Source organism: Streptomyces sp. NPDC007971, from assembly GCF_042958635.1.
GTDB lineage: Bacteria > Actinomycetota > Actinomycetes > Streptomycetales > Streptomycetaceae > Streptomyces.
The window spans coordinates 239,246-352,432 of sequence record NZ_JBIBJK010000010.1; the positions used below are offsets into that span (position 1 = coordinate 239,246).

A 113,187-nucleotide genomic window follows, 5' to 3' on the forward strand; every position below is an offset into this window, starting at 1 on the left:
CGAGACCGGCGAGCTGGGCGAGCGCAACGGCGCCTACGCCACCAACGTCGAGCACAAGATGGGCCTGAAGGCCTCCAACACCTGCGAGATGACCTTCGGCGACCGCCACCCCGCCAAGGGCTGGCTGATCGGCGACAAGCACGACGGCATCCGCCAGATGTTCCGCATCATCGAGTTCGCCCGCATGATGGTCGGCACGAAGGCGATCTCCACGCTGTCGACGGGCTACCTCAACGCGCTGGAGTACGCCAAGGAGCGCGTCCAGGGTCCGGACCTGGCGCAGTTCATGGACAAGACCGCGCCCAAGGTCACCATCACGCACCACCCGGACGTGCGCCGCTCGCTGATGCTGCAGAAGGCGTACGCGGAGGGCATGCGCGCCCTCGTCCTGCACACCGCCGCCGTCCAGGACACGATCGCGGTCAAGGAGGCGACCGGCGAGGACGCCTCCACCGAGGAGGCGCTCAACGACCTGCTCCTGCCGATCGTGAAGGGCTACGGCTCCGAGAAGGGCTACGAGCAGCTCGCCCAGTCGCTGCAGACCTTCGGCGGCTCCGGCTTCCTGCAGGAGTACCCGATCGAGCAGTACATCCGTGACGCCAAGATCGACACCCTGTACGAGGGCACCACGGCGATCCAGGGCCAGGACTTCTTCTTCCGGAAGATCGTCCGCAACCAGGGCGCCGCGCTCAACGGCCTCGCCGAGGACATCAAGAAGTTCCTGGCGCTGGGCACCGGCGGCGAGGAGCTGGCGGGCGCCCGCGAGCACCTCGCGAAGGCGGCCGTGGAGCTGGAGGCGATCGTCGGTCTGATGCTGACCGACCTCGCCGCCACCGAGCAGGACGTCAAGAACATCTACAAGGTGGGCCTGAACACCACCCGCCTGCTGCTCGCCTCCGGTGACGTGATCGTCGGCTACCTGCTGCTCAAGGGTGCCGCCGTGGCCGCCGAGAAGCTGCAGACGGCCGCATCCAAGGACGTGGCGTTCTACACCGGCAAGATCGCGGCGGCGAAGTTCTTCGCGGCCAACGTCCTGCCGGGCGTCACTCTGGCCCGCAAGATCTCGGAGAACGTCGGGCTCGACCTGATGGAGCTGGACGAGGCTGCCTTCTAGGCCTCACAAGGCCCCGCTCCGCACCCACTGATCGCCTGCGTGGGCCCGCTCCCGTCCCGGGGGCGGGCCCACGCACGTCGTTAAGGTAAGCCCCATGAGCGCACCAGCCCGCTTCGACCGCGGCCACACCGACGACCTCATGTCCTTCCTGGCGGCGAGCCCGTCGCCGTACCACGCCGTGGCGAACACCGCCGAGCGGCTGGAGAAGGCGGGCTTCAGGAAGGTCGCGGAGACGGATGCCTGGGACACGGAGGCATCGGCGGCCTCCGCCTCGGGGAGCGGCGGCAGGTATGTGCTGCGCGGCGGCGCGATCGTGGCCTGGTACGTCCCCGAGGGCGCCGCGGCACACACCCCCTTCCGCATCATCGGCGCGCACACCGACTCGCCGAACCTGCGCGTCAAGCCGCAGCCGGACACCGGTGCGCACGGCTGGCGGCAGGTGGCGGTGGAGATCTACGGCGGCCCGCTGCTGAACTCCTGGCTCGACCGGGACCTGGGCCTGGCCGGCCGGCTGACCCTGCGCGACGGCTCCTCGGTCCTCGTCGACGTGGACCGGCCGCTGCTGCGGGTGCCCCAACTCGCCATCCACCTGGACCGTTCGGTGTCCTCGGAGGGCCTCAAGCTGGACAAGCAGCGCCATCTGCAGCCGGTGTGGGGGCTCGGCCGGGACCCGCGCGACGGCGACCTGATCGCCTTCCTGGAGGCGGAGGGCGGTCTTGCGGCGGGCTCGGTGACCGGCTGGGACCTGATGACGCACCCGGTGGAGGCGCCCGCGTACCTCGGCCGGGACCGGGAGCTGGTCGCCGGGCCCCGCATGGACAACCTGCTGTCGGTGCACGCGGGCGCGGCCGCCCTGGCCGCCGCCGCGACCTCCGGCGCCCCGCTCACCCACATCCCCGTCCTGGCCGCCTTCGACCACGAGGAGAACGGCTCGCAGTCGGACACCGGCGCGGACGGCCCGCTGCTCGGCACGGTGCTGGAGCGCTCGGTGTTCGCGCGCGGCGGTTCCTACGAGGACCGGGCCCGCGCCTTCGCCGGCACGGTCTGCCTGTCCTCCGACACGGGCCACGCCGTCCACCCCAACTACGCGGAGCGGCACGACCCGACGCACCACCCGCGCGTCAACGGCGGCCCGATCCTCAAGGTCAACGTCAACAACCGCTACGCCACGGACGGTTCGGGCCGCGCGGTGTTCGCCGCCGCCTGCGAGAAGGCGGGCGTGCCCTTCCAGTCCTTCGTCTCCAACAACTCCATGCCCTGCGGCACCACCATCGGCCCGATCACCGCGGCCCGGCACGGCATCCGGACCGTGGACATCGGCGTGGCGATCCTGTCGATGCACAGCGTGCGCGAGCTGTGCGGCGCCGACGACCCGTTCCTGCTGGCCAACGCGCTGACGGCGTTCCTGGAGGGCTGAGGCCCGGCGCCCCGGGCCGCCCACCCGCGCCCTCTGCGCCGCCGCTGTCCTCGGACCTGCCCGACCAGGGTTCCCGCGGCGCACGATCCGCCTCGCCCTTCAACGATCCGCGCATCCGTGGCCCCGCTGCGGGACTGCGTGTACGAAAGAGATCCCTGCCGCTTCCTGCACGGGCGAAAGAGAGCCCCGGCGCTCTCCTGCGCCCGCTCGGCGGCCGGCCTGCGTCCGGCCCGGCACCGGAGCCGCACGCGGCGACCGGCCACGAGGACCACGCCGACGTGCGCTGATCCCCCGTCACAGTGCACCCGCCCCGGGCATGTCCGGGGCGGCCGAGGCCCTGTCCGGGGCGGGCGCGGGCATGTCCGGGGCGACACCGGGTACCCGGACAGCTCCGCAGATTCCGCAACCGGCAGGGGAGGCGAGGACTCATGGGTCTCGGCGGATGCATCATCCTGATCGCCGTGGGAGCCATCCTCACGTTCGCGACCGACTGGCACATGCAGGGAGTCGACCTCAACGTCGTCGGCCTCATCCTGATGGCCGTCGGACTCATCGGCACCGCGACGTTCAGCGGCATCGCCCGGCGCCGGCGGGTCGTGGTGCCCTCGACGCCGGTGGTCGAGGAGGAACACCACCGCCCTCACCACGGCGGCTACACCGACGGCTACGGCGCCTGACGCTCCCCGGCCGACGGTCGTCCGGTCAACGGTTCCCCGGCCGGCAGTTTCCCGGCCGGGGACTCCCGGTCAACGGTTCCCCGGCCGGCGATGCCCCGGTCACTGCTCGTCCATCCCGGCCAGCACCAGCGGCAGCCGGTGCGCGCCGCCCTCGGCGAGCAGGACCGGGACACCCCAGTCCTGCTGGTGGACGTGACAGGCCGGATACTCTCCCCCGGCCGAGTCGTCGTCGCAGGAGGCGGCCATCGCGGAGACGTGCAGGACACCCTGTGCGACCGCCGGGTTCAGCTCCAGCTCACGTGACAGCTCGGTGTCCGCGCCCTCGCCCTTGAGCAGCAGCTCGGGCGGGGTCGAGGAGACCAGCAGCCGGGTCGAGGGGCCGTAGCGGGTGTCCAGCTTCTGGCCCGCCGGAGCCTGGAAGATCACGTCCAGCAGGAGCGGACCGGGGGCGACCTCCGTCGCCGCGCGCCGGGTGCGGTGGACGACCGACTCCACACGGACCGCCTCCTCGGGCAGCCGCAGCCGGGTCAGACGGTGCCGCGCCGACTCCACGACCACGATGTCCTCGCCGACGAGCACCGCGTCACTGGGCTCGCGCAGATCGGTGGCGAGGGTGCTGACCTCGCCGGTGGCGGGGTCGTAGCGGCGCAGGGCGTGGTTGTAGGTGTCGGCGACCGCGACCGAGCCGTCGGGCAGCGCGGTGACGCCCAGCGGGTGCTGGAGCAGGGCCTGCCCGGCGGCACCGTCCCGGTGGCCGAAGTCGAACAGGCCCGTGCCGACGGCGGTGTGGACGTGCCCGTCCAGGTCCACCCAGCGCAGCGCCGAGGTCTCGGAGTCGGCGAGCCAGAGCCGGTCCGCGGTGGCCGCGAGGCCCGAGGGCTGAGCGAACCAGGCCTCGGCCCCGGGGCCGTCCACCAGGCCCTCGTTGGTGGTGCCCGCCGCCACGGCCACGGTCTGCGTGGCCGGGTCGTACGTCCACAGCTGGTGGACACCGGCCATCGCGATCCACACCCGGCCGCCGAAGACGGCCACGTCCCACGGCGAGGACAGGTCCACCTCACGGGCCGGACCGGAGGTCGCCGACCCCTGCCACCACTGCCTGCCGGTGCCCGCCAGGGTGGACACCGCGCCGGTGGCGAGGTCCAGGCGGCGCAGGGCGTGGTTGACGGTGTCGGCGACGATCACCGCCGTACCGTCCTCGGACAGCGCGAGGCCCTGCGGCTCGCTGAAGGAGGCCTTGCCGGCGCCGCCGTCGGCGAACCCGCGCACGCCGCTGCCGAACCGCCGCACGACCGTCTCGGCGTCCTCCGCCAGCTCCACCAGCTGGTGCCGGGTGGTGTCGCTGACCAGGAAGGTCCCGCCGGGCAGCAGCAGCGCCTTGCCGGGGAAGCGCAGCACCGTCGGCTCGGGCTCGGGCGGCACGTACGGACCGTCACCGCGGCGCAGGGTGCCCTTCGCCCCGTGCTCGGCCTCCAGCTGCTCGACCAGCCGCTCGATGGCGTGCACATGGCCCTCACCGGCGTGCTGGGCGACCACGTATCCCTCGGGGTCGATCACCACGAGGGTCGGCCAGGCCCGGACCGCGTACTGCTTCCAGGTGGCCAGCTCCGGGTCGTCCAGCACCGGGTGCTCCACGCCGTACCGCTCCACGGCGTCCACGACCGCCTCGTGCTCGGCCTCGTGCACGAACTTCGGCGAGTGCACGCCGATCACCACCACCGTGTCCCGGTGCTTCTCCTCCAACTCCCGCAGCTCGTCCAGGACATGCAGGCAGTTGATGCAGCAGAAGGTCCAAAAGTCCAGCACGACAATGCGTCCGCGCAGGTCGGCCAGGGTGTACTGCTTGTCTCCCGTGTTCAGCCACCCTCCCTTCCCGACCAGCTCGGGAGCACGGACACGGGCACGTCGGCGGGGTGCGGGCGCAGGGGCGGGGGCCGGGGCGGCATCGTTCATGCTTCAAGCCTGCCATCCGGGCAGGGCCGGACGTCCGGCGCTGCATCCTGCCGGGTCCGCCGCTGCATCCTGCCGGGTCCGCCGCTCGGGAAGCCGGCCTGCCCGCCGGAGTCGCACGACCTGGTGGGCGCGGCGGTGGCGACAGCCCGGTCCCGTCCGGACGAGTGCATCCGCCACCGCGTGGAACACCAGGTCGGCGACCGACGCCCGCGCTGCCCTGCCGTAGTGCCCGTCAGTCCTGGCGGACCACGTCCGTGCCGGGACCGCCGGAGAGGATGTCGCGGCCCGCGCCGCCGTACAGCCGGTCGTTCCCGCTGTTGCCGTACAGCCGGTCGTTGCCGGCATTGCCGTACAGGACGTCGTTGCCCTTGCCGCCGTTCAGGGTGTCGGCGCCGGTTCCGCCGGAGATCGTGTCCTTGCCGTCGTCGCCGGACAGGTACTGGTCTCCGGTGCCGCCGTGCAGCGTGTCGTCGCCCTTGCCGCCCTGCACGATGTTGTCGCCACCGCTCGCGTTGATCGTGTCGTTGCCGTCGCCGCCCCAGGCCAGGCCCTCCGCGCCCACGGTGAGGGTGTCGTCGCCCGCGTCGCCCGAGACATAGGCACCGTCGAGGCGGCCGGAGTCGGTCGCCCGGTCGTTGCCGGCGCCCAGCGAGATCTGGGCGTAGGAGTAGACCTGGTCGGTGGTGTTCTTGTACGTGACCGTGTCGTCGCGGTCGCCGAGGTCCATGACCAGGGCGGCGTACGGGTCCTGGCTGTCCACGCTGGTGACCGTGCAGGAGACCTTCGTGCGGTCCGAGGCGGTGGGGTGGGCGCAGTCGTGTCCCGCGCTGATCGGGACGACGTCGTCGATCACGTACGTGATGCCGGTGCGGTCGGCGGTGAGCGAGGCGGTGACGGTGGCCTTGTTGGTCTGGCCGGGGGCGGCCTGGTAGGTGAGCTGCCAGTCGTACTGGTTGACCGCGGCGGTGGCCGGTGCCGTCGCCGCATTGGCGGGGCCGGCCAGGGTGAGCGGCACGGCGAGGGCCGCACCGAGAGCGAGCGTCACCGCGGGAACAGCGCGTATCACCCGACGGCGGGCGGGACGAGAGGGCATGGACGGAACCTCCGAGAGAGCCGATAGAGCCGAGAAAGCCGATACAGCCGACACAGCCGACACAGCCGGGAGAAGCGTGCGGAGCTGTGCGTCTTTCCCCGGGTCCGACCCGGGGCTCACCCGTTTGGTTGGCCAACTGCCTTACAGGCACCGGATGTTCAATTGCAGGACACCCTTCGTCCCGGTGGATGCCGGTGCCCGGTCAGGTGAGGGCATGTCCCGTCGTCACGTCCACGTGGTCCGGCACCTCGTCGTGGCGGTCGCCCACGGAGAGGGTGCCGCTGGGCTCGATGACCAGGATCCGGGCGGGCACGGGCGCGAACGGCTTGTGCTCGGTACCGCGCGGGACGGTGAACACCGAGCCCTTGGGGAGGACGACCGTGCGCTCGCCGGCCTGCTCCCTGAGGGCGATGTGCAGTTCGCCGTCGAGGACCAGGAAGAACTCGTCGGTGTGGTCGTGCACGTGCCACACGTGCTCGCCCTCGACCTTCGCCACGCGTACGTCGTAGTCGTTGACGGTGGTGACGATGCGGGGGCTCCACTGCTCGGTGAAGGAGGCGAGGGCAGATTCCAGGGAGATCGGTTCCATGCGTTCATCGTCGGGGGTGCCGGACCGGCCGACGAGTGCTAGAAATCGCACATGCCGCAAGGATCCTCTCAGCCGGCGCGACCCCACCGGGTGGCCGTGATCGTCGACGGAGGCACGAATCCGTTCGAGGTCGGCGTCGCCACCGAACTGTTCGGCCTGCCGCGTCCCGAACTGGGCCTGCCCCGGCCCCTGTACGAGGTGACGCTGTGCACACCGACGCCCGGGGTGCGGATGAACCACGGCTTCTTCACGCTGACCGCGGTGCCCGGCGTGGAGGCGGTGGACGAGGCCGACACCCTGATCGTGCCGGGCCGTCCCGACAACGTGGTGCCACGCGGGCCCGTCGTGGTGGACGCGATCTCGCGCACGCACGCGCGGGGCGCCCGGGTCGTGAGCTTCTGCACCGGCAGCTTCGCACTCGCCGAAGCGGGACTGCTCGACGGCAGGCGGGCCACAACTCACTGGCTGTGGGCCGACTCCTTCCGGAAGCTGCACCCGAAGGTGCGGCTGGAGCCGGACGTGCTCTTCGTGGACGAGGGCGACATCCTGACCGCCGCCGGCAGCGCGGCCGCGCTCGACCTGGGGCTGCACATCTGGCGCCGGGACCACGGCGCGGAGATCGCCAACGCGGTCGCCCGGCGCCTGGTCTTCGCCGCCCACCGGGACGGCGGCCAGCGGCAGTTCGTGGAACGGCCGCTCCCCGCGGTCCGGGACACGTCGCTCGGCCCGCTGCTGGCCTGGGCGCAGGGGCGGCTGGGCGAGCCGCTGACGGTGGCGGACCTGGCCGCCCGCGCGGCCGTCTCCCCCGCCACCCTCCACCGCCGCTTCCGCGCTCAACTGGGCACGACTCCGCTGGCCTGGCTCACCGGGGAGCGGATCGCGCTCGCCTGTCGGCTGATCGAGCGTGGTGAGGAGCGTCTGGACGTCGTGGCGGCGCGCAGCGGCCTGGGTACGGCCGCCAACCTGCGGGCGCGGCTGCGTCGCGAGACGGGGCTCAGCCCGTCGGACTACCGCAAGCGCTTCGGACCGGCGTCCGCCCCGCCTTCCGGCCCTGATCCCGGCGCTGATCCCGGCGCTGATCCCGGTCCTGTTGTCGGTCCTGTTGTCGGTCCTGCTTCCGGTCCTGCTTCCGTCCGGTTTCCGGTTCCGTTGCCTGTGGCTCCGTGATGAAGCCGTCGGGCCGGGTAACGGTAAGCGCATGAGATACCTCGTACGCGACCGGCTCCTCGGCATCGGCGACGACTACTGGATCGAGGACGAGCACGGCCGGAAGGTGTTCCTCGTCGACGGCAAGGCCATGCGGCTGCGGGACACCTTCGAGCTGAAGGACACGCGTGGGCGCGTCCTGGTCGACATCCACCAGAAGATGTTCGCGCTGCGCGACACGATGGTGATCGAACGGGACGGCGAAGGCCTGGCCACCATCAGGCGCAAACGGCTGTCCCTGCTGCGCAACCACTACCGGGTCGCGCTCGTGGACGGCACCGAACTGGACGTCAGCGGCAAGATCCTCGACCACGAGTTCGCCATCGAGTACGACGGCGAACTCCTCGCGGTGATCTCCCGCCGTTGGCTGCACCTTCGGGACACGTACGGCGTCGACATCGTGCGCGACGACGCGGACCCCGCGCTGCTGATCGCGGTGGCGGTGTGCGTGATCCACCTGGCGCAGAAGGAGCGGGAGGACGACTAGGGCCCGCAACCCGGACGGGGCCCGCACCCCGGCAGGATCCGTAGGAGAGGCCCTGGGTGTGCCGTCCCGGGACGGGCTCAGCGGCGCGGCGGCTCCAGGCCCAGCATCCGGTCCTTCAGGGCCGGGAACTGTTCGCGGGTGGCCGCCACCTTCGCCGGGTCGAAGTCGACCGTGAGGACCTCCTCGCCGGCGCCCGCCTCCGCGAGCACCTCGCCCCACGGATCCACCACGATCGAGTGACCGGCCTGCGGAACTCCGGCATGTGTCCCGGCCGTTCCGCAGGCGAGCACGAACGCCTGGTTCTCCACCGCGCGCGCCTGAGCCAGCAGCGTCCAGTGCGCGCGTCGCCGCTCGGGCCAGCCCGCCGGGATCACCAGGGTCTCGGCGCCGGCGTCGACGAGTCCGCGGAAGAGTTCGGGGAACCGGAGGTCGTAGCAGGTGGCCACGCCGAGGGTGGTCGCGGGCAGCCGCACCGTCACCAGGTCCTGCCCGGCGCCCATCAGCACGGCCTCGCCCTTGTCGAAGCCGAAGCGATGGATCTTCCGGTAGGCCGCGACCAGGTCGCCGGAGGGGGAGAAGAGGAGGGAGGTGTTGTAGAGGGGGCCGTCTTCGGCGGCCGAGCCGCTGTCCGACGGGGCGCGCTCCGGGATGGAGCCGGCGTGCAGCCACACGCCCGCGTCGCTCGCCGCCTTGGCCATCGCCTCGTACGTGGGGCCTTCGAGCGGCTCGGCCTCCGGTCCGAACGCCTCGTAGGCGAAGGCTCCGGTGGTCCACAGCTCGGGCAGGACCACGAGGTCGGCTCCGGCCTGCTCGCGGACCAGCGCGGCCGTCCGCCGCCGCCGAGAGGCAACCGATTCGCCCTCGTCTACGGCGATCTGGATCAGGGAAGCGCGCACACTACCACCGTCCTGGCATTCGAGTCGTCCACACGGGCCTACGATCGTCACACGAAAGCACTGCCGGGGTGCCTCGGAGCAGCGTAACTTAGCGACCCAAGACACCCGCCGAGTGCAGCCACCTCCCGCTGGCAAGCCGCCACCACCTGCCCGTGTACCGACCGCCGAGGGGTCCCGTTCCGTGAGTCTGCATCCCACCCTCCAGCCCTACGCCGACGCCTGGACCCACTCCATCGACGCGATATCCGAATTGGTGGGCACGCTCGCGGAGGGCGAGTGGAACCGGCGGACGCCATGCCCGGGCTGGTCGGTCCGTGACGTGGTCTCGCACGTCATCGGCCTGGACTGCGAGATGCTCGGCGACCCGCGCCCCATCCACACGCTGCCCCGCGATCTCTTCCACGTCACCAACGAGCACCAGCGCTACATGGAGATGCAGGTCGACGTCCGCCGCCACCACACGGCGCCGGAGATGACGGCGGAGCTGGAGTACACGGTCATCCGCCGCAACCGCCAGCTGCGCAACGAGTCCCGCGAGCCCGGCACCATGGTGCGCGGCGCGATGGGCAGGGAGGTCACCCTCGAACAGTCGATGCGCATCCGGGCCTTCGACCTGTGGGTGCACGAGCAGGACCTGCGCACGGCCCTCGGCCGCCCCGGCAACCTGGACTCGCCGGGCGCGCACATCACCCGCGACGTCCTCCTGGAGCGCCTGCCCAAGGTCGTCGCCAAGGACGCGGACGCCCCGCGCAGTTCCGCCGTCGTCTTCGACGTGCACGGCCCCATCGAGTTCCTGCGCACCATCCGCGTGGACATCCAGGGCCGCGGCACCCTGGAGACCGCCCCGGCCCTGGGCCCCGCCGCCAGCCTCACCCTCGACTGGGAGACCTACGTCCGCCTGGCCTGTGGCCGGGTCACCGCGGAGGCGGTGGCGGACCGCATCAAGACGGAGGGCGACCCGGACCTGACGGCGGCGATCCTGCGCAACTTCACGATGACGCCGTAGCCCCGTGGGCAGTCGGATGCACGAGAACGCCGTAGACCCCTGGCGAATCGGATGCACGAGAACCCCGTAGCCCCTGGGGAATCCGATGTACGGGGACCCCGTAGCCCCCTGCGGATTCCGATGTACGGGGAGGCCGTAGGTCCGTGGCGAGTCGGATAATCGGTGTCGCCGGTCCCGTCGCGGAACTAGCGTGCGCGCCATGACCGATGCCACGGCGACCGCCCACACCGACGACCTTCCGCCCCGCCTCACCCGGCTCGTCTTCCACGGACCCCTCTCCGAGGCCCGCGCGGCCTCGATGGTCCGGCGCCTGGCGGCGACGCGCCCCGGCAGTGTGCTGGACATCGGCTGCGGCTGGGGCGAGTTGCTGCTCCGCGTGCTGGACGCCGTACCGACGGCGCACGGGGTGGGTGTCGACGTCAGCGGTACGGACCTGGCCCGGGGCCGGCGCAACGCCGAGGCGCGCGGGCTCGCGGACCGTGTGGAGTTCGCCGAGGAGTCCGCCGAGGGCACCCGGCGCGGCCCGGCCGACCTCGTGCTCTGCCTCGGCGCGACCCAGGCGCTGAGCAAGGCCGAGCCGCCGACGCCGGAGGCGCTGCGGGAGCTGCGGCGCCTGGTGACCGACGACGGCCGCGTCCTGGTGGGCGAGGGTTTCTGGGAGCGCCCGCCCACCGAGTCCGAGCTCGCCCGCATGTGGCCGGGTGCCTCCCCCGCCGACCACTACGACCTCGCCGGCCTCCTCGACCTGGCCGTGGAGGCCGGCTTCCGCCCCGAGTGGACGGAGACCGCGAGCCTCGACGAGTGGGAGGAGTTCGAGTCGGCGTACCAGGCGGACACGGAGGTGTGGCTGGCCCGGCACCCGGAGCATCCGCAGGCCGCCGACATCCGCGACCGCCTGGACCGCCACCGCCGCCAGTGGATGGCCTACCGGGGCATCCTCGGCATCGCCTACCTCACCCTCGTGCCCGTGACCGACTGAGCACCGGGAAGCCACCGGCCGAGGACCCGGGAAACCCCGGAAAGCCACGGCCGGCCGCCGCCCTGGACGGACGGCGAGCCACCCGCCTCGCGGACGGGGAGTCACCCTCATCCCGGACGGGAAGTCACCCGCCTCGCAGGCAAACCCGCAGGCAAACCGGCAGATAAACCCTCAGGCAAACCCGCGGGCAAACCCGCAGGCGAGGGGGCGGATGGCCGCCGGCGGCGAGGAGCCCCGCTGGTTGCTCAGCCTCTCGGCCGACCGGAAACGGGTGGTGGGCGGGTGGGCGAGGCGGCGGCCTCACACCACAGGCACGTGCACCGTCTCCACCCGGCTCGCCACCAACCGCTCCCGCTCCCGCCGGGCCGCCCGCCCCCGCAACCGCAGAATCTGGCTCACCCCCAGCCCCTGGAGGACGAACACCGCCGAGAAGGCCACGCCGTAGTCGTCACCGGTGGCGTCCAGCAGCACCCCGACCGCGAACAGCGTCGTCATCGAGGCGATGAAACCACCCATGTTGGTGATGCCGGACGCGGTGCCCTGTCGCTCGGGCGGGTTGGCCGGGCGGGCGAAGTCGAAGCCGAGCATCGAGGCCGGACCGCAGGCGCCGAGCACCGCGCAGAGGGCCACCAGCAGACCCATGGGAGCGTGCTCGGCGGGCCAGGCGAGGGTGAGTGCCCACAGGGACGCGGTCACCGCGACCGTGCCCAGCGCCAGCGGCAGCCGCGCCGCGTGGTGCCGGGCGACGATCTGACCGTAGACCAGGCCGATCACCATGTTGGACAGGACGACGAGGGTCAGCAGTTCACCGGCGGTGGCGCGGGTCAGCCCCTGCGCCTGGACCAGGAACGGCAGCCCCCACAGCAGCAGGAACACCATCGCCGGGAACTGGGTCGTGAAGTGCACCCACAGGCCCAGCCGGGTCCCGGGCTCCCGCCAGGCCGCGGCGATCTGCCGCCGGACGTAGGCCGCGCCGCGGTGCGGGGACGGCTCGGGCTCGTGTCCCTCGGGGTGGTCCTTCAGGAACAGCAGCGTCAGCACGAGGACGACCGCACCGGCCAGCGCGCTGCCCGCGAACGCCGGGGTCCAGCCGACGCCGTGCAGCAGCCGGGCGAGGACCAGGGTGGAGACCAGGTTGCCCGCCATCCCCACCAGGCCCGCGAGCTGTGCGACCAGCGGCCCGCGACGGGCCGGGAACCAGCGTGTGCCCAGGCGCAGCACGCTGATGAAGGTCATCGCGTCACCGCACCCGAGGAGTGCGCGCGAGGCGAGCGCCGTGCCGTAGGTGGGCGAGAAGGCGAAACCGAGCTGGCCCGCCGTGAACAGCACCGCGCCGATGCTCAGCACCTTCTTGGTGCCGAGCCGGTCCACGAGCAGGCCGACGGGTATCTGCATGCCCGCGTAGACCAGCAGCTGGAGGATCGAGAAGGTCGAGAGGGCGGAGGCGCCCACGTGGAAGCGGTCGGCCGCGTCCAGGCCGGCCACGCCGAGGGAGGTACGGAAGATGACGGCGACGAAGTAGACCGAGACACCGACGGACCACACCGATATCGCGCGGCGGCCGCCTTGGGGGTCACCCGGCAGGGTGGCGTTGGTCATCGGACCTCCCCCCGCGCAAGGTGCGAGAACCAGCTCACGTGCCGGTGCACGATCCCCACGGCCGCCTCCGCGTCCCCGGCACGCAGGGCCCCCAGGATCTCCTCGTGCTCGGCGAGCGTCTTGGCGATCCGGTCGGGGTGGGAGTGCATGACGGCGACGCCCATCCGCAGCTGACGGTCGCGCAGCTGGTCGTAGAGGCGGGACAGGATCTCGTTGCCGCCGCTGCGCACGATCTCGGCGTGGAAGCAGCGGTCGGTCCTCGCAGCGCCGGCCAGGTCACCGGCCGCGGCCTGCTTCTTCTGCTGCTCCAGCAGCTCGGCCAGCCGCTCCAGGAGCCCCGGCGGGGCCGGCACGGCCTTGCGGGCGGCGTGCTCCTCCACCAGCAGCCGGGTCTCCACGACGTCGGCGATCTCCTGCGCGGAGACGGGCAGGACCAGGGCGCCCTTCTTGGGATAGAGCCTGATCAGGCCCTCTGCCTCCAGCCTGAGCAGCGCCTCCCGTACCGGTGTGCGCGAGACCCCGACGGCCTCGGCCAGCTCGCCCTCGGTGAGCAGGGTCCCGCCCTCGTAGCGGCGGTCGAGGACGCCTTCTTTGACATGGGTGTAGACGCGGTCGGCGGCGGGCGGTTGCTTGGTGGGCGTGGCCATGCCCACAGGATAGATACAAGACGCACGCAAGAGGGAGACCGGTCCGGCATGCGGACGTGACGCAGATCCCCCGCAGCGGCTCCACAACCTTCTGTGCTAGTTACGTGTCACACACCTGCGGCCCCACTCTCTTGCCACCTCAACTCGGCCGCACCATAGGGGCATTCAACATAATCGGGGTAACTCACTTGATTACCGGCATTAAGGGCATCCGCCGCATCCGCAGAGCAACCGCCGTCGCTGTCACCTCCGGCGCGCTGCTCGCCACCGGGGCCCTCACGGCGGCCCCCGCTCAGGCCGTCACGACGCCCTCGATCGTGGCCAAGGGCGGCTACGTGATGAACGACGCGAGCGGCAAGACGCTGTACAACAAGGCCATGGACACCAAGCGGTCCACCGGCTCCACCACCAAGATCATGACCGCCAAGGTCGTGCTCGCCCAGTCGAACCTCAACCTCGACGCCAAGGTGACGATCGCGAAGGAGTACAGCGACTACGTCGTCAGGAACAACGCCTCGCAGGCGCACCTGATCGTCGGCGACAAGGTCACCGTCCGCCAGCTGCTGTACGGCCTGATGCTGCCGTCCGGCTGCGACGCCGCCTACGCGCTCGCCGACAAGTACGGCAGCGGCTCCACCCGCACCGCGCGCGTGGCCAACTTCATCGGCAAGATGAACACCGCCGCCAAGAACCTGGGCCTGAAGAACACCCACTTCGACTCGTTCGACGGCATCGGCAACGGCAACAACTACTCGACGCCGCGCGACCTGACGAAGATCGCCAGCAGCGCGATGAAGAACTCGATGTTCCGCACGGTCGTCAAGACGAAGCAGTACACGGCGAAGACGGTCACCAAGACCGGCGGCACCCGGATCATGCCGACCTGGACCAACACCAACACGCTGCTCAGCAGCTACAGCGGCGCCATCGGTGTGAAGACCGGCTCCGGCCCCGAGGCGGGCGCCTGCCTCGTCTTCGCGGCCACCCGCAACGGCAAGACCATCATCGGCACGGTCCTGGCCTCCACCACGTACGCCCAGCGCGCCACGGACGCCACGAAGCTCCTCAACTACGGCTTCGCGCAGGCCTGACCGACGCACCGCACGACCGAAGGGGCCCGCCGCACACCGCGGCGGGCCCCTTCCGCTGTCCGCCCTGTGTACGCCCCGTGGCCGCCCTGAAGCCCGGCCCGCCGTTCACCCCGGTGCCGGATGAAATGCATGGTGCTATCTTCAGTAGCACCATGCTGCTGCGTCTGGACACGACCGACACCCGCCCCCTGCACGAGCAGGTGGCCGCCGCGATCCGGCGTGCCGTCGCCGAGGGAGAGTGCCGCCCCGGCGACCGCCTGCCGTCGGCCCGCGATCTCTCCCAGGCGCTGGACATCAACGTCAACACCGTTCTGCGCGGGCTGCGTTCGCTCCGCGACGAGGGTCTGCTGGAGTTCCGCAGGGGCCGGGGGGTGACCGTGGCCGAAGGCGCCGACCGACGCTCGGGGCTGCGGATCCGCGTGCATGAACTCGTGGCCGAGGCGGCCCGCCTGGGCTACGGCAGGAACGATCTCATCGAGATGATCAGGGGGATGTCGTGAAGGGTGCGGCGCGCTGGGCGACAGCGGTCTGGACGGCGGGCGTGGCCGCGGTGATCGCCGTCCTGCCCTGGGCCGCGAGCGGGAGACTGCCCGGTCGCCTGGCGACCCACTGGAGCGGTACGGGCGGCGGCACGCCCGACGGCTCGATGCCGCTGTGGGCCGCGTCCGCCGTCCCCGCCCTGATCTGGCTGGTCCTGACCCTGGTCCTGCCCCTGACGACGACCGCGCTGCGACGGCGGGCGGGGGCAGGGAGCCGCCCGGCCACCCGTACAGCCCCCGGTACAGCCCCCCGTACGGCCACGCCTCCGACCCCCCACACGGCCACCCGTCCGACCACCGGTACGGCCGGCCGGCCGGTGAGCGCGGTCGCGCTGCTGTCGGGCGGTGTGCTTCTCGTGGGCGCCCAGGCCGCCGTGATCCGGGCCAACCTCGACCGGACGGACTGGCACGAGGCACGGCTGCCGGCGGTCTGGATCGTGGCGCTGCTCGCGACCGCCCTGGCCGCCGGCGCCGGCGCATGGCTGCTGACCACGCGCGGCCAGGATCCCTCCCCGGCGGTGGCCCCGACCCCGCCCCTGGAGATCCCCGACGGGCAGCACCTGGCCTGGTTCTCCCGCGCCACGAACCCCTGGCTGCACGGAGCGGCACTGCTCACGGGCCTGGCCGCGGCGGCGTCCGGCGCGGCGCTCGCCGCCGGCCTCGTCGGCACCGGCCCCTTCTTCCCGGTGTTCGCCGGCGCGGGCCTCGCCTCCTGCTCGCTGGCCGCCTGCGCCTCGGTCCGCGTCCGGGTCTCCGAACATGGCCTGGAGGTGGCGTTCGGCCCGCTCGGCCGGCCGCGGCGGCGCTGGGCGGCGGGCGACATCGAGTCGGCCCGTGTCGAGCACCGCACACCGGCGCAGGCCGGCGGCTGGGGCTACCGCCTCGGCGGCCTCGGTACGACGGTGATGGTCCGTGGCGGCGAGTGCCTCGTCGTACGGCTGCGGGGCAGGCGCTCGGAGTTCGCGGTGAGCGTGGACGACGCCGAGCGGGGAGCCGCGCTCCTCAACGCGCTGAGGACACCGCAGCCGCACTGATACCCGGTTGTACGGCCGCCCGTTCGGCGTCTACCGTCTGCCCATCGGCGTGTAGCTCAGCAGCAGAGCACCGGGCTCGGGTCCCGGAGGGCGCGGGGGCGGCACCTGCCACGTCGGCTTATGAAGGACGACGCTGAGCAGCAGCATCCCGCACACACGGCGAACACCGGCTACGCGGCCGGGCAGTCGGCGACGGCGTACCCGACCGCCCTCACGCACGAGGACACCGGCACCCGGCGCCGGGCGAAGGAACGCGCCGGCACCCGGCGGGCCGTGTCCCGGTGCAGCGAGCAGGACCGGGCGCGCGCCTCGGTGCGGCCCGGCGAGGAGAGCGCCCGTCACCCCGCCCACGTCACGGCCCGGCCGGCCCCGGCCCTCACCGGTCTGCGCCGGGCCGCGGAGGACGGCTCGGCCGCGGAGGGAGACGGCTCGGCCGCGGAGGGGGACGGCCGCCGGTTCCTGGGGCGGAGCATCGGCGGCCACCGGATGCTCGCCGACCGGCGCTCGGCGTAGACCGGCCGCGGCATGCGCATCCAGGGGGAGGACGAGGCCGGTGGCGAGCCGTGGCCGACGGCCGCCGCGCTGGTCCGCGCCGCACAGAGCGGTGACGCACTCGCCATGGACGAGCTGCTGACGACGGTGACGCCGTACGTGACCCGGCTGTGCCGCCCGATCGCCCCGCACGACGTGCCCGACGCCGTCCAGGAGTCGCTGACGGCGGTCTTCAAGGGCCTGCGCGCGCTGCGCGATCCGCTCGCCTTCTACGGCTGGGTGCGCACGGTCACGGTCCGCGAGGCAGTGCGCGTCGCGCGGCGCACGGCGGTCGAGGAACCGGCCGACCCCGCCGACCTGGCCCGGCTCGGCGCTCTGCACACCGCCGCCGACGGGGAGCTGCCCGCCGACGTGCGGGACGTGCTCGCCCGGCTCCCGGTCCGGCACCGGGCCGTCCTGGTCCTGCGCGAGCTGGAGGGCCTGGACGAGGCCGCCGTCGCCGAACTGCTCGGGATTGCGCCGGGCACCGTCAAGTCCCGCCTGCACCGGGCGCGTTCCTCCTTCCGGAAGGCGTGGTCGCGATGAGCAACGACCTCGATCCCGTACGACGCCTGCGAGTGCTGGCGGCCGGCCTGCACGCCGGGATGTACGCCGAGGAGCACATCCCCCTGCCCTACGAGCAGGTGTGGGCCGTCGCCGCCGACCTCCCGGCCGAGCTGCCCCGTCTGGTGCCGTTCCTGCACGCGTTCCACGTCCCGGCGGGCGACGCGGACCGCAAGCAGGCGCTGGCACTGGCCCGCCCGGGCCTGCGCGAGGAGTTCGACGTACGCCTCGCGAGCGGCTGGTGCCTGATGCAGTCCCGGCTGATCGTGGGCGGCATGGCGGCCGTACCGGAGGGCGGCGGAACGCGCTTCGCCGTCCTCGGCGCGACCCGCCCCACCGCCCTGCGCCCCGTGCAGTGGCTCTACGGCCGGCTGCTCGGCGACCGCCGCGGCCGGGCGTTCGTGGGCCGGGTCGCCGAGCGGGCGCGGCTGCGCTAGCGCCTGCCGTCGAAGAACGTCCGCACGGCCTCGGCCACCTCCCCGGGCCGTTCCTGCGGCAGATGGTGCCCGGCGCCCGGCACGAGCCGTACCGTCAGCTCGTCGGCGTACGGCTCCGCGCCGACGAGCAGCGACGGCCGCACCACGACGTCCCGCTCCCCGCCGAGCAGCAGCGTGGGCACGGTCAGCCGGTGCCGCCGCCAGGTACCGCGAACCAGCGCGGGGATGTCCTTGAGGACGTACTGCCAGAACAGGGACTGCACGGCGGGCGCGCTCGTGGAGGTCGCGGCCGCGTACTCGGCGAGGTCGGCGTCCGGCCACACGGCCGGGTCGGCGACCTGGTGGCGCAGCAGGAAGCGGGTGAAGCCGGGCCAGTGCCGCAGGACGGCCCGCCCGAGCACCGGGTACTCGACGAACGCGGTGAACCACATCCGCCACAGGTTCGGCAGGACGGCCCGGTGCCGGGGCCACGGGTGGGACATGTTGAGCGCGAGATATCCGGTGAACCGTTCCGGCGCCCGCAGACACAGCCGGAACCCCAGGTGGGCGCCCCAGTCGTGGCCGACCAGCCCCACCCGCTCCAGCCCCAGCGCGTCGAGCAGTGCGAGGGCGTCCTCGGCCAGGGCGTCCATGTCGTACCCGCGCGCGGTCCGCCCGGACCAGCCGAAGCCCCGCAGGTCCGGGCAGAGCAGCCGGTAGCCGTCCGGGACCAGGGCGGCGACCCGGTGCCAGGCGTACCAGTGCTGCGGGAAGCCGTGCAGCATCAGCAGCGGGGTGCCGGTGCCGTACTCGGCGAGGTGCAGGCGGGTGCCCCGTACGTCCAGCCGGCGGTGCGTGGCACGTGTGTCCTCCGGCAGCGGCCGTTCCGACACGACCACGGTGTGCGGTGCCATGCAGGACCCCTCTCGGGTCGGTGCGGTCCCCCGTCGGGCCCGCATCGCCGGGTCAGGAGTCCGGGACGGGGCGAAAGGTTCCCCGGACTTTCACCCGGGGCGACCGGTGAAGTCGGCCCGGGTGGCCGGGGTGGCGGAGGCTCAGCCGAAGCCGGGGAGGCGGCGCAGTCCGGAGATGCGCAGGAGGCGGGCGAGAGCGAGGAAGGCCACGGCCAGGGCGAGGACGCCGACGGCTGTGCTGAGGGCGGTCGCCGCCGTACCCCCGGCTCCGAAGGCCTGTGTGCAGGCCCGCGCCGCCGCCCAGCCCGCCGCCGCGCCCCCGGCGCCCGCGCCCAGCAGTTTTGCGTAGGTGCCGCGCAGGCTGCCGTCGTCCAGGCGGCCGCCGGTCCTGCGGGCCAGCAGCCGCGCGGTGAGGAGAAGGCCGGCCAGGTAGGAGAGCGTGTAGGCACCGGCCATGCCGGTGACGGCCCAGCGGACGGGCAGCAGCAGATGGCAGGCGGTGGCGAGCGCGATGTTCACGGACCCGATCCACACCGCCATGAAGAACGGCGTGCGGGTGTCCTCGAAGGCGTAGAAGCCGCGCAGCAGCAGGTACTGGGCCGAGAAGGGGATCAGGCCGAGGCCGAACGCCTGGAGCATGTACCCGAGCGGCCGGACGGAGGCCGGGTCGGCGGTGCCGTGCGCGAAGAGCAGGGCGGCGACCTGCGGGCCCAGGGCGAGGAAGAGGAAGGCCGCGGGCACGACGACGACCCCGCTGATCCGCAGAGCGCGGGACAGGTCGGCGCGCAGCTCGGTGATGCGGCCCTCGGCGGCCGCCCTGCTCATCCGCGGCAGCAGGGCGGTGACCAGCGAGACGGTGACGATGGACTGGGGCAGCATCCAGATGGTCTGCGCGTAGCTGTACGAGGTGTAGCCCACGCCCGCGTTCGGCAGCGCCCCGTCGGCGGCGGTGGCGAATCTGGTGACCACGGTGAGCGCGACCTGGTTGGCCAGCACGAACAGCAGCGTCCACTTGGCCGCGTGGACACCGGAGCCGAGTCCGCTGCCGCGCCAGTCGAAACGGGGCCGGAAGCGGAAACCGGCGGCGCGGGCGAAGGGGATCAGCGCGAGGGCCTGCACGGCGATGCCGACGGTGGTGCCGATACCGAGCCAGCGGACCTGGGCGTCGGTGACGGCGGCGACGGAGTGCGGGACGGTCATCAGTCCCAGGTAGACACCGAACATGCCGATGAGGACGACGTTGTTGAGCACCGGCGTCCACATCATCGCGCCGAACTTCTCGCGGGCGTTGAGGACTTGGCCGAGGATGGCGAACAGACCGTAGAAGAAGATCTGCGGGAGCAGGAACCGGGCGAAGACCACCGTGAGCCGGAACGCCTGGTGCCGGCCCGGCGTGTCGTGCATGTACACGCTCACGATCTCCGGGGCGGCCCACACGGCGAGCGCGGTGCCGGCGGCCAGCACGGTGACGACGAGGGTCACCAGCCGCTGCTCGTAGGCCCGCCCGCCGTCGGCGTGGGTGGACCGGGCCCGCACCAGCTGCGGCACCAGCACGGCGTTGAGCGCACCGCCGATCAGCAGCGTGTACAGACTCGTCGGCACGGTGTTGGCCGTGTTGTAGGTACTGGCCAGCAGGGCGTTGCCGAGGGCGGCCGCCTGGAGCACCTGGCGTATCAGTCCGGTGGCGCGGGAGACGACGGTTCCGACCGCCATGAGCGCGGACGACCGGGCCAGCCCGCCCTTCTCGGCCGCCGTCCGTCTCCTCGCACGCCGCGCTGCGCTCTTTGCCCCCGTCACCATGCCGTCAAGATACGGGAGTCGAGGCCGGTCCAGCGATATCGGCGATCTTCCCTCGCAATGGCGAATATTTCTGGACCAGTTGGCATATGCGATTCCCGTCGATCTACGTTCCGGGGAGGAGGTGGTTCCCATGAACGAACCCAGCAAGCGGCCCGACGCGGGCAGGCAGCACGAGGCGATCGACATCAACGACTTCGTGTACGCGGCGACGGGAGCCCGGGTACGACGGCTGACCATGCCGGACGGGACTCATTGGTTTCCGGCGGTGGACGTCTGCAAGGAACTCGGACATACCAACTCGAGGCAGGCACTCGCAGACCATGTCCCAGAGGACCATCGAGAGATTCTCGAGACCGTAACCGGAGCTTACGGTCTGAGCATTCCCGCAGGCAGGGAGTGGCGCCGAGACCTGAATGTCATCTCTCTCCAAGGCCTCGTCCTCCTCGTCAACGCCTGCACCAAGCCCGCCTGCGCCCCCTTCAGGCAGTGGGCCGCCGAGGTCATCGAGACGGTCCAGAGGGAGGGTTCCTACACCCTCGAAGAGGCCGAGGTGCAGCCCGCCGAACCGGGTGCCCCCATCGCCTACGCCATGCCGGAGCAGGTCGCGGAGGCCATCGTCCGGCTGGAGGCGCACAACCTTCAGCTGGACGAGCAGCTTGCCGTCGCCCAGCGCGAATCCCTCGCACTGCAGAAGGAGATGCTCACCACCCAGCAGGCCACGCTCACCACCCAGCAAGCCGCACTCACCGCCCAGCAGGCCTCCCTCGCCATCCAGCAGGCCGCACTCGTCGCCCAGGAAGCCATGGCCCAGGCGATGGAGCGCATCGCGGACCGGCTCGACGCCCTGGTCCTCGACCGGCCCACGCCCACCGGCACCGGCACCGCCACCGTTCCGCCGACCACGGAGTCCGTGCTGGCCGACTGGCGGCAGCGGCTGTCCGTGACGGAGGACGTGTGGACGGTGGCCGTCGTCATCGCCCCGGTTCTCGTGGAGAAGGGCGAGCTGCGTGAGCCGCTCGAATCGATCGCGGCCCGTACGGGTCTTTCGGAACGCCGCGTCAACGAATGCCTCCGCCTGCTGCGCAAGCACGCCTGCATCCGCTCGCGGGGCGGGGCCGAGGACGGGGCGCCGGTGTACGTGCTCAACGAGTCCTGAGTGAGGCGGTTCCGAAAGAGCCGGTTCTGAGAGATCCGGCTCTTAGAGAGCCGGTCATGAGAAATCCGGCTCTTAGAGAGCCGGTCGGGAAAGAGCTGGTCCGGAAGAGCCAGCAGCGAACGGGCCGGTCCCGGAAGAGCCAGTGATGAACGGGAGGGTCCCGGAGGCGGGGAAAGAGAGAGGGGGCGGTCGCAAGACGAAGTTGCGGCCGCCCCCTTCAGGCCTCGGAGGCTACCCGGTGAGGGGCCGTCAGGCCCAGCTGATCAGCCGCTTGGGCTGCTCCAGGATCGCCGCGACGTCCGCCAGCACCTTGGAGCCCAGTTCGCCGTCGACCAGGCGGTGGTCGAAGCTCAGGGCGAGGGTGGTGACCTGGCGCGGCTTGACCTTGCCCTTGTGGACCCACGGCTGGAGCTTGATCGCACCGATCGCGAGGATCGCCGACTCACCGGGGTTGAGGATCGGGGTGCCGGTGTCGACGCCGAAGACGCCGACGTTGGTGATGGTCACCGTGCCGCCCTGCATCGCCGCCGGGGAGGTCCTGCCCTCGCGGGCCGTGCCCACCAGCTCGCCCAGTGCCTCCGCCAGCTGTGGCAGCGTCTTGGCGTGGGCATCCTTGATGTTCGGGACGATCAGGCCGCGGGGGGTGGCCGCCGCGATGCCCAGGTTGACGTAGTGCTTGAGCACGATCTCCTGGTTCGCCTCGTCCCAGGACGCGTTGATCTCCGGGTTGCGCTTGATCGCGACCAGCAGCGCCTTGGCGATCAGCAGCAGCGGGTTCACCCGCAGGCCCTGGAACTCCTTGTCCTGCTTGAGCTCTTCGACCAGCTTCATCGTGCGCGTCACGTCCACCGTCACGAACTCCGTGACGTGCGGGGCCGTGAACGCCGAGCCGATCATGGCCTGGGCGGTGGCCTTGCGGACGCCCTTGACCGGGATGCGGGTCTCGCGGGCGCCGTCGTAGGCCACGACGGGCGCGGGAGCGGCGGCGGCCGGGGTCGCCACGACGACCGGCGCGGCGGTCACGGCGGTCACGGCGGCCTGCGGGGCCGCTGCCGCGTGGACGTCCTCGCGGGTGATCACGCCGTCCGGGCCGGACGGGGTGATCGTGGCAAGGTCGACGCCGAGGTCCTTGGCCAGCTTGCGCACCGGCGGCTTGGCCAGCGGGCGGGAGCGGTCCTGGACGGCGGGGGCAGTGGGTGTGCCATGGCCGTTCAGCTCGGTCTGGATCGCCTGGGCGGCCGCCGGGACGGTGACCCCGGGGCCCTTGCGCGGGCGGCGCTTGGTGGAGGAGGCCGCCACGCCGTAGCCGACCAGGACCGGCTGGCGGCCCTGCGGCTTGGCCTCGGGCTCCTCGGGGGCCGGGGCCGCCTTCGGCTGCTCGGCCGCGGGCTGCTCGGCAGGCGCCTCGGCGGGCGCGCCGCCGGACACGTCCACCGCGATGATGGCCGTGCCCACGTCCACCGTGGTGCCCTCGGGGAAGTGCAGTGAGTGGACCACGCCGTCGTAGGGGATGGGGAGTTCGACGGCCGCCTTGGCGGTCTCGACCTCGCACACCACCTGGCCGTCGGTGACCGTGTCACCCGGCTGGACGTACCACTTGAGGATCTCGGCCTCGGTGAGTCCCTCGCCCACGTCGGGCATTTTGAACTCGCGTACGGAAGCTTCCGTCATCGTCGTCACGAACCCTCTCCTCAGTACGCCAGGGCACGGTCGACGGCGTCGAGCACCCGGTCCAGACCCGGCAGGTACTCCTCCTCCAGGCGCGCCGGCGGGTACGGGGCGTGGTAGCCGCCGACCCGGAGCACCGGGGCCTCCAGGTGGTAGAAGCAGCGCTCCGTGATCCGGGCGGCGATCTCCGCGCCGGAGCCGAAGAACACCGGCGCCTCGTGGACGACGACCAGGCGGCGGGTCTTCTCGACCGAGGCCTGGACGGAGTCGAAGTCGAGGGGGCTGACCGAGCGCAGGTCCAGCACCTCCAGGGACTTGCCCTCCTCGGCCGCCGCGTCCGCGGCCTCCTGGCACAGCTTCACCATCGGGCCGTAGGCGGCCAGGGTGAGATCGGTGCCCTCGCGGACGACCTGTGCCTTGTGCAGCGGGCCGGGGATGGCGTCGGTGCTGACCTCGCCCTTGTCCCAGTAGCGCCGCTTGGGCTCGAAGTAGATCACCGGGTCGTCGCTCTGGATGGCCTGCTGCATCATCCAGTAGGCGTCCGACGCGTTGGAGGGGCTGACGACCTTCAGGCCGGCCACGTGCGCGAACAGCGCCTCGGGGGACTCGGAGTGGTGCTCGACCGCGCCGATGCCACCGCCGTAGGGGATGCGGATGACGACGGGCATCTTGACCTTGCCCAGGGCGCGCGCGTGCATCTTCGCGAGCTGGGTGACGATCTGGTCGTAGGCCGGGAAGACGAAGCCGTCGAACTGGATCTCCACCACCGGGCGGTAGCCGCGCAGTGCCAGGCCGATCGCCGTGCCGACGATGCCCGACTCGGCGAGCGGGGTGTCGATGACGCGGCTCTCGCCGAAGTCCTTCTGCAGGCCGTCGGTGACCCGGAAGACACCGCCGAGCTTGCCGACGTCCTCGCCCATGACGAGGACCTTGGGGTCCGTCTCCAGAGCGCGGCGCAGCGACTCGTTGATCGCCTTGGCCAGCGCCATGGTCTTGGTCTCGGCTGCCATGATCAGACCCCCTCTGCCTCTGCGTCCGCGAACGACGCCTGGTAGGCGGCGAACTGGGCTCGCTCCTCGTCGACGAGCGCGTGCCCGTCCGCGTACACGTTCTCGAAGATGGCGAAGTGGTCCGGGTCCGGCATGGCACGGACCGCTTCGCGTACTCGCCTGCCCAACGCCTCGGACTCGGTCTCGAGTTCCGCGAAGAATCCCTCGTCCGCGTGGTTTGAGGCCTCCAGGTAGCGGCGCAGGCGCAGGATCGGGTCCTTCGCCTCCCAGGCCTGGCGCTCCTCGTCACCGCGGTAGCGGGTGGGGTCGTCGGAGGTGGTGTGGGCGCCCATGCGGTAGGTGTAGGCCTCGACCAGGGTCGGGCCCTCGCCGTTGCGGGCACGCTCCAGCGCCCACTTGGTGACCGCGAGGCAGGCGAGCACGTCGTTGCCGTCCACGCGCACACCGGGGAAGCCGAAGCCCTGGGCGCGCTGGTACAGCGGCACGCGGCTCTGCTTCTCGGTGGGCTCGGAGATCGCCCACTGGTTGTTCTGGCAGAAGAACACCACGGGGGCGTTGTACACCGCGGAGAAGGTGAACGACTCCGCCACGTCGCCCTGGCTGGAGGCGCCGTCGCCGAAGTAGGCGATGACGGCCGAGTCCGCGCCGTCCTTGGTCACGCCCATCGCGTAACCGGTGGCGTGCAGCGTCTGGGAGCCGATGACGATCGTGTACAGGTGGAAGTTGTTGCTGTTCGGGTCCCAGCCGCCGTTGTTCACGCCGCGGAACATCCCGAGCAGGTTGGTCGGGTCGACCCCGCGGCACCAGGCGACGCCGTGCTCGCGGTAGGTCGGGAAGACGTAGTCGTCGTCGCGCAGTGCGCGGCCGGAGCCGATCTGGGCGGCCTCCTGGCCGAGCAGCGACGCCCACAGTCCCAGCTCGCCCTGGCGCTGCAGGGCGGTGGCCTCGGCGTCGAAGCGGCGGGTGAGCACCATGTCGCGGTACAGGCCGCGCAGTTCGTCGGGGGTGATCCCGGCGACGTAACCGTCGTACTCGGCGTTCTTGACCCGCTTGCCCTCGGGCGTCAGGAGCTGCACGAGGTCGGGGTCGGTGCTCTTCTTCGCAGTGGTGCGAGTGGTGCGCTTGGTGCCGGTGGTCCCGGCGCTGCTGCCGGTGGTGCCGGCCTTGCCTGCGGCGCTGCGTCGCGGCTTGCGCGCGGCACTGCTGTCCACGGTCACGTGTGCTCCTCCGTCGTTCCGGCCCCCGGGGTTGCCGGTAGGCCAGTGCGGCTCACCTGTTGTCGACCACCGGGCACGGGGTGGGTGCCACTCGGCCGGGAACAGGCGTGACAGGTGCCCCGGCGAGCGCCCTGCAACATTTACGTTACCCAGTGCTCCACATTTCTGTGAAACCCCTCCTGACCTGCGTTTTTGCTTGGATTTCCAAGTAAATCCGCAGGGCTCGGAAGAGCGCTGGTCACAGCCTTGCAGGAGGCCGGAGCTACGGCACGTTATCCCGGCGACCCCGGACACGGGAAGAGCCTTTGTGTGACACCGACCTCGCACACGAAGACGGAAAAGTCCTGGTATTTCCCCTAGACGACCACGAGGTCGTCCGTCACGGAGCGCACGAAACGCCGTCGGCCGACCCGGACATCCAGGCCGTCGGCGAGGCCGGTACGGCGGCCGACGCGCTGGTGCGCATTCCGGCCAGACGACCCGGCGCGGCGGCGCTCGACGCACGACTCCCGGACGGCAGCGGCGTCGAGATGTGCCGGGGATCCGGGCCGCGCACGAGAGGGTCCACTGCCCGGTGCCGGCCTCCTTCGCGGACGACGAGGCGCTCTTCGGCGCGATCACGGCGGGGGCCCGGCCGGACAGGAGCGGTGGATTCTCGAACTGATCAGCGAAGGGCTCACCCGTCGCCAGATCGGCGAACGGCTCCATCCCGCCGAGAAAACGATCAAGAATTGCGTTTCCGGTCCGCTCGCGAAACCCGGTATGCAACAGCGTTCCCGGGCAGTCGCTTATGCGGCCCGAATGCAGACGGAAATTCCGGGCAGTCACTGAGGGTCACTGCAATTCCGGCGGATCCTTTGACTGAATTTTTGACACCCCGAGTGACCGAAAGCGACCGTCGGCGACTGCCTGTGACAAGCCCCAGCTCACCGGCTCTTTGCGTGCCCTAACATCTGGCGCGTGCCGCGCTCATGTGTACCACCCCCTGTCTCCCACGCGCCCCCTCTGGGCGCCCTGCTGCGCCTGTATTCCGCCGGCAGCGCCCTCACCTGCGAACCGGTCGACCAGGGCCTGCTCAACCGCGGCTACCGGCTGAGCACCACGCGCGGCCGCTATTTCCTCAAGCACCACTTCGACCCGGACACCGCCGACCCGGCCGCCATCGAGCGCAGGCACCGGGCCACCCAGCGCCTGGCCGACCTCGGCGTCCCGGTCGCCCCGCCGCTGGCACACCGCGAGGGCCGCACCGTCGCCGTCGTCGGCGGCCACGCCTACGCCCTGCACCCCTGGATCGACGGCCGGCACCGCCACGGCGGCCAGCTCACCCGCTCGGAGAGCGCACGTCTCGGAGCACTCCTGGGCGCCGTGCACGCCTGCCTGGAGCGCGTGATGCCCCCCAAGGGGCGCACCCGCCCGGCCACGAGCCCTCATCCCGTGAAGAGCGCCGATCCGGCCGACACCTTCGCCCTCATCGACGACCTGCTCGCCCATGTGCGCCGCCACCGCCCCGCCGACGCCTTCGACGAACTGGCCCGCCACCGGCTCCTGGAGCGCCGCGCCCTGCTGGAGCAGCACACGCACCGGCGCCCGCCGCGCGGCGGCCCGGTGGGCTGGGTGCACGGCGACTTCCATCCGTTCAACCTGCTCTACAAGGACGGTGCCCCGGCCGCCATCGTCGACTGGGACCGGCTCGGCGTGCAGCCCCGCTCCGAGGAGGCCGTACGCGCCGCAGCGATCTTCTTCGTACGGCCCGTCGGCGCGCTGGACCTGCCCAAGGTGCGGGCGTACGCGCGCGCGTACCGCCGCGCGGCCGGGGCCACGCCCTCCGAGCTGGCCGCGGCCGTGCACCGGGTGTGGTGGGAACGCCTGAACGACTTCTGGATGCTGCGCTGGCACTACGAGCGCGGCGACAGCCGGGCGGACTGCCAGTTCCCGGCCGCCTCCGCGCTGGTGGTGTGGTGGACGCGGGAGTACGACGCGGTGTGTGACGCCTTCGTCAGCTAGGGCCGGACCCGCCGGTGGAGCCGGACCGGCCGGGCAGGCCCCGGGTGTGACAGCGGCGCCTCAGGGAGTCGCCGCCACGGTCGGTGCTGTCGGTGGCCTTCAAGTTCCGGTGCCGGCGGTGGTGCCGTCCGTGCTGCCCGCGTCCGTCCCGCCGCCGTCCGCGGTGCCCGCGTCCGTGCCGCCGTCACCCGCGCCCGCGTCCGTGCCGCCGGCGGCCGGGTCCGTCGGGGTGGTCTGCGGATCCGTCGGCTCGTCCGTGGTACCCGGGTCGGTCGGCTCGCCCGTCGGCTCGGTACTGGCCGACGGGGACGGGGTGTAGGACGGCGTGTACGACGGCGTGTAGTCGGAACCGGTGCCCGGGTCCGTCCCGGTGCCCGGGTCCGTGTTCGGGTCCGTGGGCTCGTCGGTGGAGTCGTCCGTCGGCGTCTTGGAGGCCTTGTTGTCCTTGGCCGTCTTCGAGTGGCTGGTCTTCGTCGGCTCGGGGTCGCTGGTGCTGCCGGTGTTCTTGTGCTGGAGCGCGAGCGCGACACCCGCCGCGATCGCGATCACCGCGAAGACGGCGAGGATCCACAGCTTGCCGCGGCCGCTGCCCTTGTTGCCGTGCCCCTCGAAGCCGCCGTCGTCCCCGTGGCCGTACCCGGTGGGCAGGATCGGCTGCGGGATCTGCGCGGTGCCCGCGCCGAACTCGCCCGGGTGCTGCATCGCGGTCGTGCCCGCGAAGCCGCCCGCCGGGGTGTGCCGGCCGTCGTGCGCCGCCACCGGTCCGGTGTTCCAGGTGCCGGTGTGGCCGCCCTGGTCGTACAGCATCTGCAGGCCGTACTGGACCATGCCGCGCATCTCCTCGGCCGTCTGGAACCGGTCGTCGGGTTCCTTGGCGAGCGAGCGCATGACCAGGCCGTCCAGCTCCGGCGGGCAGCCGTCGGAGAACTCGGAGGGCGGGGTCGGGATGTCCTGGACGTGCTGGTAGACCACCGACAGCGGGGTCTCACCGGTGAACGGGGGCCGCAGCGCGAGGAGTTCGTAGAGCAGGCAGCCGGTCGCGTACAGGTCCGAGCGGTGGTCGACGGCCTTGCCGAGCGCCTGCTCGGGAGAGAGGTACTGCGGGGTGCCCATGACCATGCCGGTCTGCGTCATCGTCGTCGACGCACCGTGCAGGGCGCGGGCGATACCGAAGTCCATCACCTTGACGGCGCCGTTGTGCGTGATGATCACGTTGGCGGGCTTGATGTCGCGGTGCACGATGCCGTGCTGGTGCGAGTAGGCGAGCGCCTCCAGCACACCGGAGACGATGATCAGAGCCTGCTCGGGGCCCGGCGCCTCGGCGTTCATCAGCAGGTCGCGGATGGTGCGGCCCTCGACCAGCTCCATCACGATGTACGGCACCGACTGGCCGCCCACGAAGTCCTCGCCGGAGTCGTACACGGCGACGATCGCGTGGTGGTTGAGGCCGGCGACCGACTGGGCCTCGCGCGTGAAGCGGGCCTTGGACGTCGGGTCCTCGGCGAGGTCGGCACGGAGCAGCTTGACCGCGACGGTGCGGCCCAGACGGACGTCCTCGGCCGCGAACACCTCGGCCATGCCACCCCGGCCCAGCCGGTGGGTCAACCGGTACCGGCCGTCGCCGACGAGCCCGCCGTTGCCCCACATCTCCGGCGTGTCTGACATTCCGCCGCCAGTCGCCTCGGGGTCGGACGGGCCCTGGGCGCTGTGCGTCTGTGCCATCGGTCCTCGCCGTCGTTTCTGCCCGCGGTGCGCGCGGTGTTGTTACGGTCTCCGTCGGCCACGCTACAGCCTCCGCGCAAGCCTCCGGTCCGGGATCAGCACCTGGACCGGTACGAGACGGACCGGTCATGAAACCTGTAGCACGCGCTGTCGTGCAAATTCTGTGCACTGGTCGTACGCCCGCTGTAACGCTTCCGCGACGCTTCTTTCGCGTACGGTCACGGAACGGGCACCGCGCTTGACGTGTCGGTGCCCTGGGGCAGACTTGGCCGGGAATGACACATTCGATCAAGGCATGTTCGCTCAATGACGGCGCCGGACGGCCAGTGGGGGACGCGGAGAGATGAGCCAGGACGGCGCACAGGGCCGGTACTCGGGGTGGTCGCTGGCCGGCGGCCGGTACCAGCTGCGTGACTTGCTCGGTGAAGGCGGTATGGCCTCGGTGCACCTGGCGTACGACGCCGTGCTGGACCGCCAGGTCGCGATCAAGACGCTCCACACCGAGCTGGGCCGGGAGCAGGCCTTCCGCGAGCGCTTTCGCCGCGAGGCCCAGGCCGTGGCCAAGCTCACGCACACCAATATCGTCTCCGTCTTCGACACCGGCGAGGACACGCTGTCCGCCGGCGACTCCGCCGCGGGCGACGGCACGCCGATGCCGTACATCGTCATGGAGTACATCGAGGGCCGCCCGCTGGGCTCGGTCCTGGACGAGGACATCCGGCAGCACGGCGCGATGCCCGCCGACAAGGCTCTGAAGGTCACCGCGGACGTGCTGGCCGCGCTGGAGATCAGCCACGAGATGGGGCTGGTCCACCGCGACATCAAGCCGGGCAACGTGATGATGACCAAGCGCGGCGTGGTCAAGGTCATGGACTTCGGCATCGCCCGCGCCATGCAGTCCGGGGTCACGTCCATGACCCAGACCGGCATGGTCGTCGGCACGCCGCAGTACCTCTCGCCCGAGCAGGCCCTCGGCCGGGGCGTGGACGCCCGCTCCGACCTGTACTCGGTCGGCATCATGCTGTTCCAGTTGGTCACCGGCCGGCTGCCGTTCGAGGCGGACTCCCCGCTGGCCATCGCGTACGCGCATGTGCAGGAGGAGCCGGTGGCTTCTTCGTCGATCAACCGCGCGCTGCCCCCGGCCGTGGACGCGCTGATCGCCCGCGCGCTGAAGAAGAACCCGAACGAGCGCTTCCCGACCGCCGAGTCCATGCGCGACGAGTGCCTGCGGGTCGCCGCCTCCCTCCAGGGCGCGGCGCCCAGCATCGTGCCGGGCGTCGGCCCGGCGCAGAGCGGCGCGGGCGTCGGCTCCGCCGTGTTCCCGCCGGTCGACCAGTCGACCCCGGCGCCCACCGGCCCGGTCCAGACGCCGTACCAGCCGACTCCGGCTCCGGGCCCGTACGGCACCCCGGCGCCCTCCCCGGCCTACGGCTATCCGCAGCAGGGCGGCTACCAGACCCCGGCTCCGGTGGGGTACGGGCAGCAGGCGGCCGCGACGCCGCCGCCGTACAACCTCACGCCCCAGACCGCGGTGCAGTCGCAGGGCACGGGCGGCGGCCGGAGCAACAAGCCGGTGATCATCGGCTCGATCGTGGTGTCCGTGGTCGCGGTCGTCGGCCTGATCATCGCGCTGGCGGTCAACAACGGCGGCGACGACACCAAGGGCGGCGGTGGCGCCGGCCCCTCGAAGTCCGGCCACCCGGCGGGCTACCGGGGCCCGGACACGTCGAAGACGATCGACAAGACCGAGTGCTCGGAACCCCAGGAGTCCTACAGCGACCCGGGCAAGATCCGGCTGCCCGACTTCCGGTACAAGAACATCGACTCGGTGAAGGCGTGCTTCCAGGCAGCGGGCTGGGAGTACAAGGTCACGAAGCAGGACAACAACACCTGGGGCGACGGGACCGTCCTGGACCAGTTCCCCTCCACGGGCACCGATGTCGATCCGAAGAGCATGCCCAAGGTCGAGCTGACCGTGTCGACGGGCGTTCCCCCGCAGTGACCCGGCAAGGGGAACCGGGCCGCCGCCGGCCGTGACCACCGAGCCGGCTGCCGTCCGGGAGCTGGGGACGATCATTCGGTGATCGGGACGTGACGGAGATCACCACAGACATATCGAAGGGCCCGGCGCCAGTACGCCGGGCCCTTCATGTGTGTACGGCCTGCGAATGTACCGCCTGAGGACCGGGCCCTCCGTGTGTACCGCTTGCAGTCCAGCGCTCGCGCTTACGGCCTGCGGGCCCGGCCTTCGTGCGTACGGCTACAGGTACGGTCCGCCTCCGCGGCCGCCGGCCCGGGGGTCGTCGCCGTCCTCGTGGCCCCCCACACCCGGCGGGAGCGCGCGGCGCATCTGCTCCAGCTGGGCCCGTGCGGCCATCTGCTGGGCGAACAGCGTCGTCTGGATCCCGTGGAACAGGCCCTCCAGCCAGCCCACCAACTGGGCCTGCGCGATGCGCAGTTCCGAGTCACTGGGAGTCACGTCGTCCATGAAGGGGAGGGAGAGCCGCTCCAGCTCGTCGACCAGCTCCGGGGCGAGGCCGTCCTCCAGCTCCTTCACCGAACTGCGATGGATCTCCTTGAGCCTGGCCCGGCTCGCCTCGTCAAGGGGAGCGGCACGCACCTCCTCCAGGAGCTGCTTGATCATGCTGCCGATGCGCATGACCTTGGCGGGCTGTTCCACCTGGTCCGTCACCGGCGTCTCGCGGGAGTCCTCGTCTCCGGTGCCGCCACCGAGCGCCATGCCGTCCTGGCCCACGACCAGGATCTGAGGGTTCTCCGGCGACCGTTCGTTCCTCGGCATCTCCATGCCGCCATTCTCTCGCACGCCTACACCTCATCACCGTGGTGCCCCCTCGCGCGGGTGATCCACCGTTTAGACCCGACGGCCCAACAGGAAATGCCTCATCCATCCTGAAATGTGAGGCTGGATTCCGTTCGATCGTCGTCGGCACGGGGACTGTGCTCCGGGAGGTCACCGACGTGACTTCATGGCTGCGACTCACGCTGCGCTTCGTTCGGCCGCCGCTCGTGCGACCGCTCTTCGTGGGGCCGCCGTTCGTGCGGCTGCTCCTCGTGCAGCCACTGTTCCTGCGGCTGGTGTTCGCGCGGCCCTTGCCTGCGCGGCTGCTGCGCCCGCCGCCGCTCCTGCGGCTGCTGCTCGTGCGGCTGCTGCTCCTGCGGCTGCTGCTCGTGCGGCTGCTGCTCGTCCTCGCGACGGCGGCGCCGGTGTACGGCACGGCCCCCGCGTACGGCGCCGAGGCCGCCCCGCCGGACTCTCCCGCGCCCGCGGCCCGGCCCGTCGGCTCCGCCTCCCCCGCCGCACCGGCTCCGGCCTCCGCCACCGCACCGGTCCCGGCCTCCGCCGCCGCGCTGCTCTCCGCCTCCCCGCCTTCCCGTCCTCCCGAGCCGTCGCGGGCCGGGAGCAGGGCGGGTGAGGGCCGGATACGTCCGGGCCGCCCGGACGGGCCGGACCATGAGGAGGAGGGCGACGACGACACCGTGCCGGCCACGAGGGACCCCGCGGACCCCGACCCGGATGCGCTCTACCCGCAGGAGCCGGAGACCGCGGACGTCCCGTTCGGGACGCCGACGGCCTCCGCCCCGCCCCGGGAGGCCGGTCTGGACCCGGCCCGGCCCGCGCTGCGGCCCCCGGACCGGAACACCGTGCGCCAGGGCGAGGGCCCCGCCGAGCCCACCTTGCAGATCCTGCCGCTCGGCAGCGGCCTGGTCCTCATCGGCCTGGGCCTCGGCCTCGCGCTCCTGGGCCTGCGGGTGCGCCGGAGCTGATGTCCGCCCGGCCACGGCTGCCGAGCCGACGCGCACCGGTGAGGGCCCGCGAGGGGTGTGGGGCCGGTCCACCGGTCACTGCGCCTACAGCCCGGGCTGGTGCACCGGCTACTGCGTCACCAGCAGCACCTTGCCGATGTGGCCGCTCGCCTCCAGCACCCGGTGCGCCTCGGCCGCCTCGGGCATCGGCAGCTCGCGGTCGACGACCGGGCGGATCTGCCCGGCCTCCAGCAGCGGCCACACATGCTCGCGCACGGCGGCCACGATGGCCGCCTTCTCGCCCAGCGGCCGGGCCCGCAGCGAGGTGGCGCTGATGGCGGCCCGCTTGTTCAGCAGGGCGGCGATGTTCAGCTCACCCTTGATGCCGCCCTGCATGCCGATGATCGCGAGCCGTCCGTTGACCGCGAGGGCCTGCACATTGCGGTCCAGGTACTTGGCGCCCATGTTGTCGAGGATGACGTCGGCACCCGCGCCGTCCGTGGCCTGCCTGATCTCGGCGACGAAGTCCTGTTCACGGTAGTTGATCAGCACGTCCGCGCCCAGCTCGGCGCACTCCTCCAGCTTCTCCTTCGTCCCGGCGGTCACCGCGACCCGGGCGCCGACGGCCTTGGCGAGCTGGATCGCCATCGTGCCGATGCCGCTGGAGCCGCCGTGCACCAGCAGGGTCTCGCCGGGCCGCAGATGGGCGACCATGAAGACGTTGGACCAGACCGTGCAGACCACCTCGGGCAGCGCGGCCGCCTGCTTCGGATCCAGGCCGGCGGGCACGGGCAGCAGCTGTCCGGCCGGAACGGCGACCTTCTCGGCGTAGCCACCGCCCGCGAGCAGCGCACACACCTCGTCCCCGACGGCCCAGCCGGAGACCCCGGGGCCGACGGCGGCGATCCGGCCGGAGCACTCCAGGCCGGGGTACGGGGACGCGCCGGGCGGCGGGTTGTAGGAGCCCTGCCGCTGCAGGACATCGGCACGGTTGACGGCGCTGGCCACCACCTGGACCAGCACTTCGCCGTCGCCGGGCACCGGATCGGGGACCTCGTCCCACACCAGCGCCTCGGGCCCACCAGGTTCGGGAATCGTGATCGCATGCATGGGCGCGACGCTACTCCCCACCCCCGCCCTGTCCGGGGCAGGCCCGCTCAGCCGCCCGGCAGCGGGCGGGGATGCGGGGTGACCCGGGCGCCGGGGGTCGCGCGGACGATCGTGATCAGGCGGTCCGTGAGCTGGAGGGTGCCGAGGGACGGGTCGTCGTAGCCGAGCACCCGGTGGCCTCGTACGACGCTCACCACGAGGTCGTCCGTCTCGCGCGGGGACTTGCCCGCCTCGGCCCGCACCACGGGCCGTTCCACGAGGTCCAGGCCGCTGCCCTGCTGGATCAGGTCCTCCATGACCATGCCGGCGGCGGGGCTGAGCACGGAGAGGCCGAGCAGCCGGCCGGCCGCCCCGGAGCTGGTGATGACGGCGTCGGCGCCGGACTGCTTGAGCAGCGGGGCGTTCTCCTCCTCGCGCACGGCGGCCACGATCTTCGCGCTCCGGTTGAGCTGCCGGGCCGTCAGGGTGACGAGGACGGCGGTGTCGTCGCGCTGCGGGGCGACGATGATCTGCCGTGCCTTGTGGACCTCGGCGCGCGTGAGCACCTCGCTGCGGGTGGCGTCGCCCATGACGCCCGCGTAGCCCTCGGCGGTGGCCGCGTCGATCACCTTGGAGCTGGGGTCGACCACGACGACCTGCTCCTTGCGCAGCCCGGTGGCGCAGACGGTCTGGACGGCCGACCGCCCCTTCGTGCCGAAGCCGATGACGACGGTGTGATCGCGCAACGCGGACCTCCAGCGGTTCAGGCGCCATTCCTCCCGGGTGCGTTCGGTGAGGACCTCCAGCGTGGTGCCGACCAGGATGATCAGGAACAGCACCCGCAGGGGGGTGATGACGAGGATGTTGATGAGCCGGGCGCCGTCGCTGACCGGGGTGATGTCGCCGTACCCGGTGGTGGAGAGGGTGACGGTCGCGTAGTAGAAGGCGTCGAGCAGGTCCACCGGGCCGTCGGAGTTGTCGCGGTAGCCGGCACGGTCGGCGTAGACGATCAGTGCGGTGGCGACCAGCACCGCGAGGGCCATGAGCAGCCGTTTGGCGACCTGGCGGAGGGGGCGCTCCACCACTCTCCTCGGGAGTTTCACCCGGCGGGTCACGAGATCATCGCCCGTCTGGCGGGCGATGGCGTCATGGCCCGGAAGTTTCACGTGAAACACACTCCGATTCCGGCGGCCGCCCACGGCAGATCCAGCAGCTCGGCCTCCTCTCCCTGCCGGGCCCCTCCCGGCGGCACGACGGCCAGCGCATCGGCGGCGGCGATCCCGCGCAGCATGGCCGGGCCGTTGTAGTGCAGCGGTACGGCGCTGTCGCCGCGCAGCACCGCGGGGATGAGCCGGGTGTCGTACGGGTGCCCCTGCACGGCCTCCCGCAGGGGCAGCGAGTACGGCTCGGGCGCGGGGCGCGCGGCGAGGGTGCGCAGCAGGGGCTCGGCGAGGGTGAGCAGGCCGGAGACGGCCGCGAGGGGGTTGCCGGGCAGGCCGACGAGGTGCTGGTCCTCCTTGGTGCGGGCCAGCAGCATGGGGTGGCCGGGGCGCACCTTGACCCCGTCGACGAGGAGTTCGGCGCCGAGGCGTTCCAGGGTGGGGTGGACGTGGTCGACGGGGCCGGAAGCCGTGCCGCCGGTGGTGAGGACGAGGTCGGCGTCGGAGGCGGTGAGCGCCTTGCGCAGAGCCCTGGCGTCGTCCCCCAGCCGCCGTACGGAGGTGACCTCGGCGCCCATGGCGCGCAGCCAGGGCGGCAGCATGGGGCCGAGCGCGTCCCGGATCAGTCCGTCGTGCGGGAGGCCCCCGCTGAGGAGTTCGTCCCCGAGGACGAGTACTTCGGCGCGCGGGCGCGCGAAGGCAGTGACGGTGTCGTAGCCGGCGGCCGCGGCGAGGCCGAGGACGGCGGGGGTGACCAGGGTGCCGGCGGGCAGCAGGTGGTCGCCGTTGCGGCACTCCTGGCCGCGCGGGCGGATGTCCTGGCCGTGGCTGACCTCCCGGGTGGCGTGGAGGCGGCCCTGGGCGTCGGTGCGGCCGTGTTCGCTGCGCAGGACGGCGGTGGTGTCGGCCGGGATGCGGGCGCCGGTCGCGATGCGGACCGCCTGGCCGTCGGTGAGCGGCTCGGGCTGGTCGTGTCCGGCGAGCACGCCCTCGTCCCGCACCTCCCAGGGGCCCGGTCCGGCGACGGCCCAGCCGTCCATCGCCGAGGTGTCGAAGGAGGGCAGGTCGGTGAGGGCGTCGAGGGGGCCGGCGAGGACCAGGCCGAGGGCGTCGGCGAGGGGGACGGAGACGGGCGCGCGGCGGCTGCCCGAGCGGGCGGCGCGGGCGGCGATCTCGCGGGCCTGGGGCCAGGGAGTCGCCCTGTGCCGTTCGCCCGGGGCGGCGGGGGCGGGCCCCGGTGCGTCGCCGTCGTCCTTGGGTTCCCTCACCAGAGCGAGAGCCTCCTCGACGTCCAGGTCGTCGCTGTCCTCGGCCTTCGCCCCGGTCCGGGTGCCGGGGGCGGTCATCCGGCGTCCGGACCCGAGGGGCCCGCACCCTTCTCTGCGTTCTCCTCGGCCTCGTCCTGCCAGCGCAGGGCGAGTGCGGCGGCCTTGCGGGCGGCCTCGGCGACGTCCTCGGGGCTGCCCTCGCCCCGGGCGGCGGCATAGCCGACGAGGAAGGTGGTCAGCGGCGCGGCGGGCCGGGCCACATTGTGCGCGGCGTCACGAGCCAGGTCGAGCAGGACGCCGGTGTCGACGTCGAGGTCGATGCCCAGCTCGTCCTTGACTGCGGAAATCCATTCATCCAACACGTGCCCATGCTCCCTGATGCGTGCCCTGGCGCTGGCGATGTCGTCCCAGGTGTCGCAGTCGAACGAGGCGAGCGGGTCCGGGACGCGGGTGAGATCGAGGGCGCCGGTCAGCCGGCGCAGGGGCAGGCCGGTCAGGCCGCCGGGCGCGGCAGCGAGGGGCGCGAGGGCGTGGCGCAGCGCCGCGGTGCGGTAAGCCGCGACGAGCGGCTGGTCACGGCCGTCGGCGTCGGTGAGCAGCGCGCCGTCGGCACCGGTGTCCCGCAGGGCCGACAGCAACCGCTCCAGGGTGGCCGCTTCGAGGAACGGCAGGTCGGCGGAGAGGACGACGGCGTGCTCGGCCGTGGTGAGCCGCAGGCCGGCCTCCAGCGCGGCGACCGGTCCGGCGCCGGGCGGCTCCTCGCGTGCCCAGCGCACCGGGCGCGCGGTGGACCGGGTGCCGGCCACGACGACCGTCGTGCGGGCGCCCGTGCAGGCCGCGAGCACCCGGTCGAGCAGGGCGCGCCCGCCGACCCGGAGGCCGGGTTTGTCGGCCCCGCCGAGCCGCCGGGCGGCACCGCCGGCCAGCACCACCGCGTCGTACGGCGCGGTGGTCCCCGAAGCGGTGGGCGGTGTGTCGGTCACCCCCCGAGTATGTCCGCTCGGCCCGCTCTCCAGACCCTGGCGTGGGTCACAGAGTGCGCAGCAGCACCGCCGGCTGTTCCACGCAGTCCGCCACGTACCGCAGGAAGCCGCCCGCCGTGCCGCCGTCGCACACACGGTGGTCGAAGGTGAGCGAGAGCTCGACGACCTGCCGCACGGCCAGCTCACCCTCGTGCACCCAGGGCTTGGGGATGATGCGGCCGACACCGAGCATGGCCGCCTCGGGGTGGTTGATGATCGGGGTGGATCCGTCGACGCCGAAGACGCCGTAGTTGTTCAGCGTGAACGTCCCGCCGGTGAGTTCCCCGGGGGTCAGCGTGCCGGTCCGCGCGGCCTCGGTGAGCCGGGCGAACTCGGCGCTCAGCGACTCGGCGTCGCGCGCCTGGGCGTCCCGGACGACCGGCACGACCAGGCCACGCTCGGTCTGCGCGGCGAACCCGAGGTGCACATGGTCGAGTTGGACCACCTCGCGGGCTTCGACGTCGACGTACGAGTTCAGCTCGGGGTACCGCGCGAGGGCGGCGGTGCAGATGCGGGCGAGGAGCGCGAGAAGGGAGATCTTCGGTGCTCCCGCGGCGTTCATCGCGGTCCGTGCGCGCAGCAGTTCCGTCGCGTCGGCGTCGACCCAGCAGGTCGCGTCGGGGATCTCCCGGCGGCTGCGGGAGAGCTTGTCGGCGACGGCACCGCGGATGCCCTTGAGCGGCGTACGGATGCCGTTGCGGAGGGGAGAGACACGGGCGTCCGGTGCGTGCGTGACGGGAGCGGCCGGTGCGTGCGTGACGGGAGCGGCCGGTACGTGCGTCACGGGAGCGGCGGGTGCCTCGGCCGTGCGGACGGGCGCCGCCTGCGCCCTGAGGGCGTGCTCGACGTCCGCGCGCAGGATCAGCCCGTCCGGTCCCGAGCCCACCAGGTGGCGCAGATCCACACCGCCCTCGCGGGCCAGACGGCGGACCAGGGGGGAGATCACGGGAACCGGGCCTTCGCCCCCGGCTGCGGCCACGCGCCCGGGGAACGACCCGACGCGGGACGGCGTGGCGGGGGACGGCGGCCGGACCGGCCGCGCAGCGGCAGCCGCCCCGGAAGACTCCCCGGACGGGGCGTTCGCGGCCCGCGGCCGGTCCGCACCGGTTCGCCCGTCGGCAGGTCCCAGCGGCGCCGGCCGCACCCTGCGCCGGCGGGCCGGCGCGTCCGAGGTGCCGTACCCGACCAGAACGTTGCCGGACCCCTCGCTCTCCCCTCCGGGAGCCGACGGGCCCACGGCCACCGTCAGCAGCGGCGCTCCCACGGGCAGTTCCGTGCCCTCCTCGCCGAAGCGGGCGGTGATCACGCCGCCGTAGGGGCAGGGGACCTCGACCATCGCCTTGGCCGTCTCGACCTCCACGACCGGCTGGTCGATGGCGACGACGTCTCCGACCTGCACCAGCCAGCGGACGATCTCCGCCTCGGTGAGTCCCTCGCCGAGGTCGGGAAGCTTGAACTCCAGCACCTGTGCCATCAGCCCTCGGCCTCCCACTGCAGGCGCGCCACGGCGTCCAGGATGCGGTCGACGCCGGGCAGGTGGTGCCGCTCCAGCATGGGCGGCGGGTAGGGGATGTCGAAGCCGGCCACGCGCAGCACCGGCGCCTCCAGGTGGTGGAAGCAGCGCTCGGTGATGCGGGCCGCGATCTCGGCGCCCGGACCTGCGAACCCGGTCGACTCGTGCACGACGACCGCGCGCCCGGTGCGTCGCACGGCCGCGCAGACCGTCTCGTCGTCGAACGGAACCAGGGAGCGCAGGTCGACGACCTCCAGGTCCCAGCCCTCGGCCCGGGCGGCCTCGGCGGCCTCCAGGCAGACCGGCAGGGAGGGGCCGTAGGTGACGAGCGTGGCGCTGGTGCCCGCGCGGCGCACCACCGCGCGCCCGATGGGCTCGACGTCGATGGGGTGCTCGGGGTTCCAGCTGTCCTTCGACCAGTAGAGCCGCTTGGGCTCCAGGAAGACCACCGGGTCGTCGGAGGCGATGGCCCGGCGCAGCAGCCCGTAGGCGTCGGCGACCGTGGCGGGCGTGACGACGTGCAGGCCCGGCGTGGCCATGTAATAGAGCTCGGACGAGTCGCTGTGGTGCTCGACGCCGCCGATGCCGCCGCCGTAGGGGACCCGGACGGTGATCGGCAGGGGCATCCGGCCGCGCGTGCGGTTGCGCATCCGCGAGACGTGGCTGATCAGCTGCTCGAAGGCCGGGTAGGCGAAGGCGTCGAACTGCATCTCCACCACCGGGCGCAGGCCGTACATGGCCATGCCGACGGCGGTGCCGAGGATGCCGGCCTCGGCCAGCGGGGTGTCGGTGCAGCGGTCCTCGCCGAACTCCTTGGCGAGGCCGTCGGTGACCCGGAAGACACCGCCGAGGGTGCCGACGTCCTCGCCCATGACGTGCACGGTGGGGTCGGCGGCCATCGCGTCGCGCATCGCGCGCGTGAGGGCCTGCGCCATGGTGGCGGGCTTGACGGCGACGGTGGTCATCGCGGGTCGCCTTCCTGGTCGTGCTGCTCCGCCTCCAGCTCGGCGCGCAGCAGGGCGCGCTGCTCGCGCAGTTGCGCGGTGGTCTCGGCGTAGACGTGGTCGAAGAGGTCCATCGGGTCGAGCTCGGGGTCCCGGTTCATGCGCTCGCGCAGGTCGGCGGCCATCGCCTCGGCGTCCTGCCGGGCACTTTCGATGCCGGCCTCGTCGAGCAGTCCACGTGTGGTCAGCTCCCTCTCCAGCAGCTGGACGGGGTCGTGGGCACGCCAGGCCTCGACCTCGGCGTCGCCCCGGTAGCGGGTGGCGTCGTCGGCGTTGGTGTGGGCCTCGATGCGGTAGGTCACCGCCTCCACCAGGGTCGGGCCGCCGCCTGCACGCGCGTGGCGTACGGCGTCGCCGAGGACCTCGTGCACGGCGGCCGCGTCGTTGCCGTCGACCAGCCGGCCCGGCATGCCGTACCCGACGGCCTTGTGGGCCAGGGAGGGCGCGGCGGTCTGCTTGGCGAGCGGGACCGAGATGGCGAAGCCGTTGTTCTGCACGAGGAAGACGACCGGTGCCTGCCAGACGGCGGCGAAGTTCAGCGCCTCGTGGAAGTCGCCCTCACTGGTGCCGCCGTCGCCGACCATGGCGAGGGCGACCACGTCGTCGCCCTTGAGCCGCGCGGCGTGCGCGAGGCCGACGGCGTGCGGGAGCTGGGTGGCCAGCGGGGTGCTCAGGGGAGCCACCCGGTGCGCGTAGGGGTCGTAGCCGGTGTGCCAGTCGCCGCGCAGCAGGGTCAGCGCCTCGACGGGGTCCACGCCCCGGGCGACGACGGCGAGGGTGTCGCGGTAGCTGGGGAAGAGCCAGTCGCGCTCCTGGAGGGCCAGGGCGGCGGCGACCTCGCAGGCCTCCTGGCCGGTGCTGGACGGGTAGACGGCGAGTCGGCCCTGCTTGGTGAGCGCGGTGGCCTGGGTGTTGTACCGCCGGCCGCGCACCAGCTGGGCGTAGAGCCTGCGCAGCAGGTCCGGGTCGGCCTTGGCGGCCGCTTCGGTGCCGAGGACGCGGTAGGGCTCGGCGTCGGGCAGCAGCGGCGCGGGGTCCATACGGGGCTGCCAGGCGGGCGGCGGCGATGGCCGGTACGCGCCCCGCTGCTCCATGACCGTCATGACGGCACCTCCTCGTGGGAGCGGCTACGGGAGGCGCGTCGGCTGTGACTCGCCTCACCAACCGATTGTTCGGTCGTCGGCACATTTTGGCTACAGGCCCCGCAAGGCTGTGGACAAACGGTTCTCCACAACCTGGAATGAATGCAGGACGTCCACGGCGATGAAGCGGGGGGACATGGCAGCTGAACAAATGGCCGACGGACCGCATGACGGCACCGCTCCGCCCCCACGCCCGCTGGACGCCATAGACCAGGACATCCTGAAGATCCTCCAGGCCGACGGACGCTCCTCGATACGGTCGGTAGCCGAACGCGTCCACGTCTCACGGGCCAATGCCTACGCGCGGATCAACCGTCTCGTCGAGGACGGGGTGATCCGGGGATTCAGCGCCCGCGTCGACCACGAGCGGGCGGGGCACGGCACCTCGGCGTACGTCACGCTGAAGATCGTCCAGAACACCTGGCGCACGGTCCGCGAGCAGCTCAGACAGCTGCCCGGCGCCTCCCACATCGCCCTGGTGGGCGGCGACTTCGACGTCCTGCTCCTGGTGCACACGCCCGACAACCGGTCGCTGCGTGAGCTGGTGCTCACCCGGCTCCAGGCGATCCCCGAGGTGCTCAGCACCCGCACGCTGCTGGTGTTCGAGGAGGAGGACCTGGAGCCGGAGACCTGACCTCGGCCGCGGCATCGGGCCCGCCCACGGATCCGACGTCGGCCCGGGGCCGGCCGCGGCGTCAGGCCAGGGGCGGGCCGCAGCATCAGGCCCGCATCAGGTCCGCAGGATCAGACCCGGAGCAGGCCCGCGGCATCAGGCCCGGCTCGGGCCGCGCCGTCAGGTCCGCCCTCGGCGGGCGTCGGGCCCGGGGGCCGGCCGCGTCGGCGGGGAGGTGCCGGCTCCGGCCGCGGGCGCTGCGCCGCGGCTCCAGCCCTGCGCCGCGGCTACGGCCTCGGGCCCTGCGCCGGCCGCGGTGTCAGCTCTGGCGCAGTCCCGAGAAGACCAGCCGGACCACCGCGTCGGCCACCTCGCGCCCGCTGGCACCGCGCACGTCGGGCCGGTACCACTCCACGACGGAGTTGACCATCCCGAAGACCAGCCGGGTGGCCAGGCGCACCTCCACGTCGCCGCGTATGTCCCCCTCGGCGGCCGCCGCCTTCAGCAGCTCGGCCACCTGGTGGTCGAAGTCGCGGCGCCGCTCCAGCGCCCACCGCTCGGTCTCGGTGTTGCCGCGCACGCGCAGCAGCAGCGTCACGTACGGCAGCTCGGCGATGAGCACCTCGACCATGCGCCGCACGACGTGCTCCAGACGGTCCGCGGCGCACCCCACGCGCGCGTGCTCCTCCCCCAGGATCCCGAACAGGCCGTCCAGCGCCCGGCTGACCGCCCGGCGCAGCAGCTCCTCCTTGCCGCTGACGTGGTGGTAGATGGACGACTTGGAGATGCCGGCCGCCCGGGAGAGGTGCTCCATGGAGGTGCCGTCGTAGCCGCGCTCGTTGAAGACCTGGACGGCGACGGAGAGCAGCGTCTCGGGGGTGTACGTGTCGCGCTTGGCGGTGGTCATGGGGTGCCCTCCCGCTGGTCGGTGGCGTACGCGTGGCGGTAGAGCGCGAGGGACGGCGCGTACCGGCCGGAGGGGTCGCGCAGGTGCAGGTCGTCGAGCAGGTCGTAGGCCCAGCCGCGGCCCAGCCGGCGGCCCCACTCGAAGGGCCCGAGCGGGTAGTTGACGCCGAGGCGCATCGCGGTGTCGATGTCCTCCTCGGTGGCCACGCCCTTGGCGACGGCGTCGTGCGCGAGGTCCATGATCCGGGCGACCGTGCGGGCGACGATCATGCCGGGGACGTCGCCGATGACGCTGACGTCCTTGCCGAGCGCCTGGAAGAGGCCGATGGCCTCGGCGAGGGTCGGCTGTGCGGTGTCCTTCGAGGCGGACAGCGCGATGCGGGTGGCCGTGCGGTAGTCGCAGGCGAGGTCGAAGTAGACGACGTCACGGAACTCCACGGAGGTCTGGCCGTCGGCGAGGACCAGCTGGCCGCCGCTCGGCAGCACCAGCCGGGTGCCGTGGTCCTCGTCCTCCTCGCGGATCTGGATGCCCGCCTCGCGGATCAGCGCGAGCAGCTCGGCCGCGGGCCCGAGGCTGCCCTCGGCGACGACGTACGCGGGCGGCTGCGCCTTCTCGGCGGTGTGCGGCTCGGAGCGCTCGGCGTCCTCGGCGTAGTCGTACCAGCCGTGCCCGGACTTGCGGCCGAGCCGGCCGGCCTCGACCAGCCGGCGCTGGGCCAGCGAGGGCGTGAAGCGGACGTCCTGGAAGAAGGACTGCCACACGGAGTGGGTGACGGACTCGTTCACGTCCTGCCCGATGAGGTCGGTCAGCTCGAACGCGCCCATCCGGAAGCCGCCCGACTCGCGCAGCACCGCGTCGATGGTGGCCGGGTCGGCGGCCTGGGCCTCGTAGACGGCGAAGGCCTCGGCGTAGAAGGGCCGGGCGATGCGGTTGACGATGAACCCGGGGGTGTCGGCGCAGGCCACGGGCGTCTTGCCCCAGGCGCGGGCGGTCTCGTACGCGCGCGTGGCCGAGGTGACGTCGGTGGCGAAGCCGGAGACGACCTCGACCAGCGGCAGCAGCGGGGCCGGGTTGAAGAAGTGCAGGCCCACGAAGCGGCCGGGGGAGGCCAGGGCGCCGCCGATGGCCGTCACCGAGAGGGACGAGGTGTTGGTGGCGAGCAGACAGTCCTCGGCGACGATCTCCTCCAGCTCCCGGAAGAGCTGCTGCTTGACGTCCAGCCGCTCCAGGACGGCCTCGACGACCAGCCCGCAGTCGGCCAGGTCGGCGAGGCCGGTGGCGGGCGTGAGCCGGGCGCGGGCCGCGTCCCGGTCGGCGGCGCCGAGCCGGTCCTTCGCCACGAGCCGGTCGAGGCGGGCGCCGATCGCGGCTGCCGCCTCCTGGGCGCGCCCGGGAACGGCGTCGTAGAGCCGCACCGGGTGGCCGGCGACCAGCGCGACCTGGGCGATGCCCTGGCCCATGGTGCCGGTGCCGACGACGGCCACGGGGCTGCTGAGGTCGAGTGCTGTCATGTGCGCGATCCTCCCGCACGACGTTGTCCACAGATGCGGCGGACCCCCTTGTCCCGACCGATCGTTCGGTTACTCTAGCTCTGACTGCCCGTTCCTGCCTCTGTTTCCGCCCAGGTCGAACTCGACGACGAGTTCTCCAGACGAGGAGTTGGTCCCGCATGGCCGCCCAACTGACCCCCCACGAGCTGATCGCGAAGCACCGGCCCACGCTCGACCAGGCGCTGGAGGCCATCCGCACGCGCGCGTACTGGTCGCCCCACCCCGAGCACCCCAAGGCCTACGGCGAGCACGGCAGCCTGGACGCGGCGGCGGGCAAGGCCGCCTTCGACGCCCTGCTCGGCACCCGCCTCGACCTCGGCCAGCCCGGCACGGACGACTGGGTCGGCGGCGAGGTGTCGCCCTACGGCATCGAGCTGGGGGTGACCTACCCGCACGCGGACATCGACGTGCTGCTGCCCGCGATGAGCGCCGGCCGGCGCGCCTGGCGCGACGCGGGCGCGGAGACGCGCGCGGTGGTCTGCGTGGAGATCCTCAAGCGCATCAGCGACCGCACGCACGAGTTCGCGCACGCGGTCATGCACACCAGCGGCCAGGCCTTCATGATGGCGTTCCAGGCGGGCGGCCCGCACGCCCAGGACCGCGGCCTGGAGGCGGTGGCCTACGCGTACGCGGAGCAGGTCCGCACGCCCGGGACGGCCGAGTGGACCAAGCCCCAGGGCAAGCGCGACCCGCTGGCGCTGACCAAGCAGTTCACGCCGGTCCCGCGCGGCATCGGCCTGGTCATCGGCTGCAACACCTTCCCGACCTGGAACGGCTTCCCGGGCCTGTTCGCCTCCCTGGCGACCGGCAACGCGGTCCTGGTCAAGCCGCACCCGCGCGCGGTGCTGCCGCTCGCCCTCACCGTCAAGATCGCCCGGGACGTGCTCGCCGAGGCCGGCTTCGACGCGAACCTGATCGCGCTGGCCGCCGAGCGCCCCGGCGAGGGCATCGCCAAGGCCCTCGCCACCCGCCCCGAGATCAGGATCATCGACTACACCGGCTCGACGTCCTTCGGCGACTGGCTGGAGGACAACGCCCGCCAGGCCCAGGTCTACACGGAGAAGGCCGGCGTCAACACGGTCGTCGTGGAGTCGACCGGCGACTACAAGGGCATGCTGTCCAACCTGGCCTTCTCGCTGTCCCTGTACAGCGGCCAGATGTGCACCACCCCGCAGAACCTGGTCGTCCCGCGCGACGGCATCCGCACGGACGAGGGCCCCAAGACCTTCGACGAGGTGGTCTCCGACCTCGCCCGCGCCGTGGACGGCCTGCTCGGCGACGACGCCCGCGCCAACGCCCTGCTCGGCGCGATCGTCAACCCGGACGTGAAGGCCCGGCTGGAGGCGGCCGCGGGCCTCGGCGAGGTCGCGCTGGCCTCCCGGGAGATCGCCAACCCCGAGTTCCCGGGCGCGGTCGTCCGCACGCCGGTGATCGTCAAGCTGGACGGCGCCAAGCCGGACGACGAGGCGGCCTACATGAGCGAGTGCTTCGGCCCCGTCTCCTTCGCCGTCGCGGTCGACTCGGTGACCGACGCGGTGGAGCTGCTGCGCCGTACGGTCCGTGAGAAGGGCGCGATGACGGTCGGCGCCTACACGACCGACGCCGAGGTCGAGCAGGCGATCGAGGAGGTCTGCATGGAGGAGGCCGCCCAGCTGTCGCTCAACCTGACCGGCGGGGTGTACGTGAACCAGACGGCCGCCTTCTCCGACTTCCACGGCTCGGGCGGCAACCCGGCGGCGAACGCTGCCCTCACGGACGGCGCGTTCGTGGCGAACCGCTTCCGCGTGGTGGAGGTCCGCCGGGAGGTGTGACGCTCTCCCGGGGCGTCCGTTCCAGGACACCCCGGGACTCCCCAGTACGCCCAGTACACCCTGGGCGCACTGGCTAGGACGTCGTGGGTGCGCCCCCGGTGGCACTCCAGTGGTACAGCGTCATGGCCACGCTCGTGGCCAGGTTGTAGCTGGAGACCTGGGGGCGCATCGGCAGGCGCAGCAGGTGGTCGGCCCGCGCGCGCAACTGCGGCGACAGGCCGGTGCGCTCCGAGCCGAACGCCAGCACGGCGTCGTCGGGCAGCTTCGTGCCCCGGATGTCCTCGCCCTCGGGATCGAGGGCGAACAGCGGCCCGGCGGGCAGCTCGTCGACGTCGAGCCGCTCCACGGCGGTCGCGAAGTGCAGCCCCGCTCCGCCGCGCACCACCGTGGGGTGCCAGGGGTCGAGCGTGCCGGTGGTGACCACGCCGGTCGCCCCGAACCCGGCGGCCAGCCGGATCACGGCTCCGGCGTTGCCGAGGTTGCGCGGGTTGTCCAGGACCACGACAGGCGCGCGGCGCGGCATCCGGGCGAGCGCCCCGAGACCGGCCTCGCGGGACGGCCGTACGGCCAGGGCGGCCACACCCGTCGGATGAGGGCGCGGCACGAGCGAGGCGTACGTCTGCTCGGGCACCTCCGTCAGGAGCGCGTCCAGTGTGTCGCCGACGTCCTCGGCCAGCTCCGCGGCGAGGGCGAGTGCCGCCCGCCGGTCGGTGGTGACCGCCACCGGGACCTCGGCGCCGAAGCGCAGTGCGTGCTTGAGGGCGTGAAAGCCGTCGAGCAGCACGGCGCCGCCGGCGCACTCGCGCCAGCGAGTTACGGGGTCGGTCATGCCGTGAACCCTACGCGTCCCTCGGCGCTCTCCTGCCGTGAGCGCTGGGGCGGCAGCGTACGGTCGCCGTCGCGTCCGCCGTCACCGTCGCGTCCGCCGTCACCGCTGCGCCCGCCGTCACCGCTGCGCCCGCCGTCACCGTTGGCTTCGCCATCGCCGTCGCCATCGCCGTCGCCGCGCCGGAGCAGCCGTCCCCGCGCGCGTGCCGCCCAGCCGCCGAGCAGCAGCAGGAAGGACGTGGGCAGGAAGACCGCGTCCGCGGTGATCATCGCGAGCGAGAAGAACGGCAGCCCGAGGACGACCGCGATCACGGCGTGCTCGGTCATCATCAGCACCAGCAGGACGTTCTTGACCCGCCGGTTGAACAGCGTGAACGGGAAGGCGACCTGCACCATGACCGTCCCGTAGGTCACGATCATCATGATCGTGCCGCTGGAGGACATCAGGTCGGCCAGGCCCGGCCAGGGCGAGAAGTAGTCCAGGTGGAGCGGGTAGTACACGGCGGTGCCGTCCTGCCAGCGCGAGCCCTGGATCTTGTACCAGCCGGCCGTGGCGTAGATCAGGCAGGCCTCCGCCATGATCACGACCAGGGCTGCGTTGTGCAGGAGGTTGGCGATCACGTCCAGCAGGATCCGCGGCTCCTGCCACTTCGCCCGGCGCTGCACCGCTCCCCACAGACCGAGCGCGGCCCACGCCGTCCACAGCAGCGCCGGCACCAGCCAGCCGTTGTCGAACCGGCCGGCCAGCGTCACACCGGCGAGCGCGAGTCCGAGGCCCGCCCACAGCACCGGTCCGACCCGGTCGGGACCCACCCGCTCCCCACGCGCGCGTGCCGCCTCCCTGCCGGCCGCCCGCCGCGCGTCGAGGGACCACACCTGACCGCAGCGTGTGAACACCAGGTAGAAGGACATCAGGTGCAGGACGTTGTCGCCGCCGTCGCCCACGAAGACGCTGCGGTTCTGCAGCGACAGCACGCCCACCATGAACAGCACCGACGCCGTCCGGGTGCGCCAGCCGAGCATCAGCGCCGCGCTGGAGAGGATCGCCAGCAGGTAGAAGGCCTCGAACCAGGCCTGGCCGTCGGACCACATCAGGGCCGTGAAGGCGTGGTTGTCGGAGGTCAGCTGCTGGGCGAGGTCCCAGCTCCAGGGACCGTCGGGGCCGTACAGCTCCTGGCGGTGGGGGAACTCCCGCAGCAGGAAGAGCAGCCAGGTCGCAGCGAAGCCGATACGGATCACGGCGCTCTGGTAGGGGCCGAGCGCGGACCCGGTGACGCGGGCGATGCCGCGCGAGAGGGTCAGGGAGAGACGGTTCACCGCACACCTCCCGCGGCCTCGTCGGCCGACACCGTCCACCAGGGCAGCAGACGGTAGACCGGCTTGTCGGAGACCCTCTCGCGGCTCCACTTCGGCGGCTGCACATTGGTGGTGCTGGAGCGGATCTGCACGCGCTGGACGACGCCCTCCCTGCTGATCGCGTCCTCCCGGTACAGGCGCATCACGACGATCCGGCGCACGTACTGCTCGGAGAGCGCGCCGCGCATGCCCACGGAACGGTTGTCGGAGCCGTGCGTGGCGACGAAGAAGTCCCAGGCCCGCCGCAGCTCGTTCTGCTGGGTGTGGCTCGGCACGAGACTGCCGTCGATGGCGGCGCCGTCACGGGCGGAGAGGTCGTTCCAGGCGGTGGTGCGCATGCTGCCGTCCTTCATCCGCACCTCGGCGCGCACCTGGACGGCGATGTTCTGCTGCAGGGGGTTCGGGGCGAACAGCTTCCAGTTCTGCTCGAACTCCGGGTACACCCACTGCTCGATCGCCTCGCCATGCTGCTTGGTCACCGTGTTCGCCGGCGCCAGGCTGAGGAACACCATCCCCAGGTGAACACAGGCGGCGACGGCGATCACCGCGAGCGCTATGGCCGCGCCGACCTGGTAGCGCGGAGAGAGGGCGGCGACACCGGTGCGGGGCGGAGGGGGAAGCGGCGGGGACTCGGAAGGCGGGGCACCGTCGGGACCGCCTGCCGCGGTCTCCCCGGCAGGCGGGCCGTCCGGGCCGTCCTCGGTCGCCTCCCCGGCGAGGGGAGCATCGGTGCCGCCTGCGGTCTCCGCGTCCGAAGGGCCGTCGGGACCGACGGAGGTCACCTCGGCCACAGCGCGGTCGGGGGCCTCGGGATCACCGGAGCAGTCCCCGGCGGGATCGCGATCGTGACCACCGGAGCAGTCCCCGGCAGGATCGCGATCAGGATCCCCGGCGGCCTCCCCGGCAGGAGGCCCCTCGCGGTCTCCCGGGTCCAGGCGGCGCGCCCCGGCCGGCCCGCCGGGCCCAGGCCGGGCCTGCGAGTCCTCGTCGTACGCGTCCATTCCGCCCCGTTCCCCGCTTCCGCTCCGTCGGCCGGCCACCGTCGCAGGCGCCTCGTTCTTCCCGAGCGCCACTCCTCGGCACCCGCACGGAACGGTACTCAGCACTGACCGCCCGGCGCAGCCCCGGGGACGGCCCGGATCAGTGGCCCTCACCACGCCGGGCCGCCCGTCCCACGCTTTTCCACAGGGCGGCTGCGGGGTTTTCCACAGCGGTTGACACCCGAAGCGGCCCGGCACACCATTGATGACGCACGGACCGAACGATCGGTCGGGACTACTTTCAAGCAGAGCCCTAGGTCAGGGGGACCGCATGGCCACAGCAGCCGCGCACCGCACGGCCGGCACCGAGACGGACGGCGCAGCGCAGACCGCCGTCGACACGTCGGCGTACCAGCGCGCCTTCGACACGGCCGTGGCCGCCGACGAACGCATCGAGCCGCGCGACTGGATGCCCGACGCCTACCGCGCGACGCTGGTCCGCCAGATCGCCCAGCACGCGCACTCCGAGATCATCGGCATGCAGCCGGAGGCCAACTGGATCACCCGGGCGCCCAGCCTGCGCCGCAAGGCGATCCTGATGGCCAAGGTCCAGGACGAGGCCGGCCACGGCCTGTACCTGTACAGCGCGGCCGAGACCCTCGGCACCGGCCGTGACGAGCTGCTCGACAAGCTGCACAGCGGACGCCAGAAGTACTCCTCGATCTTCAACTACCCGACGCTGACCTGGGCCGACGTCGGCGCGATCGGCTGGCTGGTGGACGGCGCCGCGATCACCAACCAGGTCCCCCTGTGCCGCTGCTCCTACGGACCCTACGCACGCGCGATGGTGCGGATCTGCAAGGAGGAGTCCTTCCACCAGCGCCAGGGCTACGAACTGCTGCTCGCCCTCAGCAAGGGCACCCCGGAACAGCACGCCATGGCCCAGGACGCGGTGGACCGCTGGTGGTGGCCCTCGCTGATGATGTTCGGCCCGCCGGACGACGAGTCCCAGCACTCCGCCCAGTCGATGGAGTGGAAGATCAAGCGCCACTCCAACGACGAGCTGCGCCAGCGCTTCGTCGACATCTGCGTCCCGCAGGCCGAGTCCCTGGGCCTCACTCTCCCCGACCCGGACCTGCGGTGGAACGAGGAGCGGGGTCACCACGACTTCGGCACGATCGACTGGACGGAGTTCTGGGAGGTCCTCAAGGGCAACGGCCCCTGCAACGAGCAGCGGATCACCCAGCGCAGGCGAGCGCACGACGAGGGTGCATGGGTACGGGAAGCGGCCGCGGCCTACGCGGCCAAGCACACCGGCACCACCGGTGGGACGGGAGAGAGCCGAGCATGACGAACACCGACTGGCCCCTGTGGGAGGTCTTCGTGCGCTCCCGCCGCGGCCTCTCCCACACCCATGCCGGCAGCCTGCACGCACCGGACGCGGAGCTGGCCCTGCGCAACGCCCGCGACCTGTACACCCGGCGCGGCGAGGGCGTCTCGATCTGGGTCGTCCCGGCCGCCGCGATCACCGCGTCCTCGCCGGACGAGAAGGACCCCTTCTTCGAGCCGTCCGCCGACAAGCCCTACCGGCACCCGACCTTCTACGAGATCCCGGAAGGGGTGAAGCACCTGTGACCGCGACCGTCCCCACGACCGCCGCGCTCGCCCTCGGCGACGACGCCCTGGTGCTCTCCCACCGCCTGGGGGAGTGGGCCGGGCACGCCCCCGTCCTGGAGGAGGAGGTCGCCCTCGCCAACATCGCGCTCGACCTGCTCGGCCAGGCCCGGGTACTGCTGTCGATGGCCGGCGACGAGGACGAGCTGGCCTACCTGCGCGAGGAGCGGGCCTTCCGCAACCTCCAGCTGGTCGAGCAGCCGAACGGCGACTTCGCCCACACCATCGCCCGCCAGCTGTACTTCTCCACCTACCAGCACCTGCTCCACGCCGAACTGGCCGCGGGGGACAGCCCGTTCGCCCCCTTGGCCGCGAAGGCCGTCAAGGAGGTCGCCTACCACCGCGACCACGCGGAGCAGTGGACGCTGCGGCTCGGCGACGGCACCGAGGCCAGCCGGGAGCGGATGCAGCGGGCGTGCGAGGCGCTGTGGCGATTCACCGGGGAGATGTTCCAGCCGGTGGAGGGCCTGGACGCCGACTGGGCGGATCTGGAGGCCCGTTGGCTCGGTTCCGTGACGGCCGTGCTCAGCCGGGCCACCCTGACCGTGCCCGAGGGACCGCGCACGGGAGCCTGGTCGGCGGGCGCCGGCCGCCAGGGCCTGCACACCGAGTCGTTCGGGCGGATGCTCGCCGAGATGCAGCACCTGCACCGCAGCCACCCGGGTGCGTCATGGTGACGGCCACCGCCCTGGAGGCGGAGCTGCTGGAGCTGGCCGGTTCGGTGCCCGACCCCGAACTGCCCGTGCTCACGCTCCAGGAGCTGGGTGTGGTGCGCGCGGTGCACGTCAGCGGCGGCGACACCGTCGAGGTCGACCTGACCCCGACCTACACCGGCTGCCCCGCCATCGAGGCGATGAGCGTGGACATCGAGCGGGTGCTGCGCGCCCACGGCATGCGCGAGGTCACCGTCCGCACGGTGCTCAGCCCCGCCTGGTCGACCGACGACATCTCCTTCGAAGGCCGCCGCAAGCTCCGGGAGTTCGGCATCGCTCCCCCGCGGGTTCGCCGCGACCCGGGACCGGTGGCCCTGACGCTGGGCGCGACGCGCACCCTCGCCGAGGACACCCGCCCGGTCCCCTGCCCGCACTGCGGCTCCGCCGACACCGAGCTGCTCAGCAGGTTCTCCTCCACCGCGTGCAAGGCGCTGCGCCGCTGTCTGTCCTGCCGTGAACCCTTCGACCACTTCAAGGAGTTGTGATGGCACGCTTCCACCCGCTCCCGGTGGCCGCGGTCGACCGGCTCACGGACGACTCCGTCGCCCTCACCTTCGCCGTCCCGCCCACGCTGTGCGAGGAGTACCGGCACGCACCCGGCCAGCACCTGGCCCTGCGGCGGCAGGCGGACGGTGCCGAGATACGGCGGACCTACTCGATCTGCTCCCCGGCCCCCGACCCGGCCGGCGAGGGACCCGGCACCCTGCGGGTGGGGGTGCGCCTGGTCGAGGGCGGTGCCTTCTCGACGTACGCGCTCAAGGAGATCAACGTCGGTGACGAGCTGGAGGTGATGACCCCGGCCGGACGCTTCACCCTCGAACCGGCACCCGGTCTGTACGCGGCGGTCGTCGGCGGCAGCGGCATCACCCCGGTGCTCTCGATCGTCTCCACGCTGCTGGCGCGCGAGCCCGGAGCCCGGTTCTGTCTGCTGCGCAGCGACCGTACGGCCGCCTCGACGATGTTCCTGGAGGAGGTCGCCGACCTGAAGGACCGCTACCCCGAGCGGTTGCAGCTGGTGACCGTGCTCTCCCGTGAGGAACAGCAGGCCGGCCTGCCGTCCGGGCGGCTGGACCGGGAGCGGCTCGCGGGGCTGCTGCCCGCGCTGCTGCCGGTGGACCAGGTGGCGGGGTGGTTCCTGTGCGGGCCGCTCGGGCTGGTCGAAGGTGCGGAGAAGGCGCTGCGCGAGCTGGGCGTGAGCCGGGCCCGCATCCACGAGGAGATCTTCCATGTGGACCCGGGTGCGGCCCCGGCGGCCACCGTCCCGGCCCCCGCGCACAGCACCGTGACCGCCCGCCTCGACGGGCGCGGCGGAAGCTGGCCGGTCCAGGACGGCGAGTCCCTGCTGGAGACGGTGCTGCGCAACCGGCCTGACGCGCCCTACGCCTGCAAGGGCGGGGTGTGCGGCACCTGCCGGGCCTTCCTGGTCTCGGGCGAGGTGCGCATGGACCGCAACTTCGCGCTGGAGGCGGAGGAGACGGAGGCCGGGTATGTGCTGGCCTGCCAGTCACATCCGCTGACGGAGACGGTGGAGCTGGACTTCGACCGCTGAGGATGGACACCGAGGGCGGAGACGGAAGCCGTCCGGCCTCGGGTCCGCTCTCCCAGAGCGGTCTTCGGGTCCGCTCTCCCAGAGCGGTCTCCAAGGGCGCTCCCGGAAAGCGGCCCCGGTGACACCGCCCGCTCCTCCCCGTTCCCTTCTTCTAGAACCTGTTCTATCTTGACGGCCCGTCAGACGAACCGCTGAACGGACCGCCGGACGGACCGTCGGGCGACCGGACCCCGGGAGGACAGGCCGTGGACTTCACCTTCACCGAGGAACAGCTGGCGGCGGCCGAGGCGGCACGAGGGGTGTTCGCCGGGGTGGCGCCGGACGCGGTGCCGAGTCCGGCGCTCACCGCCGGCGCCGTGGCCGAGGGCTTCGACCGGGAGCTGTGGTCCCGGCTGTCCGGTGCCGACCTGGTGGGCCTGCTGCTGGACGAGGAGTACGGCGGAGCGGGTCTCGACTCCATCGCGCTGTGCCTGGTGCTGCGCGAGTCCGCCAAGGTGCTGGCCCGGGTGCCGCTGCTGGAGCACAGCGCGGCCGTCGCGGCCGTACAGGCCTACGGCGGCAAGGAGCTGAAGGAACGGCTGCTGGCCCAAGCGGGTCGGGGCGAGCCGGTGCTGACCGTCGCCGCGCACGGCCGGACCGGTCACGACCCGGCCGGCCTCTCCGTCACCGCGCGGCGGGACGGTCCGGCATGGGTGCTGGACGGAGTACAGACGGCGGTGCCGTGGGGGTACGACGCGGACTTCGTCCTGGTGCCCGCGCACACAGGCGCCGGGCGGACCGTGCTCGCGCTGGTCGCGCACGGGCAGGAGGGGCTGGTGCTCGCCGAGCAGGTCTCCACCAGCGGGGAGCGGCTGGCCGAGCTGCGCCTGCAGAACGCGCGGATCGCGGCGGGCGATGTCATGGAGGCCGAGGGTGCCTGGGAGTGGTTGCACGGACTGCTGGCCACCGGCATCTGCGCGCTGGCCCTCGGCCTGGGTGAACGCGTGCTGAAGATGACCGCCGAGTACACCGGCAAGCGGGAGCAGTTCGGGTATCCGATCGCGACGTTCCAGGCGGTCGCCGTCCAGGCCGCCGACCGGTACATCGACCTGCGTGCCATGGAGGCCACCCTCTGGCAGGCGGCCTGGCGGATCGCCTCGGGCTCGCCGGGGGCGCTGCCCGCCGCGGGCGATGTCGCCGTGGCGAAGATCTGGGCCGCGGAGGGGGTGCGCCGGGTCGTACAGACGGCGCAGCATCTGCACGGCGGCTTCGGCGCGGACACCGACTACCCGCTGCACCGCTACCACGCGTGGGCCAAGCACCTGGAGCTGGCGCTCGGCCCGGCGGCGGCGTACGAGGAGACGCTCGGGGACCTGCTGGCGGCGCACCCGCTCAGCTGATCCGTCGTTCGTGCGCCGGGGCCTGTCCCTAGACGACCGCGCCCGGCGCACCGGCGTCGGTGACCACGGGCCGGCCCGCGGCCTCCCAGACCTGCATGCCGCCGGCCACGTTCACGGCGTCGATGCCCTGCTGGACCAGGTACATCGTGACCTGGGCCGAACGGCCGCCGGAGCGGCAGATCACGTTGACCCGGCCGTCCTGCGGGGCGGCCTCGGTCAGCTCGCCGTAGCGGGCCACGAAGTCACTCATGGGGATGTGCAGGGCCCCTGCGGCGTGGCCCGCCTCCCACTCCTCGTCCTCGCGAACGTCCAGCAGGAACTCGCCGTCCTTGAGATCCGCGATCTCGACCGTGGGCACACCAGATCCAAAATGCATGTCTCCGACGCTACCCGACGGGCGGCCTGGTTCACCCCTGTCCCTGCAGGCCCGCCAGCTGGTCCTCACGCTGCTCGATGTCGGCGCGCAGCCGGCCGGCGATCTCCTCGAGCAGGGCGTCCGGGTCGTCCGGGGCCAGGCGCAGCATGCCGGCGATCGCGCCGTCCTCCAGTTCGCGGGCGACCATCGTCAGCAGTTCCTTGCGCTGGGCGAGCCATTCGAGGCGGACGTACAGCTCCTCGGCATGGCTCGGACGCCGCTCGGGCGGGACCGGGCCCGCGGCCCATTCCTCGGCCAGTTCCTTGAGCAGGGACGCGTCACCGCGGGCGTAGGCGGCGTTCACCCGGGTGATGAACTCCTCGCGGCGTCGGCGTTCGTCTTCCTCCTGAGCGAGGTCGGGATGCGCCTTGCGGGCCAGCTCGCGGTAGAGCCTGCGGGCCTCCTCGCTGGGCCGAACCCGCTCGGGGGGCCGTACCGCCTGGTCGGTGAGCATCGCGGCAGCCTCCGGGAACAGGCCGTTCCCGTCCATCCAGCCGTTCAGCAGCTCCTCGACGCCGGGGATGGGAAGCACGCGGGCACGGGCTTCCTCGGCACGGCGGATGTCCTCGGCATCGCCGGTGCGGGCGGCGCGCGCCTCGGCGATCTGCGCGTCCAGCTCCTCGATGCGGGCGTAGAGCGGGCCGAGCTTCTGCTCATGCAGCCGGGAGAAGTTCTCGACCTCGACACGGAAGGTCTCCACGGCGATCTCGTACTCGATCAGCGCCTGCTCGGCCGCCCGTACGGCCTGCTCCAGCCGTTCCTCGGGCCGCGGTGCCTGGGACTGCTCAGCTTCCGGGGTCGTCACGCGACCAGCCTAGGCCACGGCCGGAACCCGACGCCCGCGGCGGCCCGCTTGGCCGGCCCGACGTCCGGCGGCCCGGCTCAGCCGGCCGGCCGGGCGTCGGGGCAGTCGGCGGGTATCCACTCGGCCTCCAGGTCCCGGCAGGCGACCACCAGGACGCCTGGCCGGCAGGCCAGCTCATGGGTGCAGCCGCCGGGGTGCGGAAGGATCTCGTCGAGGATCACGTCGCCGAGGGAGGCCGGGTCGCACACGTCCAGGACGTCCGACTGGAAACGGGAGACGCCCGTGTAGCGGACGAGCAGGTCCTCGTCGTGCTTGAAGCAGTTGTGCCGGAAGCGGATCTCGATGTCCCCGTCGCCGGTGCGGCGCACGTCGGCGGGCCGGAGGTCCTTCACGCACCGCTTGCCGCCGAAGTCGTAGTGCCCGGGGTCGGTGGCGAAGGCGCGGGCTCCCGGCGGCAGCGCGGCCGCGAGTCCGGGCAGCTCGGCGAGGTAGGGACGGGGGTCGAGGTGCACCCCGCCCTCGTCGCCGGTCAGTTCGACGTACTTCACCTCAGCACCGCCTCAGCACCGCCTCTGCCCTCGTCCTTCCGGCACCGCCCCGTCCTCGCCCATCCGGCACCGCCCTCATACCCCCATCTCCGCCGCGACCCGGCCGGACCGCACCCCGGACACCAGGTGCGCGTGGTCCGCCTCGGTGCGGTCGGCATAGGCAACGGCGAAGCCGGCCATCGCCTCGTCCAGCTCCTCGTTCTTGCCGCAGTAGCCGGCGATCAGGCGCGGGTCCGCGCTGTGGGCGTGGGCGCGGGCCAGCAGGGCGCCGGTCATCCGGCCGTAGTCGTCGACCTGGTCCGCGGTGAGTGCGGCCGGGTCGACGCTGCCCTTGCGGTTGCGGAACTGGCGCACCTGGTACGGCCGGCCGTCGACCGTCGTCCAGCCGAGCAGGATGTCGCTGACCACCTGCATCCGCTTCTGCCCGAGGACGACCCGCCGCCCTTCGTGCTCCACCGGCGGCGCCTCGAACCCGGCGGTGGCCAGGTGCGGGACCAGGGCCGAGGGGCGGGCCTCCTTCACCTGGAGCACCAGTGGCTGCCCTCGGTGGTCGAGGAGCAGCACCACGTAGGACCGCGTGCCCACACTGCCGGTGCCGACCACCCGGAAGGCCACGTCGTGCACCGCGTGCCGGGCCAGCAGGGGCAGCCGGTCCTCGGAGAGCGTGGCCACGTACGGCTCCAGGGAGGCGGCCACCGCCGCCGCCTCGGCGTCCGGGACCCGGCGCAGCACCGGCGGCGCGTCGACGAAGCGCCGCCCGCCGTCCGCCACCTCCTCGGTCGACTTCGCGGCGAACCGGCCGCTGGTGTTGGACCGCGCCTTCTCCGAGACCCGCTCCAGCGTGCCGAGCAGATCGTGGGCGTCGGTGTGGGAGACCAGTTCCTCGTCCGCGATCGCGTTCCAGGCGTCCAGCACGGGCAGCTTGGCCAGCAGGCGCATGGTGCGGCGATAGGCGCCTGCCGCGTCCTGGGCGGCCTTGCGGCAGGTGTCCTCGTCGGCGCCCACCTCCCGCCCGGCGAGCACCAGGGAGGCCACGAGCCGCTTCAGGTCCCATTCCCAGGGGCCGTGCACCGTCTCGTCGAAGTCGTTGAGGTCGATGACCAGGCCGCCGCGGGCGTCGCCGTACAGGCCGAAGTTGGCCGCGTGCGCGTCGCCGCACAGCTGGGCGCCGATCCTGGTCACGGGGGTGCGCGCGAGGTCGTACGCCATGAGGCCGGCCGAACCGCGCAGGAAGGCGAAGGGGGTGGCGGCCATCCGGCCCACCCGTATCGGTGTCAGCTCGGGGATGCGGCCCGCGTTGGACTCCTCCACCGCGCTGATCGCGTCCGGGCGGGAACCGTCCAGGTCGAGGGTGCTGTGCGCGCTGCGCGGCACGCTCGCCCTGAGCGCCTTGCCCTCCTCCTTGGGCGAGCCCGGCGGGGGCCAGTGGGCGAATCCGCGCACCCGGGGCAGCCGCCCCGCCACCGCTCGCTCCACCGCTTCCACGTCAGCCCCGGTCATCGCGACCGCCTCCCCCGAACACCTGCTCGCACAAAGATCGACTCGGACATCAACTCGTGCAGACCGTACAGGTGACGGCTGAATGGCGTCAGACCCTGTGGATAACTCCGCACCTGTGGAAAACTTTCAGCACCGACGCGCCTGAGCCCCCGCAGGATCCCGACGTCACAGGACCGGGGCTCTCGCACGGCCGCGGGCCGCCGGCGTCCGGCGGCGCGCGGCCCCGGCAGCACACGCCCGCAGCTTCACAGAACCCTGGCCTCGCATGCCCGCCGCCCTCACAGGACGCCACGGTCTCGCCTGCCCGCCGCACGCACAGGACAACGGACCCGCACGCCCGTCCCCCTCAAAGAACAACAGACCCGCACGCCCGCCGCACGCACGGAACAGCGGCCCCGCACGCCCGCCCTCCTGACAGGACCACGGCCGCGCACGTCCACGTCCCCGCACGACCGAAACCCCCGCAGAACTGCAACCCCGCACCACGGCACCCCCGCACCACGGCACCCCCGCACCACGGCACCCCCGCACCACGGCAACTCCACACCACCGCAACCCCGCAGAACCGGGCCTCACGCCCGCAGGAACGCCAGCACCGCCAGCACCCGTCGGTGGGTCGAGCGCCGACACCCGGTCGGCGAGCCCGGTCAGCCCGCTGCCCGCGCCGGCCCGCGCGCCTCCCCGCCCGTCGTCGCGCACCTGCAGGAGGAGCCGCCCGTCGCGGTATCCGCCGCTGACGCGCGCGTGCGTCGCGCCGCTGTGCCGCAAGACGTTGGCGAGCGCCTCGCACACGACGAAGTAGGCGGCGGACTCGACGGCCGCGGGCAGCCTTACGGGCAGCTCCAGTTCGACGTCCACGGGGATGTCGGACCGGTCCGCCGCATCGCAGACGGCGGCCTGAAGACCGTAGTCGGTCAGGACCTTGGGATGGATTCCGTGGATCAGCCGGCGCAGTTCGGCGAAGGCCGGCCCCGCCTCCTCATGCGCCTTGGCGAGCTGGCCGGCCAGCGGTCCGGGCGGTGCGTCCAGACGGGCCAGACCGAGCGTCATGGTCAGAGCGACGAGCCGTTGCTGGGCCCCGTCGTGCAGGTCGCGTTCGATGCGTCGGCGTTCCGCTTCGAAGGCGTCGAGCAACCGCACGCGGGAGCGGGTGAGTTCGACCACCCGCTCGCTCGGTCCGGGGTCGAGCAGCAGCCGGGTCAGCGCGGCCCGGGCGCCCGCCGCCGCGCCCAGCAGATAGGCGCCGCACACCAGCAGGAGCAGACCGGCCAGGGCCGCCGCGACGGTCTGCGGCCACTGGGTGAGCGTCCACACCTTGAGGACCTTCACCTCCCGGCCCCCGTCGGCGGTCGCCATCAGGTCGTCGTCACCGGCGACTGGGCCCGCCCGGGCAGCCGCCTCGTCACCGACCGCGGGCCGGTGCGGGTCGTGGGGGCCGTCCGCGCGCGGCTTCGAGGACGCCGTGTTCTACACCGATGCGCGCGCCGCCCGACTCGACCCCGATGTGGCCCAGTTGCTCGTGAACGCCGACCCGCGTTCCGTCGCGGAGGCGGTACGGGGCACCGGAGCCCGGGTCCTGTCCGGCCACGCGCGCCGCAGGGCCGAAGCGGGCCCCGCCCGGGACCGTGCGGCGCTGACCGCGCTGAACGCCCTGTTCGGCACGGCCGGCGGCGTCGCCGCCTTCGTGTCGGTGTTCGTGGTGGCGTCCACGTTCGCCTTCGCGGTCGCCCGGCGCCGGCGGGAGTTCGGGCTGCTGCGCGCCGCCGGAGCCACCCCGGGCCAGATCCGCCGGGCGGTCACCGCGGAGACCCTGTCGGCCGGCGTGCTCGCCTCGGCCGCCGGCTGCGCGCTCGGCGGGTACCTGGCGCCGCATCTGGTCGCCCGGGTCGTCGCCGAGGGCCTCGCCCCGCCCTGGTTCCGCCTCGGCACCCCCCTGTGGCCATACCAGCTGGTCTTCTGGACCGGGCTGCTCGTCGCCCTGTGCGGAGGCTGGCCGCCTCCTGGCGGGCGGGCCGCACCGGCCCCCTCCAGGCCCTGCGCGAGGCCGACGTGGACACCCGCGCGACGACCCGGGGCCGGCGGCTCGCCGGTACGGCGCTGCTGCTGACGGCCGCCGTCACCCTGGCGACGGCGCTGGCCGGCGACCCGGGCGAGCTGCTGCACCGCAAGTCGTACGTGAGCCGCCCGATGCTGCTGACCGGCGCGGTCGCGCTGCTCTCACCGGCTCTGGTGCGGCGCCTGCTGCGCGCACTGGTCCGGCTGCCCGGCGCCACGGGTCTGCTGGTCCGGGAGAGCGCGGCCGGTGCCGTGCGGCGCACGGCAGCGATCGCCGCGCCGGTGCTGGTCACGGTCGCCCTCGCGGCCACGCTGCCCGCCGGCCCCGCGACGCTGGAGGCGGCGAGGACCGCCGAGGCCCGGGCGCGGACGGCCGCCGCGTTCGTCGTCACCCCGCCGTCCGGTGCGGGCTTCGACACGGCGGCCCTGCGCCGGCACGGTGCCGGGCGCCGAGGTGTCCCCGACCGCCTCGGACGAGGTGTTCGTAATGGAGGACGGCGTGGCCCTGATCAGGTCCGAGGCGCGGGCCGCCGACCCGGCCGCGCTCGCCGCCACCGCCCGCCTGCCGCTCACCGCCGGGAGGATCACCGCGCTCGACGACGACTCGATCATCGTCAACGAGGAGTGGCAGCGGCACACCGTGGGCGAGCGCGTCCCCGTCCGGCTCGGCGACGGCACCCGGCGCACGCTGTGGATCGCCGCGATCATGGCCACCGGCACGGGTGACAACGGCGTCTACGTCACCCCGCACAACGCACCGGGCGCGCCCGTGGACCGCGTCGAGGCCGCCGTGGCGAAGAGCGCGGACCGGGCCGCCGTGGCCGCCGGACTGCGCGCGGCCGTACGCCCCGTACACGCGCGTGTGCTGACCCGGGATCAGTGGATCAGGGCAACGCACCCGGCGCACGACCGCACCACCCGGCTCGGGCTCCTGCTGGTGCTGGGCATCGCGCTCCTCCACACCGGTATCGGTGTGGCCAACACCATGGCCATGGCGAACGCGGACCGGCTGCGCGACCTGGCCGTCCTGCGGCTGGCCGGGGCGAGCAGGGGGCAGCTGCTGCGGCTGGTCGCCCTCGAATCACTGACGGTCGTGGCGGCCGGCACCCTGCTGGGCCTGCTCACCGCCGCACTGCATCTCGCGGGCCTCGCCGCCGCGCTGCACCTGCTGTCGGCCCCGGTCACGGTCCGCCTCCCCTGGACGGTGACGGGCGGCGCAGTGGCCGCCTGCGCGCTGCTCGCCGTGACCGCCGCGACCGTCCCGGCGGCCCTCGCGCTGCGCCGGGGCGCGCCCCGATGACGGCTGCGCGGCGGGCAGCACCTGCCTCGGCGTGCCTCTCGGTCCGGCGCGCACCGCAGCGTGATCAAATAGCGCATGGCATCGTCCTGGACTGGTAAACGGGTACGCCTACGCGCTGTCGAGCCCGACGACTGGACTGCGTTCAAGCGCTTTTCCGACGATGGCGGGGGGCGAGGGAGCCGGCTGGATCTGCCACGGTCCGCCGAGAGCTACCGCGCCTGGGCGAAGGAGCAGGCCGTTGCCGAGTGCGACGACGACTGCTTCCGGCTCGCGGTCGAGACGACGGCCACGGGGGAACTGGTCGGCGCAGTCGGCTCTCATCGCACCGGCCGTCGTTCAGGCTGGTTCGAGTTCGACGTCACGATCGGCACCGACCACCGGCGCAAGGGCTACGCGGCAGAAGCCATGGTGCTGCTGCTGCGCTTCATGTTCGCCGAGCGGCGCTATCACAAATGCCTGGGAGCGGTCCTCGCCCACAACGAGGCATCGCTGGCGCTCACTCGCCGGCTCGGCTTCACCGAGGAGGGGCGCTTGCGGGAACACGTCTTCTTCGCCGGCCGGCACCACGACCTCGTCATGATGGGCATGCTCGCCGACGAGTTCGACCAGCGGCACACGATGAGCGAACCCTGAGCCTGCCGTCCGGGCGTGCGCGGCGTGGGGCGTGGGGCGTGGGGCGTGGGGCGTGGGGCGTGCGGAACGCCGCCCTCAGCTACGCAGGGTCGCACGCAGGCGCAAGCCGACGGTCGCGAGGCCTTCGAAGGTGGCGACCTGGTAGCCGGGTTCCGGTCCGGACGGCTCGCTCACGTCGTAGCGGCGGGCGGTCTGCGCAGTCAGGAGCGTCAGCATCGCCATGGCCAGGGCGGCTCCCTCGCAGCCGTGCGGCCCGGTACCGAAGGAGAGGAACGCCCCGGGTTTCGCCGGCGAGTCCGCATCGTCGAGCCAGCGCTCGGGCCGGAACCGGTCCGGCTCGGCGTGTTCCCGTGGGTCGCGTTGGGCGGTGTAGGGGCAGACGAGAACGGTGGACCCGGCGTCGATGGTGTAGCCGGCGAGCTGGGTCTCTCGCGTGGCGCGCCGGGTCAGCAGCCAGCTCGGGGGGTACAGCCGCAGCACCTCGCGCACCAGTGCCTGGGTGTACCGCAGGCCGTCGAGGTGGGTGCCGGTCGTCGCGGCCGGGTCCGCGGGCAGCAGGGCGGCCTCGGCCGCGACACGGCCCGCCGCCTCGGGGTGCCGGGCCAGGTGGAGCAGGATCCATCCGGCTGCCCGGGAAGGTGTCTCGAAGGTGGCGACGGTGATGGCGGGGAGCGTGTCGAGGACGGCCTCTTCCGGCAGCAGGCCGTAGCGGGAGGAGGGCCGGAGCATCTGTCCGAGCATGTCGTCACCGAGCCGACCCGACGAACGGCGCCGGCGGACGATGGGCCGCAGAGCGTCGGTGAAGGCGACCTGCTGCCGTGTGCGGAACCGCCGTGCGGGTGTGGGGATCCAGCGCGGCCATGCCCAGCGCGAGGGCCGTACGAGCACCTCCCGGGCCAGGAAGAGCTGTGCGGCGAGGGGCAGCAGGGCGGGAGCGTCCTCGGAGAAGAGGTAGCGCACGCCGATCTCCGCCAGGGCGTGCCGGACCGGGGGGAGAATCTCGACGTCCTGGTCCGTGGGCCACTCGTCGACAAATCGAGCGGTCCTGGGCGCGATCTCACCGACCCGGGCGGCAACCTCCTGCGGGCGCAGTCCGCGCATGCGGGCGGCGTGGGCGTGCGCGCGCTCCTCGGGCGTCGGTGCTCCGCTCGACCGCTTCGGCGGCGGGAAGAGGGGCGAGGGTGCCTTGGGGAAGTCGTGCGCGCGCCGCAGGACCGCCTCACACGGCCCGGCCGCGGCGGCTACGTAGACACCCGGCTCCAGCTGCCAGACGTCCCCGCACTCGTCGGCGCCGCGGCGCGCCACCGCCAGCCGGTCGCGGCTCCAGGCCGCGAAGCTGCCTTCGGGCAGCCGCGGCGGCTCATTCGTTCGGCCCATGAGATCGTCCCTGGCTGTCGTACCTGTCCAGGCCGATGTCGTCGGCAGCGTGGCCGGGAGTCGGGGGGGGGGGGGGGGGGGCGCCCCCCCCCCCCGGGGGGGGGGGGGGGCCCCCCCACGACCTGGATGGTGTCACCTCGACGGGTGGACGGCAGGATGTGCCGCCGGTTGTCCGTCAGTGACAAAGGAGAACGATGAGGCCGTCGCAGTCGTCGCCGTAGTCGTCGTGGCCGACCCATCTGCCCTGCATGCCGTATGGGCCGTGGCTGTGGGCCGGAAGTGTCCGGGCAGCCGTGGCGTCGGTGGCGACGTGCGGGTGGGGCGTCGCTGCGACGGCGGATGCGGTGGATGCCGCCCCTGCCACACAGCCGAGGCCCAGGGCCGCGCTCACCGCGACTATTCGGGGGATCCGGGAAAGGGTCTTCATAGAGTGGGCAGGATGCTTGGGGTGCTTCAGCTGTGCAGTGTTCATGCGATCACCATGCACGCCCCTGCCGCCGATTTCGCCCCGAGCGCCGCCGATTAGGTGAGGCGCCGTCAAAGAGGACATGGCCTCGCTGCCGCACGGGCCAGAGGGAATGCAGTGGCACGCAGTAGCACGCAGTGGCATGCAGTGGCATCCAAAGGCACGCAGCGGTACGACCCCCAGCCGACGCCACGCAGATGGGCGGCCATGTCCAGCCACACCCCGATCACGGTGAACTCCCCGCACGCGGGGCCGCGGCGGCGTCCACCTCCGGCTCGTCGGCCCCAACTCGCCCTATCGGTACGCGAGTCAGGAGGCCCATGTGCTGGTGACCGTTCTGGCCATGCCCTGTTCGGCGGGCGCAGTCCTCATGCCGCCGCGCCTTCGTCCTGACGCGCCCCGAGCTTCGGCCCGCCCGCCGGTGAGTTGCCACCCTCACGCTGCGGGGCTGTCCCTTCGGTCCGCCGGCTTGTCACCCTCACGCCCTCGGCCGCCCCCTGCTCCCCTCCCCCCGGCCGTCCCCTCACTCCGCTGAGTCGTCGCCCTCACGCCGCTGTCGCGGCGCTTCGCGCGTTCGGAGGTTCACCTGCGGGAAATCCGGCACTTTACCTGAGGGAATCCCGAGGGAATGGGGGAGCTCTTGAGGGCCGCTGCAGCGGATCGTTAGCCTCTGAAATGCGTGCCGAAACCCGGTGAGTTCACGGGAACACCGGAGGCCCACCGACACGGACGGCAATTACGGGCTGATGGCTAGAAATTGACTGGAGCATACCCGGGAGATGCTGTAGGCGTCCCGCGGCACGGCAGGAGCGAACCGAGCGGCCCACGAGGTGCGAATCCGGTATGAAGACACACCTGACCAGCCTGCGGGACTACGTCGACGCGTTGCGGAAGCTGGGTGATCTGCGCGAATTCGACGAGGAAGTCGACCCCCACCTGGAAGTCGGCGCGGTCGTCCGGCACGGCGTCGAGAACCGGCTGCCCGCACAGCTCTTCAACCACCTGCGCGGACACGGACCCGGCCGTCGCATCCTGGGCGCTCCCGCGGCGCTCAGCTCGCTCCCGGAGGCGCCCTGGGCCCGCGTCGCCGTCTCGCTCGGCCTCGACCCGTACACCCGCCCGCTGGACCTGGTCGAGGAGATCGCCACGGCCCTGGACACCGAGCCGGTCCCGCCGGTGACCGTGGCCGACGGCCCCTGCCAGGAGAACGTGCTGCTCGGCGAGGACGCCTCACTGGACGCCTTCCCGGTGCCCCTCGTGCACGCGGGCGACGGCGGCCGGTACGTCAACACCTGGGGCAGCATGGTCGTACGGACGCCCGACGGCTCCTGGACGAACTGGGCCGTCACCCGGGTCATGGCCGCCGACGGCCGCCGTATGGCCGTCATGATCAATCCGCCGCAGGACATCGGGAAGATCTACGCCCAGTGGCAGCAGCGCGGCGAGCCGATGCCCGCCGCGCTGGTGCAGGGCGGTGATCCGGCGATCCCGTTCGCCGGGGGCATGGCGCTGCCGTCCGGATGCGACGAAGCCGGCTTCCTCGGCGCATGGTTCGGGGAACCGCTCAGTGTGGTGCGGTGCCGGACCGTCGACCTGGAGGTCCCCGCCGACGCCGAGATCGTCGTCGAGGGCACGGTGTCGCTGGAGGAGACGGTGCCCGAGGGGCCGATGGGGGAGTTCTACGGCTACATCTCCGGGCAGCCGCGCCCGCGCCCGGTGTTCCACATCAGCGCCATCACCCACCGCGACGACCCGATCCTGCCGGTGGTGTCGGCGGGCAAGCCGGTCGAGGAGGTGCACACCGTCGTCGGCCCCACGCACTCGGCCGAGGTCCTGCGCAATCTGCGCCGAGCCGGTCTGCCGGTCAGCGCCGTGTGGCTGCTGCCGGAGGCGTGCTGCACGGTGGCCGCGGTCACCGTGCCCCGCAGGTGGCGTCAGTGGGGCGGCGGCATCCACACCACCACCCGCATGCTGACCAGGGCGATCGCGAGCGTCGTCCTGCGGCCCAAGGTCGGCTTCTGGGTGACCCGGGTGCTCGTCCTCGACGACGACATCGATCCGACCGACCTGCGCGATCTGTCCTGGGCGGCCGCCACCCGCTGCCATCCCGTCGCGGGGCTGGTCCTCTTCGAGGACCAGCTGTTCACGCCGCTGCACATCAACTACACGCCCGAGGAGTTCCGCACGCTGAGCGGATCCAAGACGGCCCACGACTGCCTGCTGCCGCCGGAGGAGGAGCGCCGCCCCGTGAGCACCGCGTTCGCCCAGAACTTCCCCGAACACGTCCGGGAGCGGGCGCTCGCCCTGTGGCACGGTGCGGCCCGCTGACCGTCCGCCGCGCAGCCCGCCGACCGCCCGCCGCCCGTGCCTTTGACCCGACCCCACGAGAACCGGGAGACCATGAACCTCTCCGACCAGCTCAGCGCCGTCGTGGCCGACGAACTCGCCCAGTGCTCCGTCACGGACGCGGTCATCTCCCCGGGCCTGCACTCGGGGCTGCTGGCCGCCGCCCTGTACGACCACCCGTTGCTCAGGCTGCACGTGCGCATCGACGAGCGCTCCGCGGGCTTCCTCGCCCTCGGCCTGGCCCGCGCCGGTGACCGCCCCGCGGTGGTGACCTGTACCTCGGGGACGGCCGCGGCCAATCTGTACCCGGCGGTCCTGGAGGCCCGGCACGCCCGGGTCCCGCTCATCGTGGTGACCACGGACCGCAGGCCGATGTGGCGGGGGACCGGCGCCAACCAGACCACCGACCAGACGCGCATGTTCGGACAGGCCACCTCGTTCTTCGCCGAGCTGGACTCGGTTCCCGGCGACGCCGCCACCACCCGCTACTGGCGCTCCGTTCTCTCCCGCGCCGCCGCCGAGGCCGCGGCCGGCGGGCCCGTGCAGATCAACCTGACGCTGCCCGACCCGCTGGAGAACACCGCGCAGCCGGGCGGCCCCGACCGGCTGCGCCCGGAGTCCGGCGAGCGGCGGCCCGCGGTGCGCATCACGCGGACGCCCCCGCAGCCGGAGCCGCTGGAGGTCCCCGCCCGCGGGGTGGTGGTGGCCGGTGACGCCGCGGCCGACCCGCAGGCCGCGGTGGCCTTCGCCGAGCAGGTCGGCTGGCCGCTGCTGGCAGAGCCGCAGAGCGGCGCCCGGCAGGGCCCGAACGCCGTCACCACCTACGGCTACCTGCTGGCCCACCCCGGCTTCCGGGCCCTGGCTGCACCGGAGTTGGTGGTCAGCGTCGGCAGGCCCGGCGTCAACCTCGCCCTCCTGGACTTCCTCGGCTCCGCCCCACGACTCGTCGTCGTCGACCCCGCGCACGACTGGGCGGATCCGGCCCGCACCGCCACCCGGGTCGTGTCCCGGCTGGGCGCGCCACGGCAGCCGGAGAGCGATCCGGACTGGCTGCGACTGTGGCAGGACGCGGACAAGGCGGCGCTGGAGACCCTCGACCGCACCCTGGACGAGGGCGGTCTGACGGAGGCCCGCGTGGCCCGTGACCTGACGGCCGCGCTGCCCTCCGGATCGCTGCTGTTCGCCGGCTCCAGCATGCCGGTGCGGGACGTGGAACGCACCATGCGCCCGCGCTCCGACCTCCGTGTGCTCGCCAACCGCGGTCTGAGCGGCATCGACGGCGCCGTCTCCAGCGCGCTCGGCGCCGCCTACGCCCACCAGCGGTCCGGCGCGGGCCCTGCGGTCGCGCTGCTGGGTGACCTGTCCCTGCTGCACGACCAGAACGGCCTGCTCACCGGGGCGGCACCGGAACGGCCCGACCTGACACTGGTGGTGATCAACAACAACGGCGGCGGCATCTTCTCCATGACTCCCCGCACCGTGCCGTCCGACTGTTTCGAGACCGTCTTCGGCACCCCGCACGGCGTGCGGGTGACCGACGTCGCCCGCGCCGCCGGGTGGCCGTGCACCCGGGCCCGGTCCGTGGCGGAGGTCCTGGCGGCGGTGCACGAGGGCGGCCCCCGCCTCGTCGAGGTGATCACCGACCGGGAGGCCAACGGCGCCTTCCACCGGGCCCTGGCCGAGGCGGTGGCGCAGAGCGTGACGGAAGCGCTGACCCGGACCGCGGCCGGCTCCGCCGCCACGGACTGACCGGCCGTGGCACCGGCGCGCGCATGGCGCGGCAACCCCTGGGCCGTGCTCACGGTCGTGTCCGTGGGGTACTTCATGCCCCTGCTGGACCTGACCATCGTCAACATCGCCATCCCGGACCTGGTCTCCGATCTCGGCATGTCCCTCGACCAGATCCTGTGGGTCGTCAACGGCTACACGCTGGCGCTGGCGGCCCTGCTCGTCACCGCCGGGCGCGTCGGCGACCTGCGCGGTCCACGGCTCGCCTTCGCGGCCGGGACGGCCCTGTTCACCGTGGCCTCGGTGGCCTGCGCCCTGGCCCAGGACCCGGCCCAGCTGATCGCGTTCCGTACGGTCCAGGGCATCGGGGCCGCGGTGCTGATCCCGCAGACCCTGACCATCCTGGCGCACACCTTTCCGCCCGAACGGCGGGGCACCGCCTTCGGGGTCTGGGGCGCGGTGGCGGGCCTCGCCGCGATCGCCGGGCCTACGCTCGGCGGGCTGCTGGTCACCGCCTTCGGCTGGCGCTGGATCTTCCTCATCAACCTGCCCATCGGCATCGTGGTGCTGTTCGGCACCTTCGCCGTGATCGACGAGATGCGCGAGACGCGCCCCCGACGGCTCGACCCGCTCGGGGTGCTGCTGTGCACGCTGGCCTTCACGGCGCTGTGCTACGGGCTCGTCGAGGGGCAGCGCTACGACTGGGGCACCATCCGGTCGTTCGTGAGCATCCCCCTGGTGCTGGCCGCGGGCGTGGTGCTGCTCGCGCTGTTCCTGTGGACGCAGGCCCGCGTCCAGGACCGCGATCCGCTCATCCCGTTCGCGCTGTTCAAGGACCGCGAGTACGCGCTGATGAACATCGTCGGCGGCGCCGTCAACGTCGGCATGCTCGGCTTCCTGCTGCTGTTCAACCTCTATCTCCAGGCCGCCCTCGGCATGAGCGCGCTGCGGGCGGGGCTGACCCTGGCCCCGGCCGCCCTGGTGTCGATGCTGCTGGCGCCGCTCACCGGAAGACTCACCGACCGGGTCGACGGCCGTTGGATCCTGTTCGGCGGGCTGCTGCTGTTCGCCGCCGGAATGGCCTGGCCGGCGGCCGTCGCCACCACCGAATCGGCCTGGTACACGTTCCTGCCGCCGCTGGTCGTCGCGGGCGTCGGCATGGGCGGCACCTTCGCCCCGATGCCGGCCATCGCCATGCACGGGGTGCCGCCCGCACTCAACAGCTCCGCATCCGGGGTGTTCAACTCCAACCGGCAGTTCGGCTCCGTCCTCGGCACCGCGGCGGTCGGTGCGCTGCTGCAGAGCCGGCTCGCCACGGCCATCGGCGAACGGGCCACGGAGCGGGCGCGGTCGCTGCCGGCCGGCTACCGCGCGCCGTTCACCGCCGCCCTGCGGCGCGCCGCCGACAGCGCCGTGGAGGCCGGCGGCGACGGTTCCCACCTCGCGGCCCCGCCGGGCATCCCCCGGGCGGCGGCCGCTCAGCTGCGCGAGGCGGGCAGGTACGCGATGGCCCACGGGCTCGTGGACGCCGTACGGCAGACCGTCGTGCTGCCCGTCGCGATGACCGCGCTCGCCGCCGTGTGCTGTCTCGCGGTGCGCTCCGCCGCGCGCCGCGAGCAGAACCCCGACGACCTCCGAGTGGAAGTGACCTCCGCATGAACGACACGCACCCCGCATCCGCCGCGGCACCGGCATCTGCAGCGGCACCGGCGTCCGCTGCCGCAGCGGCGTCCGACGCGCAGCGCACCCTGCTGGGCGTGCTCACCGGCTCCTGGACGGCACAGGCGCTGTACGCGATCACCGCGCTCGGCGTCCCGGACCTGCTCGCCGACGGGCCCCTGACGGCCGCGCGGATCGCGCGCGACTGCGACGCCGACGCCGACGCGGTGCACCGCGTGCTGCGCGCACTGGCGTCATCGGGCCTGCTGGAGCAGGAGGGCGAGGACGTCTTCGCCCTGACACCGGCCACGGCGCTGCTGCGCTCGGACGCACCGCGCTCGCTGCGCGAGACCACGCTGATGCTCGGAGAGGAGGTCTTCCGCTCCCTCGGCGGCCTCGTGGCGGCACTGCGGACCGGGACCCCTGCCTTCGACCATGTGCACGGCACCTCCATGTACAGCTACCTCCAGGAGCGTCCCGACGTCGCGCGCACCTTCAACGCCGCGCTCGGCAGCCGCGCCGCGGTGCCGGCCGCCTGGGCGGCCGTCGACCTGACCGGTGTCGGAACCCTGGTGGACGTCGGCGGCGGCGACGGCAACCTGCTGGCCGAGGTGCTGGCCGCCCGGCCGGGCCTGCGCGGTGTGCTCCTGGAACTGTCCGAGGCGATCGCACAGGCCCGCACCCGGTTCGCCGGGGCCGGACTCGCCGACCGGGTGACGCCGGTCGAGGGGAACTTCTTCGAACGGGTGCCGCCGGGCGGCGACCTCTACGTCCTCGCCCGCTGTCTGCACAACTGGAGCGACGACCGGGCGCTGGACATTCTGCGGACGGTACGGGCCGAACTGCCCGTCGGCGGCCGTCTGGTGGTCCTGGAGAAGGTCGTCCCCGCGGGCCCGGGGCCGAGCCCCGCCAAGGTGTACGACCTGCTGATGCTGACCATGGTCGAGGGCCGCAACCGTACGGCGGCGGAATACCGGGCGCTGGCCGAAAAGGCGGGCTTCCGGATCGTCTCCGTGCATCCCGCGCCGGCCACCGACCCGTTGGGAGAAAGCGCACTGGAATTTACTGCCGCTTAATCAGATCCAGGCGCGCCGCCGCCTCCGGCCGCCTGACCACCAGTCAAGTGCCGGTTGAAAATCAACTTCTCCGGCGCTTTACCGGGCCCCGTGCATAATTCCATCGGAATCTCATTATGTACCAGCCAGTACTCCGCAATCTTTGCCTTATCGTTCGATATCGGCTGGTACAGTTCCTGACATGACCCAAGAACGCGCACTGGTGCACGTCAGGGAATGGGAGGAAGCCGCGCAGGAGCGGTTACCCTCACCTGTTTGGGACTATCTGTCGGGCGGCAGCGGCGACGAATCCGCCGTCCATGCGAACCGGACCGTACTCGACCGACTGTGGCTGCGGCCCAGCGTCCTGACCGGCGTGTCCCGACCGGACCCGGCCACCACCCTGCTGGGCCGTCGGCTCCGACTGCCGCTGGGCATCGCCCCCATGGCACACCACCGCCTGTTCCACCCGGAGGGCGAGACGGCCACCGCCCGCGGCGCGGGCGCCGCCGGCGCCCTGTTCGTCACGAGCATCTTCGCCAACCGCACCCTGGAGGAGATCGCCCGGCACAGCGCCGGCCCGCTCTGGCTCCAGCTGTACTGGCTGCGCCGTCGCGACCAGTTGGAGAAACTGGTGGCACGGGCCGAGGAAGCGGGATTCGCCGCACTCGTGCTCACCGTGGACGCGCCCGTCGTCGCCCGCAGACCACGCGACATCCGCAACGGGTTCGCCGTCCCCCGCCACGCGCACGCGGTCAATCTGGACGAAGCCGTGACGGCCGGCGTGCACCGCGCCACCGCGGGCACCTCCGCGCTGGCCTCCCACTCCGGGGAGCAGTTCGACGCCACCATCACCTGGCGCGACCTGGAATGGCTGCGCGGCCGCAGCGGACTCCCGCTCGTCCTGAAGGGGATCCTGAACTCCCGGGACGCCCTACGGGCCCTCGAGTGCGGCGCCGACGGCGTCGTCGTCTCCAACCACGGCGGACGACAACTGCCCGGCGCCGTACCGGCGGTCGCCGCGCTGCCCGAGATCGCCGCGGCGGTGGCAGGCCGGTGCGCCGTCCTCGTCGACGGGGCGTTCCGGCAGGGCGGCGACGTCCTCAAGGCCCTCGCCCTCGGCGCGCACACCGTACTCGTCGGCCGTCCGGCCCTGTGGGCCCTGACGTGCAAAGGTGCCGACGGGGTCGCCGAGATGCTCCGTCTGCTCGGTGCCGAGCTGACCGAGGCGATGCTGCTGTGCGGCCTGGACGGACTGGCCGGCATCGACTCCTCCCTCCTGTGTGCGCCCCACGCGGGCCCTCCGTGACCGGCCCCTTACGGGCGCCCGTCCCCGGCTCTGCGGTGACGCACCATCGGCACCACCGGATCCGACAGCGCGTTGCACCATCGACAACGCGGTACGCACACCACGTAGGCCCACGGGGGAAGCACAGCCATGCGTATCAGCCATGAGGTCAGCCAGCTCTTCGTCCGCCGCAGGGAAGCGATGGGACTGACACAGGAGGACCTGGCCCGGCTCAGCGGACTCAGCGTCCGCATGATCAGCGATCTGGAACGCGGCCGGACCCGCAAGCCCCACCCGCGCTCCCTCCAACTCCTCACCAAGGCCCTCGGACTGGACAAGCAGGCACTGGACCGGCTGGTCGAGGAGCAGGCGCGCGCCACCGACCCCCTCATCCCGGCGCAGCGCACGTCCGAGCCCACTGTCGGCCCGGTCGTGGTCCCCCAGCAACTACCCATGTCACCACGCCACTTCACTGGACGAAAGCGCGAACTGCTCGCGCTGGACACACTGGTGGAACAGCAGGAGACCACGCCCGGACTGGCCGTGGTCAACGGCCAGCCCGGAGTGGGCAAGACCGCCCTGGTGGTGCGCTGGGCCCATCAGCTCACCGACCGCTTTCCCGACGGCCGGCTCTACGTCGACCTGCACCGCAACCACGACGAGCCGCTCACCCCGGGCGAGGCGGTCCGCGACTTCCTGCACGCACTCGGTGTGCCGGACGCGCGGATTCCCGGCGGACTGCACGCGCAGTCGGCACTGCTGCGCAGCGTGCTGGCCAACAAGCGGGTGCTGATGGTGCTCGACGACGCCGAGAGCACGGAGCAGGTCACCCCGCTGCTGCCGGGCACGCCCGGCTGCGTGGCGGTCGTCACCAGCCAGCACAAGCTCACCTCGCTGGTGGCCCACCACGGCGCGCAGACCATCGGCCTGGACGTCCTCCCCTTCGAGGACGCGCGGGCGTCCCTGGAGCGGCTCCTGGGCCGGCGCCGGGTGGCTGCCGAAGAGGAGGCCACGACCCGGCTGATCGAGCTGTGCCGCCGCTCCCCGGGGACGCTCTCGGTGGTCGCCGCACATGCGGCCCTCCACCCCGGCCTGCGGCTGACGACGCTGCTCGCGCAGATGCCGGACCGCTCGTCACTCCCGCCTGCCGACCCGAACCTGCCCGGTCGGGCCACCGCGCACTGCTGACCGGAGCCCGGCGCGCACGACGCCGGGCCCGGCCGGTGCCGCAGCCTGCGTCACACGCTGGTCAACAGGCCGGCGAAGCGCAGCCCCAGCCACGGCCGACGCCCGCCCGCCACCAGCCGTCCGCGCAGCACCTGGCCCCACTGGCCCGTGCGGCCGTAGCCGACCAGCAGAAAGGCGACCGGGTCGGCGATGATGACGCAGTCCACCGGATCGCCGGCCGGCGTCACCCGCGCCGTGCTGTCACGCACGACGAACCGGTGGCGCGGGCCGCCCCGGAAGCGCAGCTCGTAGCTGACACGTTTCCCGGCGGTGCGCCGCCGGTCCACATAGCCCGCGGCCATCGCGAGCACACCCTCGACGACCAGCTGCGCCGCACGCCGTTCGATCCGCCACGGGGCCCGCGCGGCCCGCGCGATGTCGAGGCCGTGCACGAGCTGTTCGCCCAGCAGGGCAGACGTCATCACGGGAACGGTCATGGTCAGGCCGTTGGTGGTCGGGATCGGTTCCTCGGGGGACCGCCCGGCCGCCGCCGAGGCGAACTCCCCGACACCCGCCTCCAGTGCGTCGGCGAGCACGTCCGGGTCACGCTCGGTGAACTCCGCCAGCGCCCGGGCGTTGGCGGCGGCGTTCACCTCGCCGGGCGCGGCCCCCGGAGCGACGTCCAGCGTCCGCAGGACGTCCTGGGCCCTGGCAGTACCGGCGGCGAACCCGGTGTAGTGGCGCACCTCCGCCACCAGGTGCGCGGCGGTCTCGGCGACCGTCCAGTCGAGCCCCGGCACCCGGGCGCCGGGTGCGGGCACGGTGCGCAGCAGGGCTGCGGCACGGGCGGCCTCCCGCCGCAGATCGGCGGTGGTGGGGCTGAACCCCGGGTCCATGGCGCTCACCACACCCGCAGCCCGCGCAGCACCGGCTGTTGCCGCGGATCACCGAAGCAGGCGACACCGGGCGCGTCCGGCCCCGCGCGTCCGGTGATCCAGCGCACGAAGTCCTCGGCGTCGGCGACCACCCGCGCGGTACGGCCGCCCGTGCCGAGCCGTATGGTGCGCCGGACGGGGCCCTCCACCACGAAGTCCACCGAGCCCACCAGTTCCGCCACGGCCGTGCGGTTCTGCTGGGGCAGCGCCGCCTCGATCCAGTCCAGCGTCGGCCCGAGGCGCAGGGCGTCCGCGGGCGGCGGCGGTCCGGTCAGGGGCCCGCGGGGGCCGAACAGGTCGTACCGGATGTGCACGAAATGATCGAAGACGAAGGCGCAGGGCAGTCTGGCCGCCGGATAGGTGCCCAGGTCGCCCAGGTCCATCTCCCGGGCGCCCTCGCGGGCGAGGACCGCGAGGGCGGCTGATGCCTGCTCGCCGGCCTGCGCGTAGTCCGCGACGATCCGCTCCGTCGGCCAGGAGCGCCGTGCCTCGACGTACACGTCCTGTGCGCGTTCCGTCGACAGCCCCGTGGTGTCGGGCAGGGACGAGGGGGCCACCACCTTGGTGAACAGCGTTCCCAGATGGGTGACGACGTCGCGGACCGACCAGCCGGGACACCCGCTGTCGGCCTTCCAGCCGGCGTCGGTGAGCCCCGCGCAGAGCTCCAGTAAGGCGTCGCGGTCGGCCCGCAGCGCCGTCATCGCGTCCGTGGACATGTGCTCCTCCTCGGTGGGACCCGACCGGTCCCTCGCACCTGTGTGGAACTGTCTGGAAGCGCGTCCAGGTCTATCAATCAGGCCCTGATCGCCTCCAGTACGCCGTCCCACAGGCGGGTCCGGGCGTCCAGCGCGACGGCGACCGTCTCCTCGCAATCCCGCCACCTGTCGCGGTCGTCGCCGCACAGATCGGCCAGCATCTGCATGGCCATCGGGGTGTGCTCCTCGCCGTCCACCTCGATGTGCCGTTCCAGGTAGTCGACGAAGGACCGAAGCCGGTCGCCCTCTTTCCTGTTGACCGCGACGACCTGGTCGAACATGTCCGGGATCAGGTCCTCACGGCCGAAGGCGAACGCCGCCGCCTGGCAGTGCACCGGGGCGTTCTCGATGAAGTGCCAGGTGGTGGTGGCGAATTCCAGAGCGGGTGCCGGGGCGCCCGCCTCCTTCAGCGAGGGCAGCACCGGGTAGCCGTCGCGCAGCAGCTCCAGCAGCGTCCCGATCGGGCGGGTGTCGGCCCCGGCCTCCGTCATGCCCCGCAGGTACAGCTCGAAGTGGCTGAGGAAGCCGTCGCCGAGTTCGTCGCTCTCCTCGACCAGCACGATGTCGTTGATGAGCCGGCGGCTGGCGGCCGGCCCGCTCGGCAGCCACGGCACCGAGGTGCAGGTCAGCTTCTGCTGAAGGGACTTGAGCAGCGACATGAAGTCCCACACGGCGAAGACGTGGTGCTCCATGAACGTCGTCACCGCGTCGAGCCGGTCCAGGCTCCGGTAGAGGGGGTGGGCCACCACACGGCTGCGGGCCGCGTCGGCGGCCTTCTGCAGGCGCGCGATGCCGGGGTTGTCGATCTCCCAGTCGTAACGGGACATGGTTCTCCTCAGGGACGGGCGGCGCTGCCGGGTGTCGCTGCGCCGCGCGGGTTCGCGTCGGGGTCGGTCGGGTCAGCGGGCCGGACGGCCGGGACGGCGGTCCGGTCGACGGGGGCGCCGTGCGTCCACGCGGCGGCCACGGAGCGCAGGAAGCGGTCCGTGCCCCCTTCGTTGCGCCGGAGGGACTCGGTCACCCGGCTGCCGGGCACCTCGCGCAGGATCCGCTGCAGCCCGCGGACGAGCACCGGGTGCGGGCTGCTCTCCACGAACCGCAGATGCCCGTCGGCCGCCGCCGCACGGACCGTGGCCTCGAACCGCACGGTGTGCCGCAGATTGCGGAACCAGTAGGCGGCGTCCAGTTCGATGCCGTCGAGACGGCCGGCGGCGACCGACGAGTAGTAGGGGAGCCGGCCCGGCCGCGCGGTGGTCCCGGCGATCCCGTCGAGGAACTCGTCGCGGATCCGGTCGATCTGCGGTGAGTGCGAGGGGTAGTCGACCTTGACCATGCGTGCCCGCACCCCCTCCTCGGCGCACACCCGGACCAGCTCCTCCAGGGCCGGCACATCACCGGAGACCACCAGGTTGCCCGGCCCGTTCTCGGCGGCGATCGCCAGCCGGCCGGACCGCTCGGCGACGTAACGGGCCGTCCACTCCCGTGGCATGGGCACCGAGAGCATGCCGCCGCAACCGGTCAGGCCGCGCAGCACCTTGCCGCGCATGACGACGATGCGCACCGCGTCCTTGAGGCTCAGCACCCCGGCCACGTGCGCCGCGGCCAGCTCGCCCTGGGAGTGACCGATCACGGCGGTGGGCGTGACGCCGTACGCCTCCCACTGCGCGGCGAGCGCCACCATCACCGCGAACAGCGCGGGCTGCACGACCTCCACGCGCTCCAGGAGTTCCTCGCCCGCCCCGCCTACGACGGCGTCGAGGAGCTTCCAGTCGGTCCAGCGGGACAGCTCGGCGGCGACCGCGTCGATGCGCTCGCGGAAGACCGGCGACTGCTCGTACAGGTCCGCGGCCATGCGCGGCCACTGGGACCCCTGGCCGGGGAAGACCAGCGCGGTGCCGCACCCTCCGGCCGCCTCGCCGGTGACCAGGGCGTCGTGGGCGCGGCCCTCGGCCAGCGCGGTGAGGCCGTCGGCCAGCGTGCCGCGGTCGCCCGCGAGGACCGCCGCGCGATGGGGTCCGGCCCGGCCCGCGGCGAGTTCGTGCACCAGCCCGGCGGGCGTGAGGCCGGGGTCGGCGGCGAGCCGGCCCGCGGCCGCGGCGGCCAGCGCGGCCAGCTCCGAAGCGGTGGGCGCCCCCAGGGGGCACAGGAGCGTGGACGGGGTGTGCAAGGGGACCTCCGGTGTGCTCGGTGGGTGGGTCGGTCAGTGCCCCATGCCGAGGCCGCCGTCGACCGGGACCAGGGCGCCCGTGATGTAGGAGGCCGCGTCCGAGGCGAGGAAGGTGACCGCGGCGGCCACCTCGGCCGGTTCGCCGAAGCGGCCGGCCGGGATCTGGGGGACCAGGTCCGCCCGGAACTCCTCGGACAGACCCGCGTTGATGTCGGTCGGCACGAAGCCGGGCAGCACCACGTTGGCGGTGATCCCGCGTGAGCCCACCTCACGTGCCATCGCCCGTGCCATGCCGGTCATCCCGGCCTTGCTCGCCGCGTAGTTGACCTGCCCCGGGGCGCCCCGCACGGCGGCGACCGAGGAGATCAGCACGATGCGGCCCCAGCCGGTGCGCAGCATGCTGCGCACGGCCCGCCGGGCGACCCGGTAGGTGCCGGTCAGATTGGTGTCCAGCACCCGGCTGAAGTGCTCCTCCCGCATGCGCAGCAGCAGCACGTCGTCGATGATCCCGGCGTTGGAGACCAGCACCTCGACGGGGCCGTTCGCCTCCTCGGCCCGGACGAAGGCCTCCTCGACCTGCTCGGGCACGGTGACGTCGCAGCGTACGGCGAGCAGGTCCGCATCGGGCGGGCCGGACGTGCGGCAGGTGACGGCGACGCGGTCCCCCCGGTCGCGGAAGGCGCGGGCGACGGCGAGACCGATGCCGCGATTGCCGCCGGTGACCAGAACCGACCTTCCCATCGGGTGCTCCCTCGTGTGGCGTTCGTGTGGTGACGGTGTCTGCGATGATTCGGCCGTGCGGTGACGGCCTCGGGCGCCGTGAGTCGGCTGCTGTGATCCGGGCGCTGAGCTGTGAGTGCTGCGAGTGCTGTGATGCAGGTGCCGTGTGCCGTGTGCCGCGCTCTCGCCGAGCGCTGCTCGTACGGCGTGTGACGGGGCGGTGCAGTGTGACGGGATGTGCCGCGTGACGGTCAGACGAACGACGCGACCGGGCGGGGCAGCCGGACCGAGGGGCTCGGCTGGACGGTCATGATGCGGGCGCGGCCCTCGCCGCCGCGGTCGAGCAGGTCGGCCAGCACCGGTCGTGGCGCTTCGGGGGAGGCAGCGGCCGCCCGCTTCAACTGGGCCACGGCAGCCGTGAGTTCGTCGACGAGGGGTTCCAGCGCGGCGGCGACCGCCCCCGCGTTGCTGCCGAGGATGTCGCTCCACAGCCCCGTCTCACCGGCAGCGATACGCGTGGTGTCGCGGATGCCCGCGCCGCACAGGTCGACCACCTCCTGCGGCGCGCCGCCCAGTGCCGAGGCGAGGGCGCTCGCGACGACGTGCGGGGCGTGCGAGGTCAGGGCCACCGCACGGTCGTGCTCGGCAGCGGCCATGACGACCAGCCGCGCCCCGCACGCCTCGACCAGATCCAGCGCGGCCACGAGCGCCGCGGCACCGGTGCACCGGTCGGGGGTGAGCACCCAGGGACGGCCCACGAACAGTTCGGCGCGCGCCGCGTGCGGGCCCGACTGCTCCGAGCCGGCCATGGGGTGCCCGCCGACGAAGTACTCCAGCGTGCACCCGGCCGCCACGGCGGCCCGCTGCACCGACTCCTTGGCGCTGCCCACGTCGGTGTAGCAGCGGGCGAGCCCGCGGATCTGCTGCTCGCGCAGGACCCGGGCGATCTGCCCCGGCGGCACGGCCAGCACGGCCAGATCGGCTCTCTCGCGGGGCGGCCCCGCGACTCCTGCGCACCGCTCGGCGGCCTCCGCCTGCCGCACCGGGTCACGGTCGAGCACATGAACCGCGGTGCCACGGACGGCGAGCGCCATACCGATGGAGGTTCCGATCAGACCGCCGCCCACGACGGCCACTGTGCGCATCGCGGTTCCCCGTCAGTCGTCCGGGCCGGCTGCCCAGAGGGTGGGGCAGAAGACCGGGTCGGCGTAGTCGGGCCGCCCGTCGGCCGTGCGGCGCACCAGGACGTCGTGGTTGTAGACGACCTCGGAGCCGTCGCTCAGCTCGTGGCGGACGTAGGTGTTCGCGCCGTCCTGAAGGTGCAGCGAGATCGCCCGCCGGGGCCAGCCGCTGACGTTGGCGCCGCTGCCGTGATAGGTGCGGCAGTGGTGGAAGCTGACGTGCCCCCGGGGAATGCGCATGGGCACCTTGAGGACCTCGGCGCCGTTGTGCCGGGCGTTCTCCTCCAGCATCGCCTCCAGTTCGCAGCGGTCGCGCTCGGCGAAGTGCCGGGTGGCGCTGTCCCGGCCGCCGGTCTCCCGCCATCGGTGGCTGCCGTCGATCATGGTGATGGTGCCCATCTCGTCCCCGCAGTCGTGGAACGGCACGAACGCGGTCAGCATGCGCTGCGAGGAGCAGGTCGCCCAGTAGTGCTTGTCGAAGTGCCAGGGCACCACATTGCTGGGCTCGTCCGGCCGCGGCGGCTTGTAGATCATGGTGGCCTGGAAGACACGTATCTCCTCGGCCTGCGCCAGCCGCGCCGCGACCGCCCCGATCAACGGCTTGCGCAGGATGGCGGCGATCCGGTCGTCCTCGTAGTGGACGTAGTCGTGGTGGCGCTGGACGTCGCCGTCCCCGGGCGTCCAGTACGCCAGCCGCGGCGGCCGGACGGGCAGGGTGCGGTCGCGGTGACCGGCGTAGAAGCGGTCGCTCGCGGCGGTGAGCATGTCGATCTCGTCGTCCGTGAACAGCTTCCGCGACAGGTACCAGCCGTGCTCGGCGTAGTCGCGGACCTCCTCGTCCGTCGGCAGGAGCGCCTTCTCGTCCTCGGTGAGTTTGAAGTCCGGCTGTGGGTGGCTCATGAGCCCTCCTCCGATCTCGGTGGCCAGGCCCGGTCAGACGCCGGCCTGCGCGGTGCGGGCGCTGTCGCGTTCGACGGCCTCGTACAGCGCGCGGATGTTGCCGCTGCCGAAGCTGCGGGCCCCGCGGCGCTGGACGACCTCCATGAAGTAGGTGCGCCGCACGTGCATGGACCGGGTGAAGATCTGCAGGATCTCGCCCCAGTGGTCCCGGTCGATGAGCACGTGGTGACGGCGCAGCGCGGCGAGGTCGACGTCCGTCGCGCCGACGCGGTCGGCGACGCTGTCGTAGTAGCCGCCCGGCGTGGTCAGGAACCGTGTGCCGCGCTCCTGGAGCCGGCCCACCGCGGTGAAGATGTCGTCGGTCAGGAACGCCAGGTGCTGGACCCCCGCGCCGCCGTGCCGGCCGATGAAGTCGTCGATCTGGCCGGGGGCGTGGGTGGTGTCGGGCTCCAGGACCGTGAAGGTGACGCCACCGGAGTCGGACTGCACCACCTTGGAGTTCATGGCCTGCGCGCCGACCTCGATGTACTCCTCGAAGACCTGCGTGAACCCGAACGCCTTCTCGTAGTGCTCCACAGTGGTGTCGAGTTCACCGGCCGGCACGCACACCGCGATGTGGTCGACCAGGCGCAGCAGGTTCTCGCCCTCCTCCGGGTCGGGCGCCAGATGCCGGCTCACGCCCGGCAGGAAGGCCTCCCGGTCGCCGTGGCGCTCGACGAACCGGTGCGTGACATCGCCGAACCCGGCGACCTCGGCGACCACCACCCGCGCGTCGGCGTCGGCGTACTCGGCCGGTTCGCGCACCGGCCGGGCACCCCGGGCCACCGCCTCGTGGAACGCGGTCCGCGCGTCGTCGGCACCGAAGGCGATCACCGCGGCGCCGTCCCCGTGCCGGGCGACGTAGCGGGCCGCCGCCGCGTCCTCGGTCAGGGCCGACGTCATCAGCAGACGGATCCCGCCCTGCCGCAGCAGCAGCGATCGCTGTCCGGGCCGCCCGTGATCGGCACCGGTCTCGGCGCACAGCCGGAAACCGAGGGCGCTGCAGAGGTAGAACGACGCCTGCCGGGCGTCTCCGACGTAGAACTCGACGTGGTCGATTCCCGTGATCATGACGTGGTGTCTCCCTGCTCGGGACGGCGTACGGTGGCGCGGAACCGGCAGACGGCGTCGCCGTGGGTCATGCAGGCGCTGCGGCTGTCCTGGACGTCCAGGCGCATCCCCTCGAACCAGCCCGCCCGCATCTGAAGGCAGGGGCAGCGGTAGTCGTCGAAGGAGCGGGCGGCCCTGAGCATCTTCAGCGCGAAGTGCTCGGTGACCACCGTCTCGAAGGTGTCGTCGTCCACGGCGGTGTGCTGGTAGTTCGTCATCTCCTCGGGCCACATGGCCCGGGGGATCTCCTTGAAGTACACGACGAACTCGTCCATCGGCAGCTTGGCGTGGTCGACTCCCTGCCGGGCCACGAACCAGCGGGCGACCCGACGGGCGACGAACTTCATCGCCTCCGCGTTGATCTCGTTGGCCGCTTCCTGCCCGTACCGCTTCTTCACCCCCTGGTACCAGCGGGCGTCGTGCAGCCACCAGAAGGTGTGCAGCGGCAGCTCGCCCCGCTCAGTCATCGGCGACCCCCGGCACGCGGCGGCCCCGGGTGGAGGCAGCGCCGAAGGCCAGCGAGATGTTGTGGCCGCCGAAGCCGAAGGAGTTGGACAGCGCGGCCCGCACCTCGGTCCGCGCCGGCTTGGACCGCACGTGGTTCAGCTCGCAGTGCGGAGCGACGTTGTCGAGGTTGTGGGTGGGCGGCAGCGTGCCGTGCGCGACGGACAGCACGGTCGCCGCGGCCTCGAAGGCGCCGGAGGCACCCATGAGATGACCCGTGACCGACTTGGTGGAGCTGACCGGCGGGGTGTCGTCGCCGAACAGGCCGCGGATCGCGCGGGCCTCGGCCACGTCCCCGATGCCGGTGCTGGTGGCGTGCGCGTTGATGTAGCCGATGTCGGCGGGCGCGAGCCCGGCGGAGGCGATCGCCCGGCGCATGCACTCGGCGGCACCGGAGCCGTCCGGACGCGGCTTGGTGACGTGGTAGGCATCGGTCGTGGCGCCCCAGCCGATGACGTCCGCGTACCCGGCGGCGCCGCGGGCGTCGGCGTGCTCGGCGCTCTCCACCACGAAGAACGCGGCGCCCTCGCCGAGGACGTAGCCGTTGCGGTCCCGGTCGAAGGGACGGCTGGCACGCCTCGGGTCGTCGTGACCGTGGGCGAGGGAGTTGGCGTTGACGAACGCGGCCGCCACCGTGGGGTGCAGGGGAGCGTCGGAACCGCCGCACACCACGACGTCGGCGTCACCGCCCCGGATCAGCCGCAGCGCCTCGGCGACCGCCTGACCGCCGCCCGCGCACGCGGTGGACAGCAGCAGGCTGTAGCCGCGGATGCCGTACTTGATGGCGATGCGTGCCGCCGACATGTTGGGGATCATGCCGGGGCACAGATACGGGCTGACGGCCTGCCGGCCCCGCCGTCGGCGGGCCGCGGCATGCTCCTCGTAGGTGCGCAGCGGACCGCCCGCGGTGGAGGCGACGACCGCGGTGCGCTCCGGGTCGCTGTTCTGGCCGACGGCCAGCCCGGCGTCCCGGACGGCCTGTTCGGCGGCGGCCAGGGCCAGGACGAGGTAGCGGTCGACGCCGGGGTCGATCGGCGGCCTGAGCACCTCGGCCGGGTTGATGTCCGGGGCCTGGGAGACCACTTCGACGTTCGAGGCCTCGGCCAGCTCGGGAGTGGGCCGCCCCAGTCCGGAGGCTCCGGTGCACAGCGCGTCGAAGGACTCCTCCAGGTCCCGGCCCAGGGAGCTGACCAGCCCGATGCCCGTGACGACCGCCGCGGTGCGTGCTCGCGTGCTCATACGGTCTCCGCCTTTCCGCCGGCCGCCGCGGCCGCCCGCGCCGTCCGCTCCTTGTAGCGCTCGCGCAGGATGGCCTTGCGCACCTTGCCGGTCGGCCCGTGCGGGATGTCCTCGTCGGCGACGACGATCACGCTCCGCACGGTGGCCGCCACGTGCTCGTCCAGCGCGGCACGCACCCGGGCCTGGAGGTCCCCGGGCGCAGGCCCGCCCGCGGCGAGGCTGACGAGCACCTCGGTGGCGACGGTGGACTCGTCCTCGGCGACGGCGATCACCGTGCAGTCCAGCACCTCGGGACAGCCGGCGAGGATCTGCTCCTCGGACTGGGCGGTGTGCAGATACCGCCCGCCGCTGAGGCTCACGGTGTCCACCACACGGTCGACGTGGTAGTAGTAACCGGCCTCGTCGCGGTAGACGAGATCGCCGGTGAGGAAGTAGCCGGAGCGCCGCGTCCGGTAGGTGGTGACCGAGTCGTTCCAGTAACCCGGCGACAGAGTGGGCGACTTGATGCCCAGTTCGCCGATGCGGCCGGCCGGCAGCGGCAGACCCCGTTCGTCCAGGACGGCGACCTCGGCGAAGACGTGCGGCTTTCCGATGCACCGGTTGTAGCGGTCGGTGTCGGGGGTGTGCGTGATGAAGAACATCGAGTGCCCCATCTCGCTGGAGCCGAGGCCGTCCATGAAGGTCGCCCCCGGCAGCCGGTCGACGCCGCCGCGCTTGGGGACCACCCGGTGTCCCACCGAGACCAGCTTCCTGATGTGCGCCTCGTGGGCGGCGTCGCCCGTGTTCCACCACATCTGGACGCTGTCGAGCCGGTACCGGTCCAGGTCCTCGGCGACGAGCTGCGGCCAGGTGGCCGCGAAGCCGAAGACACAGGACGGCTGCCAGCGGTCGACAGCCGCGAGAACGCCCTTTCCGTCCTGGTCGGAGAGCATCAGCAGTTCGATGCCGCTGCACAGCGCCAGCGTCACCGCGATCACCATGGCCGCGTGGTTGGCGGGCAGCGCGCTGAGCATCCGGTCGATGGTGCGCGGCCGGGGCAGCGTCAGCCGGTGCCGGGTGGCCGCGAACAGGCTGGCATGGCTCGCGGTCACCGGCTTGGGCAGCCCGGTGGTACCGGAGGAGTGCGTGATGACGGCGGCGTCGCTCGGGTGGAAGCGGTACTGCGACGGCGCCTGGCCTTCGTAGCCGCCGGCGGCGTCGGCGATGTCGGTGTGCAGGACGCCGGGGAACGGCTCGTTGCCCAGACGTGCGCGGTGCGCGGCGTCGGTGAGCAGGGCCCGCGGCCTGACCTTGCCGAGGTAGGCACGCGCCGTGGTGCCGTCCATGTTGGTGTTGAGCAGGGCCGGTACGGCGCCGATGCGGGTCAGCGCGAAGAAGGCCAGGACCTGGTCGGCGGCCGTGGTGACGTGGACCGCGACCGGATCGCGGGGCCGTATCCCGGCGCAGTGGAACCAGGCGGCGCGAGCGGCGACCGCACGGTCCAGGTCGCGCAGCGTCAGACGCCGCCAGGCCGGGTGTCCGTCGACCTCGGAGTCGAAGGTGATGCCGGACTCCGCGTCAACGCCGGCACGGGCGACCAGGGTGCTGAGCACGTTGCCGACGCCCAGCTCCTGGTCGGCGGCCAGTTCGGCGCGCAGTTTTCGAAGGGTCATGGGGGCAACTCCCTGTACGGACCGGGCAGATGGATGGGAAGGCGCGCGGGTGCCGTGGCCGGACCGGGCCGGGGCCCGCCGACGGGTGACGCGCGGGTGCCGGACGCCGGTGCCCTACGCGGCCGGGATACGTGAGGCCGACTCCTTGGCGATCTGATCGATCGTCATCATCGCGAAGCGCTCGGTCTCGTCCTCGTCGATGTGCACGCCGAACCGGTCCTCCAGCTGCATCACCAGATCGGCGACGGCGAGCGAGTCGAGGTCGATGCCGGCCGGCCCGAGCGAGCTGGAACCGTCGACCGCCTCGGGGTCGAAGCCCATCTTCACCAGGGCGTCGAGCAGGTACTGGCGGATCTCGTCCATCACTGGTGGACTTCCCTTCATGTCGGAGCGCCCGGTGCAGGATCCGAACGCGGTCACTGTGGTCCTGGCCCCCGCCTGCGGGGACCCGTCGGCGGCCGCCCGGCGCATCCTCGTGCGCATGGCGGCGGAGCTGGGCGTACCGGTGCCGCCCGGCGCCGTGCCACGGGTGGCGTACGACGCCGGCGGCAGGCCCTGCCTGTCGGTGGCGGACGGAGCTGTCCGCCCGGTGGACGAAGCTGTCCGCGGGGCGGACGGAGCTGCCGGGGGAGTGGGTGAAGCTGTTCGGGGAGTGGACGGTGGCGCGCTGTGCCGGGTGAGCATCAGTCACTGCGCCGACGTGGTGGCCGTGGCGCTGGCCGCCGCGGCAGTGGGCGTCGATGTGGAGGCGGTCCGGCCGTTGCCGTTCGTGAACCTGGCGCGCCGCTGGTTCGACCCGGCCGAGGCGGCCTGGCTCGCCCGGCGTCCCGAGGAGCATCGCCAAGGGGACTTCTTCCGGCTGTGGACCGCGAAGGAAGCACTGGGTAAAGCGCTCGGCGTGGGCCTGCGAAACGGCGGAACCCGGCGCCGCGTTCCGCTGCCCCGGCCCCTCGGTGCACGGTGGACGCCGTTCCCCGGCCGGCCGTTCGCGCTGGCGCTGCCCGAGTGCCCCCGGGGCCTGGTACTCGCGGTCGCGACGGCGGACCCGGGTGGGGCGCCGCCGCCCCTGCGGTTGTACGGCTCGGGAATGGGCGGCTGCCGTCCCTGGAGCGGGCGGGGCGCGTCATGACCGGCTCACGTCCTGACGGGCTGACCGGCTCACGCCCTCACGGGCTGACCGGGCCGCGCCCTCACGGGCCTCGGCCAGCGCCGAGGCGCTGCGGACCGGTTTGCCGCTGCTGGTGCGCGGCAGGACCGGCAATGCGTGGACGGCGCGCGGGCGCTTGTAGGGGGCGAGGCGCTCCTTGAGCCAGGCCTCGACCGGCGCCGTGCCGTGCCGTGCGTCGTCGAGCGCCACATACGCCCGGATCGCGCCGTCGTGCACGACGACGGCCTCGGTGACCCCGGGTGCGTGGGCCAGCAGTTGCTCCACCTCGTTGAGGTCGACCTTGAGGCCGTTCACCGAGATCTGCGAGTCGAGGCGGCCGAGCACCGTGACCCGGCCGGTCACCGGATCGACCGAGCCGGCGTCCCGGGTGCGCAGCCAGCCGTCGGCCCAGCGGCCGGGATCGGTGGCCCCCAGGTACGGGGATTCCGGGCGGTGCAGCAGTAATTCCCCGTCCTCCACGCGGAATTCATGACCGGCTGCAGGTGTCAGCTCGGGCCGGTGCGCACCGGATAGGTCGGTGGCCATCACGCCGGCCTCGGTCATTCCGTACATCGTGCCGATCCGCACGCCGTAGCGGTCGGCGAAGGAATTCCACAGTTCGTCTCTGAGGAGTTCTCCGCCGGTGATCGCTCCTTCGAAGAGAGGAGTCGGGGGAGGAGCGGAAACCCGTGCCAGCAATTCCAGTTGGGACGGCACCGCGAGAAGGACGGCGGGGGAGCCGGCCGCGGCCAGACAGCGCAGGATCCCCTCGGTTCCCGTCTGCCGCGGCAGCACGAGTTCGGCGCCGGTGTGCAGGCTGTTGAGGAGCCCGCCGACCAGTCCGAGCACGTTGGTCAGGGACGCCAGGGACACCACCTGCCGTCCCGAGGACGGGAAACCGTCGATGCGGGTGTACCGCTCGACCTCGGCGACCAGGTCCTCCGCGCCACGGCCGATGATCTTCGAGGGGCCGGTGGAACCGGAGCTGAACTGGATCAGGGCGTGTCCGCCCGCGGCGGGCACGCCGCCCGGCAGGGCCACGACCTTGCTGCCGATGTCGTGGAAGCCCCGCATGGGGCGGGCGACGGCGCCGACCGGTTCCACCGCCAGCTGCGGCCGCAGCCGTTCGAGACACGAGGCCACCTCGTAGCCGGTGAACCGGTGGTCGATCAGGATCGCCTGGGCTCCGGCCCGCCAGACCGCGAGGACGACGGCGATGTACTCCAGGGACGGAGGCAGGCGCACGGCGACGGACGACCCGGCACCCGCCCCGGCGTCCGCCAGACGCCCGTGGCGCTCGGCCACCAGCTGCCGCAGCCGCCGCCGGGTCACGGCCTCGTCCAGCCGCAGTACGACCTCGCCGACGGGGCCGGCCAGTAACAACTCGTCAACGTCCACGGGTATGCCCCACCTCCTGCCCGGAAACCGGTGACCGGCTGTCCGCCGATGTGTTCCAGCATTTCCCGGCCGGGCATCGCAGTCCATGAGATCTGAGCGCAGAGACGGACGCAGTTACCGGCAGAATCAGGCGGAGCCGGAAAACCGGGAACCAGAGGGGCGGCTGCGAATGCGACCGGCAGGAACGACCGTAATTCTCCGGTAGGTTCACCGCCGCTCCGCCTGAATGACCTGCGTCCTCACGGCGGAACAGGCGAATTACGGGCACTCGACCCGCGGAACTGTGAGGGCCGACAGGCACCGTCCGGGAAGGGGGCGGGGTCGGCCGGCACGGTTCGGGAAGGGGGCGGGGTCGGCCGGCAGGGTCCGGGAAGGGGGCTGCGGAGGCAGCATGGTCGGCTCGGCGGACGGACCGCGGCGACTCAGGCGCCCGCGCCCGCGGTCTTCCGTCTCAGGCGTTTGTGCCTGCGCAGTGCCGGCTGGGGCCTCCGCTCCCGCGCAGTGCCGTTTCGGGTGTTCGCGCCTGCGCAGTGCCGGGGCAGGCTTTGGCGTCGGTGGAGTCCTGCTTCAGGCTTCCGCGTCGGCGGACTTCGGCTTCTGGCCTCCCCACCGGCGGACGCTCGCTTCAGGCCTCCGCGTCGGCGGACTCCCGGATGAAGCGGGCCAGTCGTGCGACGCCCTGTTCGACCTGGTCCGGGTCCACCGCGCTCCACGACAGCCGCAGCCGTCGGTCGCCCTCGTCGCCGTCGTAGAAGCTCCTCATCGGGGTCCACAGCACGCGGTGCGTGCGGGCGGACCGCTCCAGCGCGGCCTCGTCGGCGTCGAAGGGCACGGTCATGACGACGAAGAAGCCGCCCTCCGGCCGGTTCCAGGACACGCCCAGGCGGTCCCGCTCGGCGGGCGGCAGGTGCCGGCCGAGCGCGTCGAGCAGCCGGGCCCGGTTGGCGCGGTAGAACGCCGCGCCCGGCTCCGCGGCCGGACGCACCCGGAATCCGTGCCGTACCAGCAGACCGCCGATCACCGCCTGGGCCAGCCCCGGGGTGTTGATCGTGGTCATGCTCTTGATCCTGGCGAGCTGGTCGGCGAGCAGTGTGCCGCGCCCGGCCGGGTCGACGACCGGCTGGTCGGCGACCACATAGCCCACGCGGGCGCCGGGGAACCCGGTCTTGGCCAGCGAGCCGAGATAGATCACCCGGCGGTCGACGTCCAGGGACTTGAGCGTGGGGCGCACGTCCTGGGCGTCGGACCGGAACATCCCGTACGGGTTGTCCTCCATGACCAGCAGCCCTTCCTGCCGGGCGGCGGCGAGCAGACCACGGCGGCCCCCGACCGTCATGCACAGCCCGGACGGGTTGGCGAAGTCCGGTACGACGTACAGCATCCGGGGACGTAGTCCGTCCTTGCGCGCCCGGCGCGCCGCGTCCGCGAGACCGGCCGGTGTCACGCCGTCCGCACCCTCGGGGACCGGGACGAGGGGGATGTCGAGCAGCCGGGCGGCGCCGCTGATGCCCACGTAGCAGGGGGAGGAGGCGAGCAGGGCGTCCCGCGGGCCCGCGCACAGCGCACGCAGCGTCAGCAGCATGGCTTCCTGCGCGCCGACCGTCACGACGACGGCCTCCGGGGGAACGTGGATGTCCTCGTCCTGGGCGAGCGCGGTGGCCAGGGGTTCGCGGATGATGCCCGCGGTGGGCCCGTACTGCATCAGGCGGGTGCGGATCTGGGCGGGAGTGTGGCCCTCTGCGGTCAACTGGTCGGTGTACGCGGTGAGGCAGTCGGTGATCACCGCCGGGTCGAGCAGCCCGTCGTAGGGGCGGCCGGGCGCGAAGGAGATCGCGTCCGGGTGGCGCGAGACCACCTCGTTGAGGAAGTTCATCGCGTCCAGCACCGGATCGGACAGGGAGGCGTGCAGGTCGGCCAGGTCCAGCCGGACGCCGGACGCCGCGTCCGGCGCCGGGCGGGCCGTCGGGACCGAGGTCACGCGGGCACCTCCTTGGCGTCCGCGGCGTCCGTCCGCGGGGGAGGGGGAGCGAGGTGCGCGCGCAGGAAGGCGGCGGCCTCGTCGAGTGCGTCGGAGGCCGGGTCGAGCACGCCGCGCATGGCGAAGAAGCCGTGGATCATGCCGTCGTAGCGGCTCAGCCGGGTGTCCACGCCCTCCGCCGCCAGGCGCTCGGCGTAACTCTCCCCCTCGTCGCGCAGGGGGTCGTACTCCGCGGTGATGACCAGCGCGGGCGGCAGACCGCGGAGCGAGGGCGCACGCAGCGGGGAGACGTACGGCTCGCGCCCGTGCGCCGGGTCCGTCAGGTAGTGCCGCCAGTACCAGTCCACCGAACGGTGGTTGAAGAACACCTCGTCGCTGTTCTCGCGCCGGGACTCGGTGTCGGCCAGGTAGTCGGTGTTGGGGTAGACCAGCAGCTGCGCAGCGATCGGCGGCCCGTCGTGGTCGCGCGCGTGCAGTGACACGACGGCGGCCAGATTGCCGCCCGCGCTGTCACCGCCGACCGCGAGCCGGCTGCCGTCGCCGCCGTGCAGGTGGGCATGGCCGGCGAGCCAGTGGACCGCGGCGCGGCAGTCCTCCACGGCGGCGGGGTACGGGTTCTCCGGCGCGAGCCGGTAGCCGGCCGCGGCCACCAGGCAGCCGGTCGCGTTGGCGAGGCGGCGGCAGATCGCGTCGCAGGTGTCGATGCTGCCCAAAGTCCAGCCGCCGCCGTAGAAGTAGCACAGCACCGGCAGCGGGGTGTCGTCGGCGCGCGGCCGGTAGAAGCGGACGGGCAGGCTGCCCGCGGGACCGGGGAACTCGCCGTCGACGACGGCGCGGACGGGCTCGGGCTCGCCGCCGGACGCGCGGGCCGCGGCGAGGTCGGCGGCTCGTGCCTCCTCGATGCCGAGGGCGTACAGCGGGCGGGTCCCTGCGGCGAGCAGACGCGCACGCAGTGCGGCGACCTGAGGATGCAGCGACACGAAAGCCTCCCGGTGGGCGTTGCTCGAACGGACCTCTCCAGCCCACACGGTCGGTCCCACCCCTGTCCAGGAGGACGGGCGGCGCCTTGCCGGAGAAAACAACGTTCCTCGGTGCCAACGTTCCTCGGCGCCAACGCTCTTCGGCGTCGGGCAGCCGGGGTGCCCGGACGGCCGTCGGCAGCGCGCGGTGCGCTCCTCGGTGACAGCGGGACGAGGCCGAGGGGCCTCAGGCGGGCACCGCTTCCCGCATGGCCGCGGCGGTGCCCGCCGCGTCGTACTCCTCGCCCACGCCGGGCACCAGGATGATGTCGCCGTCGATGTGACGCGAGCGCAGCGGTGCGATGTCCTGGTACGCCGCCGAGTCCCACCAGGCCCGTGCGTCGTCGAGGGACGGAAAGCCGATCACCACGACGTGCCCGGGCCAAGCACCCTCCCGCACCTCGTGCTGTGCGCCGTGCACCAGGAAGCGGCCGCCGTACGGGGCGAAGGTCGCGGTGATGCGCTCGATGTACTCGGCGATCTCCGGGTGGGGGGTGGCTTCCTGCAGATGGGCAATCGCGTAGGCGGACATGGCATTCCTTCCGGTCCGGTCGGCTCCTGACGTCCACGATCCTGCCGTCGGGACGCACAGGGGTCGATGACGTGCCAGGTAATGCAACGCGACCACCGCCGTACTGTCGCCCATTCGCCCTGTCGCCCGGCTCAGGCGTCGGCGGCAGGGTCTCGCGCCCGCCCGCCGGGTGTCGTGCGTCGAGCCGGCGCCGCCACGTGGTCCGGCGCTGCACGGCTGCCAGGGCGGACTCGGTGTCAGCATCCCGTCCGCGTCACCCGGATCGCCGTAGGCATCGCATCAGGAGACGTCCGGAAACCATGGGTGGCGGGCATAGCGTCGAGGGCGAGCCCCGGTTCCGCCTCCCCGCGTCCGGGCCGCGCCGATCGCTTCGGCACCCCCGTCCACGTTCTTGACGAGGGCGAGGTCCGCGAGCGCTGCCGTACCTACCGGGACGCCTTCCCCGACGCCGAAGTTCTTTACGCGGCCAAGGCATTCCTGTGCCGGGCCTTGGCCGACTGGATCGCCGGGGAGGGCCTGGGCCTGGACGTCTGCTCGGCCGGCGAGCTGGAGCTCGCGGTCTCGATCCGTGTTCCCGCCCGAGCGGATCGTGCTGCACGGCAACGCCAAGTCCCCGCGCGACCTGGAGACCGCCCTGCGACTGGGCGTTGGACGGATCGTGATCGACAGCCCGTCGGAGATCGCCCGGCTGGCCGCCGCGGTCGGCCCCGGCGGTCACCAGAAGGTCATGGTCCGGGTGGTGCCCGGGATCAGCGCCGGTGGCCACGAGAAGATCCGCACCGGCACCGACGACCAGAAGTCCGGCCTGTCCATCGCCGACGGCTACGCCCAGCAGGCCATCGCCCGCATACTCGACCAGCCACAGCTCGAACTCACCGGCCTGCACTGCCACCTGGGCTCGCAGATCACCAGTCTCAAGCCGTATCTGGCCGCCGTGCGCCGCATGGTGGGCCTCATGGCCCGACTGCACGAGCAGCACGGTCTGGTCCTGCCCGAGATCGACCTGGGCGGCGGTCACGGCATCGCCTACCGGCCCGGCGAACCGGCCCTGGACCTCACCGCGCTGGCCCGCAGGGTCCGTGCGGAACTGACGGAGTCCTGCACGGTGGCCGGACTCCCCGTGCCCCGTCTGATCATCGAGCCGGGGCGGGCGATCGTGGGTCCCGCGGGCATCGCCGTCTACCACGTGCTCACCGTCAAACGCACCAGGGACCGTACCTTCGTCGCCGTCGACGGAGGCCTGAGCGACAACCCGCGCCCCGCCCTGTACGGCGTGCGGTACGCGCCCCGCCTCATCGGCCGGCACAGTGCCGTGGCCCCCGCCGTGGTGACCGTGGTGGGCCGCCACTGCGAGGCGGGTGACCTGCTTGCCGCCGACGTGGAACTTCCCGGCGACGTACGCCCCGGAGACCTGCTCGCGGTCCCCGTGGCCGGCGCCTACCACCTGTCCATGGCGTCCGGTTACAACATGGTCGGCCGCCCGCCCGTCGTCGCCGTGCGCGACGGCCTCGCCCACCTTCTGGTCCGCCGCGAGTCCCTGGGGGACTTCCGTAGCCGTGACGTGGGCCTGTAGCGCGGCGTCCCCCTGAACCACCTCCGGGCGAGCGACGGCCCGGCCTCGCCCGGAGGTGCGCCAACTCCCCTTCACGCCAACTCCCATTTCCTGCACGGCATGTGAGGGCCTTACTGTGACCGGGAGCCCCGGGAGCCCCGGGAGCCCCGGGAGCCCCGGGGGGCCGATCGCCGCGATCGGCCTGCCGGCCCACCTGGGCTCCCGCCCCGGCAGCGGCGGGCCTGCTCGTCGCCCGGGCCGCCCGGTGGCCGTCTCAACGCGCAGAGAGCGATCCGTCGTCCCCGGGTCCGGATCCGCCGTGGGCGATCCGGGCCAGATCGGTGGTCAGGGAGTCCAGCCAGGACACGGTCGCGTAGTACAGCCGCGGCGCGCCGGGCGGCTCCGCGCCGGACCCGGCCAGTACCGGATCCATCGGCGGCACCGGCGCGGTCGGGGTGTCGCTCCCCGGATCCAGCGCCGCGGAGACCAGCAGCATCCGCCCGGCCACGCGGTCCCCCAGCCCGCTGACCGACTCGGCCGCCGCCGCGCACAGCCCGGCCGGCGGCGGCTCCAGCAGACGGTCCGATCCCCACAGGGAGTGGTGACCGGCCATCAGCGTCGCCTGCCAGTCCACGCCGGGCAGCGCCACCGCGCGTCCCCTGCCGCCGAAGGGCGTCGGCTCGCTCTGGAACTGCGCGTACGCGGACTCCGCGAGGATGACCGCGTGCTGCAGCGAACGGTGGCCGGACCCCCCGGCCGTGGCGGGCCCGGGTCCGCCCTGCGCCACCGATGCACTCGTCGCGACGACGATCTCGGCCGCCTTGCGCAGGAGGTGCGCCGACGCAAGGCGCAGTTCGTCGTGGGCGCCGCGGGGCCAGGCCAGCAGACCGAACACCGCGCCGATCGCACTGCCGACCAGCACGTCCAGCATCCGCACCTCCGCCAGCCGCCAGGTCGGCGGCGCCAGCTGGGCGAAGACCAGGGCCACGAGCACGGTGAACAGGCCTTGCGCCCAGCCGACACCCCTGACCGGCCCGACCGTGAAGGCGAACAGCATCCACAGCGGCAGCACGACGGCGTAGACCGCGGTGTGCGGTCCCACCAGAGCCAGCACCCCGGCGGTCACCAGGGCCCCGGCCAGGGTGCCCGCCAGTGCCACCCTGATGGTGTTCCAGGTCTCGTCCATGGTGGTCCGGGTGAGGGTGAGCGTCGCCAGCGTGGCCCAGAACCCATGGGGCAGCGTGTCCACCCCGGCCACGAGCCGGGCCGCCGTCAGGGCCATGGCGATACGCACCGCGTTCTGGAAGAACACCGACCGGCGCTCGGCATGGCCGCGCACCCGGTGCCACCACAGCAGCGGTGCCGGGGTCGCCGCGTACCAGAAGCGCCCGGGAGGCACCTCGATGGATGCGTGCCGGCCGTGCACCGCCAGATCGGCCGCCGCGCCCATGGCCAGCGCGGCATCGGCCACCTCCAGCACGGCCGCGTGCCGGCGCAGCACGGCCGGCGGGAAGTCCGGCCGGGAATCGGGTTCGCCGGAGCCGGCGGACCCCTCGGGGGCGGGGTCTGCGGACTGTGCGGAGGTTTCGCCGGAAGCGCGCCCTGTGGACCGGGTGGAGCTCCCCTCAGGGGCGTGGCCGCCTGCGGAGTGTGCGGAGGTTTCGTCGGGAGCGTGGCTCGTGGAGTGGGCGGAGGCCCCGTCCGGAACGGGCCCCGCGGACAGGGCGGACAGTTGTGCGCGCGCCGCGACCAGTCCCGCGTGCGGTGCTGCCGGCGGCGTCCCCGCCCTCAGACAGAGTGCGGTGGCCGAGGCCAGCTGCGCCACCGCGTGCAGCACGGCGGTCACGCCGTTGCCCGGACGGCCGTCCGGGGCGGGCGGCAGCTGTGCCAGTCGGTTGAGCAGGGTGCGGGTGGTCAGACCCGTGTGTACGAGGGCCCGGTCACGCAGCCCCGGTCCGGCGGGACGTTCCGCCTCCGGCACGTTCGCGGGGCGCAGCGCCCAGCCGGCGTCGCGGCCCGCCCGGACGTCCGCCTCGGGCAGGGCGTGCGGGGACGCGGCCAGGAACGTTGCGCAGCCGGCTGCGGTCGCCGCGGCGCGGGCGGCCCGCTCCCGGTACGGCGCCGGGGCGGGCTCGGAGAAGATCAGCGCCTCGGCGGCGGCGAGCAGGGCCATCCCGGTGGTCGTCCCGGTCAGCCGCTCGGCGAGCGAGCCGGGGTCGTACGGGGGGAACGACGGCAGGATGTAGAGAAGTTGCAGACCCGGCGCCGCTCCGGCCTGGCGAGGGCCGCCCACGGCGGAGAACGCGAGCGCGAAGCCGACGACCAGCATGCCGACCACGGCGCTCCAGGTCCGCACGGACAGATAGGTGCCGAGGACCACGAGCAGCCAGCCCACCGGCAGCAGGCGCAGCACCACCGCGGCCCGCTGCCGCCCGGTTCCCGGGATCTTGGACAGGCCGCCCATCGCCACGGTGGCGAACAGGGCGTAGGTGGCCGCAATGGGGAGGCCGAGGCCGTAGCGGAAGAGGTAGAAACCGGCCGCGGCCACCAGCGTCACATGGATCGCCCGGCGGCCCGAGGCGACGTAGGCCGCCGGGATCCGACAGGCTCGGACACCCCACACACCTACAGATTCACGCACCGCCGGGCGCTCGGCACCTTCGCGCACCGCGGGCGCGCAACAGGCGCAGGCGGTGCCTCCGGTCGGCAGGCGGCTTCTTGCGGCGGGTCCCGGGACGGATCTCAGCAGGGCCCGGAGCCCGGCAGCTGTTGCTCCGCCCAGATGGTCTTGCCCGTGGGTGTGTACCGCGTGCCCCAGCGCTGGGCCACCTGCGCGACCAGGAAGAGGCCGCGTCCTCCCTCGTCGGTGCTGTGGGCACGGCGAAGGTGGGGCGAGGTGCTGCTGGCGTCCGACACCTCGCAGATGAGAGCCCGTTCGTGGATCAGACGCAGGCCGATCGGGCCGCCGGCGTGCGTGATGGCGTTGGTGATCAGCTCGCTCACGATCAGCTCGGTGGCGAAGGCGACGTCCTCCAGCCCCCACGCGGTCAGCTGGCGGACGGCGTTGTCCCGTGCCTCGTGCACCGCTCGGGGATCGGCGGGCACGTCCCAGGAGGCCACGCGGTCGGGGGTGAGGGCGCGGGTCCGGGCGACGAGGAAGGCGACGTCGTCGTGCGGGTGCTCCGGCAGCAGGATGCGCACCATGGTGTCGCAGATCTCCTCCAGCGGCCGGTCGGGGTGGGCCAGGGCGAAGCAGAGCCGCTCGAAGCCGATGTCGACATCGCGGTCCGAGGCCTCGATCAGGCCGTCGGTGTAGAGGGCGACCACGCTGCCCTCCTCCAGCTCGAACTCGGCCGACTCGAAGGGCAGACCGCCCAGTCCCAGGGGAGGGCCCGCGGGAATGTCCGGGAGTTCCACCGGCTCGCTGAGGTGGGCGATGGCGGGAGTGGGGTGCCCGGCACGCGCCACGTTGAGTTTGCGCGAGATCGGGTCGTACACGGCGTAGACGCAGGTCGCGCCGACCACCACGGGGCCCTCCTGGACCGCTTCCGCCTCGTCCGCCAGACGCAGCACGAGGTCGTCGACATGGGCGAGGAGCTCGTCGGGGGGCAGGTCGAGATCGGCGAGCGTCTGTACGGCCGCGCGCAGCCGGCCCATGCTGGCCGCGGCGTGGATGCCGTGGCCGACAACGTCCCCTACAACGAGGGCGACGCGCGCCCCGGACAGGGGGATGACGTCGAACCAGTCGCCGCCCACCCCGGCCTCGGCGTCGGTCGGCAGATAGCGGTAGGCCACCTCGACGGCGCAGTGGTCGGGCAGGGCGGGCGGAAGGAGGCTGGTCTGGAGGGCGAGGGCCGCGTTGTGTTCACGGACGAAGCGCCGGGCGTTGTCCACGCACACCGCGGCGCGGGCGACCAGCTCCTCCACGAGCAGCACGTCGTCCTCGTCGAACGGCTTGGGGTTCTCCCAGCGCAGCAGCGAGACCACCCCCATGGTCACCCCCCGCGCCCGCAGCGGTACCACCAGGTGGGTGTGCACCCCGAGACGGATCAGCTTGGCCATGCGCTGCGGATCACCCGCGAGCCACCAGGTCGTCGGGGACAGGACCGGATCGCGGACGGGCCGGCCCGTGGTCAGGCAGCGTATCTGCGGGGATTTCGGCAGATACCCGGTGGACTGGCCGACGTCGACGACCGCCTCCGGCAGTTCCTCGTCGATCGACAGGTGCGCCGCCCGTTGCAGCGTGCCGCCGGTGAGCGGCCCCGGGGCGAGGTCCTTGGCCGCGAGGACGCCCCGGAAGAGGTCGATCGCGACGAAGTCGGCGAGCTGCGGCACCAGGACCTCGGCGAGCTCCTGCACCGTACGGTCGAGGTCCAGTGTGGTTCCGATGCGCTGTGCGGCCTCGTTGACCAGGGCGAGCCGCTCGCGTGCCCGGTCCTGGGCGGTGAAGTCCACGGCGGTGTGGCACACACCGAGCGTCTTGCCCTCGAAGTCCCTCAGCGGGAACGACGAGCGGAGCCGGAGGTGGCTCTGCGAGTTCCGGCGGGACATGCCCTGCGGGGGCGTCACATGCTCCACGGCCGGCATGGTCCGGCCCGCCATCAGCGCCTGACGGGCCTGCCAGTCAATGGCCGGCGGTACCCGCCCCAGCCCGGGCGGACCGGTCGCGAGATCGGTCCCGTAGAGGGGCGGCAGGCCCTCCATGGCGGCCAGCACCCGGTTGACCCACTGGAAGCGCAGTTCGCTGTCGAGGACGGCGATGCCGATCGGTGACTCCTCCAGGAGACCCCGCACCACCGCCTGGTCGAGCTCCCACCGCTGGGACTCGGTGACGTCACAGGCCACGACGAGCCAGGCGGAGCCCTGCTCCGCGCGCAGCGGACATGCCCGCAGGGCCAGCTCGACCGAGTGGCCCGCACGATGACGCGCGGTGATCACGCCCTCCCACCCGTCACCGACCCGCTGCGCCGCGGACAGCGCGGCGGTCAGCGAGTCGTCGCTCGTGAGGACGGTGGCCGCGGGCTGCCCCAGCACGCCGGGTGCCGAATGACCGAGGAGGGACTCGGCCCTCTGGTTCCAGTAGCGGATCAGGCCGTGTGCGTCCACGAGGACGACCGCGGCAGAGGTGATACCGAACGGATCGTCGTGATGTGTCGTGACCAGATCCCTGAGATCCATGGTGTCGGCCCCATCTCCGGGCGGACTTCCTGGCACCACGGTCTCACATAGCCCGCGGTGTGTCCTCGGGGCCGCGACCGCGGCAGGTGCGCATGCCGGGCCTGAGCGCGGCGGCGGCCTCAGGCCCCGTCGGGGGCGGGCCGGGAAGTGAACACTCGCTCCAGCAGGGCGTAAAAGGTGTCACGCTCCCGCTCGTCGAGCCTGCCCAGGCCGTCGAGCGTGTGGTGCATCCGGCCGCGGATCACGTCGATGGCCCTTTCGCCCTCCGCGGTGAGGACGACGTTCTTGACGCGCCGGTCGGAGGGGCTGGGCTCGCGGCGCACCAGTCCGCGCTTCTCCAGCCGGTCGACGATCCCGGTCATGTTGGAGGCGTCGCAGGTCAGCGTGGTGGCCAGCACGCTCATGGAGGCGGGCCCGCGGCGCAGCACGCTGAGTGTCTTGCCCTGGCTGGCCGTGAGGTGCTCGCTCGCGGCGGCGACCGTGAAGTCGCCGTAGTACGCGGCCAGTGAGACCGAGAGCAGCTCCATGAGCTGGGCGGTGCCGACGCCGGAGGGTGCGGTCATGCGCGTCACCTTACCCCCGGAAACTTGACGATCTCAAATATCGCTGACTACGGTCTTCCTCATTACTTGAAGTTCTCAAGCTTCGATGTGCTGAAGTAGTTCATCGAGCTCTCACCTAGGGAAGAGATTCCGTGTCTCAAGCACAGCCAGCGACGGCTCGACGGCACTCCGCAGACGCCACGGTCGTCCTGGTGCTCGGGCTTGCCGCGATGGTCGTCTCGATGATGCAGACCCTGGTCGTCCCGATCCTGGGCATCATCCAGAACGACCTGCAGGCCACCACGGCGAACGTCAGTTGGGTGACCACCGCCACGCTCCTGTCGGCCGCCGTCTTCACCCCGCTGCTCGGCCGCTTCGGCGATCAGCACGGCAAGAAGCCCACCCTCGTCGGCGTTCTGCTCGTGATGATCGCGGGCTCGGTGCTCGCCGCCACCACCACCTCGCTGACATGGCTGATCGTCGGCCGGGTGATGCAGGGCGCGGCGACCGCGATCTTCCCGCTCGCCCTCTCCATCCTCCGCGAGGAGATCAAGCCGGAGAAGCTGCACGGTGCCATGGCCCTGGTCAGTGGCACGCTCGCGTTCGGCAGCGGGCTCGCGCTGGTCGGCGCCGGGCTCCTCACCCGCGGCTCGGACCCCGACTACCACCGGGTCTTCTGGCTCGCGGTCGTGCTGGCCGTGGTGGCGCTGGCGGGAGTGCTGTTCGCGGTGCCCGCGTCCCGGGCGACGACGGGTGGCCGCACGGACTGGCTGGGCGCGCTCACCCTGGCGGCACTGCTGGTGCTGCTCCTTCTGCCCATCTCGCAGGGGCACGAGTGGGGCTGGACGTCCGGCCGCACCCTCGGTGCCTTCGCCGGCGCCGTCGTCATGGCCGTGGTGTGGGTGGTCGCCGAGAGCAGGGTCAAGGAGCCCATGGTGGACATGAAGATGTTCGCCCACCGGCCCGTCCTTTTCACCAACCTGGCCGGCCTGCTGCTGGGCTTCGCGATGTTCGCCCAGTTCATCGGCGTCTCGTACCTCGTCCAGGTGCCCGAGCGCGTCGCGGGCTACGGCTTCGGCGCCTCCGTGCTCGAAGCGTCCGTCGTGTACCTGCTTCCGACCACGCTCGTCTCGCTCCTGGGCGCCCAGTTCGGCGGCGTACTGGTGCGCCGGCTGGGCGCTCGCGTCACCCTGGCCGTCGGGGCCTGCTTCGGAGTGGCCGGCTTCACGTGGCTGAGCGTCGCGCACGACACGACCGCCTCGGTGATCGGCGCGGGCATGGTCATCGGCCTCGCGATCAGCTTCGGCTACGCCGCCATGCCCGCGCTCATCGTCGCCAGCGTCCCGCCCCACCAGTCCGGCATCGCCAACGGCATCAACTCCATCTCCCGCTCGGTGGGCAGCGCCGTTGCCAGCGCCGTCATCACCTCGCTGCTGGCGTCCAAGACCATCCCGCTCCCCAAGGGCATGCCCGCACTGCCCCAGGAGAGCCAGTTCACGACGAGCTTCGTGATCGCCGGAGCGGCGTTCGCCCTGGTCGCCGTCGTCGCCCTGGTCGGGATCACGGCGGCGCACGCGCCCCGCCCCCCGGCGCCGCGGAAGGTCACGGAATCCGGTACACCGGAGCCTGCGGAGGCGGAACGCGGCGCCGAACTCGTCTGACCGGCCCGAACGCGCCACGGTCCGCCTCGTCGATCGAGGCGTCGGCGGCGGGCCCTCTCCGGCCCGCCGCCGAGCCGTTCTCCACCAGCCGTGCGCCCGCCCCCGCACCTCCACCGAAAGGCATGTCACGATGACGACGTCCGACCACACCGACCACACGTCCGGCCGCACACCGGTCGATCACCGCAGGGCGGTCGCGGCGGAGACCGCCCGGTTCGTCGCGGCCGTCAAGGACGCCGACCTCACCACCGAGGTACCGGGCTGCCCCGGCTGGACGCTGGCCGACCTGGTCAAGCACACCGGCAGTGTCCAGCGCTGGTTCTCGGTCCTGTTGCGGACGCGGATCCAGGAGCCCCCGCGGACGCGTGAGGTGGACCTGCGGCTCCCGGACCAGGAGGACGGCTACCCCGACTGGCTGTCCGAGAGCGCCACCGTGGCCGCGGACGCCTTCGCGGCCACCGACCCGGACCTGCCGATGTGGGCATGGGGCGCCGACCAGCACGCCCGCTTCTGGGCGCGCCGGATGCTCTTCGAGACCCTGGTGCACCGCGCCGACGCCGAGCGCGCACTCGGTCTGCGGCCCGTGATCGACCGCCCGGTCGCGGTCGACGGGATCGACGAGTTCCTCGAGAACCTGCCGTTCGCCACCTCCTTCGCCCCCAACGTGGCCAACCTGCGCGGCCCCGACAGGGCCATCTGCTTCCGCACGACCGACGGGGACGAGGCCTGGCTCGTCCGGCTGCGCCCCGACGGCTTCGGACTCGACACCGCCCACCCGGCCACGGTCACCGCCGACGCGACCGTCCGGGGCGCCGCGGCCGACCTGCTCCTGCTCGCGTACGGCCGCCTCCCGCACACGGCGGAGAACCTGGCCCACGAGGGGGACGAACAGCTGCTGGCCCACTGGGTCGCCAACTCCGCCTTCTGAGCGTCCGAGCGGGGACCACGGCGGTCCCGCACCGGCACGGCGGTCGCTGATGCGCGGCGTCCGGGAGCACCCGGACGCCCGTGTGTCGACATCCCGGCACAGCGGTCCCCCGACATGATGGAGGGACCACAGTCTCCCCTGAGGAGGAGTACGGCATGGCCGGGTCGGGCTCGGGTGGTTCCGAGGGCGTTGCAGGCGGCAAGTCGCGGTTCGACGACATCTACGACCGGCCGGACCCCCGTGCCTACTTCGCACGGCTGGCGCCCCTGGACTACGAGATCCCGCACCACGCACAGCCGGTCCTGCGGCGGACCGCCACCGAGCGGACCGCGCTGGACGACGGCCTGCCGGGCAGACCGGTGGTGCTGGACCTGTGCTGCTCCTACGGGATCAACGCCGCCCTGCTCAATCACGAGGTGACGCTGGCGGAGATGTACGCCCGGTACACCTCCCGAACGGCCCGGAGCATGTCGACGGCAGAACTCACCTTCTGGGACAGGGAGTTCTACGCCGCACGGCGCCGCGCGGACGCCGTACCGGTGATCGGCCTGGACGTCTCGGCGCCCGCCGTGCACTACGCACTGGCGGTAGGGCTCCTCGATGCCGCCTTCCACGACGATCTGGAACAGGCGCCGCCCGGTCCCCGCCTGACCGGTGCACTCGCCGACGTCGGCCTGATCACGCTGACCGGCGGCGGCAGCTACATCACCGCTCGAACCTTCACGGCGTTGCTCGACCGGGTCCGACGACCGGTGTGGGTGAGCGCGTTCGTGCTGCGGACCGTGTCGTACCGGCCGATCGAGCGGACGCTGGCCGCGCACGGCCTGCGCACCACCGTCGATGCCTCCCGCACCTACCCGCAGCGGCTCTTCACCGACGAACGGGAACGGCAGTACGCGATCGAAGCCGTACGGTCACTGGGCGGCGACCCCACCGGACGCGAGGAAGCCGGTCGCTTCCACAGCGTCTGCTACGAGTCCCGCCCCGCCCCACCGGCATAGCCCGCCCGAAAGGCGTCGGCCCGCGTCTTGCGTCGGCTGGTGCTGTGACCGGAGACGTTCACCGTGTTGCGAGGTCTGGTTCCATGGTGGTGGTGCAGGCCAGAGAGTGGGGCGGTGTGAAGTGGCAGACGCAGCGAGATCACCATGGTGTCATGGACCCGAATCGTCAGATCATCGTTGCGCTGGACTGCGACAACCGGTCGGCTGCTCAAGCTGTCGTCGATCAACTCGGTGACGAGTGCCGCTTCTACAAGGTCGGCCTTCAGGTCCTCACCGCGGTCGGATCCCAGTTCGTGGAACACCTCGTTACTCAGGGCAACGAAGTGTTCCTGGACCTCAAGCTCTTCGAGATCCCGAACTCCGTCGCCGGTGCAGTCCGTGCGGCAGGTGCACTCGGCGTCTCCATGGTGACCGTGCACAGCATGGGCGGAACGGGCATCATGGCTGCCGCCGTTGATGCGGCACGCGACTATCCCGACCTTCGCGTCCTTGCGCTGACCGTGGTCACCAGCATGATCGACTCCGACCTCGCCGACATCGGCGTCGCTGACTCCACCGGGAGCCAAGTGCTGCGGTTGGCCGGTCTGGCCAGGCGGGCCGGATGCCACGGCGTGATCGCCTCACCGCAGGAAGTCTCGGCCTTGCGCTCGGCGTTGGGCGGCGATGCCCTGATTGTCACCCCTGGAGTCGCCTTGCCCGGCGAGTCGGCTGCCGAGCATGCCCGTCCAGGTACACCGCGAGCCGCAGTCGCGGACGGAGCGTCACATGTGGTCGTGGGCCGGACGGTCACGGGCGCCCCGGATCCGCTGTTCGCACTTCGCCGTGTCCGCGCCAACCTGTCGGCTTCGTAGCTGAGCCACAGGTCGGAAGACGCTCGGACAGGATGGACGGGTGATCGACTACGACGACGAGGCCCGGAACTACGACGCGTCCCGAGGCGGTGAGCCGAGAGCCCTGGCTGTGGCAGACGCGGTGAAACTGCTGCGGCCACAAGGAGCTTGGGGCTGCTGCCCAGCAGCGCCAACGGGCTGTTCGGACTGCTGTTCTGGGTGTCCGTGATGTTCGTGTGCTGGGCGCCGTTCTGGTGGGTGGTCTTCTTCCTCTGCTTCGCCTCCGGTCCGGCGCTGCGCCACGCCTTCAACCTGTCCGTCCTGCATGCGGCGCTGCCCGCGCTGGTCACCTCCGTCCTGGTCTGGGAGTTCGCCTTCCTCGGCCTGTCGGCGGGCGGTCTGCCGCCGGGCCCGGTGCCGCTCGCGGTCAGTGCGTTCCTCGGTGGCCCGGTGTCGGTGACGGCGGTGGCCTGGTGGGAGATCCACCGGCTGCGGCGACGGCACGGGGTGCGGTGGCGGGCTTAGCGCCGCAAAGCCGCGCGTTCCGTCCGGCCGGACACGGCAGAAGGGCCGCCCCGGTGCCCGATCGCAGCGGGGCGGCCCTTCCAGTTCGGACCACCGGGCGGGATCAGAGCCACGCACCCAGAAGGACCTGAGCACGCCCGGCCGGATTCGATCCGGCGCCCTTCACGGCCTTGCGAAATTCAAGATCCACGACAGCGTCAGGGACTGACGCCCGACAGCGAGCAAGACCCACGGACCGTCAACTACATGGTGTGTCAAAGAGACACGCCTCAGCCCCGGCCGACCGCCGCGGATGCCGGTGGCGTCCGAGCCGGGACCGTCATGCGCCGGCTCCCTGACCGAGGCGTGTCATGAGGCTCGCCAGGGCCGATCGGGACGGCAGGGACATCTTGCGGTAGACCGAGGAGAGGTGGGTCTCGACGGTGCGCCGGCTGAGGTGGAGCCGGGCGGCGATGTCCTGGTTGCTGAGCCCCTGCGCGACCAGCTGTGCCACCTCTCTTTCACGACTCGTGAGTTCGGCCAGCTCCGCCGGTATCTCGCACACCTCTGCCATGACCTGAGGGCGGATCAACTCGGCCAGGTCCGCCAGCAGGCGCGCGCCCCCGGCGACGGTGATCCGGTGGGCGTGCTGCCACATCGCGGCGGCACGCGCGTGCTGCCCGGTGCGCCGGACCAACGGCGCGGCACGCAGCAGGCAGTACGCCTCCCACAGGGACTGGCCGCAGCGGGCGTACTCCTGCACGGCCGTGTCCAGGAGGCGCACGGCCTTGGCGTGGTCGCCGTGGTGCTCGGCCAGTGCCGCCTGGGCGCGCAGCGCGGCGGCGCGCTGACCGTCGAGGCCCAGCCGGTTCGCCTCGCGCGCCGCCTGCGCGGCCCAGCGCGCGGCCTGGTCGACGTCCCCCGTGGCGAGTGCGGCACCCACGAGGGTGTCCAACTGGCCCGGCCTGATGGAGGGTTGGAGCAGGGGCAGGTCGCGGCCGCCGCCGGCGGTCATGATGGCCTGCTGGGCGCGATGCGGGTCGCCGCTCGCATGGGTCGCGTGGCCGAGCATGCACCAGGCGAGCGCGGCCCACCACCCTTTGCTGCCGCCCGCTGCTGCGACCGCTTCCTCGCCGGTGGCCAGGGCTTCGGCGTCCCCGAACGGGCGGCTCAGGAGGAGGACGAGCGTCTTGATGGCGAGCGTGAACGCCAGGAGTTCGCTGCTGCCCGCCGCGCGGGCTATGGACTCGGCCTCGTCGGCCGACTCCAGTGCGGACGGCAGTCGGCAGGTGTGCAGGCAGAGGAACGCACGGCACGCCAGCAGGTGCGGCAGGACATGGAGTTGACCGCTGCGGCGGGCGATGTCCAGGCCGCGGACCAGATGCCGTTCGGCGTCGGCGTACCGCTCCAGCAGTGCTTCGGCCCAGGCCAGCCAGACCAGTGCCTCGCACAGGCCGGCGAGGTCCGGATCGGTCAGCGCGTCGGTGAGGGCGCGGGCGGAGTCGGCGAACCCGGTGGCCACTTCGGTCCGGCCCTCGTACGCCTCGCCCAGGGCCGCCAGCGCCACGGCGGCCGCCTCGCCCGTCGCGTCGCCGTCGGAGCGGGCCAGCGCGACGGCCTCGGCGACGTCCGCACGCGCCTGCGGGTAGGACGCCGTCAGCAGGGCGGACATGCCGAGGGCGAGTCGAAGGGAGACCGCCTGGGCGGGGGACGGGCCCGGCGAGCGCGACAGCTCCCGGCGCAGCAGGGCGGTGGCCTCGGGGGAGTGGCCGAGGTGGCGCTCCATCACGGCGCAGTGGGCGACGGCCTGCGTCCGCAGCTCGGGATGATCCTTGCCCGCCGACTCGATCAGGGTGTGCAGCAGGTCGCGGCTCTCGCGGAGGCTGCCGCTGACGCCGAGCGCCCGTGCCCGCGCCAGGAGGAGTTCGCCCCGTCGCCGCGCATGGCCGGGGGTCCTCGGCATGCGGTCGAGGACGACGCCCAGCAGGTGGGCGGCGGAGGCCGGCGCGGTGGACGCCAGCTGTGCGGCGGCCTCGCCGAGCACCTGGGCGGCCTGGGGATCCCAGCCGGTCAGCGACCGTTCGACGTGATGGGCCCGCTCGGCGGGCGAGGCACCTTCGCGGGCCAGCGCCCGTGCGGCCCGGCGATGGAGGGCGACCCGTACAAGGGGCGAGGTGTTCTCGTAGACCAGTGCACGCACCACAGGGTGGCGCAGCACCCACCGGCCGCCCGGTCCCGCACGCAGCACGTCGCGCCGTGCCAGAGCGGACGTCTGCTCCGCCACCTCCGCGTCCACAAGCCCGGTCGTCTCGGTCAGCAGGCTGCTCGTGGCATGGTCGCCGAGCGCCGCCGCGGCTTCGACGAGCCGTTGCTGGGGTTCGCTCAGCGTGGTCAGTTCGTCGAGCAGCAGCGCGGTGAGCCCGCTGGGCACGCCGACCCCGTCCGTGCCCTCGGCCCGGGCGGTGATGCCGTGCAGCGGTGCGCCGTTGCGGTAGGCGTGGACCAGCGCGATCAGGTACAGGGGGTTGCCCTCGCCGGCGGCGTACAGCCGACGGGCGTCGTCGTCGGGAACGTCCGGGGCCAGCGTCCGCAGGGCTTCCTCTTCCGGCAGGGGCGCCAGGGCGAGGTGGAGCACGGCTCCGCTGTCGACGCCCCGTGCCAGCGCCGCCGTCAGGGGAGTCGGAGTCTGGCGGGCCCGCCGGGCGACGACCAGGAGGACCGGGCCGCGCGCGGGGTGACGGACCAGATGGTCCACGAGCTCCCGGGAGGCGGGGTCGGCCCAGTGCAGGTCGTCGACGGCCAGGAGCAGTCCGCCTGCGCCCCTTTCACCGAGGCGTGTGAGAAGCGCGGCGACCTCGCGGTGCAGGCCGAAGCGGACGGCGGCGCCGTTCGCCGACCCCTCGGTGGCGTCCCGGAGGGTCTGCAGCACCCTTGCGTCGGAGGCCGGGGCGGGATCCCCGGGGGGCAGGAGGTGGTCGGCGTCGGCGAGCGCGTCCGCGAACGCCTGGAAGGGAATGTGCTGTTCGTACTCCGTGGCGCGGCCGCGCAGCACCGTGAATCCGGCCCGCCGGGCCCGGGCGCACATCTCGTCGAGCAACCGGCTCTTGCCGATCCCCGGTTCACCGGCGAGGTCGACGACCGCGGGGGCGCCCGGCCGGCCCGCCTCGGCGAAAAGGGCGTCCAGACGCGCGAGTTCCGCCGATCTGCCCACCAGGTTTCCCATGCCCACGCCCCGCCGTCCGTCGCTCCCCGTCTCCCGGTAACTCTAAGGTCACGCACCGACAGCCGGGTGCCACGGCGTGCCTGGCACATGCCCTGACGGGGGTCGGTCTGCCCGTGCCTCTCGGCGGCAGGCCCGTACAGGGGCTACGTGATTTCCCCGATGCCGGTCGCCCGACGGGGCGGCAGCATGGTCCCCCGCCCTCTTGGAAGGCTTGCGCACGGACCGCGCAGGGCCCAGCCGGGGTGGCGTACCAGAAGGAGATTCGCGTGACGACACCACGGGGCGAGGACGCCCTGCTCGGCGACCCGGCGCGGGACACCGACCTGCCCTGGGTCTCGGTCAGGCCCGACACCGCGACCCTCAAGGGCCCGCTGCTCAAGGGCGCGCCCCTCATCGCGATCGCGGCGCTGCGCGTAGGCCTTCTGATGGCCAAGGGGCGTGGCACGTCCCAGGGTTCAGGGACGGCCGGTCTGGTCGTCGGAGTGCTCGCGGTGGCCGTTCCCGTTCTCGGGGCCGTTGCGCTGTGCGCCCTGCGCTGGGCCAACGCGGGCATCCTCCTGGACGACGGTGTCCTGACGATACGCAACCGCTGGAACCGCGCGGTGCTGCACGCTCCGGTCTCCGACCTGACAGGGGTCCACACGGTCCGGGCACCGGCCGATGGCCCGCACCAGAGCCGGATCGTCCTCACATCGAGGACCGGCGCGCCTGTCCTCCTCGACCCCCGGCTCTGGGACGCCGACGCCCTGCGGGACCTGTGGCAGCACCTGCAACTGCCGCACCAGGACCACGGATTCCTCCCGTGGCCTCTCATGAAGAGGACGTTTCCGGGGATCGACACACCCTGGCGGCACGTGCACACCGTCCAGTTCGCGCTGCTCGCCGTGGTCGGAACCCTCGCCTACCTCGCCCTGATCGTGAACCTGCCCTTCCTGCTGTGACCGCCCGGAACGCTCCGCTGCCGGGGAACGTGTGCGGGCCCCGGGGGTGGGCTGAGCAAGGCATCCGGAAAGGCCCGCCCCACCGGACGAGCGGGACCCGGCAGAGCCCCGGCGGCAGTGGTCCCTCGGGAACGAGGGCGTCCCCGCCGTTGCCGGCCCCTCGGTCAGTGGGCCGGCCGCTCGTCGGCGGGCCGGCGTGGGCGGGTCGGGGAGCTGGGCCTGGAAGCGGCCAGGGGGTCCCAGTCCGGGGCGATCTCGCTGAGCCTCGCACGGTCGGCGAAGACACGGCCCGCCCTGGCCTCGGCCATCAGATCCCGCCCCCAGCACGGCACCCGCCGTGCCGACGCCACCGGTCACCGCGCCGGAGACACCGGGGCCCCACACGGTGCTCGCGCCGGTCAGGAACAGTCCGGGGAGCTCCGTACGGGCGCCGGGACGCCGCGGTCCGATCTGGTCGGTGGCCAGTTCCAGGCCGTAACAGGCACCGCCGGTGGACCGGGTGAACCGCTCCTGGGTGAGCGGCGTCGACGCCTCGCGCCACACGATGTGCTCGCGCAGACGGGGAACGACGGTTCCCGCCCGGTCGATCAGCGCCTCCGTGAGCCGCTCCTTGGCCTTCTGGTACTCAGGCGACGACCTGTATTCGAGCCCGGCGGGCGAGGCGTCGGCGGCCCCCCAGTACGCAGGGTCGGGGGAGACGAGCGTCATCACTTCGAGGGTGGAGTGCCCGGGTGGCGCCGACCTGGGGTTGCCCGGATCCTTGGTGGCCGCCGAGGTCAGGAAGACCGGCAGCTCTCCGGACAGTTCCCCGCTGTAGGCGTTGCGGTAGGCGCGCTCGGTGTCCGTGCCGGGGTGGCACCAGTAGGTGGTGTTCGGCAGCCGCTCGGCGAGGTCGATGTCGAGCCCGAGGTACACGCTGAAGAAGGGCAGCGCCATGCGGTACTTCTCGACCCGGCCGACGGTCCTGGCCGAGAGGTGCTCCCGGCCGACCAGTTCGAGGCAGGTCCGCTTGATGTCGGCGTTGGAGACGACGGCCGCGGCCCTGATCGTCTCGCCGTCGGCCAGCCGCACGCCGACGGCCCGGCCTTCCTCGACGAGGATCTGCCGGACCGCGGCCTTGGTGCGCACCTGGCCGCCGTGGGTCCGGATGACGTCGATCAGGTGGCCCGCGAAGACCTGGCCGCCGCCCTGGGGATAGTAGGCGCCGCCGCCGATGAAGAGATCGAGCAGTCCGGCGTGCAGCGCGATCGGGGCACGCGACGGCGGTGCGCCGTAGTCGCCCGACTCGCCCAGGATCACCGCGCAGGCCAGCGGGCTCAGCCCGCACGCCTTGAGCAGGCGGGCCACCGGCAGCATGCCGACCGTGGCCATGACCGGCGCACGGCAGGCCCACGCCGGCTTGCCGAGGACGCCGGGCCCCGGGCCTGCCGCGGCGGCGTTCCTCGGCGATGCGGCGGAGGACGGCGACGCATCGGCGCAGTCCGCGCTCCTGGGCGGGGAACGTCTCGACGAGGCGTTGCAGATAGGCGTCCCACCCGCGCGGGACGCGGAAGGTCAGCCCGGGCAGGACCAGGGTGGTGAAGCCGTCCGGGTCCAGCTCGCGGAACTCGATCCGGTCGTCGAGTCCGAGGCCGCGCAGCGCCGTGGTGATCGCGCCCTCGGGGTGGCACTCGCCGATGTAGTGCACGCCGACGTCGAACTCGTACCTGTTGCCCGCGCGTCGGAACACCTGACTGCATCCGCCGGCGACCTGGTTCTGCTCCAGCACCAAGGTGCGCTTGCCGCACGCGGCCAGGTAGGCGGCGCAGGTGAGCCCGCCGAGCCCCGAGCCGACAACGACCACGTCCCACGAACCCACGATCCCGCCCCCTGTCCCGCCCCGTGTCCGGATTCCGCGGCCCAGCCTCGCGCGGCCCGACGACGACGGTCCAGGAGGATCGACTGCGCTTTGGCGGCAGATTCCCGCGGACGGACGTACGCCGTGCCGACGTCACCGCCCACAGCCGGACGGCACCCGCCGCGCCCGGTCGCCGCCGCCCTGGTGCTGTGCCCTCCGGTCCCGGGGCCACAGGGACACGGCGGGACCCGGTTTCATGATCCGCGCCACCGGTTCGTGAGACCGCCGTGGTGTGATCCATGGCGTGAGGACCGATCCGTGACGCGGCCCGCAAAGTCGGTGCGGCTCCGCGTCCGGCGGCGCGCACGGTCGGTACGGATCCGCGTCCGGTGCGGCGCACGATCGGCACGGCTCCCCGTCCGGCGCCTCGGTTGCGATATGTTCGCCACCTTTGCAGAACAGTGCCCGCTTCATCCCGATAGGATGCTTTTTGTGATCAGGTCAGGACGGCACCGGCACCGCCGCCCTCCCTACGGTGGCCGACGGGAAGCCGTCCTGCTGTCACCGGTGATCCTGACCGTCTTCATCGGCGGTCTGGCCTTCGCCACCCCCAGAGAGATCGCGTTCAGCCGCCTGCTGCCCGCGGCACCCGCCCTCGCCGCCGCGCTGTGGCCCGTCGTCCCGACGATCCTGCTGGGGGCGTTCTCCCTGCTGATCATGATCGGGCTCAGCCTCGTCTACTCCGACCTGGGGACGCCGTACACGGCTGCCGCGATCGTCGCGGTCACCCTGGCGGCCGCCTATGCCAGCCATCTCCGGCTCCAGCGGGAGGAGATGCTCTTCCAGGTCCGGCTCGTCGCCGACGCGGCCCAGAAGGTGCTGCTCCGCCCGCTGCCGCGCCAGATCCAGAACGTGGAGATCGAGTCGCTGTATCTGGCCGCCCAGGAGCAGGCCCGGATCGGGGGCGACTTCTACGAGGCGGCCGACACGCCGTACGGGGTCCGGTTGCTCATCGGTGACGTGCGCGGCAAGGGACTTCCGGCGGTGGGAGCCGCCTCGGCGGTGATCAACTGCTTCAGGGAGAGCGCTTACGACCAGCCCGACCTGCGCGGCATCATCCACCGGATGGAGGCGAGCATGGTCCGTTACAGCCTCGGGACCCCGGCCGCGGACCAGCCGGAGCACTTCGCCACGGCGCTGATCGCGGAGATCCCGTACGGCGGCGGTCAGGCGCGCATTCTCAACTGCGGGCACCCCCCGCCCCTGCTCGTGCAGAGCGGGCAGATCCGTGTCCTGGATTCCGCCGTGCCCTCGCCGCCCCTCAACCTCGCGATGCTCCTCGGAGCCCACTACAGCATCGACACCGTCGCCTTCGACGAGGGCGACCAGATGCTGCTCTACACCGACGGCGTGACCGAGACCCGGGACCGCGACGGCAGGTTCTTCCCCCTGCCGGACTGGGTGCGGAAGCTGGGCCCGGCGCCGCCCCGTGAACTGCTGGACCGGCTCCACGAGGACCTGCTGCGCTACAGCGGCGGAAGGCTCGACGACGACATCGCGGCCCTCGCCGTGCGCTGTGCGAAAGCCCCGGGGCAGGAGCGTCTCGGGTAGCGGCCCGGAATCCGGGGTGGCGCACGGATCGCGGCCGCCGCGCACGGGTCGCGGCCGCTGCGCCCGGATCCGGGCGTGCCCGGGCCGGCCGCCGTGGACCGCGGCTGCCGCCGCCGGAGGCGGAGCAGGAGGCCAGGACCTCACACGGGCTGCCGTGCGCGTTCGGCGGCCGGCGGAGCCGTCAGGGCGAGCCGGCGGTGGATGCGGCGGAGCATGGTGCGGGCCATGAAGGGGTGGACGCGCTTGACCGCGGCCCAGTAGAGCCTGCCGCGCCAGTTGTGGAGCCTCACGACCGTACTGAGGGTGACCCGCCGGTCGTCGACGAGGATCGAGGCGCGGACATCGAGGTGTCCGGCGTCCTGTCCGAGCAGCACTTCGCCGCCCTCGCGGCCCACCACCCGGAAGGGGGCTCCGCGCAGGACGCTCCGCCAGGCCTCGGGGTCCCGCGGCATCCCGGGGCGCAGCGCCATCTGCCACGCGTCGCTGTAGTCGGTCCGCTCGAAGGCGGCACGGGCCAGACGGGCGTCGACGGGGAATGCGCGGGCGGCGGCCCTCTGCCACGTCACCCGGTGGAGCAGCCGGACCCACAGGGACCAGCGGACGGGGCTGGTCACCGTCCCGGTGGCGGCCCGCTCGACGTTGTCGAAGAGTTCCTCGACCACCGTGTCGTGCATCCAGCGCACCGCCAGGATCCAGGTCCACAGCGTTGAGCCCCGGCGCTCCAGCTCCAGGGTGTGCCGTATGCGGCAGCGGTCCTGGCCGAGCGGCTCGACGACGAACTCGTGGTGGCCGCTCAGGGGCGGGGTGAAGGCGAAGCGGGCGCGGCGGCCGGGCTCGTACGCGCAGACGCGGTAGCGGACGAAGCCGTGGCCGCCGTCCGCGCCGACACCCAGCGGGCGGTCGAAGCGCATCGGGGGCCAGGCCGGCGCGGGCCACAGCGGGTCGTTCGGCGAGGACACCCGGTCGAGCAGTGCTCCGACGGCCTCGGCCGGGGCTTCGACGGTGCGCTCGTGGACATTGCGGATCGTGCGGAACCTGCGCATAGAGCGCCTCCATACGGTGCCGTATGTTATTGACCATACGGTAGCGTACGGTCATGGTGCGACGGCGTGACGGGGTTCCCCGCGAGGGCGGGCGCAAGCGGCTCACCGCGCAGGACTGGGCGGATGCGGCTCTGACGGCCATGGGCGAGGGCGGCCTCGCGGCCGTTGCCGTGGAGCCGCTGGCCGCTCGTCTGGACACCACCAAGGGCAGCTTCTACTGGCACTTCGCCAACCGTGAGGCGCTGATCGAAGCCGCGCTGGACCGCTGGGAGCAGAAGTCCACCGAGGCGGTCATCGCCGGGCTGGCGTCCGAGCCGGACCCGGGGACACGGCTGCGAAGGCTTTTGACCGAGGCCTCCGAACTCGCCGCCAAGGACCCGTTGGAGGTCTCCCTGCCGGCCTCGGCCGGGCACCCGCGGGTGGCCGCCGTTCTGCTCCGGGTGACGCGGCGTCGGGTGGACTACCTGGCGCAGCTCTTCGCCGAACTGGGCTTTCCGCCGGACGAGGCGCACCGCCGTGCCCTGCTGGCGTACACCGGTTACCTCGGGCACACACAGCTGGCGCACGCCGTGCCGGAGACGCTTCCGGACGGCGAGGACGGCAGGCGCTATCTCGACTCGGTGTTCGACGCACTGATGGCGGCTGCCCCCGAGGCGTAGCCCGCATCAGCGCCCCCTCGACACCGTCGAGAGCCCCGGTGAGCAGCAGTACGAGGCACAGCACGAGGTCGACCGCCGTCACCGCCGGCCCGGCACTACGGCGCCATGGCGTCAGTAGTCGCGCCCGTTCAGACCGCGGTAGACGAACCGGGTGAGCGCTTCGGCCACCTGCTCGTCCGTCAGGTCGTCGAACTGGTGCCGCCAGCTCTGCAGGAAGGTGTGGACGAGGCCGAACGCCATGCGGACGGCGATCTCCGGTGCGGCCGGCAGGGTGCGCCCGGCGTCGGTCACGGCCGTGACGTGGTCCAGGATGTCCTCCGTCCCGACGGCGGAGAACCGGTCCAGGATGGCGGCGAAGTCCTCGCTGACCAGTGCGGCCTGCTGCATGGCCCGGATCGTTCCGATGTGCTCCCGGTAGTGGCGGATGTAGACCGCGACGTGTTGGCGGACGGCCTCCGGATCGGTGAAGTCCCCCAGGTGCTCCGGCTGGGCGGCCACCGTGTCGGAATCGGCCGCCATGTCCGCCATCAACGCCTCGAGCACGGCCTCCTTGCCACTGAAGTGGTTGTAGAAGGAGCCCGCGGCACGGCCGGCCTCGGCGGTGATGTCGCTGATCTTCGTGGCCAGGTAGCCGCGTTCGGCGAACACCCGCTTGGCCGCTGCCTTCAGCGCGGCCTCGGTCTCCGCCGCTCTCTCCTTGCGCTTCACGAAACCTCCCTTGACGGGAACCGTATCAACGGTAAAGATGAATCTAGATTCAGTGAATCACCATTCAGTGAATGAATCTTCATGTCATGACGGCGAGTGGGGGGAACCATGCATGTGCTCATCGCGGGAGCCGGTCCGACCGGACTGACTCTGGGGATCGACCTGGCCCGGCGCGGGCTGGACGTGCGCGTCGTCGACCGGGCCGACCGGTACTTCGCCGGGTCGCGGGGGGACACCCTCCAGCCGCGCACGCTGGAGGTGTTCGAAGACCTCGGCGTGCTGGACGCGGTCCTGCGCCAGGGGTCCCCGGTGCCCACGACACGCGTCCACCTCGACGGGAACCACGTCATGGACCGGCGATCGGCCGAACACCTCGCGCCGACCCCCGACGTGCCGTACCCCAACGCGTGGATCCTCGGACAGTCGCAGACCGAGGCGATCCTGCGGGACAGGCTCGCCGGTCTGGGAGTGCGGACCGAACTCGGCACGGCGCTGCTCGGCTTCACCCAGGACGCGGACGGGGTGACCGTCCGGCTCTCGACCGGTGAGACCGTGCGCGCCGACCACCTGGTCGGAGCCGACGGGGCAGGCAGCACCGTCCGCAAGGCGCTCGGCATTCCCTTCACGGGGACGACGGACGAGGCTATGCGGATGCTGATCGGGGACGTGGCCGCCGACGGGCTGGACCACGCGTGGGCC

General features: G+C 72.7%; 94 protein-coding genes, 1 tRNA gene and 7 pseudogenes (2 of these 102 only partly in view). 46 read left to right on the forward strand and 56 right to left on the reverse strand.

Annotated elements, in window-relative coordinates; translation table 11 throughout:
- From ACFZCP_RS22760 to ACFZCP_RS22770, 3 genes are all read left to right on the forward strand, one after another.
- Positions 1-1,114: the 3' portion of an acyl-CoA dehydrogenase C-terminal domain-containing protein gene (locus tag ACFZCP_RS22760; protein ID WP_391429355.1), read on the forward strand. Its footprint begins 713 nt before the window's first position; 1,114 of the gene's 1,827 nt are visible here — the last part of the coding sequence; its start codon lies beyond the left edge, outside the window; its stop codon occupies positions 1,112-1,114.
- A 94-nt stretch (positions 1,115-1,208) separates the two neighbouring features.
- A complete protein-coding gene (locus tag ACFZCP_RS22765) occupies positions 1,209-2,531 on the forward strand; it encodes a M18 family aminopeptidase (protein WP_391429357.1) in 1,323 nt (440 codons plus the stop codon).
- Between the two features lie 428 nt (positions 2,532-2,959).
- Complete coding sequence (locus tag ACFZCP_RS22770; protein ID WP_362688965.1) at positions 2,960-3,208, forward strand: DUF6458 family protein; 249 nt, start codon at positions 2,960-2,962, stop codon at positions 3,206-3,208.
- A 99-nt stretch (positions 3,209-3,307) separates the two neighbouring features.
- Here ACFZCP_RS22770 and ACFZCP_RS22775 read toward each other — a convergent pair whose 3' ends face one another.
- The 3 genes from ACFZCP_RS22775 to ACFZCP_RS22785 form a co-directional block, all read right to left on the reverse strand.
- Positions 3,308-5,161 (reverse strand): thioredoxin-like domain-containing protein, encoded by a 1,854-nt coding sequence (locus tag ACFZCP_RS22775; protein WP_391429360.1) that lies wholly within the window; start codon positions 5,159-5,161, stop codon positions 3,308-3,310.
- A gap of 232 nt (positions 5,162-5,393) precedes the next feature.
- Complete coding sequence (locus ACFZCP_RS22780) at positions 5,394-6,254, reverse strand: calcium-binding protein (RefSeq protein ID WP_391429362.1); 861 nt, start codon at positions 6,252-6,254, stop codon at positions 5,394-5,396.
- 202 nt (positions 6,255-6,456) lie between these two features.
- A complete protein-coding gene (locus ACFZCP_RS22785) occupies positions 6,457-6,843 on the reverse strand; it encodes a cupin domain-containing protein (protein ID WP_391429364.1) in 387 nt (128 codons plus the stop codon).
- 51 nt (positions 6,844-6,894) lie between these two features.
- Here ACFZCP_RS22785 and ACFZCP_RS22790 point away from each other — a divergent pair, with 51 nt between their 5' ends.
- Both ACFZCP_RS22790 and ACFZCP_RS22795 read left to right on the forward strand, forming a co-directional pair.
- Positions 6,895-8,010, forward strand: a complete 1,116-nt coding sequence (locus ACFZCP_RS22790; RefSeq protein WP_391429366.1) for a helix-turn-helix domain-containing protein — start codon at positions 6,895-6,897, stop codon at positions 8,008-8,010.
- Positions 8,011-8,041: 31 nt separating this feature from the next.
- Positions 8,042-8,536 (forward strand): LURP-one-related family protein, encoded by a 495-nt coding sequence (locus ACFZCP_RS22795; RefSeq protein WP_362688956.1) that lies wholly within the window; start codon positions 8,042-8,044, stop codon positions 8,534-8,536.
- A 77-nt stretch (positions 8,537-8,613) separates the two neighbouring features.
- Here the strand turns inward: ACFZCP_RS22795 and ACFZCP_RS22800 are convergent, their stop codons facing one another.
- On the reverse strand, positions 8,614-9,432 hold the full coding sequence (locus ACFZCP_RS22800) for a carbon-nitrogen family hydrolase (RefSeq protein ID WP_362688953.1): 819 nt from the start codon (positions 9,430-9,432) through the stop codon (positions 8,614-8,616).
- 181 nt (positions 9,433-9,613) lie between these two features.
- On the opposite strand from ACFZCP_RS22800, the gene ACFZCP_RS22805 reads away from it, so the two are divergent.
- On the forward strand, positions 9,614-10,438 hold the full coding sequence (locus ACFZCP_RS22805; RefSeq protein WP_362688950.1) for a maleylpyruvate isomerase family mycothiol-dependent enzyme: 825 nt from the start codon (positions 9,614-9,616) through the stop codon (positions 10,436-10,438).
- Positions 10,439-10,637: 199 nt separating this feature from the next.
- The gene (locus tag ACFZCP_RS22810; protein WP_391429370.1) at positions 10,638-11,417 is read left to right on the forward strand and encodes a methyltransferase; all 780 of its coding nucleotides are present in this window, start codon (positions 10,638-10,640) and stop codon (positions 11,415-11,417) included.
- Between the two features lie 300 nt (positions 11,418-11,717).
- Here the strand turns inward: ACFZCP_RS22810 and ACFZCP_RS22815 are convergent, their stop codons facing one another.
- Positions 11,718-13,016, reverse strand: a complete 1,299-nt coding sequence (locus ACFZCP_RS22815; protein ID WP_391429373.1) for an MFS transporter — start codon at positions 13,014-13,016, stop codon at positions 11,718-11,720.
- Entirely contained in the window at positions 13,013-13,663 is a 651-nt protein-coding gene (locus tag ACFZCP_RS22820; protein ID WP_391429375.1) for an FCD domain-containing protein, read from the reverse strand. Before ACFZCP_RS22820 ends, ACFZCP_RS22815 begins: the two co-directional genes overlap by 4 nt.
- Positions 13,664-13,851: 188 nt before the next feature.
- On the opposite strand from ACFZCP_RS22820, the gene ACFZCP_RS22825 reads away from it, so the two are divergent.
- The 7 genes from ACFZCP_RS22825 (at position 13,852) to ACFZCP_RS22855 (ending at position 17,859) form a co-directional block, all read left to right on the forward strand.
- Complete coding sequence (locus tag ACFZCP_RS22825) at positions 13,852-14,754, forward strand: D-alanyl-D-alanine carboxypeptidase family protein (protein ID WP_391429377.1); 903 nt, start codon at positions 13,852-13,854, stop codon at positions 14,752-14,754.
- 152 nt (positions 14,755-14,906) lie between these two features.
- Positions 14,907-15,254 carry a GntR family transcriptional regulator gene (locus ACFZCP_RS22830; RefSeq protein WP_362688935.1) on the forward strand — a complete coding sequence of 116 codons (348 nt, stop codon included), beginning with the start codon at positions 14,907-14,909 and terminating at the stop codon, positions 15,252-15,254.
- On the forward strand, positions 15,251-16,327 hold the full coding sequence (locus ACFZCP_RS22835) for a DUF1648 domain-containing protein (protein WP_391429380.1): 1,077 nt from the start codon (positions 15,251-15,253) through the stop codon (positions 16,325-16,327). Before ACFZCP_RS22830 ends, ACFZCP_RS22835 begins: the two co-directional genes overlap by 4 nt.
- A 45-nt stretch (positions 16,328-16,372) precedes the next feature.
- Positions 16,373-16,444 (forward strand) — tRNA-Pro (locus tag ACFZCP_RS22840).
- A gap of 3 nt (positions 16,445-16,447) precedes the next feature.
- On the forward strand, positions 16,448-16,840 hold the full coding sequence (locus ACFZCP_RS22845) for a hypothetical protein (RefSeq protein ID WP_391429382.1): 393 nt from the start codon (positions 16,448-16,450) through the stop codon (positions 16,838-16,840).
- Positions 16,841-16,852: 12 nt separating this feature from the next.
- Positions 16,853-17,404 (forward strand): sigma-70 family RNA polymerase sigma factor, encoded by a 552-nt coding sequence (locus ACFZCP_RS22850; protein WP_391429384.1) that lies wholly within the window; start codon positions 16,853-16,855, stop codon positions 17,402-17,404.
- Entirely contained in the window at positions 17,401-17,859 is a 459-nt protein-coding gene (locus ACFZCP_RS22855; protein ID WP_391429386.1) for a hypothetical protein, read from the forward strand. Before ACFZCP_RS22850 ends, ACFZCP_RS22855 begins: the two co-directional genes overlap by 4 nt.
- Here the strand turns inward: ACFZCP_RS22855 and ACFZCP_RS22860 are convergent.
- On the reverse strand, positions 17,856-18,752 hold the full coding sequence (locus ACFZCP_RS22860) for an alpha/beta hydrolase (RefSeq protein ID WP_362688920.1): 897 nt from the start codon (positions 18,750-18,752) through the stop codon (positions 17,856-17,858). The genes ACFZCP_RS22855 and ACFZCP_RS22860 overlap by 4 nt on opposite strands.
- 141 nt (positions 18,753-18,893) lie before the next feature.
- Positions 18,894-20,552 carry a murein biosynthesis integral membrane protein MurJ gene (gene murJ / locus ACFZCP_RS22865; RefSeq protein ID WP_391429390.1) on the reverse strand — a complete coding sequence of 553 codons (1,659 nt, stop codon included), beginning with the start codon at positions 20,550-20,552 and terminating at the stop codon, positions 18,894-18,896.
- 130 nt (positions 20,553-20,682) lie between these two features.
- Here murJ and ACFZCP_RS22870 point away from each other — a divergent pair, with 130 nt between their 5' ends.
- Positions 20,683-21,708 (forward strand): BRO family protein, encoded by a 1,026-nt coding sequence (locus ACFZCP_RS22870; protein WP_391429392.1) that lies wholly within the window; start codon positions 20,683-20,685, stop codon positions 21,706-21,708.
- Positions 21,709-21,957: 249 nt separating this feature from the next.
- On the opposite strand, the gene ACFZCP_RS22875 is transcribed toward ACFZCP_RS22870, so the two are convergent.
- From ACFZCP_RS22875 to pdhA (ACFZCP_RS22885), 3 genes are read right to left on the reverse strand one after another with little or no spacing between them, the layout of a single operon-like run.
- On the reverse strand, positions 21,958-23,388 hold the full coding sequence (locus ACFZCP_RS22875; RefSeq protein WP_391429394.1) for a 2-oxo acid dehydrogenase subunit E2: 1,431 nt from the start codon (positions 23,386-23,388) through the stop codon (positions 21,958-21,960).
- Positions 23,389-23,399: 11 nt separating this feature from the next.
- Positions 23,400-24,386: a transketolase C-terminal domain-containing protein gene (locus ACFZCP_RS22880; RefSeq protein ID WP_391429396.1), complete on the reverse strand. Its 987-nt coding sequence runs from the start codon at positions 24,384-24,386 to the stop codon at positions 23,400-23,402.
- A 2-nt stretch (positions 24,387-24,388) separates the two neighbouring features.
- Positions 24,389-25,603 (reverse strand): pyruvate dehydrogenase (acetyl-transferring) E1 component subunit alpha, encoded by a 1,215-nt coding sequence (gene pdhA / locus ACFZCP_RS22885; RefSeq protein WP_362688905.1) that lies wholly within the window; start codon positions 25,601-25,603, stop codon positions 24,389-24,391.
- A 305-nt stretch (positions 25,604-25,908) separates the two neighbouring features.
- Between pdhA (ACFZCP_RS22885) and ACFZCP_RS22890 the strand changes: the two are divergent.
- Positions 25,909-26,434 (forward strand): annotated as a pseudogene (locus tag ACFZCP_RS22890) (response regulator transcription factor).
- A 129-nt stretch (positions 26,435-26,563) separates the two neighbouring features.
- On the forward strand, positions 26,564-27,607 hold the full coding sequence (locus ACFZCP_RS22895) for a phosphotransferase (RefSeq protein WP_391429399.1): 1,044 nt from the start codon (positions 26,564-26,566) through the stop codon (positions 27,605-27,607).
- A 99-nt stretch (positions 27,608-27,706) separates the two neighbouring features.
- Here the strand turns inward: ACFZCP_RS22895 and ACFZCP_RS22900 are convergent, their stop codons facing one another.
- Positions 27,707-29,329 (reverse strand): protein kinase, encoded by a 1,623-nt coding sequence (locus ACFZCP_RS22900; RefSeq protein ID WP_391429401.1) that lies wholly within the window; start codon positions 29,327-29,329, stop codon positions 27,707-27,709.
- Positions 29,330-29,672: 343 nt separating this feature from the next.
- Here ACFZCP_RS22900 and ACFZCP_RS22905 point away from each other — a divergent pair, with 343 nt between their 5' ends.
- On the forward strand, positions 29,673-31,331 hold the full coding sequence (locus tag ACFZCP_RS22905) for a protein kinase (protein ID WP_391429404.1): 1,659 nt from the start codon (positions 29,673-29,675) through the stop codon (positions 31,329-31,331).
- A 258-nt stretch (positions 31,332-31,589) separates the two neighbouring features.
- On the opposite strand, the gene ACFZCP_RS22910 is transcribed toward ACFZCP_RS22905, so the two are convergent.
- Complete coding sequence (locus tag ACFZCP_RS22910) at positions 31,590-32,135, reverse strand: bacterial proteasome activator family protein (RefSeq protein WP_362688893.1); 546 nt, start codon at positions 32,133-32,135, stop codon at positions 31,590-31,592.
- 173 nt (positions 32,136-32,308) lie between these two features.
- Here ACFZCP_RS22910 and ACFZCP_RS22915 point away from each other — a divergent pair, with 173 nt between their 5' ends.
- Positions 32,309-33,115, forward strand: a complete 807-nt coding sequence (locus tag ACFZCP_RS22915; protein ID WP_391429407.1) for a hypothetical protein — start codon at positions 32,309-32,311, stop codon at positions 33,113-33,115.
- Between the two features lie 108 nt (positions 33,116-33,223).
- On the opposite strand, the gene ACFZCP_RS22920 is transcribed toward ACFZCP_RS22915, so the two are convergent.
- The 7 genes from ACFZCP_RS22920 to pdhA (ACFZCP_RS22950) are packed head-to-tail and all read right to left on the reverse strand — an operon-like array spanning position 33,224 to position 41,253.
- Entirely contained in the window at positions 33,224-34,204 is a 981-nt protein-coding gene (locus ACFZCP_RS22920) for a zinc-binding dehydrogenase (RefSeq protein ID WP_391429409.1), read from the reverse strand.
- Between the two features lie 47 nt (positions 34,205-34,251).
- The gene (locus tag ACFZCP_RS22925; RefSeq protein WP_391429411.1) at positions 34,252-35,349 is read right to left on the reverse strand and encodes an NAD-binding protein; all 1,098 of its coding nucleotides are present in this window, start codon (positions 35,347-35,349) and stop codon (positions 34,252-34,254) included.
- The gene (locus ACFZCP_RS22930; protein WP_391429413.1) at positions 35,346-36,689 is read right to left on the reverse strand and encodes a molybdopterin-binding protein; all 1,344 of its coding nucleotides are present in this window, start codon (positions 36,687-36,689) and stop codon (positions 35,346-35,348) included. The genes ACFZCP_RS22925 and ACFZCP_RS22930 overlap by 4 nt, the downstream gene beginning before the upstream one ends.
- Positions 36,686-37,594, reverse strand: coding sequence for an NTP transferase domain-containing protein (locus ACFZCP_RS22935; RefSeq protein WP_391429415.1), 909 nt, complete (start codon positions 37,592-37,594; stop codon positions 36,686-36,688). The genes ACFZCP_RS22930 and ACFZCP_RS22935 overlap by 4 nt, the downstream gene beginning before the upstream one ends.
- Positions 37,595-37,640: 46 nt before the next feature.
- The gene (locus tag ACFZCP_RS22940; protein WP_391429418.1) at positions 37,641-39,107 is read right to left on the reverse strand and encodes a 2-oxo acid dehydrogenase subunit E2; all 1,467 of its coding nucleotides are present in this window, start codon (positions 39,105-39,107) and stop codon (positions 37,641-37,643) included.
- The gene (locus ACFZCP_RS22945; protein WP_362688873.1) at positions 39,107-40,111 is read right to left on the reverse strand and encodes an alpha-ketoacid dehydrogenase subunit beta; all 1,005 of its coding nucleotides are present in this window, start codon (positions 40,109-40,111) and stop codon (positions 39,107-39,109) included. The genes ACFZCP_RS22940 and ACFZCP_RS22945 overlap by 1 nt, the downstream gene beginning before the upstream one ends.
- Positions 40,108-41,253: a pyruvate dehydrogenase (acetyl-transferring) E1 component subunit alpha gene (gene pdhA / locus ACFZCP_RS22950; protein WP_362688870.1), complete on the reverse strand. Its 1,146-nt coding sequence runs from the start codon at positions 41,251-41,253 to the stop codon at positions 40,108-40,110. Before pdhA (ACFZCP_RS22950) ends, ACFZCP_RS22945 begins: the two co-directional genes overlap by 4 nt.
- Before the next feature lie 190 nt (positions 41,254-41,443).
- On the opposite strand from pdhA (ACFZCP_RS22950), the gene ACFZCP_RS22955 reads away from it, so the two are divergent.
- Positions 41,444-41,926: a winged helix-turn-helix transcriptional regulator gene (locus tag ACFZCP_RS22955; protein ID WP_391429573.1), complete on the forward strand. Its 483-nt coding sequence runs from the start codon at positions 41,444-41,446 to the stop codon at positions 41,924-41,926.
- A gap of 298 nt (positions 41,927-42,224) precedes the next feature.
- Here ACFZCP_RS22955 and ACFZCP_RS22960 read toward each other — a convergent pair whose 3' ends face one another.
- Together ACFZCP_RS22960 and ACFZCP_RS22965 are read right to left on the reverse strand one after the other, a co-directional pair.
- The gene (locus ACFZCP_RS22960) at positions 42,225-42,812 is read right to left on the reverse strand and encodes a TetR/AcrR family transcriptional regulator (RefSeq protein ID WP_362688867.1); all 588 of its coding nucleotides are present in this window, start codon (positions 42,810-42,812) and stop codon (positions 42,225-42,227) included.
- Positions 42,809-44,323: a 3-hydroxyacyl-CoA dehydrogenase gene (locus ACFZCP_RS22965; protein ID WP_391429421.1), complete on the reverse strand. Its 1,515-nt coding sequence runs from the start codon at positions 44,321-44,323 to the stop codon at positions 42,809-42,811. Before ACFZCP_RS22965 ends, ACFZCP_RS22960 begins: the two co-directional genes overlap by 4 nt.
- Positions 44,324-44,481: 158 nt before the next feature.
- Between ACFZCP_RS22965 and paaN the strand changes: the two genes are divergently transcribed.
- Positions 44,482-46,173: a phenylacetic acid degradation protein PaaN gene (gene paaN, locus ACFZCP_RS22970; RefSeq protein WP_391429423.1), complete on the forward strand. Its 1,692-nt coding sequence runs from the start codon at positions 44,482-44,484 to the stop codon at positions 46,171-46,173.
- A gap of 73 nt (positions 46,174-46,246) precedes the next feature.
- On the opposite strand, the gene ACFZCP_RS22975 is transcribed toward paaN, so the two are convergent.
- Genes ACFZCP_RS22975 through ACFZCP_RS22985 form a run of 3 tightly spaced genes read right to left on the reverse strand, consistent with a single transcriptional unit; the run spans position 46,247 to position 49,358 of the window.
- On the reverse strand, positions 46,247-47,002 hold the full coding sequence (locus ACFZCP_RS22975; protein ID WP_391429425.1) for a TrmH family RNA methyltransferase: 756 nt from the start codon (positions 47,000-47,002) through the stop codon (positions 46,247-46,249).
- Entirely contained in the window at positions 46,999-48,318 is a 1,320-nt protein-coding gene (locus ACFZCP_RS22980; RefSeq protein ID WP_391429427.1) for an HTTM domain-containing protein, read from the reverse strand. Before ACFZCP_RS22980 ends, ACFZCP_RS22975 begins: the two co-directional genes overlap by 4 nt.
- Complete coding sequence (locus ACFZCP_RS22985) at positions 48,315-49,358, reverse strand: DUF5819 family protein (RefSeq protein WP_391429429.1); 1,044 nt, start codon at positions 49,356-49,358, stop codon at positions 48,315-48,317. Before ACFZCP_RS22985 ends, ACFZCP_RS22980 begins: the two co-directional genes overlap by 4 nt.
- A gap of 310 nt (positions 49,359-49,668) precedes the next feature.
- Here ACFZCP_RS22985 and paaA point away from each other — a divergent pair, with 310 nt between their 5' ends.
- From paaA to ACFZCP_RS23015, 6 genes are all read left to right on the forward strand, one after another.
- On the forward strand, positions 49,669-50,688 hold the full coding sequence (gene paaA / locus ACFZCP_RS22990) for a 1,2-phenylacetyl-CoA epoxidase subunit PaaA (protein WP_391429431.1): 1,020 nt from the start codon (positions 49,669-49,671) through the stop codon (positions 50,686-50,688).
- On the forward strand, positions 50,685-50,972 hold the full coding sequence (gene paaB, locus ACFZCP_RS22995) for a 1,2-phenylacetyl-CoA epoxidase subunit PaaB (RefSeq protein ID WP_361117354.1): 288 nt from the start codon (positions 50,685-50,687) through the stop codon (positions 50,970-50,972). Before paaA ends, paaB begins: the two co-directional genes overlap by 4 nt.
- A complete protein-coding gene (gene paaC, locus ACFZCP_RS23000) occupies positions 50,969-51,688 on the forward strand; it encodes a 1,2-phenylacetyl-CoA epoxidase subunit PaaC (RefSeq protein WP_391429434.1) in 720 nt (239 codons plus the stop codon). Before paaB ends, paaC begins: the two co-directional genes overlap by 4 nt.
- Complete coding sequence (gene paaD, locus ACFZCP_RS23005) at positions 51,682-52,209, forward strand: 1,2-phenylacetyl-CoA epoxidase subunit PaaD (protein ID WP_362688843.1); 528 nt, start codon at positions 51,682-51,684, stop codon at positions 52,207-52,209. Before paaC ends, paaD begins: the two co-directional genes overlap by 7 nt.
- Positions 52,209-53,273 carry a 2Fe-2S iron-sulfur cluster-binding protein gene (locus tag ACFZCP_RS23010; RefSeq protein WP_391429437.1) on the forward strand — a complete coding sequence of 355 codons (1,065 nt, stop codon included), beginning with the start codon at positions 52,209-52,211 and terminating at the stop codon, positions 53,271-53,273. The genes paaD and ACFZCP_RS23010 overlap by 1 nt, the downstream gene beginning before the upstream one ends.
- A 245-nt stretch (positions 53,274-53,518) precedes the next feature.
- Complete coding sequence (locus ACFZCP_RS23015; RefSeq protein ID WP_391429439.1) at positions 53,519-54,652, forward strand: acyl-CoA dehydrogenase family protein; 1,134 nt, start codon at positions 53,519-53,521, stop codon at positions 54,650-54,652.
- 28 nt (positions 54,653-54,680) lie between these two features.
- Here ACFZCP_RS23015 and ACFZCP_RS23020 read toward each other — a convergent pair whose 3' ends face one another.
- From ACFZCP_RS23020 to ACFZCP_RS23040, 5 genes and pseudogenes are all read right to left on the reverse strand, one after another.
- Complete coding sequence (locus ACFZCP_RS23020) at positions 54,681-55,028, reverse strand: rhodanese-like domain-containing protein (protein WP_391429441.1); 348 nt, start codon at positions 55,026-55,028, stop codon at positions 54,681-54,683.
- A 31-nt stretch (positions 55,029-55,059) separates the two neighbouring features.
- Complete coding sequence (locus ACFZCP_RS23025) at positions 55,060-55,872, reverse strand: hypothetical protein (protein WP_391429443.1); 813 nt, start codon at positions 55,870-55,872, stop codon at positions 55,060-55,062.
- A gap of 77 nt (positions 55,873-55,949) precedes the next feature.
- On the reverse strand, positions 55,950-56,420 hold the full coding sequence (locus tag ACFZCP_RS23030) for a hypothetical protein (protein WP_362688831.1): 471 nt from the start codon (positions 56,418-56,420) through the stop codon (positions 55,950-55,952).
- A gap of 75 nt (positions 56,421-56,495) precedes the next feature.
- Positions 56,496-57,920 carry a DUF2252 family protein gene (locus ACFZCP_RS23035; RefSeq protein WP_391429446.1) on the reverse strand — a complete coding sequence of 475 codons (1,425 nt, stop codon included), beginning with the start codon at positions 57,918-57,920 and terminating at the stop codon, positions 56,496-56,498.
- A gap of 615 nt (positions 57,921-58,535) precedes the next feature.
- Positions 58,536-59,279: pseudogene (locus tag ACFZCP_RS23040) on the reverse strand (sensor histidine kinase); the annotation flags it as partial.
- Between ACFZCP_RS23040 and ACFZCP_RS23045 the strand changes: the two are divergent.
- Together ACFZCP_RS23045 and ACFZCP_RS23050 are read left to right on the forward strand one after the other, a co-directional pair.
- Positions 59,217-61,275: pseudogene (locus tag ACFZCP_RS23045) on the forward strand (FtsX-like permease family protein). The pseudogenes ACFZCP_RS23040 and ACFZCP_RS23045 sit on opposite strands and share 63 nt — an antisense overlap.
- 75 nt (positions 61,276-61,350) lie before the next feature.
- Positions 61,351-61,908, forward strand: coding sequence for a GNAT family N-acetyltransferase (locus ACFZCP_RS23050; protein ID WP_391429449.1), 558 nt, complete (start codon positions 61,351-61,353; stop codon positions 61,906-61,908).
- Positions 61,909-61,983: 75 nt separating this feature from the next.
- On the opposite strand, the gene ACFZCP_RS23055 is transcribed toward ACFZCP_RS23050, so the two are convergent.
- The gene (locus ACFZCP_RS23055; protein WP_391429451.1) at positions 61,984-63,285 is read right to left on the reverse strand and encodes a cytochrome P450; all 1,302 of its coding nucleotides are present in this window, start codon (positions 63,283-63,285) and stop codon (positions 61,984-61,986) included.
- Positions 63,286-63,460: 175 nt separating this feature from the next.
- Complete coding sequence (locus ACFZCP_RS23060; RefSeq protein ID WP_391429453.1) at positions 63,461-63,757, reverse strand: hypothetical protein; 297 nt, start codon at positions 63,755-63,757, stop codon at positions 63,461-63,463.
- 837 nt (positions 63,758-64,594) lie between these two features.
- On the opposite strand from ACFZCP_RS23060, the gene ACFZCP_RS23065 reads away from it, so the two are divergent.
- The 6 genes from ACFZCP_RS23065 to ACFZCP_RS23090 all read left to right on the forward strand — a co-directional run bounded on the left by ACFZCP_RS23065 (position 64,595) and on the right by ACFZCP_RS23090 (position 73,015).
- Complete coding sequence (locus ACFZCP_RS23065; RefSeq protein WP_391429455.1) at positions 64,595-66,079, forward strand: UbiD family decarboxylase; 1,485 nt, start codon at positions 64,595-64,597, stop codon at positions 66,077-66,079.
- Positions 66,080-66,151: 72 nt separating this feature from the next.
- Positions 66,152-67,846, forward strand: a complete 1,695-nt coding sequence (gene menD, locus ACFZCP_RS23070) for a 2-succinyl-5-enolpyruvyl-6-hydroxy-3-cyclohexene-1-carboxylic-acid synthase (protein WP_391429457.1) — start codon at positions 66,152-66,154, stop codon at positions 67,844-67,846.
- 6 nt (positions 67,847-67,852) lie between these two features.
- Positions 67,853-69,484, forward strand: coding sequence for a DHA2 family efflux MFS transporter permease subunit (locus ACFZCP_RS23075; protein ID WP_391429460.1), 1,632 nt, complete (start codon positions 67,853-67,855; stop codon positions 69,482-69,484).
- Positions 69,481-70,560 carry a methyltransferase gene (locus ACFZCP_RS23080; RefSeq protein WP_391429462.1) on the forward strand — a complete coding sequence of 360 codons (1,080 nt, stop codon included), beginning with the start codon at positions 69,481-69,483 and terminating at the stop codon, positions 70,558-70,560. Before ACFZCP_RS23075 ends, ACFZCP_RS23080 begins: the two co-directional genes overlap by 4 nt.
- Before the next feature lie 181 nt (positions 70,561-70,741).
- On the forward strand, positions 70,742-71,848 hold the full coding sequence (locus tag ACFZCP_RS23085) for an alpha-hydroxy-acid oxidizing protein (protein WP_391429464.1): 1,107 nt from the start codon (positions 70,742-70,744) through the stop codon (positions 71,846-71,848).
- Between the two features lie 129 nt (positions 71,849-71,977).
- Positions 71,978-73,015: a helix-turn-helix domain-containing protein gene (locus ACFZCP_RS23090; protein WP_362699202.1), complete on the forward strand. Its 1,038-nt coding sequence runs from the start codon at positions 71,978-71,980 to the stop codon at positions 73,013-73,015.
- Between the two features lie 50 nt (positions 73,016-73,065).
- Here ACFZCP_RS23090 and ACFZCP_RS23095 read toward each other — a convergent pair whose 3' ends face one another.
- From ACFZCP_RS23095 to ACFZCP_RS23150, 12 genes are all read right to left on the reverse strand, one after another.
- Complete coding sequence (locus ACFZCP_RS23095) at positions 73,066-73,890, reverse strand: maleylpyruvate isomerase family mycothiol-dependent enzyme (RefSeq protein ID WP_391429467.1); 825 nt, start codon at positions 73,888-73,890, stop codon at positions 73,066-73,068.
- 5 nt (positions 73,891-73,895) lie between these two features.
- Positions 73,896-74,645 (reverse strand): maleylpyruvate isomerase family mycothiol-dependent enzyme, encoded by a 750-nt coding sequence (locus ACFZCP_RS23100; RefSeq protein ID WP_391429469.1) that lies wholly within the window; start codon positions 74,643-74,645, stop codon positions 73,896-73,898.
- A gap of 77 nt (positions 74,646-74,722) precedes the next feature.
- Positions 74,723-75,511 carry a DUF3050 domain-containing protein gene (locus ACFZCP_RS23105; protein WP_391429471.1) on the reverse strand — a complete coding sequence of 263 codons (789 nt, stop codon included), beginning with the start codon at positions 75,509-75,511 and terminating at the stop codon, positions 74,723-74,725.
- An 8-nt stretch (positions 75,512-75,519) separates the two neighbouring features.
- Positions 75,520-76,851 (reverse strand): acyltransferase domain-containing protein, encoded by a 1,332-nt coding sequence (locus ACFZCP_RS23110; protein ID WP_391429473.1) that lies wholly within the window; start codon positions 76,849-76,851, stop codon positions 75,520-75,522.
- A gap of 33 nt (positions 76,852-76,884) precedes the next feature.
- Positions 76,885-77,592 (reverse strand): 3-oxoacyl-ACP reductase FabG, encoded by a 708-nt coding sequence (gene fabG / locus ACFZCP_RS23115; RefSeq protein WP_391429475.1) that lies wholly within the window; start codon positions 77,590-77,592, stop codon positions 76,885-76,887.
- A gap of 230 nt (positions 77,593-77,822) precedes the next feature.
- Positions 77,823-78,716 (reverse strand): prephenate dehydrogenase, encoded by an 894-nt coding sequence (locus ACFZCP_RS23120; protein WP_391429477.1) that lies wholly within the window; start codon positions 78,714-78,716, stop codon positions 77,823-77,825.
- 12 nt (positions 78,717-78,728) lie between these two features.
- Positions 78,729-79,652 carry a phytanoyl-CoA dioxygenase family protein gene (locus tag ACFZCP_RS23125; RefSeq protein ID WP_391429479.1) on the reverse strand — a complete coding sequence of 308 codons (924 nt, stop codon included), beginning with the start codon at positions 79,650-79,652 and terminating at the stop codon, positions 78,729-78,731.
- 33 nt (positions 79,653-79,685) lie between these two features.
- The gene (gene hppD / locus ACFZCP_RS23130) at positions 79,686-80,762 is read right to left on the reverse strand and encodes a 4-hydroxyphenylpyruvate dioxygenase (RefSeq protein ID WP_391429481.1); all 1,077 of its coding nucleotides are present in this window, start codon (positions 80,760-80,762) and stop codon (positions 79,686-79,688) included.
- Positions 80,759-81,268 (reverse strand): L-2-amino-thiazoline-4-carboxylic acid hydrolase, encoded by a 510-nt coding sequence (locus tag ACFZCP_RS23135; protein WP_391429483.1) that lies wholly within the window; start codon positions 81,266-81,268, stop codon positions 80,759-80,761. The genes hppD and ACFZCP_RS23135 overlap by 4 nt, the downstream gene beginning before the upstream one ends.
- Positions 81,261-82,544 (reverse strand): beta-ketoacyl-ACP synthase II, encoded by a 1,284-nt coding sequence (locus ACFZCP_RS23140; protein WP_391429485.1) that lies wholly within the window; start codon positions 82,542-82,544, stop codon positions 81,261-81,263. The genes ACFZCP_RS23135 and ACFZCP_RS23140 overlap by 8 nt, the downstream gene beginning before the upstream one ends.
- Complete coding sequence (locus ACFZCP_RS23145; protein ID WP_391429487.1) at positions 82,541-84,196, reverse strand: AMP-binding protein; 1,656 nt, start codon at positions 84,194-84,196, stop codon at positions 82,541-82,543. Before ACFZCP_RS23145 ends, ACFZCP_RS23140 begins: the two co-directional genes overlap by 4 nt.
- Before the next feature lie 114 nt (positions 84,197-84,310).
- Positions 84,311-84,559, reverse strand: a complete 249-nt coding sequence (locus ACFZCP_RS23150) for an acyl carrier protein (protein WP_362699227.1) — start codon at positions 84,557-84,559, stop codon at positions 84,311-84,313.
- Positions 84,560-84,578: 19 nt separating this feature from the next.
- Between ACFZCP_RS23150 and ACFZCP_RS23155 the strand changes: the two genes are divergently transcribed.
- On the forward strand, positions 84,579-85,325 hold the full coding sequence (locus tag ACFZCP_RS23155; RefSeq protein ID WP_391429490.1) for a 4'-phosphopantetheinyl transferase superfamily protein: 747 nt from the start codon (positions 84,579-84,581) through the stop codon (positions 85,323-85,325).
- Here the strand turns inward: ACFZCP_RS23155 and ACFZCP_RS23160 are convergent.
- From ACFZCP_RS23160 to ACFZCP_RS23175, 4 genes are all read right to left on the reverse strand, one after another.
- Positions 85,320-86,741: an AMP-binding protein gene (locus tag ACFZCP_RS23160; protein ID WP_391429492.1), complete on the reverse strand. Its 1,422-nt coding sequence runs from the start codon at positions 86,739-86,741 to the stop codon at positions 85,320-85,322. The two genes, ACFZCP_RS23155 and ACFZCP_RS23160, sit on opposite strands and share 6 nt — an antisense overlap.
- Positions 86,742-87,366: 625 nt before the next feature.
- Positions 87,367-88,719: an aminotransferase class I/II-fold pyridoxal phosphate-dependent enzyme gene (locus ACFZCP_RS23165; RefSeq protein WP_391429494.1), complete on the reverse strand. Its 1,353-nt coding sequence runs from the start codon at positions 88,717-88,719 to the stop codon at positions 87,367-87,369.
- Entirely contained in the window at positions 88,716-89,699 is a 984-nt protein-coding gene (locus ACFZCP_RS23170) for an alpha/beta hydrolase fold domain-containing protein (RefSeq protein ID WP_391429497.1), read from the reverse strand. The genes ACFZCP_RS23165 and ACFZCP_RS23170 overlap by 4 nt, the downstream gene beginning before the upstream one ends.
- A gap of 226 nt (positions 89,700-89,925) precedes the next feature.
- A complete protein-coding gene (locus ACFZCP_RS23175) occupies positions 89,926-90,270 on the reverse strand; it encodes a DUF1330 domain-containing protein (protein WP_391429499.1) in 345 nt (114 codons plus the stop codon).
- A gap of 81 nt (positions 90,271-90,351) precedes the next feature.
- Here ACFZCP_RS23175 and lysA point away from each other — a divergent pair.
- Positions 90,352-91,843: pseudogene (lysA, locus tag ACFZCP_RS23180) on the forward strand (diaminopimelate decarboxylase).
- A 253-nt stretch (positions 91,844-92,096) separates the two neighbouring features.
- On the opposite strand, the gene ACFZCP_RS23185 reads toward lysA, so the two are convergent.
- The 3 genes from ACFZCP_RS23185 to ACFZCP_RS23195 form a co-directional block, all read right to left on the reverse strand.
- Positions 92,097-94,463 (reverse strand): FUSC family protein, encoded by a 2,367-nt coding sequence (locus ACFZCP_RS23185; protein ID WP_391429501.1) that lies wholly within the window; start codon positions 94,461-94,463, stop codon positions 92,097-92,099.
- A gap of 101 nt (positions 94,464-94,564) precedes the next feature.
- Positions 94,565-97,000, reverse strand: a complete 2,436-nt coding sequence (locus tag ACFZCP_RS23190) for a SpoIIE family protein phosphatase (RefSeq protein ID WP_391429503.1) — start codon at positions 96,998-97,000, stop codon at positions 94,565-94,567.
- 119 nt (positions 97,001-97,119) lie between these two features.
- Positions 97,120-97,563, reverse strand: a complete 444-nt coding sequence (locus ACFZCP_RS23195) for a MarR family transcriptional regulator (protein ID WP_391429505.1) — start codon at positions 97,561-97,563, stop codon at positions 97,120-97,122.
- A gap of 131 nt (positions 97,564-97,694) precedes the next feature.
- Between ACFZCP_RS23195 and ACFZCP_RS23200 the strand changes: the two genes are divergently transcribed.
- The 6 genes and pseudogenes from ACFZCP_RS23200 to ACFZCP_RS23225 all read left to right on the forward strand — a co-directional run.
- Positions 97,695-99,203, forward strand: coding sequence for an MFS transporter (locus ACFZCP_RS23200; RefSeq protein WP_391429507.1), 1,509 nt, complete (start codon positions 97,695-97,697; stop codon positions 99,201-99,203).
- A gap of 130 nt (positions 99,204-99,333) precedes the next feature.
- The gene (locus ACFZCP_RS23205) at positions 99,334-100,131 is read left to right on the forward strand and encodes a maleylpyruvate isomerase family mycothiol-dependent enzyme (RefSeq protein ID WP_391429509.1); all 798 of its coding nucleotides are present in this window, start codon (positions 99,334-99,336) and stop codon (positions 100,129-100,131) included.
- A gap of 155 nt (positions 100,132-100,286) precedes the next feature.
- Complete coding sequence (locus ACFZCP_RS23210) at positions 100,287-101,132, forward strand: hypothetical protein (protein WP_391429511.1); 846 nt, start codon at positions 100,287-100,289, stop codon at positions 101,130-101,132.
- An 83-nt stretch (positions 101,133-101,215) separates the two neighbouring features.
- Complete coding sequence (gene pyrF / locus ACFZCP_RS23215) at positions 101,216-101,983, forward strand: orotidine-5'-phosphate decarboxylase (RefSeq protein WP_391429513.1); 768 nt, start codon at positions 101,216-101,218, stop codon at positions 101,981-101,983.
- 40 nt (positions 101,984-102,023) lie between these two features.
- Positions 102,024-102,128 (forward strand): annotated as a pseudogene (locus ACFZCP_RS23220) (SAM-dependent methyltransferase); the annotation flags it as partial.
- Between the two features lie 74 nt (positions 102,129-102,202).
- Positions 102,203-102,487: pseudogene (locus tag ACFZCP_RS23225) on the forward strand (hypothetical protein); the annotation flags it as partial.
- A 319-nt stretch (positions 102,488-102,806) separates the two neighbouring features.
- Here ACFZCP_RS23225 and ACFZCP_RS23230 read toward each other — a convergent pair.
- The 3 genes and pseudogenes from ACFZCP_RS23230 to ACFZCP_RS23240 all read right to left on the reverse strand — a co-directional run.
- Positions 102,807-105,689 (reverse strand): AAA family ATPase, encoded by a 2,883-nt coding sequence (locus ACFZCP_RS23230; protein ID WP_391429575.1) that lies wholly within the window; start codon positions 105,687-105,689, stop codon positions 102,807-102,809.
- Between the two features lie 455 nt (positions 105,690-106,144).
- Entirely contained in the window at positions 106,145-108,001 is a 1,857-nt protein-coding gene (locus ACFZCP_RS23235) for an FAD-dependent oxidoreductase (RefSeq protein WP_391429515.1), read from the reverse strand.
- A gap of 136 nt (positions 108,002-108,137) precedes the next feature.
- Positions 108,138-108,488 (reverse strand): annotated as a pseudogene (locus tag ACFZCP_RS23240) (FAD-dependent oxidoreductase); the annotation flags it as partial.
- 471 nt (positions 108,489-108,959) lie between these two features.
- On the opposite strand from ACFZCP_RS23240, the gene ACFZCP_RS23245 reads away from it, so the two are divergent.
- Positions 108,960-110,078 carry a SpoIIE family protein phosphatase gene (locus tag ACFZCP_RS23245; protein ID WP_391429517.1) on the forward strand — a complete coding sequence of 373 codons (1,119 nt, stop codon included), beginning with the start codon at positions 108,960-108,962 and terminating at the stop codon, positions 110,076-110,078.
- A gap of 140 nt (positions 110,079-110,218) precedes the next feature.
- Here the strand turns inward: ACFZCP_RS23245 and ACFZCP_RS23250 are convergent, their stop codons facing one another.
- Positions 110,219-111,121, reverse strand: coding sequence for a DUF2867 domain-containing protein (locus tag ACFZCP_RS23250; protein ID WP_391429519.1), 903 nt, complete (start codon positions 111,119-111,121; stop codon positions 110,219-110,221).
- Between the two features lie 53 nt (positions 111,122-111,174).
- On the opposite strand from ACFZCP_RS23250, the gene ACFZCP_RS23255 reads away from it, so the two are divergent.
- The gene (locus ACFZCP_RS23255) at positions 111,175-111,780 is read left to right on the forward strand and encodes a TetR family transcriptional regulator (protein ID WP_391429522.1); all 606 of its coding nucleotides are present in this window, start codon (positions 111,175-111,177) and stop codon (positions 111,778-111,780) included.
- 111 nt (positions 111,781-111,891) lie between these two features.
- On the opposite strand, the gene ACFZCP_RS23260 is transcribed toward ACFZCP_RS23255, so the two are convergent.
- Positions 111,892-112,488 (reverse strand): TetR family transcriptional regulator, encoded by a 597-nt coding sequence (locus tag ACFZCP_RS23260; RefSeq protein ID WP_391429524.1) that lies wholly within the window; start codon positions 112,486-112,488, stop codon positions 111,892-111,894.
- Between the two features lie 108 nt (positions 112,489-112,596).
- Here ACFZCP_RS23260 and ACFZCP_RS23265 point away from each other — a divergent pair, with 108 nt between their 5' ends.
- Positions 112,597-113,187 carry the start of an FAD-dependent monooxygenase gene (locus ACFZCP_RS23265; RefSeq protein WP_391429526.1) on the forward strand. The gene runs 798 nt beyond the window's last position, so only the first 591 of its 1,389 coding nucleotides appear in the window; the start codon lies at positions 112,597-112,599; its stop codon lies beyond the right edge, outside the window.

Bases quoted from the DNA above. Each gene is read 5' to 3' on its own strand.
- ACFZCP_RS22765 (WP_391429357.1), top strand. From the start codon at position 1,209: ATGAGCGCACCAGCCCGCTTCGACCGCGGCCACACCGACGACCTCATG.
- ACFZCP_RS22770 (WP_362688965.1), top strand. From the start codon at position 2,960: ATGGGTCTCGGCGGATGCATCATCCTGATCGCCGTGGGAGCCATCCTC.
- ACFZCP_RS22775 (WP_391429360.1), bottom strand. From the start codon at position 5,161: ATGAACGATGCCGCCCCGGCCCCCGCCCCTGCGCCCGCACCCCGCCGA.
- ACFZCP_RS22780 (WP_391429362.1), bottom strand. From the start codon at position 6,254: ATGCCCTCTCGTCCCGCCCGCCGTCGGGTGATACGCGCTGTTCCCGCG.
- ACFZCP_RS22785 (WP_391429364.1), bottom strand. From the start codon at position 6,843: ATGGAACCGATCTCCCTGGAATCTGCCCTCGCCTCCTTCACCGAGCAG.
- ACFZCP_RS22790 (WP_391429366.1), top strand. From the start codon at position 6,895: ATGCCGCAAGGATCCTCTCAGCCGGCGCGACCCCACCGGGTGGCCGTG.
- ACFZCP_RS22795 (WP_362688956.1), top strand. From the start codon at position 8,042: ATGAGATACCTCGTACGCGACCGGCTCCTCGGCATCGGCGACGACTAC.
- ACFZCP_RS22810 (WP_391429370.1), top strand. From the start codon at position 10,638: ATGACCGATGCCACGGCGACCGCCCACACCGACGACCTTCCGCCCCGC.
- ACFZCP_RS22815 (WP_391429373.1), bottom strand. From the start codon at position 13,016: ATGACCAACGCCACCCTGCCGGGTGACCCCCAAGGCGGCCGCCGCGCG.
- ACFZCP_RS22820 (WP_391429375.1), bottom strand. From the start codon at position 13,663: ATGGCCACGCCCACCAAGCAACCGCCCGCCGCCGACCGCGTCTACACC.
- ACFZCP_RS22830 (WP_362688935.1), top strand. From the start codon at position 14,907: ATGCTGCTGCGTCTGGACACGACCGACACCCGCCCCCTGCACGAGCAG.
- ACFZCP_RS22845 (WP_391429382.1), top strand. From the start codon at position 16,448: ATGAAGGACGACGCTGAGCAGCAGCATCCCGCACACACGGCGAACACC.
- ACFZCP_RS22850 (WP_391429384.1), top strand. From the start codon at position 16,853: ATGCGCATCCAGGGGGAGGACGAGGCCGGTGGCGAGCCGTGGCCGACG.
- ACFZCP_RS22855 (WP_391429386.1), top strand. From the start codon at position 17,401: ATGAGCAACGACCTCGATCCCGTACGACGCCTGCGAGTGCTGGCGGCC.
- ACFZCP_RS22860 (WP_362688920.1), bottom strand. From the start codon at position 18,752: ATGGCACCGCACACCGTGGTCGTGTCGGAACGGCCGCTGCCGGAGGAC.
- murJ (WP_391429390.1), bottom strand. From the start codon at position 20,552: ATGGTGACGGGGGCAAAGAGCGCAGCGCGGCGTGCGAGGAGACGGACG.
- ACFZCP_RS22870 (WP_391429392.1), top strand. From the start codon at position 20,683: ATGAACGAACCCAGCAAGCGGCCCGACGCGGGCAGGCAGCACGAGGCG.
- ACFZCP_RS22880 (WP_391429396.1), bottom strand. From the start codon at position 24,386: ATGGCAGCCGAGACCAAGACCATGGCGCTGGCCAAGGCGATCAACGAG.
- ACFZCP_RS22900 (WP_391429401.1), bottom strand. From the start codon at position 29,329: ATGGCACAGACGCACAGCGCCCAGGGCCCGTCCGACCCCGAGGCGACT.
- ACFZCP_RS22905 (WP_391429404.1), top strand. From the start codon at position 29,673: ATGAGCCAGGACGGCGCACAGGGCCGGTACTCGGGGTGGTCGCTGGCC.
- ACFZCP_RS22910 (WP_362688893.1), bottom strand. From the start codon at position 32,135: ATGGAGATGCCGAGGAACGAACGGTCGCCGGAGAACCCTCAGATCCTG.
- ACFZCP_RS22920 (WP_391429409.1), bottom strand. From the start codon at position 34,204: ATGCATGCGATCACGATTCCCGAACCTGGTGGGCCCGAGGCGCTGGTG.
- ACFZCP_RS22930 (WP_391429413.1), bottom strand. From the start codon at position 36,689: ATGACCGCCCCCGGCACCCGGACCGGGGCGAAGGCCGAGGACAGCGAC.
- ACFZCP_RS22940 (WP_391429418.1), bottom strand. From the start codon at position 39,107: ATGGCACAGGTGCTGGAGTTCAAGCTTCCCGACCTCGGCGAGGGACTC.
- ACFZCP_RS22945 (WP_362688873.1), bottom strand. From the start codon at position 40,111: ATGACCACCGTCGCCGTCAAGCCCGCCACCATGGCGCAGGCCCTCACG.
- pdhA (WP_362688870.1), bottom strand. From the start codon at position 41,253: ATGACGGTCATGGAGCAGCGGGGCGCGTACCGGCCATCGCCGCCGCCC.
- ACFZCP_RS22955 (WP_391429573.1), top strand. From the start codon at position 41,444: ATGGCCGACGGACCGCATGACGGCACCGCTCCGCCCCCACGCCCGCTG.
- ACFZCP_RS22960 (WP_362688867.1), bottom strand. From the start codon at position 42,812: ATGACCACCGCCAAGCGCGACACGTACACCCCCGAGACGCTGCTCTCC.
- ACFZCP_RS22965 (WP_391429421.1), bottom strand. From the start codon at position 44,323: ATGACAGCACTCGACCTCAGCAGCCCCGTGGCCGTCGTCGGCACCGGC.
- paaN (WP_391429423.1), top strand. From the start codon at position 44,482: ATGGCCGCCCAACTGACCCCCCACGAGCTGATCGCGAAGCACCGGCCC.
- ACFZCP_RS22975 (WP_391429425.1), bottom strand. From the start codon at position 47,002: ATGACCGACCCCGTAACTCGCTGGCGCGAGTGCGCCGGCGGCGCCGTG.
- ACFZCP_RS22985 (WP_391429429.1), bottom strand. From the start codon at position 49,358: ATGGACGCGTACGACGAGGACTCGCAGGCCCGGCCTGGGCCCGGCGGG.
- paaA (WP_391429431.1), top strand. From the start codon at position 49,669: ATGGCCACAGCAGCCGCGCACCGCACGGCCGGCACCGAGACGGACGGC.
- paaB (WP_361117354.1), top strand. From the start codon at position 50,685: ATGACGAACACCGACTGGCCCCTGTGGGAGGTCTTCGTGCGCTCCCGC.
- paaD (WP_362688843.1), top strand. From the start codon at position 51,682: ATGGTGACGGCCACCGCCCTGGAGGCGGAGCTGCTGGAGCTGGCCGGT.
- ACFZCP_RS23010 (WP_391429437.1), top strand. From the start codon at position 52,209: ATGGCACGCTTCCACCCGCTCCCGGTGGCCGCGGTCGACCGGCTCACG.
- ACFZCP_RS23020 (WP_391429441.1), bottom strand. From the start codon at position 55,028: ATGCATTTTGGATCTGGTGTGCCCACGGTCGAGATCGCGGATCTCAAG.
- ACFZCP_RS23035 (WP_391429446.1), bottom strand. From the start codon at position 57,920: ATGACCGGGGCTGACGTGGAAGCGGTGGAGCGAGCGGTGGCGGGGCGG.
- ACFZCP_RS23050 (WP_391429449.1), top strand. From the start codon at position 61,351: ATGGCATCGTCCTGGACTGGTAAACGGGTACGCCTACGCGCTGTCGAG.
- ACFZCP_RS23055 (WP_391429451.1), bottom strand. From the start codon at position 63,285: ATGGGCCGAACGAATGAGCCGCCGCGGCTGCCCGAAGGCAGCTTCGCG.
- ACFZCP_RS23060 (WP_391429453.1), bottom strand. From the start codon at position 63,757: ATGAACACTGCACAGCTGAAGCACCCCAAGCATCCTGCCCACTCTATG.
- ACFZCP_RS23065 (WP_391429455.1), top strand. From the start codon at position 64,595: ATGAAGACACACCTGACCAGCCTGCGGGACTACGTCGACGCGTTGCGG.
- menD (WP_391429457.1), top strand. From the start codon at position 66,152: ATGAACCTCTCCGACCAGCTCAGCGCCGTCGTGGCCGACGAACTCGCC.
- ACFZCP_RS23080 (WP_391429462.1), top strand. From the start codon at position 69,481: ATGAACGACACGCACCCCGCATCCGCCGCGGCACCGGCATCTGCAGCG.
- ACFZCP_RS23085 (WP_391429464.1), top strand. From the start codon at position 70,742: ATGACCCAAGAACGCGCACTGGTGCACGTCAGGGAATGGGAGGAAGCC.
- ACFZCP_RS23090 (WP_362699202.1), top strand. From the start codon at position 71,978: ATGCGTATCAGCCATGAGGTCAGCCAGCTCTTCGTCCGCCGCAGGGAA.
- ACFZCP_RS23095 (WP_391429467.1), bottom strand. From the start codon at position 73,890: ATGGACCCGGGGTTCAGCCCCACCACCGCCGATCTGCGGCGGGAGGCC.
- ACFZCP_RS23100 (WP_391429469.1), bottom strand. From the start codon at position 74,645: ATGTCCACGGACGCGATGACGGCGCTGCGGGCCGACCGCGACGCCTTA.
- ACFZCP_RS23105 (WP_391429471.1), bottom strand. From the start codon at position 75,511: ATGTCCCGTTACGACTGGGAGATCGACAACCCCGGCATCGCGCGCCTG.
- fabG (WP_391429475.1), bottom strand. From the start codon at position 77,592: ATGGGAAGGTCGGTTCTGGTCACCGGCGGCAATCGCGGCATCGGTCTC.
- ACFZCP_RS23120 (WP_391429477.1), bottom strand. From the start codon at position 78,716: ATGCGCACAGTGGCCGTCGTGGGCGGCGGTCTGATCGGAACCTCCATC.
- ACFZCP_RS23125 (WP_391429479.1), bottom strand. From the start codon at position 79,652: ATGAGCCACCCACAGCCGGACTTCAAACTCACCGAGGACGAGAAGGCG.
- hppD (WP_391429481.1), bottom strand. From the start codon at position 80,762: ATGATCACGGGAATCGACCACGTCGAGTTCTACGTCGGAGACGCCCGG.
- ACFZCP_RS23135 (WP_391429483.1), bottom strand. From the start codon at position 81,268: ATGACTGAGCGGGGCGAGCTGCCGCTGCACACCTTCTGGTGGCTGCAC.
- ACFZCP_RS23140 (WP_391429485.1), bottom strand. From the start codon at position 82,544: ATGAGCACGCGAGCACGCACCGCGGCGGTCGTCACGGGCATCGGGCTG.
- ACFZCP_RS23145 (WP_391429487.1), bottom strand. From the start codon at position 84,196: ATGACCCTTCGAAAACTGCGCGCCGAACTGGCCGCCGACCAGGAGCTG.
- ACFZCP_RS23150 (WP_362699227.1), bottom strand. From the start codon at position 84,559: ATGGACGAGATCCGCCAGTACCTGCTCGACGCCCTGGTGAAGATGGGC.
- ACFZCP_RS23155 (WP_391429490.1), top strand. From the start codon at position 84,579: ATGTCGGAGCGCCCGGTGCAGGATCCGAACGCGGTCACTGTGGTCCTG.
- ACFZCP_RS23175 (WP_391429499.1), bottom strand. From the start codon at position 90,270: ATGTCCGCCTACGCGATTGCCCATCTGCAGGAAGCCACCCCCCACCCG.
- ACFZCP_RS23190 (WP_391429503.1), bottom strand. From the start codon at position 97,000: ATGGATCTCAGGGATCTGGTCACGACACATCACGACGATCCGTTCGGT.
- ACFZCP_RS23195 (WP_391429505.1), bottom strand. From the start codon at position 97,563: ATGACCGCACCCTCCGGCGTCGGCACCGCCCAGCTCATGGAGCTGCTC.
- ACFZCP_RS23205 (WP_391429509.1), top strand. From the start codon at position 99,334: ATGACGACGTCCGACCACACCGACCACACGTCCGGCCGCACACCGGTC.
- ACFZCP_RS23210 (WP_391429511.1), top strand. From the start codon at position 100,287: ATGGCCGGGTCGGGCTCGGGTGGTTCCGAGGGCGTTGCAGGCGGCAAG.
- pyrF (WP_391429513.1), top strand. From the start codon at position 101,216: ATGGTGGTGGTGCAGGCCAGAGAGTGGGGCGGTGTGAAGTGGCAGACG.
- ACFZCP_RS23230 (WP_391429575.1), bottom strand. From the start codon at position 105,689: ATGGGAAACCTGGTGGGCAGATCGGCGGAACTCGCGCGTCTGGACGCC.
- ACFZCP_RS23235 (WP_391429515.1), bottom strand. From the start codon at position 108,001: ATGGCCACGGTCGGCATGCTGCCGGTGGCCCGCCTGCTCAAGGCGTGC.
- ACFZCP_RS23250 (WP_391429519.1), bottom strand. From the start codon at position 111,121: ATGCGCAGGTTCCGCACGATCCGCAATGTCCACGAGCGCACCGTCGAA.
- ACFZCP_RS23255 (WP_391429522.1), top strand. From the start codon at position 111,175: ATGGTGCGACGGCGTGACGGGGTTCCCCGCGAGGGCGGGCGCAAGCGG.